107 protein-coding genes and 4 pseudogenes (1 of these 111 running past the window's edge) are annotated in these 113,956 nt (G+C 67.3%); 48 read left to right on the plus strand and 63 right to left on the minus strand.

From position 1 onward, the window contains the following. The 11 genes from LGN19_RS06565 to LGN19_RS06615 all read right to left on the minus strand — a co-directional run. Positions 1-155, minus strand: the start of a protein-coding gene (locus tag LGN19_RS06565; RefSeq protein WP_226213647.1) for an ABC transporter substrate-binding protein. It extends 1,084 nt beyond the left edge of the window; 155 of the gene's 1,239 nt are visible here — the first part of the coding sequence; its start codon is at positions 153-155; its stop codon lies beyond the left edge, outside the window. A gap of 271 nt (positions 156-426) precedes the next feature. Further along, positions 427-1,635 carry a porin gene (locus tag LGN19_RS06570; protein ID WP_043179800.1) on the minus strand — a complete coding sequence of 403 codons (1,209 nt, stop codon included), beginning with the start codon at positions 1,633-1,635 and terminating at the stop codon, positions 427-429. A 167-nt stretch (positions 1,636-1,802) separates the two neighbouring features. After that, positions 1,803-2,741 (minus strand): helix-turn-helix domain-containing protein, encoded by a 939-nt coding sequence (locus LGN19_RS06575; RefSeq protein WP_122949567.1) that lies wholly within the window; start codon positions 2,739-2,741, stop codon positions 1,803-1,805. A gap of 63 nt (positions 2,742-2,804) precedes the next feature. Then, a complete protein-coding gene (locus tag LGN19_RS06580; protein WP_226213648.1) occupies positions 2,805-3,392 on the minus strand; it encodes a DUF3156 family protein in 588 nt (195 codons plus the stop codon). Next, on the minus strand, positions 3,389-4,891 hold the full coding sequence (locus LGN19_RS06585) for an APC family permease (protein ID WP_226213649.1): 1,503 nt from the start codon (positions 4,889-4,891) through the stop codon (positions 3,389-3,391). The genes LGN19_RS06580 and LGN19_RS06585 overlap by 4 nt, the downstream gene beginning before the upstream one ends. Positions 4,892-5,128: 237 nt before the next feature. Then, entirely contained in the window at positions 5,129-6,469 is a 1,341-nt protein-coding gene (locus LGN19_RS06590; RefSeq protein ID WP_226213650.1) for an aspartate aminotransferase family protein, read from the minus strand. Positions 6,470-6,539: 70 nt separating this feature from the next. After that, on the minus strand, positions 6,540-8,042 hold the full coding sequence (locus tag LGN19_RS06595; RefSeq protein WP_226213651.1) for an aldehyde dehydrogenase family protein: 1,503 nt from the start codon (positions 8,040-8,042) through the stop codon (positions 6,540-6,542). A 263-nt stretch (positions 8,043-8,305) separates the two neighbouring features. Continuing rightward, positions 8,306-8,503 (minus strand): hypothetical protein, encoded by a 198-nt coding sequence (locus tag LGN19_RS06600; protein WP_122947576.1) that lies wholly within the window; start codon positions 8,501-8,503, stop codon positions 8,306-8,308. 163 nt (positions 8,504-8,666) lie between these two features. Continuing rightward, complete coding sequence (locus LGN19_RS06605; protein WP_226213652.1) at positions 8,667-9,344, minus strand: hypothetical protein; 678 nt, start codon at positions 9,342-9,344, stop codon at positions 8,667-8,669. A 51-nt stretch (positions 9,345-9,395) separates the two neighbouring features. Next, the gene (locus LGN19_RS06610; RefSeq protein WP_174960612.1) at positions 9,396-10,133 is read right to left on the minus strand and encodes a helix-turn-helix transcriptional regulator; all 738 of its coding nucleotides are present in this window, start codon (positions 10,131-10,133) and stop codon (positions 9,396-9,398) included. A 161-nt stretch (positions 10,134-10,294) separates the two neighbouring features. After that, positions 10,295-11,176 (minus strand): neutral zinc metallopeptidase, encoded by an 882-nt coding sequence (locus LGN19_RS06615; RefSeq protein ID WP_175220256.1) that lies wholly within the window; start codon positions 11,174-11,176, stop codon positions 10,295-10,297. A 399-nt stretch (positions 11,177-11,575) separates the two neighbouring features. Here LGN19_RS06615 and LGN19_RS06620 point away from each other — a divergent pair, with 399 nt between their 5' ends. The 5 genes from LGN19_RS06620 to LGN19_RS06640 all read left to right on the plus strand — a co-directional run bounded on the left by LGN19_RS06620 (position 11,576) and on the right by LGN19_RS06640 (position 16,558). Continuing rightward, a complete protein-coding gene (locus LGN19_RS06620; RefSeq protein WP_226213653.1) occupies positions 11,576-12,367 on the plus strand; it encodes an SDR family NAD(P)-dependent oxidoreductase in 792 nt (263 codons plus the stop codon). A gap of 202 nt (positions 12,368-12,569) precedes the next feature. Further along, positions 12,570-13,616 (plus strand): LysR family transcriptional regulator, encoded by a 1,047-nt coding sequence (locus LGN19_RS06625; protein ID WP_226213654.1) that lies wholly within the window; start codon positions 12,570-12,572, stop codon positions 13,614-13,616. A gap of 101 nt (positions 13,617-13,717) precedes the next feature. Further along, positions 13,718-14,407 (plus strand): DUF4286 family protein, encoded by a 690-nt coding sequence (locus LGN19_RS06630; RefSeq protein ID WP_226213655.1) that lies wholly within the window; start codon positions 13,718-13,720, stop codon positions 14,405-14,407. A gap of 80 nt (positions 14,408-14,487) precedes the next feature. After that, positions 14,488-15,807 carry an MFS transporter gene (locus tag LGN19_RS06635; RefSeq protein ID WP_226213656.1) on the plus strand — a complete coding sequence of 440 codons (1,320 nt, stop codon included), beginning with the start codon at positions 14,488-14,490 and terminating at the stop codon, positions 15,805-15,807. A 49-nt stretch (positions 15,808-15,856) separates the two neighbouring features. Then, positions 15,857-16,558 (plus strand): DUF2848 domain-containing protein, encoded by a 702-nt coding sequence (locus LGN19_RS06640; RefSeq protein ID WP_226213657.1) that lies wholly within the window; start codon positions 15,857-15,859, stop codon positions 16,556-16,558. Positions 16,559-16,972: 414 nt separating this feature from the next. Here LGN19_RS06640 and LGN19_RS06645 read toward each other — a convergent pair whose 3' ends face one another. Further along, positions 16,973-18,364 (minus strand): RtcB family protein, encoded by a 1,392-nt coding sequence (locus tag LGN19_RS06645; protein WP_175220246.1) that lies wholly within the window; start codon positions 18,362-18,364, stop codon positions 16,973-16,975. Between the two features lie 131 nt (positions 18,365-18,495). Continuing rightward, positions 18,496-19,479 (minus strand): NAD-dependent epimerase/dehydratase family protein, encoded by a 984-nt coding sequence (locus tag LGN19_RS06650; RefSeq protein ID WP_226213659.1) that lies wholly within the window; start codon positions 19,477-19,479, stop codon positions 18,496-18,498. A gap of 101 nt (positions 19,480-19,580) precedes the next feature. On the opposite strand from LGN19_RS06650, the gene LGN19_RS06655 reads away from it, so the two are divergent. Continuing rightward, entirely contained in the window at positions 19,581-20,483 is a 903-nt protein-coding gene (locus LGN19_RS06655) for a LysR family transcriptional regulator (protein WP_226213660.1), read from the plus strand. Between the two features lie 51 nt (positions 20,484-20,534). Here LGN19_RS06655 and LGN19_RS06660 read toward each other — a convergent pair whose 3' ends face one another. Together LGN19_RS06660 and LGN19_RS06665 are read right to left on the minus strand one after the other, a co-directional pair. Then, complete coding sequence (locus LGN19_RS06660; RefSeq protein WP_174960631.1) at positions 20,535-20,855, minus strand: hypothetical protein; 321 nt, start codon at positions 20,853-20,855, stop codon at positions 20,535-20,537. 59 nt (positions 20,856-20,914) lie between these two features. Further along, a complete protein-coding gene (locus LGN19_RS06665) occupies positions 20,915-21,787 on the minus strand; it encodes a LysR family transcriptional regulator (RefSeq protein ID WP_122949569.1) in 873 nt (290 codons plus the stop codon). 170 nt (positions 21,788-21,957) lie between these two features. Between LGN19_RS06665 and LGN19_RS06670 the strand changes: the two genes are divergently transcribed. Beyond that, positions 21,958-23,409 carry an MFS transporter gene (locus tag LGN19_RS06670; protein WP_226213661.1) on the plus strand — a complete coding sequence of 484 codons (1,452 nt, stop codon included), beginning with the start codon at positions 21,958-21,960 and terminating at the stop codon, positions 23,407-23,409. A gap of 73 nt (positions 23,410-23,482) precedes the next feature. On the opposite strand, the gene LGN19_RS06675 is transcribed toward LGN19_RS06670, so the two are convergent. Both LGN19_RS06675 and LGN19_RS06680 read right to left on the minus strand, forming a co-directional pair. After that, a complete protein-coding gene (locus LGN19_RS06675) occupies positions 23,483-23,680 on the minus strand; it encodes an oxidoreductase-like domain-containing protein (protein ID WP_122947589.1) in 198 nt (65 codons plus the stop codon). A 73-nt stretch (positions 23,681-23,753) separates the two neighbouring features. Continuing rightward, complete coding sequence (locus LGN19_RS06680; RefSeq protein ID WP_122947590.1) at positions 23,754-24,764, minus strand: choloylglycine hydrolase family protein; 1,011 nt, start codon at positions 24,762-24,764, stop codon at positions 23,754-23,756. Positions 24,765-25,097: 333 nt separating this feature from the next. Here LGN19_RS06680 and LGN19_RS06685 point away from each other — a divergent pair, with 333 nt between their 5' ends. After that, a complete protein-coding gene (locus LGN19_RS06685; RefSeq protein WP_122947591.1) occupies positions 25,098-25,520 on the plus strand; it encodes a RidA family protein in 423 nt (140 codons plus the stop codon). Positions 25,521-25,609: 89 nt separating this feature from the next. On the opposite strand, the gene creD is transcribed toward LGN19_RS06685, so the two are convergent. From creD to LGN19_RS06710, 5 genes are all read right to left on the minus strand, one after another. Beyond that, positions 25,610-27,001, minus strand: coding sequence for a cell envelope integrity protein CreD (gene creD, locus LGN19_RS06690; RefSeq protein ID WP_122947592.1), 1,392 nt, complete (start codon positions 26,999-27,001; stop codon positions 25,610-25,612). Between the two features lie 104 nt (positions 27,002-27,105). After that, positions 27,106-28,557, minus strand: coding sequence for a two-component system sensor histidine kinase CreC (gene creC, locus LGN19_RS06695; protein ID WP_226213662.1), 1,452 nt, complete (start codon positions 28,555-28,557; stop codon positions 27,106-27,108). A gap of 15 nt (positions 28,558-28,572) precedes the next feature. Further along, positions 28,573-29,283: a two-component system response regulator CreB gene (gene creB, locus LGN19_RS06700; RefSeq protein ID WP_226213663.1), complete on the minus strand. Its 711-nt coding sequence runs from the start codon at positions 29,281-29,283 to the stop codon at positions 28,573-28,575. Positions 29,284-29,363: 80 nt separating this feature from the next. Further along, complete coding sequence (locus LGN19_RS06705; protein ID WP_226213664.1) at positions 29,364-30,077, minus strand: SDR family NAD(P)-dependent oxidoreductase; 714 nt, start codon at positions 30,075-30,077, stop codon at positions 29,364-29,366. 106 nt (positions 30,078-30,183) lie between these two features. After that, positions 30,184-31,092 (minus strand): sterol desaturase family protein, encoded by a 909-nt coding sequence (locus LGN19_RS06710; RefSeq protein WP_226213665.1) that lies wholly within the window; start codon positions 31,090-31,092, stop codon positions 30,184-30,186. Between the two features lie 975 nt (positions 31,093-32,067). Between LGN19_RS06710 and LGN19_RS06715 the strand changes: the two genes are divergently transcribed. The 7 genes from LGN19_RS06715 to LGN19_RS06745 all read left to right on the plus strand — a co-directional run bounded on the left by LGN19_RS06715 (position 32,068) and on the right by LGN19_RS06745 (position 38,485). After that, complete coding sequence (locus LGN19_RS06715; RefSeq protein WP_226213666.1) at positions 32,068-33,153, plus strand: hypothetical protein; 1,086 nt, start codon at positions 32,068-32,070, stop codon at positions 33,151-33,153. An 84-nt stretch (positions 33,154-33,237) separates the two neighbouring features. Continuing rightward, the gene (locus tag LGN19_RS06720; protein ID WP_122947597.1) at positions 33,238-33,543 is read left to right on the plus strand and encodes an EF-hand domain-containing protein; all 306 of its coding nucleotides are present in this window, start codon (positions 33,238-33,240) and stop codon (positions 33,541-33,543) included. Between the two features lie 44 nt (positions 33,544-33,587). Beyond that, entirely contained in the window at positions 33,588-34,301 is a 714-nt protein-coding gene (locus LGN19_RS06725) for a response regulator (RefSeq protein ID WP_043179863.1), read from the plus strand. After that, positions 34,301-35,647, plus strand: coding sequence for an ATP-binding protein (locus tag LGN19_RS06730; protein WP_226213667.1), 1,347 nt, complete (start codon positions 34,301-34,303; stop codon positions 35,645-35,647). Before LGN19_RS06725 ends, LGN19_RS06730 begins: the two co-directional genes overlap by 1 nt. A gap of 364 nt (positions 35,648-36,011) precedes the next feature. Next, a complete protein-coding gene (locus LGN19_RS06735; protein ID WP_226213668.1) occupies positions 36,012-36,779 on the plus strand; it encodes a DUF4410 domain-containing protein in 768 nt (255 codons plus the stop codon). A gap of 160 nt (positions 36,780-36,939) precedes the next feature. Next, entirely contained in the window at positions 36,940-37,647 is a 708-nt protein-coding gene (locus tag LGN19_RS06740; RefSeq protein WP_226213669.1) for a dihydrodipicolinate reductase, read from the plus strand. A 355-nt stretch (positions 37,648-38,002) separates the two neighbouring features. Continuing rightward, complete coding sequence (locus tag LGN19_RS06745) at positions 38,003-38,485, plus strand: cupin domain-containing protein (protein WP_122947601.1); 483 nt, start codon at positions 38,003-38,005, stop codon at positions 38,483-38,485. Positions 38,486-38,734: 249 nt separating this feature from the next. Here the strand turns inward: LGN19_RS06745 and LGN19_RS39750 are convergent, their stop codons facing one another. The 10 genes from LGN19_RS39750 to LGN19_RS06795 all read right to left on the minus strand — a co-directional run bounded on the left by LGN19_RS39750 (position 38,735) and on the right by LGN19_RS06795 (position 50,165). Next, on the minus strand, positions 38,735-39,301 hold the full coding sequence (locus LGN19_RS39750) for a response regulator (RefSeq protein WP_226213670.1): 567 nt from the start codon (positions 39,299-39,301) through the stop codon (positions 38,735-38,737). A gap of 30 nt (positions 39,302-39,331) precedes the next feature. Further along, positions 39,332-40,972, minus strand: coding sequence for an ATP-binding protein (locus tag LGN19_RS06755; RefSeq protein WP_226213671.1), 1,641 nt, complete (start codon positions 40,970-40,972; stop codon positions 39,332-39,334). Positions 40,973-41,192: 220 nt separating this feature from the next. Beyond that, a complete protein-coding gene (locus LGN19_RS06760) occupies positions 41,193-42,158 on the minus strand; it encodes a spore coat U domain-containing protein (RefSeq protein ID WP_226213672.1) in 966 nt (321 codons plus the stop codon). 18 nt (positions 42,159-42,176) lie between these two features. After that, entirely contained in the window at positions 42,177-44,582 is a 2,406-nt protein-coding gene (locus LGN19_RS06765; RefSeq protein ID WP_413227195.1) for a fimbria/pilus outer membrane usher protein, read from the minus strand. A gap of 84 nt (positions 44,583-44,666) precedes the next feature. Continuing rightward, the gene (locus tag LGN19_RS06770) at positions 44,667-45,506 is read right to left on the minus strand and encodes a molecular chaperone (RefSeq protein WP_413227196.1); all 840 of its coding nucleotides are present in this window, start codon (positions 45,504-45,506) and stop codon (positions 44,667-44,669) included. Between the two features lie 18 nt (positions 45,507-45,524). Next, positions 45,525-46,052 (minus strand): spore coat U domain-containing protein, encoded by a 528-nt coding sequence (locus tag LGN19_RS06775; protein ID WP_264172948.1) that lies wholly within the window; start codon positions 46,050-46,052, stop codon positions 45,525-45,527. A 73-nt stretch (positions 46,053-46,125) separates the two neighbouring features. After that, positions 46,126-46,692 carry a spore coat U domain-containing protein gene (locus tag LGN19_RS06780; RefSeq protein WP_164462695.1) on the minus strand — a complete coding sequence of 189 codons (567 nt, stop codon included), beginning with the start codon at positions 46,690-46,692 and terminating at the stop codon, positions 46,126-46,128. 51 nt (positions 46,693-46,743) lie between these two features. After that, the gene (locus LGN19_RS06785) at positions 46,744-47,289 is read right to left on the minus strand and encodes a spore coat U domain-containing protein (RefSeq protein WP_122947607.1); all 546 of its coding nucleotides are present in this window, start codon (positions 47,287-47,289) and stop codon (positions 46,744-46,746) included. 1,236 nt (positions 47,290-48,525) lie between these two features. Continuing rightward, positions 48,526-49,335, minus strand: coding sequence for an SDR family oxidoreductase (locus tag LGN19_RS06790; protein WP_174955736.1), 810 nt, complete (start codon positions 49,333-49,335; stop codon positions 48,526-48,528). Continuing rightward, complete coding sequence (locus tag LGN19_RS06795) at positions 49,332-50,165, minus strand: molybdenum cofactor biosynthesis F family protein (protein ID WP_175220354.1); 834 nt, start codon at positions 50,163-50,165, stop codon at positions 49,332-49,334. Before LGN19_RS06795 ends, LGN19_RS06790 begins: the two co-directional genes overlap by 4 nt. Positions 50,166-50,335: 170 nt before the next feature. Between LGN19_RS06795 and LGN19_RS06800 the strand changes: the two genes are divergently transcribed. From LGN19_RS06800 to LGN19_RS06810, 3 genes are all read left to right on the plus strand, one after another. Then, positions 50,336-51,130 (plus strand): AraC family transcriptional regulator, encoded by a 795-nt coding sequence (locus tag LGN19_RS06800; RefSeq protein ID WP_226213676.1) that lies wholly within the window; start codon positions 50,336-50,338, stop codon positions 51,128-51,130. A 206-nt stretch (positions 51,131-51,336) separates the two neighbouring features. After that, positions 51,337-52,296: a DMT family transporter gene (locus tag LGN19_RS06805; protein ID WP_226213677.1), complete on the plus strand. Its 960-nt coding sequence runs from the start codon at positions 51,337-51,339 to the stop codon at positions 52,294-52,296. Between the two features lie 185 nt (positions 52,297-52,481). Then, complete coding sequence (locus tag LGN19_RS06810; protein WP_226213678.1) at positions 52,482-53,054, plus strand: permease; 573 nt, start codon at positions 52,482-52,484, stop codon at positions 53,052-53,054. 95 nt (positions 53,055-53,149) lie between these two features. Here the strand turns inward: LGN19_RS06810 and LGN19_RS06815 are convergent, their stop codons facing one another. Then, complete coding sequence (locus LGN19_RS06815) at positions 53,150-53,284, minus strand: entericidin A/B family lipoprotein (protein ID WP_009688930.1); 135 nt, start codon at positions 53,282-53,284, stop codon at positions 53,150-53,152. Between the two features lie 233 nt (positions 53,285-53,517). Here LGN19_RS06815 and LGN19_RS06820 point away from each other — a divergent pair, with 233 nt between their 5' ends. After that, a complete protein-coding gene (locus tag LGN19_RS06820; protein WP_122947610.1) occupies positions 53,518-54,813 on the plus strand; it encodes an aspartate carbamoyltransferase in 1,296 nt (431 codons plus the stop codon). A 114-nt stretch (positions 54,814-54,927) separates the two neighbouring features. On the opposite strand, the gene LGN19_RS06825 is transcribed toward LGN19_RS06820, so the two are convergent. Together LGN19_RS06825 and LGN19_RS06830 are read right to left on the minus strand one after the other, a co-directional pair. Continuing rightward, positions 54,928-55,347, minus strand: a complete 420-nt coding sequence (locus tag LGN19_RS06825; RefSeq protein ID WP_122947611.1) for a type II toxin-antitoxin system VapC family toxin — start codon at positions 55,345-55,347, stop codon at positions 54,928-54,930. After that, on the minus strand, positions 55,344-55,583 hold the full coding sequence (locus LGN19_RS06830; protein WP_122947612.1) for a FitA-like ribbon-helix-helix domain-containing protein: 240 nt from the start codon (positions 55,581-55,583) through the stop codon (positions 55,344-55,346). The genes LGN19_RS06825 and LGN19_RS06830 overlap by 4 nt, the downstream gene beginning before the upstream one ends. Positions 55,584-55,893: 310 nt before the next feature. Here LGN19_RS06830 and LGN19_RS06835 point away from each other — a divergent pair, with 310 nt between their 5' ends. From LGN19_RS06835 to LGN19_RS06860, 6 genes are all read left to right on the plus strand, one after another. Then, on the plus strand, positions 55,894-58,137 hold the full coding sequence (locus tag LGN19_RS06835) for a TonB-dependent receptor (protein WP_122947613.1): 2,244 nt from the start codon (positions 55,894-55,896) through the stop codon (positions 58,135-58,137). A gap of 3 nt (positions 58,138-58,140) precedes the next feature. Next, positions 58,141-58,920 carry a tetratricopeptide repeat protein gene (locus LGN19_RS06840; RefSeq protein WP_226213679.1) on the plus strand — a complete coding sequence of 260 codons (780 nt, stop codon included), beginning with the start codon at positions 58,141-58,143 and terminating at the stop codon, positions 58,918-58,920. Continuing rightward, positions 58,917-59,600: a Fe2+-dependent dioxygenase gene (locus tag LGN19_RS06845; protein ID WP_226213680.1), complete on the plus strand. Its 684-nt coding sequence runs from the start codon at positions 58,917-58,919 to the stop codon at positions 59,598-59,600. The genes LGN19_RS06840 and LGN19_RS06845 overlap by 4 nt, the downstream gene beginning before the upstream one ends. Positions 59,601-59,910: 310 nt before the next feature. After that, positions 59,911-60,591 carry a M15 family metallopeptidase gene (locus tag LGN19_RS06850; RefSeq protein ID WP_226213681.1) on the plus strand — a complete coding sequence of 227 codons (681 nt, stop codon included), beginning with the start codon at positions 59,911-59,913 and terminating at the stop codon, positions 60,589-60,591. Between the two features lie 103 nt (positions 60,592-60,694). Beyond that, positions 60,695-61,279, plus strand: coding sequence for an NTP transferase domain-containing protein (locus tag LGN19_RS06855; protein WP_226213682.1), 585 nt, complete (start codon positions 60,695-60,697; stop codon positions 61,277-61,279). Between the two features lie 199 nt (positions 61,280-61,478). Next, positions 61,479-61,619, plus strand: coding sequence for a hypothetical protein (locus LGN19_RS06860; RefSeq protein WP_021158153.1), 141 nt, complete (start codon positions 61,479-61,481; stop codon positions 61,617-61,619). A 35-nt stretch (positions 61,620-61,654) separates the two neighbouring features. On the opposite strand, the gene panE is transcribed toward LGN19_RS06860, so the two are convergent. Next, positions 61,655-62,602 (minus strand): 2-dehydropantoate 2-reductase, encoded by a 948-nt coding sequence (gene panE, locus LGN19_RS06865; RefSeq protein ID WP_226213683.1) that lies wholly within the window; start codon positions 62,600-62,602, stop codon positions 61,655-61,657. 250 nt (positions 62,603-62,852) lie between these two features. On the opposite strand from panE, the gene LGN19_RS06870 reads away from it, so the two are divergent. Further along, the gene (locus tag LGN19_RS06870; protein WP_226213684.1) at positions 62,853-64,406 is read left to right on the plus strand and encodes a methyl-accepting chemotaxis protein; all 1,554 of its coding nucleotides are present in this window, start codon (positions 62,853-62,855) and stop codon (positions 64,404-64,406) included. Positions 64,407-64,620: 214 nt separating this feature from the next. Here LGN19_RS06870 and LGN19_RS06875 read toward each other — a convergent pair. Continuing rightward, positions 64,621-64,749: pseudogene (locus LGN19_RS06875) on the minus strand (IS5/IS1182 family transposase); the annotation flags it as partial. A 322-nt stretch (positions 64,750-65,071) separates the two neighbouring features. Beyond that, positions 65,072-65,524 carry a hypothetical protein gene (locus LGN19_RS06880; protein ID WP_226213685.1) on the minus strand — a complete coding sequence of 151 codons (453 nt, stop codon included), beginning with the start codon at positions 65,522-65,524 and terminating at the stop codon, positions 65,072-65,074. Between the two features lie 132 nt (positions 65,525-65,656). On the opposite strand from LGN19_RS06880, the pseudogene LGN19_RS06885 reads away from it, so the two are divergent. Next, positions 65,657-66,043: pseudogene (locus tag LGN19_RS06885) on the plus strand (methyl-accepting chemotaxis protein); the annotation flags it as partial. A 150-nt stretch (positions 66,044-66,193) separates the two neighbouring features. Here the strand turns inward: LGN19_RS06885 and LGN19_RS06890 are convergent. The 5 genes from LGN19_RS06890 to LGN19_RS06910 all read right to left on the minus strand — a co-directional run bounded on the left by LGN19_RS06890 (position 66,194) and on the right by LGN19_RS06910 (position 68,997). After that, positions 66,194-66,607 carry a hypothetical protein gene (locus LGN19_RS06890; RefSeq protein WP_226213686.1) on the minus strand — a complete coding sequence of 138 codons (414 nt, stop codon included), beginning with the start codon at positions 66,605-66,607 and terminating at the stop codon, positions 66,194-66,196. Next, entirely contained in the window at positions 66,597-67,265 is a 669-nt protein-coding gene (locus tag LGN19_RS06895) for a M35 family metallo-endopeptidase (RefSeq protein ID WP_226213687.1), read from the minus strand. The genes LGN19_RS06890 and LGN19_RS06895 overlap by 11 nt, the downstream gene beginning before the upstream one ends. A 4-nt stretch (positions 67,266-67,269) precedes the next feature. Continuing rightward, positions 67,270-67,803, minus strand: coding sequence for a PAAR domain-containing protein (locus tag LGN19_RS06900; protein ID WP_226213688.1), 534 nt, complete (start codon positions 67,801-67,803; stop codon positions 67,270-67,272). 10 nt (positions 67,804-67,813) lie between these two features. Further along, positions 67,814-67,978 (minus strand): hypothetical protein, encoded by a 165-nt coding sequence (locus LGN19_RS06905; protein ID WP_226213689.1) that lies wholly within the window; start codon positions 67,976-67,978, stop codon positions 67,814-67,816. Positions 67,979-68,325: 347 nt separating this feature from the next. Continuing rightward, positions 68,326-68,997, minus strand: a complete 672-nt coding sequence (locus LGN19_RS06910; RefSeq protein ID WP_226213690.1) for a response regulator transcription factor — start codon at positions 68,995-68,997, stop codon at positions 68,326-68,328. 404 nt (positions 68,998-69,401) lie between these two features. On the opposite strand from LGN19_RS06910, the gene LGN19_RS06915 reads away from it, so the two are divergent. Then, complete coding sequence (locus LGN19_RS06915; RefSeq protein WP_122947624.1) at positions 69,402-69,896, plus strand: hypothetical protein; 495 nt, start codon at positions 69,402-69,404, stop codon at positions 69,894-69,896. A gap of 27 nt (positions 69,897-69,923) precedes the next feature. Here LGN19_RS06915 and LGN19_RS06920 read toward each other — a convergent pair whose 3' ends face one another. The 7 genes from LGN19_RS06920 to LGN19_RS06950 form a co-directional block, all read right to left on the minus strand. Next, a complete protein-coding gene (locus LGN19_RS06920) occupies positions 69,924-70,430 on the minus strand; it encodes a hypothetical protein (RefSeq protein ID WP_122947625.1) in 507 nt (168 codons plus the stop codon). Between the two features lie 130 nt (positions 70,431-70,560). Further along, on the minus strand, positions 70,561-71,982 hold the full coding sequence (locus LGN19_RS06925; RefSeq protein WP_122947626.1) for a sigma-54 dependent transcriptional regulator: 1,422 nt from the start codon (positions 71,980-71,982) through the stop codon (positions 70,561-70,563). A 111-nt stretch (positions 71,983-72,093) separates the two neighbouring features. Next, positions 72,094-72,678, minus strand: coding sequence for a hypothetical protein (locus LGN19_RS06930; RefSeq protein WP_174955763.1), 585 nt, complete (start codon positions 72,676-72,678; stop codon positions 72,094-72,096). A gap of 155 nt (positions 72,679-72,833) precedes the next feature. After that, positions 72,834-74,522 carry a chemotaxis protein CheA gene (locus LGN19_RS06935; protein ID WP_226213691.1) on the minus strand — a complete coding sequence of 563 codons (1,689 nt, stop codon included), beginning with the start codon at positions 74,520-74,522 and terminating at the stop codon, positions 72,834-72,836. A gap of 44 nt (positions 74,523-74,566) precedes the next feature. Continuing rightward, the gene (locus LGN19_RS06940; protein WP_122947629.1) at positions 74,567-74,848 is read right to left on the minus strand and encodes a hypothetical protein; all 282 of its coding nucleotides are present in this window, start codon (positions 74,846-74,848) and stop codon (positions 74,567-74,569) included. Between the two features lie 74 nt (positions 74,849-74,922). After that, a complete protein-coding gene (locus LGN19_RS06945) occupies positions 74,923-75,513 on the minus strand; it encodes a hypothetical protein (protein ID WP_122947630.1) in 591 nt (196 codons plus the stop codon). 112 nt (positions 75,514-75,625) lie between these two features. After that, positions 75,626-75,949, minus strand: a complete 324-nt coding sequence (locus LGN19_RS06950) for a hypothetical protein (RefSeq protein WP_122947631.1) — start codon at positions 75,947-75,949, stop codon at positions 75,626-75,628. 1,626 nt (positions 75,950-77,575) lie between these two features. Between LGN19_RS06950 and LGN19_RS06955 the strand changes: the two genes are divergently transcribed. Genes LGN19_RS06955 through LGN19_RS06975 form a run of 5 tightly spaced genes read left to right on the plus strand, consistent with a single transcriptional unit; the run spans position 77,576 to position 84,164 of the window. Further along, positions 77,576-78,061, plus strand: coding sequence for a hypothetical protein (locus LGN19_RS06955; RefSeq protein ID WP_226213692.1), 486 nt, complete (start codon positions 77,576-77,578; stop codon positions 78,059-78,061). Further along, positions 78,054-79,061, plus strand: a complete 1,008-nt coding sequence (locus LGN19_RS06960) for a UDP-glucuronic acid decarboxylase family protein (protein ID WP_122947634.1) — start codon at positions 78,054-78,056, stop codon at positions 79,059-79,061. Before LGN19_RS06955 ends, LGN19_RS06960 begins: the two co-directional genes overlap by 8 nt. Continuing rightward, positions 79,058-80,047 carry a UDP-glucose 4-epimerase GalE gene (gene galE / locus LGN19_RS06965; protein ID WP_226213693.1) on the plus strand — a complete coding sequence of 330 codons (990 nt, stop codon included), beginning with the start codon at positions 79,058-79,060 and terminating at the stop codon, positions 80,045-80,047. Before LGN19_RS06960 ends, galE begins: the two co-directional genes overlap by 4 nt. A gap of 35 nt (positions 80,048-80,082) precedes the next feature. Then, positions 80,083-81,486 carry a UDP-glucose dehydrogenase family protein gene (locus tag LGN19_RS06970; protein WP_226213694.1) on the plus strand — a complete coding sequence of 468 codons (1,404 nt, stop codon included), beginning with the start codon at positions 80,083-80,085 and terminating at the stop codon, positions 81,484-81,486. A gap of 26 nt (positions 81,487-81,512) precedes the next feature. Continuing rightward, the gene (locus LGN19_RS06975; RefSeq protein ID WP_226213695.1) at positions 81,513-84,164 is read left to right on the plus strand and encodes a glycosyltransferase family 2 protein; all 2,652 of its coding nucleotides are present in this window, start codon (positions 81,513-81,515) and stop codon (positions 84,162-84,164) included. Between the two features lie 37 nt (positions 84,165-84,201). On the opposite strand, the gene LGN19_RS06980 is transcribed toward LGN19_RS06975, so the two are convergent. Next, positions 84,202-85,125, minus strand: coding sequence for an AraC family transcriptional regulator (locus tag LGN19_RS06980; protein WP_122947638.1), 924 nt, complete (start codon positions 85,123-85,125; stop codon positions 84,202-84,204). Positions 85,126-85,306: 181 nt separating this feature from the next. Between LGN19_RS06980 and LGN19_RS06985 the strand changes: the two genes are divergently transcribed. The 4 genes and pseudogenes from LGN19_RS06985 to LGN19_RS07000 all read left to right on the plus strand — a co-directional run. After that, positions 85,307-85,768 carry a (2Fe-2S)-binding protein gene (locus LGN19_RS06985; protein ID WP_021162969.1) on the plus strand — a complete coding sequence of 154 codons (462 nt, stop codon included), beginning with the start codon at positions 85,307-85,309 and terminating at the stop codon, positions 85,766-85,768. 2 nt (positions 85,769-85,770) lie between these two features. Next, entirely contained in the window at positions 85,771-87,981 is a 2,211-nt protein-coding gene (locus tag LGN19_RS06990; protein WP_226213696.1) for a xanthine dehydrogenase family protein molybdopterin-binding subunit, read from the plus strand. Positions 87,982-88,432: 451 nt separating this feature from the next. Further along, a complete protein-coding gene (locus LGN19_RS06995) occupies positions 88,433-88,831 on the plus strand; it encodes a winged helix-turn-helix domain-containing protein (protein ID WP_122947641.1) in 399 nt (132 codons plus the stop codon). Positions 88,832-89,327: 496 nt separating this feature from the next. After that, positions 89,328-89,519: pseudogene (locus LGN19_RS07000) on the plus strand (lytic transglycosylase); the annotation flags it as partial. Between the two features lie 19 nt (positions 89,520-89,538). Here LGN19_RS07000 and asnB read toward each other — a convergent pair. Both asnB and LGN19_RS07010 read right to left on the minus strand, forming a co-directional pair. Further along, positions 89,539-91,506, minus strand: a complete 1,968-nt coding sequence (gene asnB / locus LGN19_RS07005) for an asparagine synthase (glutamine-hydrolyzing) (RefSeq protein WP_174955778.1) — start codon at positions 91,504-91,506, stop codon at positions 89,539-89,541. 272 nt (positions 91,507-91,778) lie between these two features. Then, positions 91,779-92,612, minus strand: coding sequence for a helix-turn-helix transcriptional regulator (locus tag LGN19_RS07010; RefSeq protein WP_175220176.1), 834 nt, complete (start codon positions 92,610-92,612; stop codon positions 91,779-91,781). Positions 92,613-92,896: 284 nt separating this feature from the next. Between LGN19_RS07010 and LGN19_RS07015 the strand changes: the two genes are divergently transcribed. Then, entirely contained in the window at positions 92,897-93,802 is a 906-nt protein-coding gene (locus LGN19_RS07015) for a helix-turn-helix transcriptional regulator (RefSeq protein WP_226213697.1), read from the plus strand. A 132-nt stretch (positions 93,803-93,934) separates the two neighbouring features. Here the strand turns inward: LGN19_RS07015 and LGN19_RS07020 are convergent, their stop codons facing one another. Both LGN19_RS07020 and LGN19_RS07025 read right to left on the minus strand, forming a co-directional pair. Then, positions 93,935-95,581 carry an NRAMP family divalent metal transporter gene (locus LGN19_RS07020; RefSeq protein WP_226213698.1) on the minus strand — a complete coding sequence of 549 codons (1,647 nt, stop codon included), beginning with the start codon at positions 95,579-95,581 and terminating at the stop codon, positions 93,935-93,937. Between the two features lie 119 nt (positions 95,582-95,700). Next, positions 95,701-95,838, minus strand: coding sequence for a hypothetical protein (locus LGN19_RS07025; RefSeq protein WP_164462697.1), 138 nt, complete (start codon positions 95,836-95,838; stop codon positions 95,701-95,703). A gap of 1,077 nt (positions 95,839-96,915) precedes the next feature. Here LGN19_RS07025 and LGN19_RS07030 point away from each other — a divergent pair. Then, positions 96,916-97,185: a hypothetical protein gene (locus LGN19_RS07030; protein WP_122947645.1), complete on the plus strand. Its 270-nt coding sequence runs from the start codon at positions 96,916-96,918 to the stop codon at positions 97,183-97,185. Between the two features lie 119 nt (positions 97,186-97,304). Beyond that, complete coding sequence (locus LGN19_RS07035) at positions 97,305-98,792, plus strand: carbohydrate porin (RefSeq protein ID WP_226213699.1); 1,488 nt, start codon at positions 97,305-97,307, stop codon at positions 98,790-98,792. A 96-nt stretch (positions 98,793-98,888) separates the two neighbouring features. Here the strand turns inward: LGN19_RS07035 and treA are convergent, their stop codons facing one another. Together treA and LGN19_RS07045 are read right to left on the minus strand one after the other, a co-directional pair. Then, on the minus strand, positions 98,889-100,640 hold the full coding sequence (gene treA / locus LGN19_RS07040) for an alpha,alpha-trehalase TreA (RefSeq protein ID WP_226213700.1): 1,752 nt from the start codon (positions 100,638-100,640) through the stop codon (positions 98,889-98,891). A 136-nt stretch (positions 100,641-100,776) separates the two neighbouring features. Then, positions 100,777-101,406 carry a TetR/AcrR family transcriptional regulator gene (locus LGN19_RS07045; protein ID WP_226213701.1) on the minus strand — a complete coding sequence of 210 codons (630 nt, stop codon included), beginning with the start codon at positions 101,404-101,406 and terminating at the stop codon, positions 100,777-100,779. 186 nt (positions 101,407-101,592) lie between these two features. On the opposite strand from LGN19_RS07045, the gene LGN19_RS07050 reads away from it, so the two are divergent. From LGN19_RS07050 to LGN19_RS07060, 3 genes are all read left to right on the plus strand, one after another. Continuing rightward, positions 101,593-101,982: a darcynin family protein gene (locus LGN19_RS07050; protein ID WP_226214029.1), complete on the plus strand. Its 390-nt coding sequence runs from the start codon at positions 101,593-101,595 to the stop codon at positions 101,980-101,982. Positions 101,983-102,008: 26 nt separating this feature from the next. Beyond that, entirely contained in the window at positions 102,009-103,397 is a 1,389-nt protein-coding gene (locus LGN19_RS07055) for an MFS transporter (protein WP_226213702.1), read from the plus strand. A gap of 374 nt (positions 103,398-103,771) precedes the next feature. Continuing rightward, a complete protein-coding gene (locus LGN19_RS07060; RefSeq protein WP_226213703.1) occupies positions 103,772-104,983 on the plus strand; it encodes a winged helix-turn-helix domain-containing protein in 1,212 nt (403 codons plus the stop codon). Positions 104,984-105,011: 28 nt separating this feature from the next. Here the strand turns inward: LGN19_RS07060 and LGN19_RS07065 are convergent, their stop codons facing one another. Then, positions 105,012-106,130 carry an alpha/beta fold hydrolase gene (locus LGN19_RS07065; RefSeq protein WP_122947651.1) on the minus strand — a complete coding sequence of 373 codons (1,119 nt, stop codon included), beginning with the start codon at positions 106,128-106,130 and terminating at the stop codon, positions 105,012-105,014. 132 nt (positions 106,131-106,262) lie between these two features. Then, positions 106,263-106,451: pseudogene (locus tag LGN19_RS07070) on the minus strand (hypothetical protein); the annotation flags it as partial. Positions 106,452-106,656: 205 nt separating this feature from the next. Between LGN19_RS07070 and atpG the strand changes: the two are divergent. Then, entirely contained in the window at positions 106,657-107,526 is an 870-nt protein-coding gene (gene atpG / locus LGN19_RS07075) for an ATP synthase F1 subunit gamma (RefSeq protein WP_226213704.1), read from the plus strand. An 11-nt stretch (positions 107,527-107,537) separates the two neighbouring features. Next, entirely contained in the window at positions 107,538-107,996 is a 459-nt protein-coding gene (gene atpC / locus LGN19_RS07080) for an ATP synthase F1 subunit epsilon (protein ID WP_226213705.1), read from the plus strand. A 23-nt stretch (positions 107,997-108,019) separates the two neighbouring features. Here the strand turns inward: atpC and LGN19_RS07085 are convergent, their stop codons facing one another. Beyond that, positions 108,020-108,238 (minus strand): DUF1653 domain-containing protein, encoded by a 219-nt coding sequence (locus tag LGN19_RS07085; protein ID WP_006480837.1) that lies wholly within the window; start codon positions 108,236-108,238, stop codon positions 108,020-108,022. A gap of 57 nt (positions 108,239-108,295) precedes the next feature. Next, positions 108,296-108,739 (minus strand): GNAT family N-acetyltransferase, encoded by a 444-nt coding sequence (locus LGN19_RS07090; protein ID WP_174976810.1) that lies wholly within the window; start codon positions 108,737-108,739, stop codon positions 108,296-108,298. A gap of 184 nt (positions 108,740-108,923) precedes the next feature. Here LGN19_RS07090 and LGN19_RS07095 point away from each other — a divergent pair, with 184 nt between their 5' ends. Beyond that, the gene (locus LGN19_RS07095) at positions 108,924-109,547 is read left to right on the plus strand and encodes an HAD hydrolase-like protein (protein WP_226213706.1); all 624 of its coding nucleotides are present in this window, start codon (positions 108,924-108,926) and stop codon (positions 109,545-109,547) included. A gap of 394 nt (positions 109,548-109,941) precedes the next feature. Continuing rightward, the gene (locus LGN19_RS07100; RefSeq protein ID WP_174955805.1) at positions 109,942-110,520 is read left to right on the plus strand and encodes a DUF4142 domain-containing protein; all 579 of its coding nucleotides are present in this window, start codon (positions 109,942-109,944) and stop codon (positions 110,518-110,520) included. A 107-nt stretch (positions 110,521-110,627) separates the two neighbouring features. On the opposite strand, the gene LGN19_RS07105 is transcribed toward LGN19_RS07100, so the two are convergent. Then, on the minus strand, positions 110,628-111,227 hold the full coding sequence (locus tag LGN19_RS07105; protein ID WP_122947655.1) for a GNAT family N-acetyltransferase: 600 nt from the start codon (positions 111,225-111,227) through the stop codon (positions 110,628-110,630). Positions 111,228-111,282: 55 nt separating this feature from the next. Beyond that, positions 111,283-112,197: a LysR family transcriptional regulator gene (locus LGN19_RS07110; protein WP_174955807.1), complete on the minus strand. Its 915-nt coding sequence runs from the start codon at positions 112,195-112,197 to the stop codon at positions 111,283-111,285. Between the two features lie 109 nt (positions 112,198-112,306). Here LGN19_RS07110 and lysA point away from each other — a divergent pair, with 109 nt between their 5' ends. Next, on the plus strand, positions 112,307-113,545 hold the full coding sequence (gene lysA / locus LGN19_RS07115) for a diaminopimelate decarboxylase (RefSeq protein WP_175220157.1): 1,239 nt from the start codon (positions 112,307-112,309) through the stop codon (positions 113,543-113,545). Positions 113,546-113,956: the final 411 nt, after the last annotated feature.

The raw sequence follows: 113,956 nt of genomic DNA on the forward strand, positions 1-113,956 counted from the left end.
TGCAGCTTGTTGAAGCCGGCGACGGCGTCGGCCAGCCCCTTGCCGTAGATGTCGTCGCGGCCCGCGATGACGAGATCCGCGGCAACGGCGTGCGTGGCGGCGAAGGACAGCGCAAGGGCGGCGGACAGCGCGCGCAGGCGGCTCAGCAAGGTCATGAGGTCTCTCTCGTTCGGCGTGGTGGCGGGACGGCCAGGCGTTGCACACGTGTGCAACGCGGGCGACGCTTCTGGCCGCCTGAAGCGAACGCCATTGTTCACGCCGATCGTTAAGAATTTATGGCACGCGGCGATCGCCGGTGCGCGGCGCCTGCCGCAGCGAGTCGGGCGGCAGCCCGGCGGCCCACCACCCGCCCGCTGCCCGCCACCCGTTGCACGCCGATGGCTGCCCGCGTTCCGCGCGCCGTGTCCCGTGCCCCGTGCCCCGCGCTCAAAAATTCACGCGAATACCCGCCATCACCGCCAGTTGCCGGCTCGAGTTGCTGTTCGCGAGCACCGGAATCTGTGCGTAGTTCACCGCGTTGCCGTCCGCATCGGTGCCGAGCCCCTTCCCGCTCGAGATCTGGCCGATCGCGACCGCATACAGCGCCGTGCGCTTCGACAGGCTGTAGTTCGTGCCGACGTTCACCTGGTGGAACCGCGTCGTGCCTCGCCCGTCGGTATGCGCGGCGTTGAAGATATAGGCGACGCCGCCCTGCAGCGCGGGCGTGAACATGTAGGTGGCGTTCAATTCGCCGATATCGAACGTGAACGCCTGCGTGCGCGGCTGCGCGGCGGTCGAGAAATAGCGGCTGTCGCCGAGGCGCGTATGCGTATAGGTAAGCGCGATCGTCGCATCGCCGAACGTGACCGACCCGCCCGCGCCGAACGCGCGCATCGAGCCGGCATCCTGCAGCAGGCAGTACATCGCGCCCGGGTTGCTGCACGCGAAATCGCCGATATAGCCGCTCGCGCCGCCGAGCGCCGCGTCGAGCGGCTGGTGCAGGTCGAGGTAGCCGACCGAGAACGCGACCGGCGCGCGCGTGTACGTCGCGGCCACCGCATAGCCGCGCTTCGCGGAGAAATCGCCGGCCTGGCCACCGAAGCTGAACGTGCCGCCGAACGTGAGGCCGTTGAAATCGGCGCTGGTGAACTTCACCGCATTGTTGAAGTTGAACGCGGCGTTCAGGTTGTCGACGTCGCCGAGGTGCGAGCCGTAAGGCGTCGCCCAGTTGTTGCTCGACACGTACGCGCCGAGCATGTCCGTGTACGAGTCATATTGGCGGCCGAGGCCGAGCGTGCCGATCCCGTCCTGGCGCAGCCCGACCCACGCCTGCCGGCTGAAGGCCGTGCCGCCCTGCAGCGCCTGCCCGTTCGCCGACAGGAACTGCTGCTCGAGCGTGAACACCGCATTGAGCCCGCCGCCGAGCGGTTCGGCACCCTGGAAGCCGAAGCGCGACGGCACGAGGTTGCCGCCGCCCATCTGCCACGCATGGCCGCCGCCTGTGCTGCCGTCGGCGCGCGTGAACTGCTGGTTCGTCGAGTAGATGATGCCGGTGTCCACCGTGCCGTACAGCGTCACGCTGCCCGAGGTCTGCGCGTGTGCGTGCATGCAACCCAGCGTAGCCGCAGCCGCGGCCAGTCGTCGTCCGATCTTCATGTCCCGCCCCTCTTTTGTCATCGATTCGCAGTGCAGATCGATGGGGTTATCGATATGGGTGACAGGACTCTATCCAGCGAAAATTCAGGACCTCTATCGCAAATCGGCAAACAGTCGCACGCGTTGCCCGCGACGTTGCCCGGCGGCGCCGTCGCAGTGCGCGTGCGTCATTCGGGGCGGGTCGTCTGGGACGGCAGCTCGCCGAACAGGTCGCGATACTCGCGCGCGAAATAGCCGAGGTGCGTGAAACCCCAGCTCGCGGCGGCCTCGCCGACACCGAGCTGCTGCACCGACGTCGTGCGCAGCATGCGGCGCACCGCGTTCAGCCGGATCGTGCGCAGATAGCCGACCGGCGTGACGTCGGCCACGCGCTGAAAGCTCGTTTGCAGCGTGCGGCGGCTGCAGCGCAGCGCACGGCACAGTTCGAGCACGGTGACGGGTTCCTCGGGCCGGTCGCGCAGATGCTTCTCGCAACGGCTCACGATGTCGCTGTAGGTGGCGTGCGTGATGTCGCGGCGCTCGACGCCGATGCCCTGCTCGAGCGCATCGAGGAACATGCCGAGCATCGCGTCGCGGAACATCTTGCGGGTGGCCGCGTATTCGAGGTGGCCCGGGTTGCGCTGCGCCTCGTCGATCAGCGCCGACAGCCGCACGCCGAGCGCGACGCCCTGCTCGTCGGACAGCCGCGTCACGTGGCGCAGCTTGCGCGCGCCGGATGCGCCGAATTCGGCTTCGCACAGCTCGTCGACCATGTCGGACGCCGCACTGATTCCGACGAGCCCCATTCCTTCCGGCGTGTGGAATTCGAAATCCTCGCCGGCACGCAGCGCGAGCAGCGCGTAGCCGTCGACCGGCTGGCCCTGGAACGTGCCCGCGAGCGGCACCGACAGCGGCACCGCGAGCGACGTGCGCCCGGCCGGCGCGAGCCCGGTTTGCGCGACACGCCGGTTGGTCGTTTCGCGGAAGAAGTGGAAATCGTCGTACAGCACCTGCGTGACGGTGCCCTTGAAGCGGCCCGGCGTCATCTGGCGATAGACCTGATGCCAGCCCGCGATCGCGAGCCCGTGATCGTGCACGTCTTCGTGTGAGCGTGACTGGAACAGCATCGGCATCTCCGGTGAAACCCTTAAACGCGGCTGCCGGATTCGCCCGGCGCGCAACGCCACAGCTTACCCGTGCAAAATCCTGCGCAGTGCGGTTTCGAACGCAAGACAGGCCGCCGACAGCGCGGCGGCCTGCTCGCCCGTCAGCCGGACGTAGCGGCGGAACGACGGCATCCGGTTCACGACCTCGCTGCCGCCGAACGGCACGATCGCGAGCGTCCAGCGGCCGTCGCGCGCGTCGATCGTGCAATCGGTCAGGTGCAGCGGCCGCAGCGCGTCGGCCAGCGACGGCTCGGCAACCAGCTCGGCCAGCGTGTCGGCGAATCCGGGGGCACATCCCGGCGCGGCCAGCGCGTCGATGCCCGTGCAGCGCAGCCAGCCGGTCTGCCGCACGCGCGCACTGCCCTGCACGGCGGGGCCGCACGCGGTTGCCGCCACCTTCACGCTGACCGTATGCATCAGGAACTGGCGGTCGATCCGCTCATCCACGCTCACGCGCACGCCGTTCGGCAGCCGGGCCGTCAGACCAACGGCCCCGTCGGCATCACGCTCGGCGCGCAGGTCGGTCAGCACGCGCGCGGCGATCGCACCGGGCCGATGGCCGGGCGGCGGCGCATCGGGCGCCGCGCGCCAGCGGGCGAGCGTGATCTTCACGATGCGACGTGCTCGTTGCGCAGCACTTCCTCGACCGGCACCGGCTTGAACGGATGCCGGCGCTGCACGACGAGCGTCCAGAACAGCGCGTACAGCGCGGTGAGCCCGAGCATCGCGCCGAACGGCACGTAGATGTCGCGCGCGTTCACGCCCGGCGGCGTGATGTACCAGATCGCCAGGATGATGCCGACGCTCGACACGATCTGCGGCAGCGGGAACAGCGGCGAACGGTACGGGCGCGGCAGGTCCGGGCGGCGAATCCGCAGCATCACGACCGACGCGGTGACGAGCAGGTACGCGGTGCCCCACGCGCAGGTCGCGGCGAGCACGAGGTGCAGGATGCTGTCGAGATTGCCGTTGATCAGCCACGCGTGGAAGATCGGCACGATCGCCGCCGCGACGATGCCGACCACGGGCGTCTTGAAGCGCGGATGCAGGTACGCGAAGCAGCGCGGCAGCGCGCCGTCGATCGCCATCCCGTACAGGATGCGCGGCAGCCCGGCCATCAGCGTGTTGATCGTCGCGGCGCCCGCACACAGGAACGCGATGCCGAACCACACGCGGCCGAACGGCCCAAGCACCTGCAGCGCGAACGCGGGAATCGCGCCCGGCGTGTCGAGCAGGTGCGTGAGACCGTCGGGGCTGACCGGCACGTTCGCGACCTGGCGGCGGATCGCCGCGCCGTACAGGAACATGCAGATCGCGACGCCGACGAGGCCCAGCGCCATCGCGCGTGGAATCGTCTTGCCCGGCGACTTCATTTCCGGCGCAAGCGGTGTGACGAACTCGCAGCCGACGAACATGAACATCGCCATCCCGACCAGCGACAGCACGGCCGGCACCGACGTGCCGACTTCCGAGCCGCCGAACCAGCCGTCGAGATGCACGGCCGGCGCGGCCGCGAGCCCGAGGATCCCGAAGATCATCAGCGACAGCCACATGCCGGCCGTCAGCACGATCTCGAGCTTGCTGAACACCTTGATGCCGATGATGTTGGTGATCGCGAACGTGACGACGAGGCCGACGCCGACGAGCCACGAGCTGTTGTGCTTCTCGAACGCGGCATTCAGCGATTCGAAATTGACGAGCGCCATGATGCCGCTCAGGATCGTTTCCGCCGTGCCGGCGAATACGTGCACGAGGAAATACGCGGAGATCGTGCCGGTGATCGCCCAGAAGCGGCCGAGCCCGCACGACAGGTAATCGTAAACCGAGCCGGCCGTCGGCAGCATCGCGGCGGCTTCGGAGAAGGTCGTCGCCTGCGCCTGCATCATCACGAACGCGATGATCATCGCGACCGCGAACGCCCAGCCGCCCATCCCGAAGCCCGACGTCGCGGTGAGAATCACCGGGCTTGCCATGATGAGGCCGACGGCGCTCGCCAGCGCGGTCGGAAAACCGACCGCACCCGCGTTCAGCGCCGTGCCGCCACCCGCTTCAGCCGGCGTGCCGGCGGGCGTGTCGCCCGCTGCGCCGGTAACTCCTGACCATCCCGACATCCTTGTCTCCTTCCTGTGTCGACCCTGGCCGCCGCTTCGTCGGCGGCCAGGGTTCCATGGCATTGCGGTCGGCCCGGGGCGGCGCTTCAGCGCTTCGATCCCCGGGCCCCCTGTCGATCACACCTCGATCCGATGTCGAAAAAATACGCAGGCAAAATAATCCGGTCATAGCGCAAATCGGCAAACCGGCGACAGCCGCGCTGCCCGCCGCCGGCGTACCGTCACGCGATCACGCCATCACGCGAACGGCACGGCCTCGAAGCCTGCCGCGAGCGCGTCGACGATCCGGTCGAGCTGCTCGCGCTGGATCACGAGCGGCGGCGACAGGATGATCTTCGTGCCGACCGGGCGCACCAGCACGCCGTTCTCGCGCGCGACTTCCGCGACCGCGTTCGCGTAGCCCGACAGCGGGTCGATCGGCTCGCGCGTGTCCTTGTTCGCGACGAGGTCGAGCGCGAGCATCAGCCCCTTGCCACGCACTTCGCCGACCGCCGCGAAGCGTTCCGCAAACGGCTTCAACGCTTCGAGCAGATACGCGCCCTGCTTCGCCGCGTTCGCCGGCAGGTCTTCCTTCACGACGATGTCGAGGCTCGCGATCGCGGCCGCGCAGGCGACCGGGTGGCCCGCATACGTGTAGCCGTGCATGATCGCGCCCCCGAAGTCGGCATTCGCGGCGAACGCGTCCTCGATCCGCGCGTTCACGACCGTCGCGCCGAGCGGCACGTAGCCCGACGAGATCCCCTTCGCGAGACACATGATGTCCGGGCGCACGCCCCAGCCGCGGCTGCCGAACATACTGCCGCTGCGGCCGAAGCCCGTCACGACCTCGTCGGCGATCAGCAGCACGCCGTAACGGTCGCACACCTCGCGCACGAGCGGCCAGTAGTTGGCCGGCGGCACGATCACGCCGCCCGCGCCCTGGATCGGCTCCGCGATGAACGCGGCGACCGTGTCGGGGCTCTGGAACTGGATCTCGCGTTCCAGCATTTCCGCGCAGATCCGGCCGAGTTCCTCCGGATCCTGCGTGAACGGGTTGCGGTACAGCCACGGCGTCTCGACATGGAAGCAGCCGGGCAGGTTCGGCTCGTAGTTGCGGCGGAACACCGTGTTGCCGTTCACCGACGCGCCGCCGAAGTGCGTGCCGTGATAGCCCTGCTTCAGCGAGATGAACTTCGTGCGGTCGGCCTGGCCGCGCACCTTCCAGTACTGGCGCGCGATCTTCAGCGCGGTCTCGATCGAATCGGAGCCGCCCGAGCTGTACAGCACGCGGCGCATCCCTTCCGGTTCGAGCATGTCGATCACCTTCTTCGACAGCTCCTCTGCACGCGGATGCGAAATGCCGTCGAACAGCTGGAAGTATTCGAGCTCGTCGAGCTGGCGCACGATCGCGTCCTTCACTTCCTGGCGGTTGTGGCCGACGTTCACGTTCCACAGGCCCGCGACGCCGTCGACGAGCTTGCGGCCCTCGTCATCGAACACGTAGCAGCCGTCGCCGCGCACGATGCGGATCGGTTTGCGCTGCTTCATTTCGTTCGGGTGCAGCATCGGGTGCCAGAATTTCGCTTCGTTGTAGCTCATTGCAGTCTCCACTGTCGGATCGTTTGTACCGGAGTCTTTCAGGCTCCGGATTCGGGGTTCATGCCGCGCGTCAGTGCGCGATGCAGACGGATTTGGTTTCGGTGAAGCCTTCGATCGCGTACTGGCCGAATTCGCGGCCGATGCCCGATTGCTTGTAGCCGCCGAACGGCATCGACGGGTCGAGCGGGATATGGCAGTTCACCCACACGGTGCCGGCCTCGATCTGCGGCACGAGATTCATCACGCGCTTCAGGTCGTTGCTCCAGAGGCTCGCGGCAAGGCCGTACGGCGACGCGTTCGCGAGGCGCACCGCATCGGCCGCGTCGTCGAACGGCACGACGACGATCACCGGGCCGAACACTTCGTCGCGCACGATCGCGCTGTCCGGATGCGGATCGGCGATCACGGCCGGCTTCACGTAGTAGCCGGGCAGGTCGTCGGCCGGCGTGCCGCCCGCGAGGAACGTGAGGCCCGCGCGGCGCGCGCCTTCGATGTGCTGGACGACCTTGTCGCGATGGTGCGCGGACACCAGCGGGTTGATCTGCGCGGTCGTGTCGAGGCCGGCGCCGAGCTTCATCGACTGCGCGATGCCCGCGAGGCCGTCGGCGAGCTGCGCGAACTTGCTGCGATGCACATAGATGCGCGACGCGGCCGCGCACACCTGCCCCTGGTTGAAGAACGCGCCGGCGGCGACGCCGTCGAGCGCCTGCGCGACGTCGATGTCGTCGAGCATCACGATCGGGTTCTTGCCGCCGAGCTCGAGCGAGAAGCGCGTCATGTTCTGCACGGCCGCCGCGCCGACCAGCTTGCCGGTCGCGGTCGAGCCCGTGAACGAGATCTTCGCGATCGACGGATGGCTCGAAAGCGCGGCGCCGCACACGCGGCCGCCGGTGACGACGTTGAACACGCCGGGCGGCACGCCGGCTTCGAGCGCGAGCTCGGCCAGGCGCAGCGCGGTGAGCGGCGTTTCCGGCGACGGCTTCAGCACGATCGTGCAGCCGGCCGCGAGCGCGGGGATCAGCTTCCACACCGCGATCATCAGCGGGAAATTCCACGGCACGATCGCGGCGACCACGCCGACCGGCTCCTTGCGCGTATAGGCCGTATAGCGCGCGCCGGGCGGGAACGGGATCGACACGTCGAGCGTCTGGCCGGTGATCTTGGTCGCCCAGCCGGCCATGTAGCGCACGTATTCGACGCTCGCGCCGACCTCGATCGCGCGCGACACGTGGATCGACTTGCCCTGGTTCAGCGTTTCGAGCTGCGCGAGCGTTTCGGCGTCGGCTTCGATCAGGTCGGCGAGTTTCAGCAGGATGCGTTCGCGGTCGGCCGGGCGCAGGCCGCGCCACACGCGGGTGTCGAATGCGCGCTTCGCGCTGGCGACCGCGCGGTCGACGTCGCGTTCGTCGGCGTCCGCGACCGTCGCGAGCCGCTCGCCCGTCGCGGGGTCGTACACGTCGAGCCGAGCGGCCGCGTGGGCGGGCTGCATTTCACCGTCGATGAAGAGGCCGAAATCGCGCGCAACGAAGGTGCGCACGGTGTCGCTGACGGCGACGAAATTCGTGGTGCTCATGGGCGTCTCGAGGATTGTCGTGGCTGGACCGCGTGCGCATGGGCACGCGGGCGTCGTTCCACTGTATCGACGAGGGTTCGCGCCCGGTGAGCGCAAATTGGCAGCGCGTGGGCGCTGAGGGGGGCGGGTTCGAACCCCGCGGTGATGGGTCGAGTGCCGAGACCGGACGCCGGCTCGGTATCGCGCGAGCAGACCGGCCGGCGTGCTCGACCGGAGCAGGCATGCCCGCTCCGCTACCGGGCTGATGCCCGGTCATTGCAATGCTAGTTTCTGAAGCCGTGCCCCATCGACGCAAGGAAGTCGTACGCCTGGTAATCCAGCCAGTAGATGCCGAGCGCCAGCGGAATCAGGAAGTACAGCGAATCGTAGATCCCGCTTCTCACGGTCCTGACGATGAAAATCGGCAGTGCAATGCTCAAGGCGGCGACCACAAGCGCAACTGCAATGATCGTGACGTCCATGTTCCCGGCCCCAGGTTGTTATCGAAACGACGATCGCGCATGGTACTGCACGACGGCGGGAACCCGCGAGCAGAACGCTTGCAGCGGCAGCGAGCCGACCGGTTCGGTTCGGTTCGACCGATCAGGCTTGCGAAATGGGTGGGTGGCGCGGGCGTCTTGCCGGTCAGCCGCTGACGTCCAGGCAACTTGCGGGGCCGACCTGTTCGTTTTCCTTGGCATTGCCCGACCGGAACAGGCAGAAATTACTGCCGATTTCACTGCCGAATTCGATCAGGAAGTCCAATTGGCCGTCGCGATCGAGATCGCCCGCCCAGATCAGGGTCACGCGAAACGGCGGCGTGCTGCCGCCGAAATCATAAAGGACCGACCGCTTGCCATCACCGTCGGCAATCACCCCACCGGATGCGGTGTAGCGCAACGCGTACCGGCGGCCGTGAAACGCGAAGCGCAGCGGTTCGGGGCCGGGTTCGATCACCCTTCCACCGTTCGGGAACGCCAGGTTCGCCGCGTCGACCCGGCCCTGCCTGAGCGATTTGCAACGCAACAGCGCAACGGCATTTTTTACGTCGGACGTGACGTCGACGACTTCGCCGTCCGGTTGCACCGGCTCGAGCCGGATGCGTGCCGGCGCGAGCTTCCAGCGATGGCCGTCCGGCGCCAGTGCGAGCCATCCGTCGCCGAGATCGGCATCGGCCACGCCAACATCATCGGCCAGCATCCGGGTCGGAGGCAGTACGACGCACGAATCGGGTTCGCTCTCTTGCGCAAACGCTGTCGAGGCAGTGGAGACACCCAGCAACACGAGCAGCACGGCCAGCAGCGCCTTGGCTTTGATATTCATGAATCGGCGATCGCGAAAGGTTCGAATTCCGGATCGCAATTATCCGATGAATTACAGGAACAACGCCCCCACCAGTTCGGTGCGGTTCGACACGCCGAGCTTGCGGTACATGCGCATCAGGTGCGTCTTGACGGTCGGCTGGCCGAGCGCGAGATCGCGCGCGATCTCCTTGTTCGAGCGGCCGTCGCGCACGAGGCGTGCGATCTGCTCCTCGCGGTAGGTCAGCCGCTCCTCGCAGGCGATCCGGTGGATTCCGCGCCGCGCGCGCAGCAGCGGGCTCAGCGCGGCTTCGGCCACCGGCTGCAGCCGCGCGAGCGCATCGATCTCGCCGGGTGCGAACCGCCCGGCCGTGCTGTTGCCGGCCACGCCGCCCGTTTCACCGTTCCCGAAGCGCAGCAGCGAGAACGCGCCGACCGTCCGGCCCGCATCGCGCAGCCAGATCTCGACGACGTCGGCCACGTCGTGCCGTCGCAGGAAACGGGTCCAGTACGCGGACGCGTCGCGCCTTTCGTCAGGCAATTGGGAGGCGAGCGTGACGACCGCGCGTTCGCCCGCCGCGCAGCGCGACGGATGCAGCGGATCGAGCATCCGGTAGCGCGCGACATAGGTGCGATGCATCGATTCCGGCATCCCGAACAGCTCGAAATCCGCCGGCTCGCCGCTCTGGTCGAGCCGGTAGAACACGATCGCGGACGGGCTCGCGAACGCATCGAACGCGTCCACGCACGCGCGCAGCGCGCGTGACCAGTCGGCGGCGGCCGGGTCGGCGGGAACGGATGGGGTCGGCATGGTGGAATCGGCGGGCGGGGAACGTATCGAAGATCGAAGTTCGGGCCAGCCTACCGGCGCCGAAAAGCGCCAGTGAGCACAAATCGGCAAATCGTCCCGGCCCGGCCGGCATCGCGGGTTCGGCCGGGACGATACTGGCGCGCGACGGGCGCGCCCTCGCGTCAGCGCGCGTTCGCGGCGAACGTGTCGCAGGCGCTCAGCTGGCCCGATTCCATCCCGCGCCGCAGCCAGTACACGCGCTGGTCGCTGGTGCCGTGCGTGAAGCTTTCCGGGACGACATAGCCCTGCCCTTGCTGCTGCAGCCGGTCGTCGCCGATCGCGGCGGCGGCCTTCAGCCCCTGCTCGAAATCGCCCGGTTCCATCAGCCGCTGGTTCGCGCGCTGCGCGTTGTTCGCCCATACGCCGGCAAAGCAGTCGGCCTGCAACTCCATCCGCACCGACAGCGCGTTCGAATGCGCCTGGCTCGCCCGCCGGCGCGCGGCGTCGACCTTGTCGGAAATGCCGAGCAGGTTCTGCACGTGATGGCCGACTTCGTGCGCGATCACGTAAGCCTGCGCGAAGTCGCCGCCCGCGCCGAAACGCGTGCGCAGTTCGTCGTAGAAACCGAGATCGATGTACACCTTGCGGTCGCCCGGGCAATAGAACGGCCCCATCGCGGTCTGCCCCGTGCCGCATGCGGTCGGCGTCGAGTTCTTGAACATCACGAGCGTCGGCGGCTGGTATTGCGCATGCAACTGGGTATTGAACACGCCCGTCCACGTGCGCTCGATATTGCCGAGCACCTTGCGCGTAAATACCGCGCCCGCCTCGTTCGCCGCCGCGCCCTGCCGCTGCGCGGGCGCGGGCTGCGCCTGCTGCTGGCGGCCCTGCAGCGCCGATGCGCCTTCGAGTATCACGCGCGGGTCGATCCCGAAGAAATACGACGCGGCGAACGCAACCACGATCGTGCCGATGCCGATCGTCGCACCGCGCCCGCCGCCGAACCCGCCGGCGCCGCGGCGATCCTCGACGTTCGTGCTTTCCCTTTCGTCGTCCAGCCTCATCGCCGGCCCTCCCTGTTCTTGTCGATGATCCGGCGCGCGAGCGCGCAACCGGGAGATAAGTTGTCGTGGCGCGATCCTCGGCCGCTGCAACGCCCGCGCGCCGGGTGCGCGCCCTGCCGGGATCGCCGGCCTGCCGCTCCGCTCGCACGACGGAATCGGCCGGCCGATGCGCCGCGCGTCGATGCGCGGCCCGCCCGCGCTATTCTGCCGGGCTTTCGTGACTTATCGCAAAAATGTGGAGGATAGAGTGATTCGGCACCGGACATCGTCAGCCTTTGCAAAATGGCCCGCGACCGATTCGGCCGGCCGGGTGCCGCCCGCATTCATCCTTTCGGCTGATACCGGCGCTCGTCGGCGCCACCTACAGTGACCGGAAACGACACCTTTCCGGAGCACGACATGACACACCAGCCACCCCGCACGATCGCGATCACCGGCGCGGGCACCGGTATCGGCGCCGCGTGCGCGCGCCGCTTCGTCAGTCGCGGCGATCGCGTCGTGCTGATCGGGCGGCGTCAGGCGCCGCTCGACGCGCTGGCCGCCGAAACGGGCGGCCTCGCGCTGGCCGGCGATGCCGCGAGCGCCGCCGACTGGGCCCGCTTCCTGCCGCAGATCGCCGAACGCTTCGGCCGCGTCGATGCGCTCGTCGCATGCGCGGGCGGCCACGGGCTCGGTCGCGCGGACGAAACCGACGACACGCAGTGGCGCGACGCGATGCACGCGAACCTCGACACCGCGTTCGTCAGCGCGCGCGCATGCCTGCCGGACCTGATCGCGCAGCGCGGCAGCATCGTGCTGGTCGCGTCGATCGCCGCGCTCGCGGCCGGGCCCGGCGTGTGCGGCTATACGGTCGGCAAGCACGCGCTGCTCGGGCTCGCGCGGTCGCTCGCACGCGACTACGGGCCGCACGGCGTGCGGGCGAACGCGGTGTGCCCCGGCTGGGTCCGCACGCCGATGGCCGATGCTGAGATGGCACCGCTGATGTCGGCGCACGGCGACACGCTCGACGGCGCGTATGCGCGCGTCAGCGCCGACGTGCCGCTGCGGCGCGCGGCCGACCCGGACGAGATTGCGGCCGTGTGCGCGTTCCTCGCGTCGCCGGACGCATCGTTCGTGACCGGCGCAACGCTCGTCGCGGACGGCGGCGCGATGGTCGTCGACGTGCCGACGCTTGCATTCGACAAGCTTTGATGCACGCGGGTACGCCGCTCGCGTGACGCCCGCGTCGCGGGCGGCGGTTCGCGCACGTCCTCCTGCCCTCCACCGCCCGCCCGCGCGCACGCCGCGGCCGCCGCCCGCACCGCACCGCCCGCCCGTTTCCCGCCCCGGAAAATCCGCTACCATCGACCGATCCCGCCGCCCCGCCCGGCATCGCCTCACCGTTCGGACCTCGATGAACATCCGGTTTCTTGAAACCTTCGTCTGGCTCGCGAAGCTGGAAAACTTCCGGCTCACGGCCGAAAAACTGCACACGACGCAGGCCGCCGTGTCGAGCCGCATCGCATCGCTCGAGGAAGCGTTCGACGTGCGCCTGTTCGACCGCAACACGCGCTCGGCCACGCTCACGCCAGCGGGACGACGCATGCTCGCGTACGCGGAGCGGATCGTGCGGCTCGACGGCGAAATGCGTCGCGACATCGATGCGGCGAGCGACGCGGGCCTGATCCGGATCGGCGTGATCGAATCGATCGTGCACAGCTGGTTCCCCGCGCTGATGGCGCAACTGCGCGAGCGCTATCCGCGCCTCGACGTCGAGATCACGAGCGACACGACGCTGCACCTGATCCGTCTGCTCAGCACCGACGGCGTCGACCTGATCCTGCAGACCGACCCGGTGCCCGGCCCCGATTTCACGAACCTGCCGCTGTGCGAATTCCCGGTGCGCTGGGCGGCCAGCCCGCGCTTCGGCCTCGGCGGCCAGCCGCTCGACGTCGCGCGCCTGGCCGAATTCCCGATCATCAGCTTCTCGCGCCACTCGGGGCCGCACGCGACGATCGAGCGGCTGTTCGCGGCCGTCGAGCGGCCGGCGAGCATCAACTGCATCACGTCGGTCGCCGCGATGATCCGCCTCGTCGCCGACGGCTTCGGCGTGGCCGCATTGCCGCCCGCGATCATCGGGCGCGAGCTGCACGAAGGCGCGCTCGAACTGCTCGACGTCGAACCCGAATTCCCCGCGCTGCCGCTCGTCGCGACGTACCGCAGCCAGGGCCAGCCGGTGGCGGCGCGCATCGCGGAACTGGCCAGCGAAGTCGCGCGCGCGATGTCGGCCGCCGCGAGCCACGCGAAGGCGGCGGCACCCGCCACGCCCGATAGCGTGGACAAAACACCCGCCCGTCCCGCGAAGAAAACAAAAGCCACGGCGCCGGCGAAAGCAAAGCGCACGACGCCATCCGCCCCGCCCGCCACGCCCTCCGCAAAACGCCGCCCGCGCCGCTCATAAGAAAACCTGTTCACCGCGAATTTGTTTTCTTGTTGGACGGGCGTGGCCCGTCTTCGGGACACTGCGGTTCCTGACATACCCCCGTCACGAGGAACCCCGCGATGACCCGCCTTTCCCTTCCGCACGGCCAACTTTGCGTCTGGACGGATATCGACCCCGCGCACGAAGCCGATTTCAACGCGTGGTACGACCGCGAGCACATGCAGGAACGCGTCGCAATTCCCGGCTTCACGCATGCGCGGCGCTTTCGTGCGACCGATCGCGGCCCGCGCAAGTATCTCGCGCTGTACGTGACGGACGCGCTCGACGTGTTCCGCGGTGACGCTTACCGGCGCGCGTTCACGCAGCAGACCGCCTGGTCGCTCGCGAACTTCGAGCGCATGAGGGGTACGCAGCGGCGCGTCGGAGAACTGACGATCGAGGCGGGTGACGGCGAAGGCGCGCATCTCGCGCTGTTCGTGCTGCCGCCAGATCGCATCGACGTGCCGCAGCTGCGCGAGCGCTTCGACGACGTGCTGCACGAACCGGGCATCCACGCCGCGCGGCTCTTTCGCACCGCGCCTGATCTCTCCGCGCCGATCGGCACCGATGCGGCTACCCGCCCGGCCGCCGATGCACTCGTGCTGATCGAAGGCAGCGATGCGGCCACGACGCGGCGCGTGGCCGCCACGCTCGCCGGACATGACGACGTGCGCACCTTCGACCTGCTGTGGCGCGCCGCCGCGCCGTTGCATGAGGTGCGCGGCAACGTCGAAACCGAGCCCGCTGCCGCCGCTGCCCTGCCGGCCTGATCACCCACGCCGGCCGCATCGCAGGCGCGCTGCACACCCGCGCATCGCGCCCGGCGCCTCATCCCGTCCTTCGTCACGACATGCCCGACACCATGAGCACTCTCGCCCAGCCCGCCGCCCACGCGCCCCGCCGCGTCCGCAACAGCCGACTCGCGACCGCGAGCATGATCGGCACGTCGCTCGAGTGGTACGACTTCACGATCTACAACACGCTCGCCGCGCTCGTCTTCAATCATCTGTTCTTTCCGTCGGTCGACCCGCTGGCCGGCACGATCCTCGCGTTCTCGACCTATGCGGTCGGCTACGTATCGCGCCCGCTCGGCGGCTTCGTGTTCGGCAATCTCGGCGACCGCATCGGCCGCCGCGCGGTGCTGATGCTCACGCTCGTGCTGATGGGCGTGACCACCGCGCTGATGGGCGCGCTGCCGACCTACGCGCAGGCCGGCATCCTGAGCCCGATCCTGCTCGTCGCGCTGCGCTTCGTGCAGGGTGTCGCGCTCGGCGGCGAATGGGCCGGCGCGGTGCTGCTGTCGGTCGAGCACGGCGACCAGAAACGGCGCGGGCTGTCCGCTTCGTGGACGCAGATCGGCCCGTCGTTCGGCACGCTGCTCGGCACCGGCTGCATCGCGCTCGTGACGCTGTCGACCACATCGGGCGACTTCCTGTCGTGGGGCTGGCGCGTGCCGTTCGCGGCCAGCGCGCTGCTCGTCGTGTTCGGCTTCTGGCTGCGGCGCGGCGTCGACGAAACGCCGCAGTTCGAGCAACTCGCCGAATCGCACGCGACCGCCGAGGTGCCCGTCGCCGACGTGCTGAAGTACCACTGGAAGCGCCTGCTGATCGCGGGCGGTTCACGGATCGGCTCGGACGTGCTGTATGCGCTGATCGTCGTGTTCACGCTGACCTACGTGACGACGGTGCTGCACCTGTCGCGCCCCGTCGCCCTGACGGCCGTGATGATCGGCACGGCCTGCAACGCGCTCGCGGTGCCGTTCTTCGGTGCGCTGTCGGACCGTTTCGGCCGCCGGCCCGTGTATCTCGCCGGTGCGCTCGCCGGCATCGTGTGGGCGTTCGTGTTCTTCACGCTGCTCGATTCGGCACGCCCGGGCGCGATCGTCGCGGCCGTCGCGATCGGCCTCGTGATCCATGCGGTGATGTACGGCCCGCAGGGTGCGTTCGTGACCGAACAGTTCCCGACCCGCGTGCGCTATGCGGGCTCGTCGCTCGCGTACACGCTTGCCGGCATCGTCGGCGGCGGCTTCGCGCCACTCGTGATCGCCGCGCTGTTCCGGCAGACGGGCACGACGACGGCCGTATCGCTGTATGTCGCCGCCGCACTCGTCGTCACGTCGATCGCGCTGCTCGCCGCGCGCGAAACCGCGCACAAGCCGCTCGCGGACTGACCGTCGCCGCCAGCCGATTCATTCCTTCGCACTTCAAACGGATACCCGCATGCCAACCCTGTCGTTCAACGTGATTTCCCGGCACGGCACGCCGGCCGCCGTCGACGTCGAGATCGAGCGCGTCGTGATCGCCGGCTGGGCCGGCCGCGATCCGGTCGCGATCCAGGCACATATCGACGAACTCGCGGCGCTCGGCGTCGCGCCACCATCGACCACGCCCTGCTTCTATCGCGTGTCGGCCGCACTGCTCACGCAGGCGCCGTCGATCGGCGTGCTCGGCACGCGCTCGGGCGGCGAGATCGAGTGCGTGCTGGTCGACAGCCCGGCCGGCACGCTCGTGACCGTCGGCTCCGATCATACGGATCGCGAGGTCGAAGCCTACGGCGTCGCGGTGTCGAAGCAGGTGTGCGCGAAACCGCTCGGCCGCGACGCGTGGCTTTACGCGGAAGTCGCGGATCACTGGGATGCGATCGAGATGCGTGCATGGCTGATCGCGCGCGATGGCGAGCGGACGGCCTACCAGCACGGCGCGGTGAGCGGCCTGCTCACGCCCGACGTGCTGTGGCAGCGCTTCGACGACCGCCGCAAGATGCCCGCGCGCGGCGCGATGTATGGCGGCACGGTCGCCGTGCATGGCCCGATCGCGGCGATGGGCGACGGCGATGCGTTCGAGATGGAACTGTACGATCCGGTGCTCGGGCGCAGTCTTCGGCACCGCTATGCGGTGGAGGTGTTGCCGGTCGTCGCGTGACGGGCAACGAGCCATCGCGCGGCACACGGGCACGACCGCTGTCTGTCGCCTCGTGTGCCCTCGCTGGTACGGCTAAAAGCAGTGATAGTCCGGGAAGTTGAACTGCGAGTTGCCGCAATACAGCACACCAACCAGGTTGGTGCACCCGCTCAATGCGAACATGATTGCCCCCACAACCGACACTTTCCATCCGAAATGCAACATGGCGCCCCCGTTTTCGCTTTTTCGACGTTGATCGCCATGATGCGCATCGGACGCGCCCGGTTATGTGGAAAATTGTTGTCGCGCAGGTTCCGCGGTTCGTCATGACGCTTTCCCCGTACCCGGGCGCGGCCCGCGGCACGGGTAAGCGGACGACGGGCCCCCGGTCCTGGCGCAAGCCATGACGGCGGCCAGGACGCGCGCCGCCGTCCGTCACGCCTTGAACGTGACCCACGGCTTCAACCGGACCGCGCTGCGAATGAGGCCGGCCTGCTCCTGCGCGTCGATCACGGGCCCGATCGGCTTGTAGGCTTCCGGCGCTTCCTCGATGCGACGCTCGTCGCGCAGCGTGACGCAGCGCCATGTGCCCGGCGCCTGCTCCGTGCGCATCCGTCGCACCGCCTGCCGGCGGACGCTGCGGCCGGCACCGTGGCTGCATGACCATAGCCAGTCGGGATGGCCGAGCCCGGTCGCGAGAAACGACGCATCGCCCATCGATCCGGGAATCAGCGCGAGATCGCCGTCGCGGGCGGGCGTCGCCCCCTTGCGATGGATGTTCATCCCGTTTTCACGCAGCACGACGTTGTGCGGCACGTCGACCACGAGTGCCGAGCCGGTCTCGCCGGTGAGTTCCGCCAGCTCCTTGCGCACCATCTCGGCCAGCACGACACGGTTGAGCCACGCATAGCGCGCGGCCGTGCCCATCGCGACGAGGTATTCGCGCGCCAGCTCGCCGGACAGGCCGTACAGGCCGCTTTCCGGATGCCTGACGCCCGCCGGCCACGCCGCGCGCGCCCGGTCCATCCAGCGGCGCCCGACGTAGAAACCGACATCGCGCGACCCGCTGTGGATCATCACGACGACATCGTCCTTCGCGAGCCCTGCACGGTAGGCCGCGTGCCGGTCGAACACGGCGTCGACCACCTGCAGTTCGACGAAATGATTGCCCGCCCCGGGGGTGCCGAGGCAAGGATCGCGGAATACTTCGCGCGACCCGACGTGTGCGTCCGGCGCATATTTCGCGCTGCCGTCGAACCGGTCGAGGCCGATGCACGCCGACAGCTCGTCGATGAGCCGGTCGCGGTCGACGTGCTGCCAGAGCCCCTGCGGCGCGACGCGATCGACGAATGCCGCCGGGCCCGCATCGAACAGCGCGCGGAATGCGTCACTGGCGACCGGCACGTCGCGGCGATCCGCGAGAATCGCGCGTGTCAGCCGCTCGACGAGGGCCGTCTCGAACGGCGCGAGCGCCGACCGCTTGAGGCCCGTGGTGACGAGACGCATCCCGCAGTTGATATCGGTGCCGATCGCGGCGGGAATCACGAACGCGTCGTCGGTCGCGACGATCGAGCCGACCGGCGCGACCCCGCCCGGATGAAAATCGGGCGTCGCGCAGGCCTTGCACACACCATGATGGCCATCCGGCGAACGGACGGCCGCGAACGCGAGCAACTGCTGAACGGCCTTCTCCTCGAGCGGGAGCGCATCGGGCAACAGGACGGACGCCTGCGTCAGTTCATTGCGCAGGTGATAGATGCCGGCGTGATAGTCGACATGGATGCCTTGCCGTTGCAAGGCCTTTTTTAAGCGAGGAAGAGTAGACATCGCTGCTGGAAATGAAAAAGGTACGACGCGACCTCCGGCATTCCGGCGGTCGTGGGTACCTTCCTGCAGCAGCGTCGAGGAAGGGAGCGCGGATCATAGCAGAACGCGCTTGCGTTCGCGACCGCCGTTGCTCACTTGAGACACCCGAGCCCCGCCAGCGTCGCCTCCACCGCCGTGTCGAGCGGCGTCACCGGCTCGCGGCCGAGCACCGCGGTCACCCGTGTGTTGTCGAGCCGGATCGATTCGCGCCACAGGTAGCGCATCTCGAGCAATTCGCGCAGCGTCGTGACGAACGGCGCCGCGGCCCACACGAACCACCACGGGAACTTACGCACCGTCGGCCGCAGCCCGTGCCGCTGCGCGACGCGGCGCACGGCCTCTGCCATCTGCGTGCCGTCCGCGTCCCAATGGCCACCGAGGTGAAAACGCGCGAACGGCTCCAGCGAGTCGCGCCGCTCGATCAGCTCGACCATCGTGCGCGCGGCATCCGGCACATACGACCATTGATGCCCGATGCCGTCCCGCCCCGGCACGCTGATGGCCGCGACCGGCTTTCCGGCCTTGACGAACCCGGCCGCAAACCAGCTGTTGCCGGTGAGCTTCGGCCCGAAGAAATCGCCGGCGCGCACGATGATCGTGCGAACGCCCAGTGCGGCCGCATCCTGCAGCCGGCGCTCCAGCTCGACGCGGATCGCGCCCTTGCGCGTCGACGGATGCTGTGGCGCATCTTCGTGCAGCACCGGAAACGCATCGGCACCGTAGTTGTAGACGGTGCCCGGCAGCACGACGGTGGCCTGCTCCGCCTTCGCCGCCGCGATCGTGTTGTCGATCATCGGCAGCACCTGCCCGGCCCAGTTCCGGTAGCCGGGCGGATTCACCGCATGCACGATCACGCTGCAGCCGCGCGCGGCCCGGACGACCGCGTCGCGGTCCATCGCGTCGCCGCGCATCCACGCGATGCCGTCACGCTCGACGACCTCGGCGTCGAGCCCGCGCTTGAGCGCGCGCACCTGCCAGCCCGCATCGCGCAACTGCCGCGCGACTTCCCCGCCAATCCCGCCGCTCGCGCCGAGCACGAGTGCCTGTCGTTGGGTGCCGCCTGCGTGGGTCGTCATTGCCGCTCTCCTTGAATGAACTTCCGTGATGACACGCATTCTGGCGCGCCTTCAGTTATCAAGGAATTGCCGAACCTGATCGATCGGCTATACATTTATGCATGACCACCGATCTGAACTGGGAACGCTACCGCACCTTCCTCGCCGTGCTGACGGAGGGTTCGCTGTCCGGCGCGGCGCGCGCGCTCGGCATCACGCAACCAACGGCCGGCCGCCACGTCGCGGCACTCGAGGCCGGGTTCGGCCAGACGCTGTTCACGCGCTCGCCGTCCGGCCTGCTGCCGACCGAGGCGGCGCTCGCGCTGCGCGGCCATGCGGAGGCGCTGCGCAGCGCGGCGGCCGCGTTCGAGCGCGCGGCCGCGAGCCACGGCGCCGGCGTGCGCGGCATCGTGCGGATCTCCGCCAGCGACGTGATCGCCGTCGAAGTGCTGCCGCCGATGCTCGCGCAATTGCGGCGCAACCATCCGGGGCTCGTCATCGAACTGGTGCCGACCGACCGCATCCAGGACGTGCTCAAGCGCGAGGCCGACATCGCGGTCCGGATGGCGCCACCCGCGCAGGAGGCGCTCATTGCACGGCGCATCGGCGAAATCGAAGTCGGGATGTTTGCGCGCGACGACTACCTGGCGCGCAACGGCGCGCCCGCGACGACCGACGAACTCGCGCATCACGCGCTGATCGGCTTCGATACGGTCACACCGTTCATCCGCTCGGTGGGCCGCAGCATGCCGCTGTGGAAGCGCGAGGCGTTCTCGCTGCGCACCGACAGCAGCCTCGCGCAGCTCGCGATGATCCGCGCCGGCTACGGGATCGGCTTCTGCCAGACCGGGCTCGCGAAACGCGACACGCGGCTCGTGCGCGTGCTGCCCGACGGGCCCGCGATGCAGCTGGAAACCTGGGTCGTGATGCACGAGGACCTGCGGACGAACCCGCGCTGCCGCGCGGTGTTCGATGCGCTGGCTGACGGGCTGCGTGCGTACGTGAACGGCGAAGCCATCGAATAGACGGTTCGCGGCAGCGCACACGCGCGAAGTGAACGAAGCGCCCGAGCGGCGCTATTCGTAGATCTTCCCGGCGAACAGGATGTCCGCCATGCGCCGCCACGGATTGTCGGGCACGTCGTAGAAGCGCAGCCCTTCCTCCGACGCCTCGGCCCAGTCGACCATCGCGTCGAGGTACTCGCCGATCGAGTGGTTTTCCCAGCCGAGCGCGGCGCGCGCGTACGGCGACGGCGGCACGTCGGCCTCGAGCTGCCGCTCCTTGTTCCAGTCGTGCCCGAGCACGCGCAGGAAATGGATCAACGAGCGCTCGTCGATCACGCGCTCCAGCGCATCCTGCAGCTTCGCGGCCATCTGGCGTTGCAGTTCGTCGTTCATTTTCTTGTTCCTTCGCGCGCCTCTCAGATACGCGCCGCCGCTGGTCGTGCGGCCCGGTTTTACATCAGCAATTGCCGCGACAGCACCTCGCGCGCCTGCGTGACGGTTTCGCGTTCGCCGGGCATCGGCGGCGTCAGCGAAAACACTGCGTCGGGCAGCGGCGGCAGCCGGTATTTCGTGCCGAGCCGCATCATGCCGTCGCCGATCGCCGACGCGCACAGGCAGCCCACCCCGAGCCCCGCCGCCAGCATCGACTGCAGCCCCGCGACCCCCGACGCGCTGTGCACGAGCCGGTACGGCGTGTGCTGCTCGTCGAGCGAACGCACCGCGACCTGATGCATCATGCAGTCGTCCGGCAGCAGCACGAGCGGCAGCGGCTCGGGCAACTGCTCGGCGAGCGCCGGCGATGCCACCCACGACAGCGGCTCGCGCCGCAGCACCCAGCGCGTATCGGCCGACGCCGGCCGGAACGGCCCGCTCGACAGGTTCATCACCACGCCGAGATCGACCTGCCCGCGCGCGTGCGCGGCCTCGATATCGGCGCTCTTCATCGCGCTGACGTGCAGGCTCAGTTGCGGGTAGCACTCCCGCAGCCGCGCGAGCAGGCCCGCGACTTCGTTGGTCCGGTAGTAATCAGTGATCGCGACGCGCAGCTCGCCCTTGATCGCCTGCCCGCGCACTTCGTCGAACGCGGCCTCGTTCAGCGCGACGATGCGCCGCGCGTGCTGCAGCAGCCGCGAGCCGGCCGGGGTCGGCTCGACCCCGCGCTTGCTGCGCACGAACAGCGGCACGCCGGCGCGCGATTCGAGCTTGCGCACCTGCTCGCTGACCGTCGACTGCGACAGGTGCAGCAGCGGCGCGGCGGCCGTCAGGCTGCCGGCGTCCGCGACCGCCGCGAAAGTACGCAACTGATCCAGGTCGAAACCGCGCATCGCCATTCTCCATCCATCGATTAACCCGATGGATGCTACCACCAATTCCCGCTTTTCCGATTCATTTCCACAGCCCAGAATGGGGGTCAATCGCCCGCCCATGGCCGATCCGGCGCTCCCGGCGTCGCGTCCGGCGTGAATGTGGCACTCATTCTTTCGGACTTGCTTCCATGACGAACGACACCCTTGCCCCCTGCGTGCCGGCCGCCGCGGCGACGCCGCGCAGCCACCACGGCTGGGCGCTGGTGGTCCTGCTGGTTGGCGCGATTCTGCCGCCGCTCGACTACTTCATTGTGAATCTCGCGCTACCGGCCATTCGCGACGGCATCGGCGCGCGCCCGGCCGAGCTGCAACTGGTCGTGTCGGCGTACGCGTGCGCGAACGCGGTCGTGCAGATCACCGGCGGCCGGCTCGGCGACCTGTACGGCCGCAAGCGGATGTTCATGATCGGGATGGCCGGCTTCGTCGTCGCGTCGACGCTGTGCGGGCTCGCCGGCAGCGGTGCGGTGCTGGTCGGCGGCCGCGTGCTGCAGGGCCTGTTCGCCGCGATTCTCGCGCCGCAGGTGCTCGCGACGATCCGCAGCGTGTTCAGCCCGCAGGAGCAGGTGCGCGTGATGGGCTTCTACGGTTTCGTGTTCGGCCTCGCGGCCGTGATCGGCCAGCTCGGCGGCGGTGCGTTGATCAGCCTGCATCCGTTCGGGCTCGGCTGGCGCGCGATCTTCCTCGTCAACCTGCCGATCGGCATCCTCGCGCTGATCGGCAGCTGGCGCTTCATCCCGGAAAGCCGGCCGCCGAAAGGCCTGCGCATCGACGTGCCGGGCATGGCGCTGCTGTCGCTGTTCCTGCTGATGCTCGTCTACCCGCTCACGCACGGGCGCGAGGCCGGCTGGCCGCTGTGGATGGTCGCGTGTCTCGTCGGCGCGCTACCGATGCTCGGCGCGCTGCTGGCGGTCGAAGCGCGCCGCCTGACGCGCGGACACGATCCGCTGCTCGACGTGCGCCTGTTCCGTAACCCTGTCGTCGCACTCGGGCTCGTGCTGGCGTTCCTGTTCTACACGCTGAGCGCATTCTTCCTGAGCTACGGGATCTACCTGCAGGGCTGCCTGAACTGGTCGCCGCTCGCATCGGGGCTCGCGATCCTGCCGCTCGGGCTCGGCTTCCTGTCGAGCCCGCTGCTGATGCCGCGACTCGTCGGCCGGTTCGGTGGCCACCGCGTGCTCACGCTCGGCTTCGCGATGCTCGCGGCCGGCGTCGCGACGGCCGCTGCGCTGGCCGGCGCAGCCGCGCCGGGCCCCGGCTTCTACGCAGGGATCGCGGCGATCGGGATCGGCCAGGGTCTCGTGCTGCCGTCGGTCGTGCGGATCGTGCTCGCGGAAGTCGACATGGCACGCGCAGGTGTCGCATCCGGCATGGTCACCGCGATGCTGCAGATCGGTGCGGCCGTCGGCGCGGCCACGCTCGGCGGCATGTTCTTCGCCCGGCTCGGCGCGCATCCGGCCGCGCTCGATTATGTGCAGGGTTTCAGGACGTCGATGTTCGCGCTGACGGCCGTATTGCTCGCGTGCATCGCGCTGTCGGCGATGCTTGGGCCGCTGCACCGGCGGCTGCATGCAGGCACGTAAGCGCGGCGGGAATCGCCGCGACGGCAGGGTCTGACGCGGAAACGGTGCAGAGGTAGCCTCGCCGGCATCCGGCTCACGCGTGATGCTGGCGTTGCGCCTGACGGGCTTCCCATTCGGCCAGCTCGACGCGATAGCGCGCGAGTGCTTCGTCGTAGAGATCGAAGACGCACGGCGAGCAGCCGCTGTTGCAGCAGTCTTCCAGTTCCGGTTGGATGGGCGGGGTCGGACGGGGATCGTCGACGGACGGATCCCCGGAAGGTTGGTTCGGCACGGCGTGGTCCGGTGAAGTAAGACGATCAGTATAGGTCGATCCGGGCCACCGCCGCTTCCAGCAGGCCGAACGGCTAGACGGGTGTCAGTTCGATGTGCTTCGGCGAAGCGACCGTCGACACCTTCGACGTCGCCAGGTCGATCACACGCATCACCGTATCGTCATACGTCCGGAAGTAATACTTGCGCGCCTCCAGGTCGGCGATCGTGGCCCACTGCGTGTATTCGTAGACCGGCGTGTCGTGATCGACTTCCTCCTTGATCCACCCTTTCGGAATGTCGAACGTATTGATGATGTGCTCGGCCAGCCGGATCGCGTCGGCGCCGCTATGCGGATTTTCCGCGTACGCCGCATACCCGACCGCGCGCACGAAACGCGACGCTGGCGTGATGTCGCCGGGCAGGCCCAGCATCCCGTAGCCCTGGCCATACGCCTTGAGCGTCACGTGTTTCGCGTCGCGCGACAGCGACAGTGTCCTGCTCGCCGGCGTGACGCGCGACAGGTTCAGGTAGTTGTGCAGGTTGGTGCGATGCCAGTCGAACGGCGGCGAGTTGGTCATCACGCCGAGCGGATTGTCGTGGACGCGCAGTTCGCCGCCGACCGGCTCGACGACAAGCGATGCGCCGCTCGCGTCATGCAGCGTGTAATGCACGGGGGGCGCGCCGTCGAATGCGGGGTGCGGGATGTCGGCGACGACGATGTCGCCGAGCGCCTGCTTGACGCCGCTCACGCTGTCGTAGCTGGTCAGCGCCCACGTGAGGAAATCCCACGGCGCCAACGCGCGAGCGGTGTTCTCCGGCGTCAGCGCCGGATACTCGGCGAACTCCGGAAAGTAGAGCGTCCCGCCGGCCAGCCCCGCCTCGTTGATGCCGTCCACCAGGATCGGCATCTTCAGCCCGTTCATGCCGATCGCCTTGTACTTCGTCGTCCAGCTCTTGCCCTGCTTGCCGAGCGGCGGCGACGCGTACAGCGTCTTGCCGGCCTCGATGACGATCGGGATCGAACCCAGATCCTGCGCGAACTCCATGGTTCTGCCATAGACGACGTGCTCATCCACCGTGCGGATCACAAAACTCGTACACATGTTGTTTTCCTTGTTTTGACGAGAAGCGACAGCGGGCGCGTGATCGGCCCGCCCCTCGGAACATGCGCCCCCCCGGCCGCGGAATGCGCGTATGAATCATATCGGTACATACGTGCTCCAGGCGCGAATCCCCGCAGAATTACCGCCACGTCAACAGTCGAATCGATTCACGCCGCGAATGAAAAAATGTGGCCGTCCTGGAGCCGCCCGATCAGGACAGGCGGCTCGTACCAGCCGCGGGCAGCGCAAAGGCGAACTCATCCATAATGGCGCGACGATCGACGACATCGATCCGCTGTGCCCGACCCGTTCACGCCACACAGGAGCTGCGTCATGGCTGAAGCAGTGAATCCGCCGGAAGTCTGGGCGCCGTTCGGCGCGTTCTCGATGGCCGTGATCCAGGGCGACGGCCGGATCGTGCATCTGAAGGGGCAAGTCGCGCTCGACCGCGACGGCCAGGTGGTCGGCCACGGCGACATGCGCACGCAGGTGCGGCAGACGCTCGACAACATCCGCGCGGTGCTCGCCACGATGGGCGGACAGATGCAGGACGTGATCTCGCTCGTGCACTACGCGACCGATATCGATGCCTTCATGCAGGCTGGCGACCTCCGCAAGACGTACTTCACCGAGCCCTATCCGGTGACGACGACCGTCCAGGTCGAGCGTCTCTACCATCCCGACCTGCTGATCGAGATCACCGCCGTGGCCGAGATTCCGCTCGCGCGGTTTCGCCGGCCTGCATCGCGTGCGTGAATCGGCGGTGCAGCGCGACGCGACGCCGCGCCGTATGACGCACCAGCCGGGACATTCCCGACCGGCACGCCTGGTCGCCACCCATGCGCTTACTTCGCCTGCGCGCCCGGCTTCGCGGCGCCCGCGCCCGCCTTGTCGGCCAGCGGCTGCCACGCGGCACCGAGCGAATACCAGTCGACGCGGCGCGTGAGCGTCATGATGCCGGCGAGGATCGCGAACAGCAGCAGCGAACCGAGCATCAGCGCATTGTCTTCCGACAGCAGCAGCCCGTAGAGCGCCGCGTACAGCACCGTGAGCAGCGCGGCAAACACCGCGCCACGCTTCACGCTTTGCAGCACGAACGACAGGTAGAAGCCGAGCAGCCCGATGCATGCGCCGCTCGCCGCCAGATACGCATACGCGAATGCAATGTGCTCGGACAGGCTCAGCAGCAGCAGGAAGAACAGCGCGAGCGACAGGCCGACCAGCGCGTACTGGATCGGGTGAATCCGCAGCCGCTTCACCAGCTCGTACATGAAGAAGCTCGCGAACGTGAGCATCACGAACAGCGCGCCGTACTTCGTCGCGCGTTCGGCCTGCAGATAGACGTTCACGGGTTCGATCACCGACACCGACGCCATTTCGATCGCGCCTTCCCCGTTGCCCGACGCAATCTGCTCGCGCGCCTTCGTGTTGAACGACGTCACGCGCCAGTTTCCGGTGAAGCCATGTGCATCGACCGTGCGGGTGTTCGGCAGGAACGCGCCGTCGAAACTCGGATGCGGCCACGTCGACTTCAGCGAGAAATCGTTCTGGTCGCCCACCGGCGCGAACGCGACGGAATCCGCGCCGCGCAGCGGCAGGTCGATGCTGAACGGCACGGCCGCCCCCGCGCTCGCGTCCGCCAGCGCCGCGAGATCGACGTTCGCGTGCACGCCCTGGCGCAGGCTGTCCAGCCGCGTGCCCTGCTCGACGTCGAAGCGCGCGCCGCCGATGCGCAGATCCGGTTGCGCGGTGAGCCCGCGAATGTCGCCAATGCCGATCGCGACATACGCGTCGTCGACCTTGAAGCTCACGTGGCCGTCCGCCTGCGGCAGCTTCTTCAGGTCCGGCAACGGCAGCGTGCCGGTCAGCCGGCTTGCCAGCTCGTACACCAGCGCCTTGTGGATGCCGCGATAGCGGACGCTGGTCGTCAGCGTGCCGTCGACGTTCAGCGTCTTCGGGAACACGAGCAGGCGCTTCGTCTCGCTTCTGAGGCTCGTCTTCGTTGCGCCGCCGGCCGGACTGTCGTCGCGCACGCGCGTGACCTCCGTGTAATGCACGACGAGCACCGGGCCCGCCACCGTCTGCGGCCCCGCATAGCTCGACCAGATGCTCTGCAGCGCATCCATCCGATACGCGGAGCGTTCCTGCACGATGCTTTGCACCATGTGCAGCGGGATCAGGATCAGCAGCGCGAGAAACGCGGTGATCGCGAATTTGAACAACAGGACTCGATTCATGGCCGACGGGTACCGGAGTAAAAGGGTACGGTCAGCATGAGCAGCCCCGGTGAAGGGCGATTGAAGCCGGTGTGAAGCGAATGTGTGGCGAACGTGAAGCGCGCTCAGCCCACCGACGGCAGCGTGAGCGTCGCGCACGCGCCGCCTTCGTCGCGGTTCGCGAGCGCGACCTGGCCGCGGTGCAGCATCGCGACTTCGCGGACGAAACACAGCCCGAGGCCCGTGCTGCGATCCTGCCCGTCGGGGCGCGGCAGCGAATAGAAACGCTCGAACACGCGCGCCAGTGCGTAATCGGGCACGCCGGGGCCGTCGTCGGCCACGCGCACGACGGCGACGTGCGCCCTCCCCGCCGGCTGCCGTTCGAGCGCGATGCGGATCGTGCTGCCCTGCGGCGCGAAATCCAGCGCGTTGTCGAGCAGGTTGCCGAGCGCCTGGCGCAGCAGGAACGGATCGCCTTCGACGACCGCCGGATCGGTCGCGTCGTGCGCGTCGATCGCCAGGTTCACGCCGCGCTGCCGCGCGCGCGGCTCGATATCGTCGACGAGCTGGTCGAGCACCGGCCGCAGCGCGACCGGTTCGCGCACCGACAGGCGCTGCTTCTGCTCGACTTCGGCGAGCGCGAGCAGCTTGCGGATCATCTGTTCGAGGCGGCCGGCCTGGCGGCGGATGTTCTCGGTGAAGCGCCGGCGGTTCGCCACCGGCATGTCCTCCTGCAGCAGTTCGGCCGCGCCGCTGATCGCCGCCAGCGGGCTCTTCATCTCGTGCGTGAGCGTGTGGATGTAGGTCTCGACGTACTGCCGGTCTTCCAGCCGCTGATGCATGCTTTCCACCGCGCGCCCGAGCTCGGCCAGTTCGCTCGCGCCCTGCAGCGGCATGTCGGCCCGCTCGCCCGCCGCGATCGCGCGCGCATAGCGCTGCAGGCGCCGCAGCCCGACCACCAGCCACCACGTGCAGGCCACGCCGATCAGGATCGCGCCGCCCATCAGCAGCGCGCCGTACAGCATGATCTTGCGCTGGCTGCGCGCGATGAACGGCGCGACCGTCTGGTTCGGCTTCGCGATCGTCAACACGCCGATGATCTCGTTGCCGCGCCGGATCGGCGCCGCCACGTGCATCACGGTGCTGCTGTCGTCGTTCGGATCGCTGCGCGTGCTGCGCGCGCCGTACTCGCCGCGCAGCGTCCGGTACACGTCGTTCCAGCGCGAATAGTCCTGCCCGATCGCCTTTCCGGACGAGTCGTAGCGCACGATGCCGTGCGCGTCGGTGATGTAAAGACGGTAGCCGATCGCGGTCTTTTGCACGCCCCATACATTCGCGCTGACCGGGCTTTCGTGCAGTTTCGAGAGCTGCCGCGCGAACGCACCGTCGGCGATGTGGCCGTTCGCCATGTCGTCGGCGGCCAGCGTCGCGAGCACTTGCGCGGTATCGACGAGCGTGTCCTCCATCGCCTCGCGCACGCCGGGCTTCACCTCCTGCACGAATACCCGCAGCGTGATCAGCGCGGCCAGGCCGACGATCAGGAAAAAGCCGAAGAAGATGCGCAGGCCGATATGCATGGGCGGTGCCGGTCGTTACGGTTGCAGCGAGTAACCCATCCCGCGATGCGTGCGGATCGGGTCGCGCTCGGGGTCGATCGCGCGCAGCTTGGCGCGCAGCGTCTTGATGTGCGTGTCGACCGTGCGGTCGGCCGAATCAAATGCCTCGTGCCACACGAGGTCCATCAACTGCTCGCGCGAATAGATGCGCCCGGGATGCCGGACGAGCAACGCCAGCAGGCCGAATTCGTAGCGCGTGAGGTCCAGCGCGTGGCCGAGCCACGACACGCGCGCGCCGTCGGTATCGAGCGTGAAGCCCGGTGCGATGGTCGCGGCCGGCGCGGGCGTGGGCGCGGGCGTCGCTTCGGGTGTGGCCGTCCGGTAGAAACGCCGCAGGATCACGCGCACCCGCGCCGCCAGTTCGCGCGGCGAGAACGGCTTGACCACGTAATCGTCGGCGCCGATTTCGAGCCCGACGATCCGGTCGATTTCATCGTGCCGCGCGGTGAGGAAGATCACCGGCACGTCGGAAAACGTGCGCAGCCGCCGGCATACTTCGAAGCCGCTGAGATCCGGCAGCCCGACGTCGAGCACCACGAGATCGAAGCGCGTGTCGCGCAGATGGTCGAGCGCCGCCTGGCCGAGCGTGCAGTGGACGGTCTGCATGCCGTCGGTGCCGAGGGCGTAGACGATCGTGTCCGCGATCGCCACTTCATCTTCGACGATCAGGATATTGGGCTGATGCATGGTCTCTGGCTGGGCTCGCGCAATCCGGTGCGACATTGTACGCACGGCTGGCCGCGGCGCGAGCCCCTGCCCCCGCCGCGTTACGCCACGCGGCCCGTCACCGGAATCGACGCGCCGGTGATTGCCTGCGCGTCGGCCAACAGCAGGAAGCCGATCGTCGCCGCGATCTGCTCGGGCCGCACCCAGCGCGTGAAATCCGCGTCCGGCATGTCCGCGCGGTTCGGCGGCGTATCGATGATGCTCGGCAGGATCGCGTTCACCGTCACGCCGCGGTCGAGCAGTTCGGCCGCCAGCGCCTCGGTGAGCCGCGCGACGCCGGCCTTCGCGGCCGCGTAGGCGCCCATCCCCGTGCCGGCCTTGAACGCCGCGCCCGCGCCGATGTTGACGATGCGCCCGGCCGGGCTCGCCAGCAGGTGCGGCAGCGCGGCCTTCGATGCGTTCAGCGCGGTCTTCACGTTCAGTTCGTACATGCGGTCCCACGTAGCGGCGTCGCCGTCGGCGATCGTCTGCCACACGAATGCGCCCGCGATGTTCAGCAGCGCGTCGACCCGGCCGAATTCGCGCTGCACGGTGTCGAGCGCCTGCGTGGCGGCCTGCGGATCGACGAGATCGATGCCGCCGATGCGCAGCGCGTCGGCCGGCACGCCGGGCAGCGCCTGCGCCGCCGGGGCCGCGCCGCGGCCGATCAGCGCGACGCGCGCGCCGCGCTCGCCGAGCCACGCGGCCGTCGCGACACCGAGATGGCCGAATCCGCCGGTGATCGCGACTGCCTTGCCTTTGAGATCGTGTTCCATCGATGTTTTCTCCTGGATCGAGGGTTGCTTGATGATGCATGTTGCATGGGTCATGCCGGCCGCGACCTGCGTGCGCGGCCGGCAATGGGCCACAGCGTAGCGCCGTTCACGCATCCGTGCGCACGGCGACGAGGCTGCGGCGGCGCAGTTCCTCCGTCGTTTCGCCCTGGTTGTCGGGGCGCCAGCCCGGCGGCAGCAGCACGAAGCGGATCGCGGTCCACACGTCGCGGGCCGTCGCGACGTCGCGGGCAAGGCTCGCCCAGTGCTCGAGCTCGACGACGAACGGATTGCGCGAGCGGGTCGGCGTGACGAGGCCGAAACGGCACGGCTCGTCGGCGCGCTCGGCGACATAGGTGCCGAACAGCCGGTCGAACACCACCAGCACGCCGCCGTAGTTCGCATCGAGATAGTCGAGGTTCGACGCATGGTGCACGCGGTGCGCGGACGGCGTGTTGAACACGTATTCGAACCAGCCGAGCTTCGGCATCCACGTGTTGTGCAGCCAGAACTGGTACATCAGGTTGAACGACAGGATCGCGAGCACGGCCTCCGGACGCACGCCGAGCCACACGAGCGGCGTGAAGAACATCGCGGCGCCGGCGATCTTGCCGGTCCAGCCGAGGCGAAAGGCGGACGACAGCGTCAACTGGTTCGGCGAATGGTGCACCGCATGGGTCGACCAGAAGAAGCGCACGCGGTGCGACGCGCGGTGATACCAGTAGTAGCAGAACTCCTGGCCGACGAACACGAGCAGCGCGAGCGCGATGCTGTGGAGCGGGATCGTGAAGAGCCGGTGCGCCCATGCGAGGTCGAACAGCGGCGTGGCGAGCGACAGCGGCACCAGCGCGAGCAGCTTGCGGCCCGCGAGATCGGCGAGCGACAGCCACACTTCGTTCCAGTCGAACGGTTCGGGCCCGCGGGCGCGGCGCCAGGTGAGCACGGCCGCCTCGACAAGCGAGACGGCGACGATGAAGAGCGTGACGTAGTACGCGAGCTTTCCTGTTGTGGTGAGCATGATGGGCCTTTCCTTCGGTTGAGTCGGACGCGTCATGGGCGGCACGGGCTGCCATCGCGTCGAATGGAACGCACTGTAGTGGGCGCGGATTGGAAAGACCACGCGGGAAATGTGTCGCCGTATGTCGCGGGGAATGGCGGTCAGGTGGTGTGCGGCGGGTGCGGGCGTGTGTGGACTGGAGCGTGGCCGGTTTGTTGATGCGCGTAGGTATGTGCGGCGGGAAATGTGTCGCCGCGTGTCGCGAAGGAATGCGTTCACGTGGTGCAGGGCGCGCGCCGGCGCTTGCGGACTGGAGCTGGGCCGGGTTGGGGCTGCGTGCATGTGTGTCCGACGGGAAATTTGTTTCCGCATGCGGAGGGGAAGGCGTTCAGGTCGTGCATGGCAGGCATGGACACTTGCGGACTGGCGCGTGGCCGGTTTGTGGCAGCGTGTATGCCTGTCCTGCGGAAAACGTGTCGCCCGTGACGAAGCCGGTCGACGGTGTACACAACATGACATGGGCTGACGGATAAGCCCTGCGCGACATATGAACACTGCCATTACCGATCGGAAGGAAATCGATTCTTCGGATGGTTAGCGCCGGCGGCTCCCTGTTACGAAGAAGCCGGTTCCAGTCGCATGTGGCGTACTGCGTGCGTTCAATTCGCGTGACGCGGCTCGACACAAAACGCGCATGAATCGGCCGGCAAATATGTCGCCGCATGTCGTCGCGACACACTTTCGCGCTGCGCACGACACGTTCCTCACCCGTGCCAAGGCGCCGCACCCTCACGTCATCGCATCGCCTACAGCCTTGCCCGGCGCGGCATGCCCGCGATCGGCGCAGCCGGCACACGCATTCGTCGTACTTCGAAACACCACGCCACGTGTAACACCGCGACATCTTTTATGACGCGACGGGCGTGTGTCATCGCCCTAAAGTTCGTCCCGTCGCCACGCCACTGCGTGCACCGAAACGAACCGCAAGGACACCAGATGAAAACCCGCTTCCTCGTCACCGCCGCCGCCCTCGCCCTCACCTGTGCGCCGGCCTTCGCCGGCTGGGCCGGCCACGGCACCGCCTACACGCCGCGCGGCACCTACAACGGCGCACACGCCGGCTCGTGCGGCGGCGGCAGCTGCTCGCATGCGGGCGGCGTGATCGGCCCCGGCGGCGGTATCGCGACCAACACGGGCACCGTCACGCGCACCGCCCCCGGCCAGTTCTCGAACAGCGGCACGGCCGTCGGCCCGAACGGGCGCTCGGTCGAACACAGCGGCGACACGAGCTGCGCGGGCGGCACCTGCTCGCACACCGGCTCGCTGACGGGCTCGGACGGCCGCAGCGCCACGACGTCGGGCAGCGTGACGCGCAACGGCCCGGGCCAATATTCGTCGAGCGGCACGATCACGGGCGCGAACGGCAACACGGCCAGCCACACGGCATCGACGAATTGCGCGGGCTCGACCTGCTCGCGCTCGGGCACCGTGACGGGCACCGACGGCGGAACCGTCACGCATTCCGGCAGCGGGACACGCGTAGCGCCGGGTGTCGTGACGACGTCGGGCGGCTCGACGGTCATACACGGCGGTACGGTCTCGACCGGTGGCACGACGGTGATCCATGGCAGCACGGCGGTGGGCGGCACGGTGGTCGTGGCCGGCGGGACGGTGCCGGTTCCTGTCCCGGTGCCGGTGCCCGTCGTGGCGCCTCCGCCGGCCGCGGTGGTCGTGACGCCCCCGCCGCCCGCCGCCACGGTCGCCGTCGCGGCACCGGCGCCCGCACCGGCCGCCGTCGTGGTCACGCCCCCGCCGCCCGTGCCCGCCGCCGTCGTCGTCACGCCGCCGCCCCCGCCGAAGGTCGTGCGTGTTGCGGCGCCGAGGGCTGTCGTGGTTGCACCCGCGCCGCGCGTCGTCTACGTCGCGCCGCCGCCGCCGAAGGTCCTGTACCTCGCGCCGCCGCTGCCGCGCTCCGTGTACGTCGCCCCGCGTGCCGTGTATGTCGCCCACCCGCCGCGCGCCGTCATCTGGGTACCCGCCCACTGGGCCGGCCGCGTATGGGTGCCCGCGCACTGGGCCTGACCCGGCGCCGCTTCGTTTCGTTTTCCATTCGTTTCATCAACCACCCGGCCGGCGCAGACCGTCGGCCACGCAAGGAGAAACCCCATGAAGTCCATCAAGAAGATGATTGCCGTCGTCGTTTTGTGTATCGTCTCAGCAGCAGCGTCGGCCCAGCAGGTGCCGCCCGGCGCGGCCAACGGCGGTGCGCGCGTCGAGCGTGCGCTGATGCAGTTGCAGACCCGCTTCGCCAGCGCGAACACGACGCACGACGGCAAGCTCACCCGCGAGCAGGCCGCCGCGGGCATGCCGATGGTCGCGCAGCACTTCGACGAAATCGATACGCAGCACAACGGCTACGTCACGCTCGAGCAGCTCGCCGGTTTCATGCGCCAGCGCATGGCGGCCCGTTGAACCCGCCCGAGCATCCGGCCGCGCAAGCCACCGGGAGGCAAGCGATGGAACAGTCCTGCAGGATCGTCGTGCTCGACGATGAAGCCGAGTTGCGTAACATGCTGCAGCGCTTCCTGACCGGCCACGGCTTCCAGGTGCGCGCGGTCGCCGACGGCAAGCGGCTCGACCGCCTGCTGCAACGCGAACCGTACGACCTGCTGGTGCTCGATCTGATGATGGAGCCCGAGGACGGCCTGAGCGTGTGCCGGCGCCTGCGCGCCGAAGGCCAGACGTTGCCGATCCTGATGCTCACCGCGAAAGGCGACGCCGCGGACAAGGTCGTCGGCCTCGAGACGGGCGCCGACGACTACCTGGCGAAGCCGTTTCTCCCCGACGAACTCGTGGCCCGCGTCCGCGCGTTGCTGCGGCGGCAGAAGATGGCGGCCGGCGAGCCGACGGTCACGTCGCAGCGGTTGCGTTTCGGCGCATTCACGTTCGACGTCGGTCAGCAGACGCTGATGCGCGACGGCACGCCGGTCGAGATTCATTCAGCACAGATGCTGCTGTTGCACGCACTCGGCTCGTCGCCGAACCGCGCGGTGAGCCGCGAGAATCTGCTCGCCCGCGCGCGCGGCCGCGACCATGCCGCACTCGACCGCAGCGTCGACGTGCAGATCCTGCGGCTGCGCCAGATCGTCGAGGACGATCCCGGCAAGCCGCGCTTCATCAAGACCGTCTGGGGCATCGGCTACATGCTGGTGGCCGGCGTCGAGCCGTGATGCGCATCCCGCTGCCGCGCTCGCTGCTCGCGCGCAACATCGCGCTGCTGGTGGCGCTCGTCGCACTGTCGCTCGCCTGTTCGCTCACCGTGCTGCTGCACTACGTGCAGCGCCCGCGCATCGAGCGGGCCTCGATCGTCTTTTCCGACTATGTGCGGTTGCTCGACCGCACGCTCGCCGGCCTGCCACCCGACGCCGGCCGCGCCGTGGTCGCGCAGTTCGGCGGCCAGGCCGCGCTGCCGCCCGCCGCACCGCCGCAAGCACCGAATCTGGCGGCGTTCTTCCGCACCTGGCAGCGCGATGTGTTCATGCAGGCGCTCGGGCGCCACCTGCCGCCCGACCTCCCGGCGCGCTGGCAGTCGGGCGACGACGAGCGCCTGTGGATCCGGCTGCATGCGGCCGGCTCGCCTGTCTGGGTGCCGCTGCCGATGGCCGCCGACGCGCAGGCGAGCGGCATCACGACGGCGCTCGTGCTGTCGGTCGGGCTGGCGCTGCTCGCGGCGCTGACCGGCTACCTGATCCAGCTCCACCTGAACCGGCCGCTCGACGCACTGGCGCGCGCGGCGCAGCGCGTCAGCGCGGGCGAGCGCCCGCCGCCGCTGCCCACCGACGGCCCGACCGAAATCGCCGACGTGAGCCGCGCGTTCAACCAGATGGCCGACGCGCTGCAACAGGCGGAAGCGACCCGCTCGCTGATGCTGGCCGGCGTGTCGCACGACATCCGCACGCCGCTCACCAAGCTGCGCCTGGCGATCGCGATGGCGCTGCCGCGCGGCACGCACGATGCGCTCACCACGTCGACCGAGCATTACCTGGACCAGATCGATACGATCCTGCAGCAGTTCATGGACTACGCGGGCAGCGGTGAGCGCGAAACGCCGCAAACCGGCGACCTGAATGCGCTGATCGGCCAGCTCGTCGCGGATTTCGCGGGGCTCGGCCACGAATTCGACTTCGACGAAGGCGCGGTGCCCCCGTTCGCGTTCCGTCCGATCAGCCTGATGCGGCTGCTGATGAACCTGATGCAGAACGCGGTCGTCTACGGCCGGACCGGCCTTGGCGTGCGGACGTGGGCCGAACGCGGCATCGCGTATGCGGTGGTCAGCGATCGCGGCAACGGCATCGGTGCGGCCGAACTCGAACGGCTCAAGGCGCCGTTCAGCCGGGGCGCGAACGCACGCAGCCATGCGGGCGGCACGGGCCTCGGCCTCGCGATCGTCGAGCGGATCGCCCGCCTGCACGGCGGCTCGCTGACGTTCCGCGACCGCGATGGCGGCGGGCTGGAGGCCGTCGTCGCGCTGCCGCTCGATTCGTCCGGGGGGGTGCCGCGGTCGCTGTCGGCCTGATGGCCTGTTTGCCTGCCTTACTGTCCGACGGTTCGCCTGCCTGTCCGTCTGTCCGTCTGTCCGTCTGTCCGTCCGCCTGTTCGCCTGTTCGCCTGTTCGCCTGTTCGCTTGTTCGCTTGTTCGCTTGTTCGCCTGTCCGTTCGTCTGCATGACAGCCGCACGTATCCGCGCGAGGCGACACGTGACATCCGCCGACATAATTCCCGCGTGGCGCATCCCGCCCGACCTCCCCATACTTGCGCCTGCGTGTTGCGCAACGGCATGAAACCTCTCCCCCGCCAGCGATCACGCCCCGCTTCCGATCGTTCGCGTTCCTGAATGCCGCGACAGTATCGGCAACTTCATCCAGGCCACGGAGATCGACATGTTTTCTTCCCTTCACGCACTTGCCGCCCACGCCAAACGTCTGACCAGTGTCGCGCTGATCGCCGGCACACTCGCGATGACCGGCTGCGCATCGACCGCGACCACGTCCATGACCGCCGCGCCGACAGCCCATACGCAACAGCAGGTTCGTGCGGACGTCGTCTATGTGTCCGCGTTCGACGTGGCCACGACCGACGTCAAGGTCGACGGCGGGATGATCAGCAAGATTTCGACCCTCGCGAGCGGATCGTCCGCCGACGTGCAGCGCCAGCAAAGCGCGCTGAAAACCCGCGACCAGCTCGCCGACGCCCTCGTGCGTGAACTCCGGTCGCAAGGCATCCCCGCACTGCGCGGCCCGGTGCCCGACGGCCGCGACGCGCTGGTCGTCGAAGGCCGGTTCGAGTCGATCGACGCCGGCAACCGCCGCCGCCGCACGCTGATCGGGCTCGGCGCGGGCAAGAGCGAAGTGAAGGCATCGGTCACCGTGCTGTTCCAGCCGGCGCATGGCGCGCCGCAGCCGCTCGGCACGTTCTCGTCCAGCGCGAACAGCGGCCACCTGCCGGGCATGGTTGAAACCGCCGGAGTCGGCGCGGCGGCCGGCCGCCTTGCGACGTCGGCAGCGGTGGGCGCCGGCCTGCACGGTGTGTCGGAAGTGAAGCACGACACGGTGGCGTCCGATACGGACCGCCTCGCGCGCTCGATCGCGAAGCAGCTCGCGACGCAGAACGCCGCGAACGCGTGGCTGCCGACGGTGTCGGCGAGCTGACGCACCGCGTCGTCGCCTGTGCAGCCCCGGCGGGCACGCAGGCGGGCGGCCGGGCATAATGCGCGAGGCCGGTCCGGTGCCACGCGCCGCGACCGTACCGGGCCACCCGACGGCCCGCGCCGTTCTCGCCCCGAATCCTGAACCTCAACCCGTCAATTCCATGCAAGTACTCGTCGTAGGAACCGGCAAGCTGGCCAGCGAGCTGCTCGGCGCGCACCGGCTCGATCCGGCAACCTGTCGCGTGATCCCCTGGTCGGACAGCGCGCGCAACGATGCGCAGCGTAGCGACACCCGACGCAGCGACGCCCGAACGATCGTCGTGCACGCCGGTTCCGGCCGCGAACTCCCCGCCGTGATCGCATTCTGCGAAGCCACCGGATCGCCACTCGTCGAGCTGTCGACCGGCTCCGAGCTCGAAGCCGGCTCGCACGCGTTCCCGGTCGTGCTGTGTCCGAACACGAACATCCTGATGCTCAAGTTCATGAGCATGCTGGAAACCAGCGGCCACCTGTTTCATGACTGCCAGATCAGCCTGACGGAGTCGCACCAGGCCGGCAAGACGTCCGTCCCCGGCACGGCCGTCGGAATCGGCCAGTCGCTCGGCGTGCGGCCGGAAGACATCCGCTCCGTGCGCGACCCGGACGTGCAGCGCGGCGAATTCGCGGTCGCCGACGATCAGCTCGGCCGCCACGCGATTCACCGGATCCGCATCGACGACGGTGCATGCAGCCTGCAATTCGAATCGCGTGTGGTGGGCGAGACACCTTACGCGGACGGCGTGTCGCGTATCGTCGATGCTGTCCGGCAGCACGAGCTCGAGAACCGCCGCTATTCGATCGTCGAGTTCATCCGCAACGGCTGGCTGTAGTCGCGGCGATACGCGGCGGCCAGCACGCGTGCATCGCGTCGCAGACGTTTTTGGCACAACGCAAGAAGCGGTTCGGTGCTGATTCCCGTGGATGTCGTCGACCGCCCGATCAGCGACATCCGGGCCGCCATGACGCTCGCCGACCGGCACCTGACGTCCCGCATGGCCGGCGGTCGAGATCACGCCAGCCGGCTTCGCCGCCGCGGCCGCTCGAGAAATTCGACGAGCAATCGCCCTGCCGCATTCGCTGGTAAGTTATCGGGCGAGGTTCATTCGCCGGGAGGGGACGCGAGTCACCGCTGACGTCGGCGCCTGAACCGCTACCGTCGCCATCCCCCCGAAAGGAGCGCAACCGATGACCCGCCCCGATTTCATCAAGCACTGGACCGAGCTCGAAGAACCCGACGCGCATTGCTATCGCGGCGATACCGAGCCGATGGCGCTGGACGCACCGCTTTCCGCCGAGCTCGGCATCACCCGTATCGGCATTCATCACGTGCGGCTTCTGCCGGGCCGGCGGACGTCCTATCCGCATGCCGAAAGTACCGAGCAGGAGTTTGTGTACGTGCTCGAAGGCAAGCCGGATGTCTGGATCGACGGCGTGCTGTACCCCGTTGTCGAAGGCGATTCGGTCGCGTTTCCAGCCGGCACCGGGATCTGCCACACCTTCATCAACAACACGCAGGACGAAGTCCGGCTGATGGTGATCGGTGAGCGTCCGCGCGACGACAACCGCATCCGCTACCCGATGAACCAGGCGTACGAGCTTACCCGCGCGGACCGCTGGGTGGACTGGCCCGACAGGCCGCTCGGGGACCACAACGGGATGCCGGACTGACGCGCGCGAAGATGCCCCCGACGGTCATCGAACCCGTGTGTCGACGGACGGCATAGGAGCGTCGCTGACGCTCGACAGCCAACCCGAGTGCATTGCCGAATGGTCACCGGTGGCCCGGCGCCGACCGTTCCCGACGCACACTTCGCCATGGCGCGACGCGCAAAAAAATCCCTCCGCCATCGATCCAGGCTGGAGGGCAAGCGATCCCGATCGTGCGGGATCGAGGCACGGGATGGACAGCCGGCCCGCTCAGGCCAGCCCGTTTCCCGACACGTAGAGAAACAGCTCGGCGTCGCTGCGGATGCCGAGCTTCTTCATCGCGTTGTGCTTCTGCGTGCTGATCGTCTTGATGCTGCGGCCGTAGTAGTGCGCGATGTCGGTCATCGTCATCCCGCTCGCGCACATTCGCACGACTTCGATCTCGCGCGGGCTCAGCGCATAGACGTCGTCGTTCACGGCCGTCGGCATCGGCCGCACGGCCGGCAGGAACGGCCGGCCCGCATACGCGGCGACGATCGCGCGCGCCAGGTCGGCCGCCACGCCGCGCTTGTTGAGCATCGTCAGCACGACCACGCGCACCAGCGGAAACGCTTCGCGGATCGCCTCGAGCATCAGCAGTCCATCCGCATGTGCACGCCCCGGCATCGCGAAATCGGTCACCACGACATCGCAGTGCGTGCGCGCGATGCAGCTCAGCAGCGCGCCGGGCTCGAGGGCCTCGCCGACCACGCTGATACTCGTCTCGGATGCCAACGCATGACGAATGCCGTACAACATCAGCGGATGGTCATCCGCTATCACAACCCTGATACTCACTTTCGCCCTCCTTCGTCTCTCGCCAACAACTCAATGCCGCCTGGCGCCCGCTGCGCGTGCCCGTTCGCCGACGTGCGTCAGCAGATGATCCGTCATCTTCAATACTTCTGCTCCGACGTTGCCGATTGCCATCGCCGAGCCGGACATGAGGGCCGCATGAAAGCGGTCGAGCAAGCGGTCGATGTGAGGCTGCCCGAACAGCGCATAGGTGCCGCGCGCCGCATGGCTCCATGCCTGCAGCGCTTGCTGGTCCCCCGCGTGCAGCGCGCTTGACAGCACCGCGCAGTCGGCATCGAGCGACGCGCGGCACGCGGCGAGCACGTTTCGGGCATCGGCGCTGCCGTCTCCCGCTGCGCCCAACGCATCGAACAGGGTTGCGTAGTCGAGCGCCGTAGCATCGAAGCCACGCGCGTCGCCGGCATCGTGCGATACGCGCGGGGCGAGTCCATCGAGGCCATCGAGGCCATCGAGGCCATCGAGCACGTCGCGCAGATCGCCGGGCGTGACCGGCCTGCGCAGGCACGCAACCATGCCGGCGCCGGCCCAGCCAGACGCGTCGGCATCGGCCGTCAGGCCGATGACCGGCATGCGCGCGAGCCGCGGATTGCGGTGATCGCGCAACGCGGCCGCCAGCGCGAACCCGTCCATCCCCGGCATCCGGCAATCGGTCAGCACGACGTCGATCGGCATCGCACCCGTCTCCAGCAGATCGAGTGCCGTGCGCCCGTCGTGACGTTCGATCGCACGATGCCCGAGGCGGGACAGTTGCTGCGCGAGCGCGATGCGGTTGACCTCGCGATCGTCGACGATCAGCACGCACAACGGCCACGGGGGCACCTCTGCGCCCCCGCTATCGTGCTGCGAATCGGCAGCTGCAACGGCCGCACCGGAGTCAGACGGGGTCGCACTCGCGCGGCACACCGCACCCGCACGTGCTTGCGCCGCCACCGGGCAGCGCAACGTCAACGCAAACGCCGCGCCAACGCGATGCGTATCGAGCAGCCGCAGGTCGCCGCCAAGCGCCCGCGCGAGCTTGCGCGAAATGGCCAGGCCGAGCCCGCTGCCTGCACCGCCATCGCGCTGGGCACCGGCGTGCGTGACGAATGGCATGAACAGGCCCGGCTTCAGCGCATCCGGAACACCCGGCCCGGTATCCTCGACGACGATCTCCAGCACGACGCCATCGCGTGCCTGCACGACCACGTCCGCACGCAACCACACCGCGCCGTGCGCGGTAAACGCGATCGCATTGCCGACCAGATTCGACACGATCTGACGCACGCGCTCGCCGTCCATCGTTACCCACGCGGGCACCGCACCGGCCACCTGCACCCGCAGGCGCAGCCCTTTCGCGGCCGCGCGCGCCGAGAACAACGCCGATACGTCGTCGAGCAGCGCACGCGGATCGACCGCCGACGGCGCGATCGGCAGCCGGCCCGCGTCGACGCGCGCATGCACGAGGATGTCGTCCAGCAGACGCATGAGCCGCAACCCCGTCTCATGCACGAGCGCCAGCAGGCCCCGGCGCTCGTGTGCGGGCGCCTCGCGATGCACGACGTCGACGAGCGCGAGCATCGCCGCGAGCGGCGTGCGCAGTTCGTGCCCGGCCAACGCCAGCGCATCGTTCGACGCGCGCAGCGCTGCTTCGAGACGCAGCCGCTCGCGTCTCATGCAGGCCCACACCGCCGCCCCCGCGAGGGCGCTGCAGACACATGAGGCAAACACCGACCATAGCACCACGGGTCATCTCCCTGCCGCCGAACCGGCGCGGTCGTTCGGTGTCACTTCACGCCCCCGGAACCTCGCCGGCATCCCGGTGGTTCGTCACTCGTGGTCATCCTCATCCTTGTCGTCATTCGGGGCGCCAACCAGGCATGCCTTCGCGCGCCCGCTAGTAGCGGACGTCGACGATCACGCTGTCGGTATAGGTGCCGACGAGCGGCGTGGCCTGGTCGTTGTAGATTCTAGCCACGTACGGCATCGTATTCACCGACGTTCCGTCCGCCGGACCGCTGCCGGCGACGCGGTTGCTCGCCTGCCCCCAGACCGTCGCGCCGCCGCCGGCAAACAGGTCGTACTGAAGACGGTTCGCACCGCTCGCCATCTGCCGGCGCCCGTTGCCGGCCGCGTTGTTGCCGGGGCTCAGCCCGACCGTGTAGATCATCCCCTTCGTGCAGGTCAGCGCAATCGAACCGGACACCGGCTGGAAGCTCGACACGGTCGGCGCGGCGCCAAAGCTCACGTCCGGCGCCGTGATCGTGCAGTCATTGGTGACGGTCATCGTGACCTGGAACGTCGACACGCCGCTGCCCTGGTCGCGGCCGAGGCAGATCCCGAGAATCCCGATCCCCGCGCAATAGTTCCAGGTCCAGTTGATCGTCAGCGTGTCGGTATAGACGCCCGCCGCGACGTTGCTGTTGGTGCTCGTGCGGAAATAGAGCGGCAGCGATGCGGCCGGCCCGCCGAAAATCCCGAGCAGGTTGAGCAGCGCGCCGCTGAACCAGTTGTATTGCTGCCCCCTGTTCAGCACGACCGAATAAGCCGAATCCGCGAAGATCGTGTACGGAATCGCATCGCCGGTCGGGCCGGTCATCTGGCCGCCGTTGGCCGACGTGATGGTGGCGTCGATCTGGTCGCCGACCTGCAGCAGCGACAACAGGGCGCCCGAGCAGGTCAATCCGCTGTTCGTCGTCGAGGTCGACTGCGCCTGGTTCAGCGCCGCGAACGACGTGACCGTGCCGAACGACGCACCGTTCGCCGGCGTCACCGTGCATCCGGCGTACGCGGCCGACGGTGCGAGCACGGCGGCCATCGCGACCGCCAGCGCCCATTTCAAGATCCAGCCGAACTGTTTCATCCGTCCCCTCCCTTCCGTCTAGTTGCCGCAGCGCAGCGGCCCGATGCGCTGCATCCGGTCCGCGCCGGCGTCGGACGTGAACGTCGCTTCGCAAGTCCGGCCGCCCGGCAGCGCGACGTCCACGTGATTGATGTCCGACAGTCCTTCGAAATACGTCTCGCCGCCCCAGCCGACGAGCGCCGTCTGCCCCGATTCGCGATGCGTCGCGCGCGCGCCGACCGGCAGCGGCCGACCCTGCGCGTCGACGAGCGCGATACTGGCGGACACGATGCGCTCGACCGGAAACCGCACGATCGCGCCCGCACGCTGCCGCACCGCGACACGCCGCTCGACCGTCGGGACACGCATGTTGCTCGGCAGGCCGAGCGGATCGATCTCGTATTTGGCCGCGTAATACGCGGGGGCCCACGGCACCAGCAAGTGGCCGCCACCGTCGGTCTTGCCGACCACTTGGTTCTCGTAGCGCACCGGCACGCCCGGCTGCCCCTGCGTATCGATCAGCACGAACGCATCGTCGACGCGGTCGGCCGCGAGCACCGCACCGCCCATCACGACGAACGAGCCCTGCACGTCGGCCCAGCGCGTGTAGCCCTGGCCGGCACCGCCGCCGTATGCGCCGCCCTGCACCTGGAAGTAGCGATTGCGCCACGTCAGGTCGGCCTGCTGGTAACGCGAACCGCCGCCGGCATACGCGAGATTCCAGCCCAGCCCGCCATCGCTCGGCACCGAGCGGCTGTATTGCACGCGCTCGGTCCAGTTGTCGTGCTCGTCGCGCGCGGTGCCGGCCGTCACCGTGCCGCCGCCGCCGAACGGCACGATCAGCTGCATCTGGGCGGCGACGCCGTGATTGCCGATGGTCTTGTTCAGCGACGCGTAGAGCGTCGCGCGCCCGAACAGCGGGCGCGTGTACGACACGTTCGCGATCCGCGTATGCGACCCGTCGCCGCCATGCACGTCGAAATAGCCGGCCCCGAGCGTGCCGCCGATCATGCCGAGATTCAGCGCGCCGGTCGCCTGCGTGCTGCTGCGCACGAGCCGGTAGGTCACGCCGGACGCCTGGTCGTACACGGACAGGTCGCGAAACCCGTTGGTGCGCTGGATACGCTGCAACGCGACGCTGAACCGGCGCGACGTGTAGCTGTAACCGAATGCGTATTGCTGCCCCGACGTGCCGGCGAGACTGCTTTGCGTCGCCGCGAAGTTGAACACCCCGGCGCGGCCGGCCGCGACGTCGAAGCCGAGCCCGCCGAGCGCGAGCCGTTCGCCGGTCTCCGCATGCCCTTCGAGCGTCAGGTAGTCCGTGAGCCCGTAGCGCGCGGTGCCGGACATCGCGAACTTGCCGTACGAGAACGAGCGGATGCCGTAGTCGCGACGCATTGCACCGACCGACAGCGAATAGTCGGACAGCCCTTTCTGCAGCAGCGTGTTCGCGACATAGAACGGCACCGTGGTCGCGACCTGACGGCCGAGCGCGTCGGTCGTCACGACGGTCGCTTCGCCCGCGCCGTTGATGAACGGCACGTCGTTCAGCGCGAACGGGCCCGGGTTGACCTGCCCCGACGTCGCCTTGCTGCCGTTGATGAACAGGTCGACCGCGGTCGGCACCGCCGCCTGCCCCGCGAACTGCGGCAGCGGATAGGTGACGATGTCCGGCCTGACACGAAAGTCCCGCGCAACCGACACGCCGCCCAGCCGCACCGCGCTCGTCCACGACAGTGCCCCCGTGACGAGGTCGCCGGCCGTGAAGCTCAGCATCCGGTCCTGGTCGGCATAGCGCCAGGTCGTGTCGTAACGCATGTAACGGTTGTCGCCGGATGCGCCACCGATACCGTAGGTGCGTCGATAGACGCCCGTGTTCGCAAGCGTGCCCCAGCGGTCGAACAACCGCTGCTCGGTCCACGCGGACGTCTGGCTGCGGCCGAGCGTCGGCGAGTTCGTATAGACGTCGTAGTTGAACAGCAGCCCGAAATCCGCCGCCGCCGGCGTGCGGTCGTACAACCGCCGCGTGCCGATCGTCTGGGCCGGCAGCCAGTCGGGCGGCACCGTGAGCCTGAGCTGCTGCGACGTGCTTTCGTATTCGACCTCGACGTGAGCGAGCTTCGCGAGATCGACCATCCGGTCAGGCTCGGCGTCGGTTCGCACCGACACCTTCGCGAGATCGCCGGCGCGCACGTAGTACGCGCCGTCCTGATAGCGAACCGGCACGACCTGCCCGGTGGGCAGCGCGTTGACCACGAGTTCGAGATACAGCGTGCCGCTGCGCAGCGCCGGATCGGAGGTCGGCAACGCGCGCCCGAAGTTGTCGGCGAGTTTCATTGCGTCGTCCGCACGTGCCGCACCGGTCACCGAAACGGCGATGCCGATTGCCCACGCGGCGCCGCGCAGGCGCGGCCGCCTGCGTCCCTGTCGATTGAACCGCTCCAAGACTGCCCCCGTTTGCCGTGATATCCCGTCCGTTCCTGCTGGATCCCGTGCGACGACTCCGCGTCGCTGTGCGCATGCGAAGCGTCAGCGCTTCGCGTCGGCGGGCTCCGGCTCGACGGCCACGTCGCGCTCGCCATTGACCGTCGCGATCAGTCGCGCCTGTGGCGCCTCCCGAACGGCATCCGGCAGCACCCAGCGCATCCGCGCGCCGGGCAGCACGTAGCCGAGCAGCCCGCGCGCCACGTCGCTGCGTTCGCCCTGCGCGACGAGCGCAACCTGCGTAAGCCGGGCGTGCACCGGGCCGCGGTTCTCGATCGCGAGCCAGCGCTTGCCGCCTTCGTGCTCGATGCGCCAGCCGAGCCGGGGCTGCCCGACGCCCGCCTCGCCGGGCGACCGCTCCGCAGGCGCCTTCGCGCGCAGCCCCGCCCCATACACGAACAGCGGGATCGAGTAGTGCATCTGGAACTTCACGCCGAGCGACGCCTGGCCGCCGGCCGGTGCCGTGTCGTCGTCCGGTTGCGGAATCTCGTCGATCAACACGCGGTACGCGTCCTCGGTGCCGGGCGCGACATCGGTCAAGCGCGTCAGGCGAATCAGTTGCCGCTTGCCGGGCGGCACGGTCGTCATCGGCGGGCTGCCCGCGACGCGCGTCTGGTCTTCCGCATACAGGTCCTCGCCGCCCGCCTCGCGCCAGCCGAGCACGCGCACCTGCAGCGTGACGGGCTTCATGTCGCAGTTCTCGAGCCACAGCGCCGCTGCGCGCTGGTCGCTCTCGATGACGGGATCGATCGGCCAGATCATCACGGACGCAGCCGCGCGGGCCGCGCCGGCCGCGACCGCCATGGCCAGCGCCACGGCCGCGCGCACCCTCGTGCGCCTGCGCCGCACACATCCGCGGCGAAGTCCTGAAACGGCATCATTCATGTCGGAATCCTGATTGAATCAATAACTCAGCGTGACCTGGGCGGTGTCGGTATAGGTGCCGGGCGGCGTCGCACCGCCCGGCAGCGTCAGTGCGCCGTAGATCGGCAGGCTGACGACACCGGAGGCCGGGATCGACACCGGTTGCCCGACCGCCAGCACGGTCGTGCGGCTCGCGTCCGCGTAGAGCCGGTAGGCGATCAGCGCATTGCCCGCGCTCGCGAGGTTGCGCTGCGTGTTGCCGCCCGTCGGATGCATGCCGCCGTCTACCGACATCTTCAGCGTCGTGCCGGGCGAGCACTCGATTTGCAGCGCGCTGCCGCCCGAAGTCGCGACGGCCTGCCCCGCCGCGACCGCGGGATAGGTGCCGAAATCGAGTGTGCCGAAATCGAGCCCCGTGCCCGACCCGCCGCCGGCCACGCCGCAGCCAGACACGATCTGCGCGCTGACCGCGAAGGTTCGGGTGGTCGGCACCGCCGTATCCGCGAGGCCGGCGATCGGGCACGCGAGCGCGCCCATCAGTAAGACCAGAGGTTCAGCTATCCGCATGATGGCAAGTGAGTCGAAGGGGTTCGCGGCAGCGCAGCCGACGGGCCGCCATGCGGCGGCGCCGGCCGCACGCTTACCAGCCGAGCGTGATGTTCAGCGTGTCGGTGTAGGTGCCGGCCGCGAGTGCGCCGCGGCTCGTCTTGTTGATCGCACCGTAGATCGGCAGGTTGAACGCCGAACCCGGCGCCGGCACCGGGACGGACTGCACGGTGCCCGCGACGTACTGGACCGAGCGCGCGGAATCCGAGTACACCTCGTAGGGCATGTAGCTCGAACCGCTCGCGAGCGCGCGCGTGCCGGCGCCGACCGCCACGCCCTTGCCGAGGTTCTGGCCGCCGTCGATCGTCACCTGCAGCGCGGTCACGTCCGGCGAACAGGTCACCTGCGTCGCGCCGCCGCTGCCGCCGCCCGCGGCCTGGGCCGTCAGCGCCCCGGTAAAGCCCGACGGCTGCGTGCCGAAATCGAGCGTGCCGAAGTTGGTCGAGCCGCCGGTCGAGCCCGAGCCGGCATCGATCGCGCAGCCGGTCGTCAGCACGAGCTTCGAATTGACGGAGCCGGTAATCGGGCTCGTTTGCGCGCCGGCGGTCATGCATGCCGACGCCAGAGCGACCGCTGCCAGGGTGTTCCATTGAGTTTTCACACGTGTTCCTTTGACGAATGAGAGGTGAAGTTGCTACGCATCCGCCCGGGCTCACCAGTTGACGGTGATCCCGAGCAAATCTTCATAAGTCCCGGCCGGGACGAACTGCATCTGTGTGCCGACGACGCCGAACAGCGGCAGCGCGACGGCATCGCGTCGCTCGTCGACACGAAACGACTGGGGTATCTGCGGGACGTACGCCACGCTGCGCGCCGGATCGCGATAGATGTTGTAGGGCACCCGCGCGACGCTCCGGCCCGCCGCATCGCGCCGCACCAGATAGCGGGTCGACTGCAGGCCGTGCCGGCCCTCGTCGACCGACACCAGGAAGCCGCCGATATCGGGGCTGCACACGACGTGCAGCGGGCCGCTGCCGGACGGGCGCGTGTCGGTGGTCAGGGGCTCGGACCACGTGGGCCCGCGCGTGCCGAAGTCGAGTGCGCCGAAATCCGCGCCGACCGGCCCGCCGCCGACCTGACAGCCGCTGCGCACCTGCAGGCTGACGTTCACCGTGCCGTTGACCTGCCCGGCCTGAATGCCGGCGAACGGAACCAGCATCAGCCCGAACCAGACCGCCTTCCGAATCGCTTTGACCATGCTGGCCTCCGGCGCACGCACAATTACGGCGCAATTACCCGCAATTGCCGCGCAATTGATTAACCCATTGGAATTCCGGCCATTCGGGCCGGTGCAAACGATTGAAAAGGGAATATCCCGGTGCAACGAGACAGCGAAGTGGAACGACACCGATCGATATCGGCGCATCGCTCCATTCGCGATTCGCAGGGACGACAAAGCCCGCCCGGCATCGCGCTCAGCGCCTGCCGGGGCTCTTCCCTTTATGATGTCTTGTGCCGTCGTTAATCCGCGATTCGTTTCCCCGCTCGCGGACTCGATTTACTCGATGAAATGCATGTTGGTGGCCTCGAATTGCTTTTCGTTTTCTTTACACACAGTAATGATCCAGAAAAAATTCCCGGCACACAATCGGAATATTCCTAGAATCGAAAAAATAATCCGAAATGAAGACAGGTTTATCGTTCAGCCAATAACCGATTCTTCATTTTCTTAAATGATCGCGTTGCTTGTGCGAATGCCTTGTCGGAAGAATCCTATGATTCATCTCGAAGAAGGTGGAAACCGGTGGCGTTACCGCGCGATTCGTTCTGGCATAGGCGGATTCGCTACGAATGCGCGATTTTTTTGTCGGGCAACGGGGGGGACTGCGAGACGGGACGGCTGGCCGGTGAGATTACCGTCCAGCGGCTGGCAGACAGGAAGAACCCTGGCGAACGGTTCACCCGGTATGACGGCCCGGGGTTCGGATGCGGGCGAAGCGTTGGGGATCGCGATGCAAACGAGTCGGGATTTCGCGCGGCAAGTGTTGCCGGGGGCTTGGGCTTGGGCTTGGGCTGGGGCTGGGGCTGGGGCTGGGGCTGGGGCTGGGGCTGCGGCTCGGGGCTTGGGGCTTGGGGCTTGGGGCTTGGGGCTTGGGGCTTGGGGCTTGGGGCTTGGGGCTTGGGGCTCGGGGCTCGGGGCTCGGGGCTCGGAGCTCGGGGCTCGGGGCTCGGGGCTCGGGGCTCGGGGCTTTCCGCTAGCGGCTAATCGCTTGTCGATTGTGGTCGTTGGTCGTCATTGGCCAAGACGTCGGCGGCGCGTCCCGCGTTGCACGGAATAGAAGGGGCGCTAAGCCGCGCCTGAGCGGCGACTGCATGCCGCATACGCGGAAGCCGCCCGGCAACCGCCTGCGGGAAACATGGAGAGCCTGCCGCGCAAACGCGCAGCAGGCCGGCGGAGCCGCCTCCGTTCCACCGAAGGCGACGCGGTCGACCGTCATTCGCCGCCCAGCACCGCCCCGCTCTCCGGCAAGGTCGCACCGCCGTCGACGACGATCGTCTGCCCCGTGATGTACGCGGCATCGGCCGATGCGAGAAACAGCATCGCGTTCGCGATGTCTTCCGGCTCGCCCATCCGTGCGAGCGGAATGTCGCGCGCGATCTGCGCGGCAACCGACGCGTCGCCGAGATTGCCGGCCGCCGGCGTGCGGATCATGCCCGGCTCGACGCCGTTCACCGTCACGTTGCGACGCGCGAGTTCCAGCGCCGCCGCGCGAATGAAGCCGTTCACGCCGGCCTTCGACGCCGCGTAATGCGCGAGCCCCGGATACACGACGCGCGGCCCCGTCACCGACGACGTGACGAGCAGCCGCCCCGCTCCCGCGCGCTCGAATGCCGGCAGCGCGGCTTGCGCGAGCCAGAACAGCGCCGACAGGTTGACCGACAGCGTCCGGTCGAGCGTCGGCTCGTCGATCTGCGTGAACGGTGTCAGCGGAAAATACGCGGCATTGTGGACGACGACATCGAGCCGGCCGCCGTCGCGCTCGACCGCCGCGACCAGCGCGCCCAGTTCGTCGCGGCTGGCAGCATCCACCCGATAGGCGCGCGCGACGCCCCCCGTGCTCGCGAGCGCGTCGGCCTGTGCGGCGGCGGCTTCGACGTTCAGGTCGGCCAGTGCGACGAACGCGTCGGATTCCGCGAAACGCCGCGCGATCGCCGCGCCGATCCCCTGCGCGGCGCCCGTGACGAGCACGACGCGCCCGCTGAAATCCGCACGCAGGCGGCCGCTGCCCGGCGCGGCATTCATCGCTGCGCCTCGCCGTCGAGCGGATGCACGGTGTCGTTCAGCACCTGCGCATGCGCGCCGATCGGGAAATTCGACAGCGTGCCGAAATCGCCCCCCTGGTAGCCGAAGATCTTGCCGTCGGTCTTGCGCTGCGCGAGGTCGATCAGCACGACCCCGAGCGTCGGCACCACCTTTTCGCGCCACACGAACAGGTACAGTTCATCTGCAATCCTGAAGTAATGGCAGCGGTCGACATCGGCCAGCCCGCGTTCGACACCCAGCAGGCACTGCCACGCGTAGAAGTTCTCGTTCAGGTAGATGTGCTCGTAGCATTCGGTCGGGCTGTAGCGGTACATCGTCCGCTTGCCGATCAGCGCGCGCGTGGGCCCGTGCAACGGCCCCGGCTGCGTGTGGCCGCCGAGCGTGCCGTGCCGGAACCCGGCCTCGACGCCCGTCAGCGGCAGCCCGCGCGCAACCCGCGTGAATGCGTCGATGTGCGTGTCCGCTTCGGTCGGCAGCGTGCCAACGACCGACGTCCAGACGCCGTTGTCGAGATCGATCACGAGACTGACCGAGGTCGCACGGGCGGCCGAATCTAGGTAGTCGACGAAATACAGCGCGTCGCGCAGCCGCGTCACGCGGCACGGCTCGCGGCCGCTCGCGCCGGTCGCCGCGTCGCGCCACTGCAGCGCGCCGGGCTCGAACGTATAGACGCGCCACGCGCCCGAGGCGTCGCCGAGCGTGAGCGTCCGCCCCGCGAGCGCATCGACGGACGCGAGGATGTTCGCTTCCGGCGCGAAGCCGTCCGCGAGCGCGCCAACCTGAATGAATACCGGATCCTGTCGTTCCATCTGCTGTCTCCCGCGCAGCTTCAGGCCCGGCGGGCCGTGTACGCTGCTCATGTGCACATGGTGCGGGCTGCGCGTGCCGCGCGGTATCGGCCAAAAGGATGAAGGGCGCGCGGCGCCGGAACGCGCTAAAGTGCACGAAATCCGCGCCGCGACCGGCGCGAGGAGCGCACATGCACCGCGTCACCCACTACCGACGAACCGGCGAAGGCATCGAGGCGATCAGCCTCGAATCCGACCGCGCGTTTCCGCGCCACGCGCACGACGAATTCGGGGTCGGCGTGATCGTCAGCGGCGCGCACCGGTCGTGGAGCGGTCGCGGGCAGGTCGACGCGCTGGCCGGCGACGCGATCATGGTCAACCCGGGCGAGATGCACGACGGCTCGCCGATCGAGGCCGGCACGGGCCGGCGCTGGCGGATGCTGTACCTCGCGCCCGCGCTGGTCGCGGGCGTCGCCGCGGAAGAAGGTCTCGGCGGCGTCGAACTGGCGCACCCGGCGGTGCGCGACGCGCGGCTCACAGCCGCCGTCGGCCGGCTGCATGCGCGCATCGTCGCGGGGGCATCCCAGCCGCTCGCCCGCGACGAGGCGGTCGTGATGCTCGTCGCCGGGCTGCTCGCCCGGCACGCGAACCGCACGCTGCCGGCGGCGGGCGTTGCACCGGCGATCCGCATCGCCCGGGAGCGGCTCGACGCGGCGCCGGCCGCCCCCGTCTCGCTCGCCGAGCTGGCCGACCTGAGCGGCGTCAGCCGCTTCCAGCTGCTGCGCGGGTTTGCCCGCGAACTCGGCATCACACCGCACGCGTACCTGATCCAGTCGCGAGCACGGCTGGCGCGCGCGCTGCTCGCCAGCGGCCTGCCGATTGCCGACGCCGCGGCCGAAGCCGGCTTTGCCGATCAGAGCCACCTGACGCGTGCGTTCGCGCGCCAGTTCGGGATCACGCCCGGGCGGTTCACGCAGGCCGTTTGACGCCGCGGGCCTCCCGCGCGAGGCCATCAGGCAAGCCGCCGTCGAAGGCACTGCCGCTGCGACCGCAGTGACCACATGACCGCAGCAGTGGCAGCCGATACCCGTGGCGCAGGCATGCCGAATCCCGTGCGCCCTATCCGACATGCCCGTGTGCGCTGCAATTTCGTTCAAGACGCACGCTGCCGCCGTGCGCGACGATGCGGCGCATGAAGACACGACTGATTGGCTATCTCTATCTCGCCGCTGCGATGGCGGGCGTCGGCAGCACCGTCATCGCGAGCCGTCTCGCGGCAGGCGGCCTGCCGCCGTTCGCGGCCACGGCGCTGCGCTTCCTGATCGCGACACCGCTGCTGTTCGCACTGATGCGCGCGCAGCGCATGCGCTGGCCACGCATCTCCACGCGTGACGCCGTGCTGCTCGTCATCCAGGCAGCCGCGGGCGGCGTCGGCTATACGGTGCTGCTGATCTGCGGCACGAAGCTGTCGTCGCCGCTCGATGCGGGCGTGATGCTCGGCACGCTGCCCGCGATGTCGACGCTGATCGCCGCCACCGTGCTGCGCGAGCGGCAGACGCCGCGCGACTGGCTGGCCGCCGCGCTCGCAACGGCTGGCGTGCTGTTCGTCACGTTCGCACCCGGTCAGGCGCTGCCGTCGCTCCGCACGCTTGCCGGCGATGCGCTGGTGCTGGCCGCCGTCGCGTGCGAAGCCGTCTTCATCCTGCTCAACCGGCGGCTTGCCGCCCCCCTGCCGCCGCTGGCGCTGTCCACCGCGATGTCGGGCCTGGGCTTCGTGCTCGCACTCGTGCCGGCCGCGTTCGAATGGCGCGCGGTGGCGACCGGCTGGACCATCGGCGCCGTGTCGGCGATCGCCTACTACGCACTGGTGCCGACCGTGCTCGGCTACCTGTGCTGGTACGCTGGTTCGGCGCGCACGAGCGGCACCGAGGCCGCGCTGTTCACGGCGGTCGCGCCGGTCTCGGCCGTGCTGTTCGCGGTCGCGCTGTTCGGCGAAACGCTCAGCGGCACGCGGGTCGCGGGCATCGCGCTCGTCGTCGCGGGCATGGTCGTCGGCGCAACGCGGCGGCGCGAACTGCCCGCCCAGGCACGCGACGCACGGCCGGCGAAGCCGATACGGCCAGCTCGCCCCGCACCAACCGCTACCGATTGATCGGCGTTCGTCGCGTCATCCAGACATGGGAAATCGCTCGGCCTCGTCGCACGCCCTGTCGCGCTGCCACAGGCGATTGCAGGAATGTGTCCGCGCGCCGCAAAACCGTTGCGCGCCACCCGGCGAGATGCAATATTCGCGTGACCGGGACCTTTGACGACCATCGAACGACACGCCGCCGCGCAATGAACAGGAAGGAAGCCAAAACAAGAATCGCGGTGCTGATGTCCGCTGGAACGAGGAAGGCCGACGTCCTGGCCGACCTGTCCGGACACGGGCTCGACGATCGTGTGCTCGCCGGCCTGATTGCGTCGCGCCCCGATCCCGAACGCTGCCGCAAGAACAAGGTGCACGTCCGGATCCTGGTCGCACTCGCCTTCGTCCAGCTCGCGAACGGCCTGACGTTCGCTTACGGCGTCGCCACATCCGGCGGCGACCTCGGCATCTCGGGCGCGCTCGGCAATGGCCTCGTCATGCTGTTGCTCGCGCTGAACGTGCTGCTCTCGCTGCTGTTCATCTGGGGCTTCGCGACGCATCGCGTCGGCGCCTATCACGCGTTCATCCTGTTGTCGCTGGTACAGGTGCCGAAGACCATCGCCGAGCTCGGACGCAGTCCGTCGACCACGCTGCCGAGCCTCGTGGTCACGGTCCTGCTGGTGGGCTATGTCTGGTTCGTCCGCAACCGGCTGTTCCCCGACTACGGCGGGTTCACGCCGCGCAAGGTCGAAGGCCGTTACGCGTTCGTCGAGCACGCGTGACGCCACCGGCATCGGACGCCGGACGCAAAAAAACGCCGGGCCGCCCCGCGATCGCGGGACGGCCCGGCGTCTTCTGCATTCCTGAACCGGTCGGCTTACTTGGCCTTTTCAGCCGTATCGCTGATCGCCTGGCCGCCCTTCGAAATGTCCTGCCCCATGCCGGCCACCGTGTTGCAACCGGCGAGCGCTGCGGTCACCACCAGCAGCATTGCAGCAATCGTACGCGTCATTCCCATTCTCCTTCGAATCATCAAGCCCGACGGGCGAATCGTTTGTGGCGTGGCGCCCGGCAAGATGCCGGGCACGGGGCCTGACCTGATTATACGGAGACGGCCGCCGCGCGCCAGTACGCACCCGCGGCAGGTCACACGGGCCACCCAGCCGGGTCGCGCAGATTTTCCTTGACTTCAACGCGCCAGAAACTAATATACGCACCGCGTACATTTTCCGTCAGGAGCCGCCGATGACCGTTCCCCAGCAAGCCTTCCTACGCGACGCGATGCGCCGCCTCAACATGACCCGCGAAGCGTTCGCCAATCGCATCGGCGTCAGCCGGCGTGCGCTGGACACGTGGCTGCTGCCTGACGACTCGCAGGAATCGCGCGGCATGCCCGAGATCGTCGAGCGCTTCGTGTCGGAAATCGTCGAGCGCTCGGCACCGGACGGCGGAGACTATACGCAAAGCGTAGATAAACAGGGTCTCTCGAAGCAGTTCCTGTTCGAAGGCAAGCCGCAATTGATCTCGGTCGACCAGTTCTCGCGGGATTCGGTCGAGGCGCTGTTCCGCGTGGCCGACGTGATGCAGCCGATCGCGCGCCGCCACAAGATCTCGCGCGTGCTGGAGGGCGCGGTGCTCGGCAACCTGTTCTTCGAGGCCAGCACGCGTACGCGCGTGTCGTTCGGTGCCGCCTTCTGCCGGCTCGGCGGCTCGGTGTGCGACACGACGGGCTTCACGTTTTCGTCGATGGCCAAGGGCGAATCGATCTACGACACGAGCCGCGTGATGGCCGGCTACGTCGACGCGCTCGTGATCCGCCACCCGGAGAAAGGCTCGGTGGCCGAGTTCGCCCGCGCGACCAACCTGCCCGTGATCAACGGCGGCGACGGCCCCGGCGAGCACCCGAGCCAGGCGCTGCTCGATCTCTATACGATCCAGCGCGAATTCTCGCGGCTCGGCAAGATCGTCGACGGCGCGCACATCGCGCTGGTCGGCGACCTCAAGTACGGCCGCACCGTGCACTCGCTCGTCAAGCTGCTCGCGCTGTACCGAGGGCTCAAGTTCACGCTCGTGTCGCCGCCGACCCTCGAGATGCCGGCTTACATCGTCGACCAGATCGCGACGAACGGCCATGTGATCGAGCAGACGACCGACCTGGCAGCCGGGCTGCGCGGCGCGGACGTCGTCTACGCGACGCGGATCCAGAAGGAGCGCTTCACCGACGAGTCGTTCGAAGGCTACACGCCGGATTTCCAGATCAACCAGGCGCTCGTCGATACGGTGTGCAAGCCCGATACGCTGATCATGCACCCGCTGCCGCGCGACAGCCGGCCCGGTGCGAACGACCTGTCGGTCGACCTGAACCGCGACCCGCGCCTCGCGATCTTCCGCCAGACCGACAACGGCATTCCGGTGCGGATGGCGATCTTCGCGATACTGCTCGGCGTCGAGAACCTCGTCCAGCATTCGATGCGCGACGCGACGTGGCGCCCGCCGGCATATCTCGGGCCGGAGGATGCGGTGTTTCACGGGGTTGATTGAGAGGGAGCAGCGGGGGGCGCACTAGTCAGGCGCCCCTACGCTCAGCGAAAAGCGCGCCGGACAACCCGGCGCGCTTTATTTTTTTCGCGTGATGTACAAGTGAGCAATCGGCGCCTAGGACGCCCACGGATCGATCACCCGCAAGCCGACCGCCTTGAATGGCGCGACGTCGCGCGTCGCAATGATCAACCCGTTCGCCTCGGCCGTCGCGGCGATAAAAACATCCGCTGGTGCGATCGCGCTGCCTGACGCACGCGCACGCGCTCGAATACCCGCATACGCTTTGCTCGCCGCATCGTCGAACGGCAGGATCCGGCCGCGAAACAGCGGCACCACGCGCTGCTCGATGCTTTGGTGAAGCCAGTCGCGCCTGCGCCCTTCAGGCAGTGCCGCCACACCGAAGCGCATTTCGCCGAGACTGATCGCAGCCAGAAACAACGTTTCGACGTTCTGGGCATCGAGCCATTCGATCACGGCCGCACTCGGCTCGCGCCGCAGCGGCTCGGACATCACGTTCGTATCAACAAGAATCATTCGAAGCTCATCGGGTCGGTTAGCGTCTTGTCGCGCTGAACGTCGAATTCGACGCCGCCCGCCTCCCGTCCGATTTCCGCCAGCAGCGTCCCGAGCTTCAGCCGGCCACCCGGCAGAACGGCCTGCTCAAGGATGTCACGTACCTCGGCTTCGGTGCTACGCCCATGCTGGGCCGCGCGAATTCGGAGCGCGCGGTGCACTTCATCGGGCAAATTTCGAACGGTAATCACAGGCATGATGCACCTCACCACATTTGCTTTCAATGCTGTCATATTAGCACCTTGATGTCATGGCGGGTGATCCGCAACAGAACCACTCTAACCCGCCTGACAAGCCCGTCACACCTGGCTGATCGGCCATCGGCCCTGCCCGGAATGCCCCGCCACATTTGTTAACAATTTCCCAATAAACGAGAACACGAACGCTTCTCATTTAACGGAAAATTACATAGAATGCCGCCTGAAAACAAATCGTAATAATTCCCGGCGGCATGCACATTTCCGCAGCGCACCGCCCCGGGGCCACACCGCGAGGTCGAAGCGCACCATGAAGTCACGTTCCGACGAGCTGAAGCTCGGCAAATTCACCACCCTGTGCAGCGTGCTCGCCGCGAGCCCCGCGTTCGCAGCGGACGGCACGCCGCCGCCCGCCCCGGCCAGCACCGAAGGCCATCTCGCGCCGATCGAGGTCCAGGGCAAGGCCGAGCACAGCTACAAGGCCGACTTCTCCGCTTCCGCGAAATTCACCGCGCCGCTCGTCGACACGCCGAAATCCGTCACCGTGATCCCGCAGGAACTGATCCAGAACAGCGGCGCGTCGACGCTGACCGAAGCGCTGCGCACCGTGCCCGGCATCACGTTCGGCGCCGGCGAAGGCGGCAATCCGCTCGGCGATCGTCCGTTCATCCGCGGCTACGACACGCAGGGCAGCATGTTCGTCGACGGGATGCGCGACACGGGCGCCACGACGCGCGAGATCTTCAACACCGAGCGCATCGAGATCACCAAGGGTTCCGACGGCGCGTACGGCGGCCGCGGCGGCGCGGGTGGCAGCATCAACCTGATCACGAAGGCCCCGCACCTCGGCACCACCGCCGCCGCGAGCGCGGGCCTCGGTACCGACCGCTATCGCCGCTTCACGGCCGACGGCAACTGGCAGTTCGCCGATCACGCCGCGTTCCGCCTGAACCTGATGAGCCACAACAACGACGTCGCCGGCCGCGACGCGGTCAACAACGAGCGCTGGGGCGTCGCGCCGTCGATCGCATTCGGCCTCGGCACGGCGACGCGCGTGACCGCGAGCTATTACCACCTGTCGACGGACGACATGCCCGACGGCGGCATCCCGTACTTCTACGGCTTCAACCTCCCGAAAGGCGTCGCCACCGACGGCCCGGCGCCCGTCGACCGCCACAACTTCTACGGCCTGACCAACCGCGATTTCCGCAAGACCACGTCGGACATCAGCACGCTCAAGATCGAGCACGACATCACGTCGTCGCTGACGATCCGCAACACCACGCGCTACACGGAATCGACGCAGGACTACATCTGGACGCAGCCCGACGACAGCCAGGGCAACGTGGTCAACGGCAAGGTCTGGCGACGCGCGAACACCCGCAACAGCTCGATCAACAGCATCGCGAACCAGACCGAGCTGTTCGGCGAATTCCGCACCGGCCCGTTCAAGCACAGCTTCACGACCGGCATCGAGCTATCGCGCGAATGGGGCAAGCGCGACACGTACAACGTCGCCACCGCGAACGGCAAGATCTGCCAGAACGGCATCGGCGCGGCATCGGGCTACAACTGCACGAGCCTGTGGTCGCCGAATCCCAACGACCCGTGGGCCGGCTCGATCACGCGCAACAACGACTACTCGCATGCCCGCACCGTGACGAAGTCGATCTACGGCTTCGACACGATCGAGATCACGCCGCGCTGGCAGGTCAACGGCGGCGTGCGCATCGACGACTATTCGACCCGCTTCACCGACACCAAGGCCAATGGCGGCAAGACCACCACGCGTGACGACACCCTCGTGAACTGGCAGGCCGGCCTCGTGTTCAAGCCGGCGCAGAACGGCAGCATCTATGCGTCGTACGCGACGTCGTCGACGCCGGCCGGCATGCTGCTCGGCGAAGGCAGCGAAACGCAGTCGCTCACGCCGGGCCGTGGCGGCGTCGGCTCGAACGCCGATCAGCTGTCGCCGGAAAAGAACCGCAGCATCGAGCTCGGCACGAAGTGGAACGTGCTGAACGACAAGCTCGCGCTGACTGCCGCGCTGTTCCAGATCGACACGACGAACGCGCGCGTGACGCTGCCGAACAACCAGTACGCGATGGTCGGCAACAAGCGCGTGCAGGGTCTCGAACTCGGCGTCGCGGGCCAGATCACGAAGCAGTGGCAGCTGTTCGGCGGCTACACGTACATGAAGAGCGAACTGCGCGACAACGGCAAGGACACCGCGAGCAACGGCAACCAGTTCCCGAACACGCCGAAGCACAGCTTCACGATGTGGTCGAACTACGACGTGACGCCGAAGTTCACCGTCGGCGGCGGCGCGTTCTACATGTCGCAGGTGTTCGGCGATACCGCGAACCAGCACGCGGTGCCGTCGTACTGGCGCTTCGATGCGATGGCGCAGTACCGGATCAACAAGAAGCTCGACCTGCAGCTGAACGTGAACAACCTGTTCAACCGCACCTACTTCGACCAGGCGTATCCGGCGCACTACGCGTCGATCGCACCGGGCCGCTCGGCGTTCGTCACGCTGAACGCGCGCTACTGATCGATGGAGGCCGTGTCGCTGAAGGCGCTCGCGTCGGTATCGCCGCGCGAGTTCGCCGACATCCTGGCCGGGCCGCCCGAGCGCGCCGCCGCGTGGGTCGCGGCGGCGGCCGACAACGGCATCGTCGATGCGCAGGCCGTCTACGGGCAATACCTGCTCGACGGGCATGGCGTCGCGCGCGATCCGGCGGCCGCGTTCAACTGGTTCCGGCACGCGGCGCGCGCCGGCCACGCGATGGCGATGAACATGCTCGGCCGCTGCTACGAGTTCGGCTGGGGCACGGCCGCGTGCGCACCGGTCGCCGTGTACTGGTACCGGCTCGCCGCGCAGGCGGGGCTCGACTGGGGCATGTACAACTACGCGACGGCGCTCGCGCTCGGCAACGGTGTCGACGAGAATCGCGCCGATGCGCTCGACTGGTTCCTGCGCGCGGCCGCACTCGGCCATGCGAAATCGATCAACCTGATCGGCGGCTTCTACGAGGACGGCTGGGTCGTACCGGTCGACCCCGACGCCGCGTTCGACCACTATCGCCGCGCCGCCGTGGCCGGCGACTTCCGCGGCCAGTTCAACCTTGCGAGGCTGCTCGCCGAGCGCGGGCAGATCGACGAAGCGCTCGCGTGGCTCGCGCGCGTGCCGGCCACCGCTACCCCCGCGTTCGTCGCGAAGATGCACGCGTATCTCGCGTCGTCGCCGATCGACGCGTTTCGTGCGGCGGCGCTGCAGTTGCCACCACAGCCGCAGCCGCAGCCGCAGCCACACTGCATGGAATCCGCATCATGATGCTTCATATCCCCGGCGTACTGACGAAAGCGCAGGTCGCGCAATGTCGCGAGCTGCTCGACGCGGCCGAATGGGTCGACGGCAATGCGACGTCCGGCACGCAGTCCGCGCTCGCGAAACGCAACCGGCAATTGCCGGAAGGCGCGCCGGCCGCACGCGCGGTGGGCGACGCGATCCAGGACGCGCTGGCGCGCCACCAACTGTTCTTTTCGGCGGCGCTGCCGCTCAAGGTGTATCCGCCGCTGTTCAATCGCTACGAAGGCGGCGAGACGTTCGGCACGCACGTCGACAACGCGATCCGGCTGCTGCGCGGCACGGATTTCCGCGTGCGCAGCGACCTGTCGGCGACGCTGTTTCTCGAAGAACCCGATGCATACGACGGTGGCGAGCTGTGTATCGAGGATACGTACGGCACGCATCGCGCGAAGCTGCCGGCGGGCGACCTCGTGCTGTATCCGGCGTCGAGCCTGCATCACGTGACGCCCGTGACGCGCGGCGAGCGCGTCGCGTCGTTCTTCTGGATCCAGAGCATGGTGCGCGACGACGCCGACCGCACGCTGCTGTTCCAGCTCGATACGCAGATTCAGGCGGTTTCCGCCGAGAAAGGCGCGAAGGATCCGATGGTCATTTCATTGACGGGGATTTATCACAACCTGTTGAGAAAGTGGGCGGATGCGTAGCCATCGGAATGCAATCCAACCGCTGGACGTATTGCGCGGCTCAGTCTTGCGCTACGACGATCCCGTCGATCCAATCAAGGAAAGCGGTTGGGAAGCGCCGCAACGCGACACGCGGAACGAAGGCGTCCACGCAGACACGTACATCGATACGCCAGGATAAGCCGCTCACGCTCCCGCAGCGAAAACCGCAACACCTCCTCCGCCGGACTCTGGCATATTGGCTATTCGTCTGACAAAAAGCACCTCGGCCGGCCAGCCTCGGCACCGGCTCGTCGCCCGCAACCGTCATCGCGCCACCTCGTCCGCTATCGTGATATCGCTCTCCGATCCCGTTGTCCGGTCGATTGCCCTGCTGGAGTCGCACGAAGGGTTTGTCGATCTCGCAGGCTTCCATGACCGCATCGCCGTCGTTCCCAACCCCGACGACGTCGCAAACAAGAGCCCGCATTTCCTGAAAGTGCGTCGTGGCGTGGCGGAACGGCTGATCGCCGCCGCGCACGCGCTGCCCGACGGTTTGCGCCTGTACGTCAAGGAAGGCTATCGTCCGCTGGCCCTGCAGCGCCACTACTTCACCGGGCATCTCGCGCACCTGCGCCGGACGCTGAATCCGCTGCCGGACGAACACACTTTGGTCGCACTCGCGAGCCACTACGTCGCACCGCCGGAAGTCGCCGCTCATCCGACGGGTGCAGCCGTCGACCTCACCCTGATCTCGCCGGACGGCATCGAGCTCGACATGGGCTGCGTGCTCGACGCCACCGACCAGGAATCATCCGGCGCGTGCTACACGCACAACCCGTTCATCAGCCGCGCGGCCGCCCGCAACCGCCAGGTGCTGATCGCCGCGCTGACGGGCGCCGGCTTCACGAATTACCCGTCGGAATGGTGGCATTGGTCGTTCGGCGACCGCTATTGGGCCGTCATGCACGATCAATCGCACGCGATCTACGGCCCCGTCGAGGAAGACATGCTCGACGAAGCGGCGTGCTGACATTCTTTCCGACGAAACGAGCGGGTCTCGGTAACATCCTCACTTGTCGATCCCTGCCCGCTCCCGCACAATCGCAGCACCTGCTTCACTCTCCCCCGCGCCGATGTCCTATGCGTCATTCGCCACCGGCGTCCTCCTCGCCGGCGGCCTCGGTCAACGCTTCGACCCGAGTGGCCTGCACAGCAAGCTGCTCGCGCTGCTTCCCGACGGCACGCCGGTTGCAGTCGCGGCCGCCCGCCATCTCGCGGCGGTCACGGCCGACGTGATCGCCGTCGTGCGTCCCGGCGCCGAAAAACTCGCGATGCTGCTGAACGAAGCCGGCTGCCACGTCGTCTATGCGCCCGACGCGGTGCGCGGCATGGGCGCGAGCCTCTCGGCCGGCGTGCGCGCGACACCCGAGGCGAACGGCTGGCTCGTCGCGCTCGGCGACATGCCGTGGATCGCGGCTTCCACCTACGAAACCGTCACACGCGCGCTCGACGCCGACGGCGCATCGATCGTCGCGCCCGCACATCGTGGCGTGCGCGGCCATCCGGTCGGGTTCTCCGCGCACCACTTCGATGCGCTCGCCGCCCTCGACGGTGATACCGGCGCCCGCGCGCTGTTTGCGAGCGCGCCAGTCAAGCTGCTCGACGTCGACGATCCCGGCATCGTGCGCGACGTCGACACACCGGCGGATTTGCGCTGACCGCGATCGCGCAGCGTTCGCACTGCACCGCATGACCCGCTCCGGCGCAGCAGATTCCTGCACGAAAACCGCCCATGCACGGATTGCGCAGACGAAAGATCGCCGCAACAATCCCGCTGCAAACGCATGCCCGATTGCCTATAACGGAGACGAGGCGCCCCCGCCGCGCCACCGCCGTCACGCACTGCGCGAGTTCTCCATGACCGATCACACAACCCCGACGCCCGAGCCACCGGCCGACCCGAACCGCGACCCGGAAGACGACCCGCTGTCGTCGCCGCCCGGCCATCACGACAACCCGCAGCAACCGGACGGACCGCCGAGCAAGGATCCGGTCTAGCCGCCGGGCGGCCGCACGACCGCCCGCTCCGGTGCCTACGCGGCCGCGTGCTCGCGCGCGGTACGCACTTCGTATACCTTCAGGTGGTTGTACGCGATCCGCAGCAGCGACAGCGCATCGGCCGCCTGCGGGTCGCGGCGCGCGAGCAGGTCGCCGATCACGTGATCGGCTTCGACGCGCGCATGGTTCTCGACGTCGCGCAGCATCGACGCGGTCAACGGCGACGGCGTGAGCACCATCCGCTGCATCCGCTCGATGGCGGCCGGGTCGGGCCGGTGGCCGTTGTGCTCGGCAATCGCACTGCATTCGGCGAGCATCGTCTCGAGCAGGTGGCGGCCGTCCGGCGCGGCGAGAATGTCGCCGACCGAGCCGCGGAACAGCGACGTGCTCGCGGCGAGCGTCGCGAGGAACATCCACTTTTCCCACATCCGCGCGGCCACGTTGTCGCTGAGCGTCGCATCGAAACCCGCGCCGCCGAGCACATCGGCCACCGCGCGCACGCGCGGCGATTCGCCGCCCGCGAGTTCGCCGAAGGTGACCCCGTGCGTGTCGTTGAGGTGCACGATGCGCTGCTCGCGATCGAGCGTCGCCGCGATCACGCACAGCCCGCCGAGCACCCGCGCGGCACCGAATCGCTCGCGCAGCACGTCGAGATGACGCATCCCGTTGAGCATCGGCAGGATCAGCGTCTGCGGGCCGACGAACGGCGCGAACGAGAGAATCGCGTCATCGAGGCTGTATGCCTTGCAGCTCAGCAGCACGAGGTCGAACGGCGCGACTCCGGCTTCCGCATCGCCCGCGCGCACGGTCTGCACGTTCGCTAGCGTCAGGTCGCCGCGCGGGCTGCGGATCAGCAACCCGTCACGCGCCAGCGCGGCCGCGCGGCCGTCGCGCACCAGGAACGTCACGTCGCGCCCCGCTGCGGCCAGCCGGCCGCCAAAGTATCCGCCGACCGCGCCGGCCCCTACCACCAGAATTCGCATCGTTGCCTCCTTTCGGTTTCATTCGTCGCCGCACCGCCGAGCCGGGCCCGCGGTGCGCGCGCAATCGCCCCGACAGTATAGCGACGCCCGTTATGCATATGCATAGATACCCGTATCGGCGTCGAAGGCATCGGCGACGGTACCGGTTCCTAGGGATAACCCCTCTACGGCGACACGCGCTTGGCGCCGTCAAGACACTTACCCCGTCACGCCGTTTCGGCGAGTTTCCAAGACCGACCGACCACACACCATGCGCAACCTTTCCCTGAATCAGAAACTCGCCTCGATGATCGTCATCCTCTGGCTCGGCCTGCTCGTGATCGCGGGGCTCGGCGCCTGGCAGACGCGCGCCTCGATGATCACGGACCGCCGCGACGAGCTCGCGTCGCTGGTCGCGCAGGCCACGAGCGTGGCCGACCACTACTACAAGCTGTCGCAGCAGAATGCGCTGCCGGAAGCGGACGCCAAGCAGAAAGCGCTCGAGGCGATCGCCGCGATGCGCTACGGCGCCGACGGCTACATTTCCGTCAACGACTCGAAGCCCGTGATCGTGATGCATCCGATCAAGTCCGAGCTCAACGGCAAGGACGTGTCGAATTTCACCGATCCGAACGGCAAGCACCTGTTCGTCGAGATCGTGAAGGCCGGCAACCTGGAAGGCGGCAAGGGCTTCGTCGACTATCTGTGGCCGAAGCCGGGCGCCGACAAGCCGCAGGAGAAAACCAGCGCCGTGCAGCGCTTCGCGCCGTGGGACTGGTATCTCGTGACCGGCATGTACATGAACGACGTGCGCTCGGCGGTACTCGAAAGCGTCGGCCGCTGGCTCGCGATGACGACCGTGCTCGGCGGGATCGCGACCGCCGTGATGGTGCTGGTGCTGAAAAGCGTGCGTGCGAACCTCGGCGGCGAGCTGGAAGTGGCGCTCGACGCCGCACAGCGCATCGCGCAGGGTGACCTGACCGCGCGCGTCACCGTGAAGCAAGACGATCGTGGCAGCCTGCTGCATGCCCTGCACACGATGCAGGGCGGGCTGATCGACATGGTGTCGCGCGTGCGGATGGGCACCGAGAACATCAACGTCGGCGCGAGCGAGATCGCGTCGGGCAACACCGACCTGTCGCAGCGCACCGAGGAACAGGCGGCCGCGCTCGTGCAGACCGCGTCGAGCATGGACCAGATGACCGCGAACGTGAAGCAGAACGCGGACAGCGCCGCGCAGGCCGCGTCGCTCGCCGACCAGGCCGCGCAAGTGGCGACGCGCGGCAGCGCGGTAGTCGACGACGTCGTGCGCACGATGAACGAGATCACCGACCGCTCGCACAAGATCGGCGACATCATCGGCGTGATCGACGGGATCGCGTTCCAGACCAACATCCTCGCGCTGAACGCGGCGGTTGAAGCGGCGCGGGCCGGCGAACAGGGCCGCGGCTTTGCGGTGGTCGCGGCCGAGGTGCGCTCGCTCGCGCAGCGCTCGGCGACGGCCGCGAAGGAGATCAAGACGCTGATCGTGTCGTCGAACGAGACCGTCGAGCAAGGCGCGGCGCTCGTCACGAATGCGGGCGAGACGATGGCCGAGATCGTGCAATCGGTGCGGCGCGTGAACGAGATCCTCGACGAGATCAGCCATGCGTCCCGCGAACAGAGCGCCGGGATCGAGCAGGTCAATCGCGCGGTGGGCGAGATGGATCAGGTCACGCAGCAGAACGCGGCGCTCGTCGAAGAAGCCGCGGCCGCCGCGCATTCGCTGCGCGATCAGGCCGAGGCGCTGCGGGACGCGGTGACGCGGTTTGCGTTGCCGGCGTAGGACTTGAAAGCGTGCGGGCCCGGTTTTCCTGCGCGTGGCCCGCACGCTCGATCGGCATCGATCGGGATGTCCTCTTGTCTGCACGTCGAGCGCATCTATCAGCACCCCGCAATATCAATTCGCTGTGCAGCACTTGTTGGGGCAATCGGGCAGGAAGGAAATTTCCACGCGCCGCCCATTATCCACGTCGCCACGCAAATAAATGCGTGTGCTTGCCGAACAGTCCGTTGAGTCGCTTCAGCGCTTGATTGACCAGCCGCCGCAGTGGTCGCAACGGGTGATCGGCCGGCACGAAGTCTTTCAGCTTCACCGTCGCGAACAGTGGCTCTTGCATCTCGTCCATTCTACGCATCGCCCCCTCCGACCAAGACCACGAACACGTTATCTCTAACGCACGCCCGCAAGGCCCGTTTACATCGTTCCCAATTTCAACAGCCTGCTAGAACCTGTCCACCTGTTGACAACGTGTCGCCCACAACTGCAATGCGTCGTTTCATTGTTTGGTCCTCTCGGTAACGATGTTCGGTGCTAGGTGGCGGGTTCCGATGTCTGGATGTTTGGGGAACCACCATCCTCTCATTCCATCAATCGTGGTCGGTGGCACTGGAAAAGCAGGAACAAAAAAGCCCGCATTGCGCGAGCTTGTGTTGGTGTCCCGTGGTAGGTCACTGCTTCTTCGGTACGGGGTTCAGGTTCGGGCAGCAGTGATTCGGGCACCCCGGACTAACGTTGACTTCAACGCGTCGCCCGGATTGACCAAACCTGTCCGGCTTGAAGATCTTGCCAGCTAAGGCACGATTCTCGCCGTGGATCGAATATTGATCCAAGACCGACATCACGCTTTCGGCTCGTCGCGTCGCAAGCTGTTGTGCGTCATGTTCGGTCCGCTCGGCCAATCCGTTCAACCACACGGTATCGATGATCGGAAAGCGCTTGTGCATGTCGATCGACCATTCGGATAACCGTGATAGCTCGGCCGGCGAAATTGCGCTCGAATCGGTATCGAACACAATATCGATGTAATGGCCTGGCATATTCGATGGGCCGTCACATGTGGCGGATGCGTGCGCGCAGGTCAACGCGAGCGCGGCGGCAACTGCGAATTTAGTAATCGCCATCGACAACGTACCCCGCAATGCTATCGGCGTTGTTAGGATTCGATCGGCCCCAAGGCGCTAGAAGCGGTGTGATGGTGTATTTGTCGTCAGTGGAAGACATGGTGTCGTGAAAATGTATAGCTTCGTGGATAACAGGGTCGCGGCTTCGCGGTGGTCGCCGCCGAGGTGCGCTCGCTCGCGCAACGCTCGGCGACGGCCGCGAAGGAGATCAAGTCGTTGATCGTGACGTCGAACGAGACCGTCGAGCAAGGCGCGGCGCTCGTCATGCACGCGGGCGAGACGATGGCCGAGATCGTGCAGTCGGTGCGGCGCGTGAACGAGATCCTCGACGAGATCAGCCATGCGTCCCGCGAACAGAGCGCCGGGATCGAGCAGGTCAATCGTGCGGTGGGCGAGATGGATCAGGTCACGCAGCAAAACGCGGCGCTCGTCGAAGAAGCCGCGGCCGCCGCGCATTCGCTGCGCGATCAGGCCGAGGCGCTGCGGGACGCGGTGACGCGGTTTGCGTTGCCGGCCTGATCTTGGGGGCTTTCGAGAGCGGCGTGTCGTTGCCGCCCCACGCACTCGACCAACTCAATCTGGGGGGCCGCGTGCCTGTGCACGCGGGCGAACTCTGCTTGTGTGCAGCATGACGTGAGCATAGCGGCTCCAAGCGAACCAACTCTCATCTCAATTCCCAGTGCAACATTTGTTAGGGCAATCGGGCAGGAAAGAAATTTCTACGCGCCTTCCGTTGTCCACGTCGCCATGCGAGTAGACCCGCGCGCTTGCCTGAATGGTTCCTCGCAGAAAGCCCAGTTGCTCCAGCAGAACTCGCCCGACCTGCAATCTTGCTTGCGCAAGCGCCTTTGCCCCACGCTCACCTTCTTCGGCGTGGCCGCTAATTAAAGTCGTCTCTTTCGCCGCATGGCTGGCGTAAGCAATTTTTTGATCAACAACCCACTGTGCAACCCGAACGATTTCCGCGTTCGATATAGTCGAGACATTTCTCTGAAAATATATATCCAAATTCTCGCTTGCGATGCAAGAAATCGCAGGATTAGAAACGACAACCAACAAAACAAAAATAAATTTATGCCTCATATATTACATATCCAGCAATACTATCAGCGTTACTGATGGCCAGCTCCGGATTCTCCGCCCCGAAGGTCAGGCACTCAGAGATAAAATAGCGATGATCTTCGGTGGCCATCGTATCGTGAAAATGGCTCACCTCGTGAATTAGCGTGGAAACCACCGAATCCTTATCCCGCGAAAAGTGACGCATCGTGCAAAAGTCAGGATGTATGGCGATGGTATGAGTTGCGGTGTCCGGCGCACAAACAGATGCTGCGACCCCGGACTTGTTTGGATTTGGAACACATCCGACGTGTCTAAATCGCTCGCTATCCCATCGGGTAAAATTGAATGCCGTAAGCCCCTTCAATACCCGTGCAATCGCCGCCAGACCGGCAAATAACCTCATGCAAGTCGCTTCGTCTGCCTTGCCGAACCACTGCCGCACACGTGCCTTGTCAGCGCCAGACCCACGCTGCAATTCTGCGATTCGCTGCTCGACGAAGGAAACGGCACGGTCGCGCTCACGCAAGACCATTTTCCTAAATTCGCTGTTTGTCATGTTCTGACAAATTTTCTCGGTATTGATCTTTACTTCGATCATCGAACCGGGGTTGGTATTAGTAATCGCGCCAGAATGAACAAGGAACCACTCCCCGCCATCATTCACATCAAAATCGCTCATCGCGTCAAAACCCCATCGCATAGATTTTCAAGGACGTAGCCATGTCGGTGACGAATCGGCGGGTTCGCCCAGCACTGTCAGTCATGCCTGTGAGAATCTGTCCCGAGTCGGTAACGACTCGATATCGGACATTCGCGAGTGGGCGGCCGAAGTCATCGGCCAAGACGAATTGTTCGTCGTAGGTTCCCGACGCTGACGCTTGCGTCACACGAGCGAATGCAGAACTGGCCGTGGACAGGTTCGCCGCGCTGTGGCCGCCGTCGTCTTCGTAAAAGAAGGTGCAATCGCTACCCGCGATGAGCAGGTTGTGCCCGCACGGGCAGAGTACCGAGTCGCCTTCTAAAGCCATACATCGCCCGTTGGATATCACGCCCACAGCGCTGCCAGCTATCGAAAACATTCCCTCACAATTTCTACAGGTCGCCCAGTCACCATTTACGGCGATGGTTTTGTTGTCGCTAGTCATGTCTGACGAACCACTGATGACGATTCCGCCTGTCGTCGTCGGGTCACCGACCCTGACTGCTCGCCTGCTCATGGTTATGTCCTCAATCGAAATTGGTAAAGATCCATTCGACCGGCTCCGGGTCATGGATCGCGTATTGACCGATCGCGGCATCCTTGGCGGCTATGGTCGGCGGCTTGCACGCCAATGCTTCGATCTCTGCATCGGCGATCTGCTCGGCGGTCCATGTATCGATCATGTCAAGCATGGTCATCACGACGCGCGAGCGGTCGCGAACCCATGACCGCATCCAGGGGAGACGGGTAGGTGCAAATGAATGGGGCGCGCGTGCAGATCATTTGCATGTTGCCGTTGTACGTCGGATCGATCGCGTCGGACGCCCCGGTCGGCAACGTATGTAGTTGCTGCACCATTGCGTAAAGCTTGATCGATGAATGAAGGAAATACGGGCATTCGGCATGTTCCTTTTGGACCGTAGGCTCGGATACCTTGTGCGTTGACGGACCATAGACAGTCGCCGACAAGAATTTCCTTGTCTATAGGATAAGTATGATTTTCATTCGGACTCCAACTCAATTCGAGATCCCGTGACGATCAGCAAGCATCCCCAGACACTTGCGACGCCCCACCAAGCCCCAACCCCGCCGCCCGCTGAATCAGCTCGACGTCATTACTCACGCCGAGCTTCTTCATCGCACTGATCTTCTGCGCACTGACCGTCTGCTTGCCCTTGCTCAGACGGTGCGCGATCGTCTTGATCGGCACCCCCGACAGATACAGGCGAATGACCTCGATCTCGCGCGCCGTCAGCTTCGCGGGCGCCTCGCCACGGTCGCCGCATGCGTCGACCGCGCGCCTGACGAGCGGCGACAGGTAGCGCCCGCCGCTGTAGCTCGAATGAATGGCCGTGACGATATGGCCGACCTCGTCGAACTTGCTGACGATGCTCACGCTGCCGGTCGCGAGGATCGACCCGAAGATCAGCGGATTCTCGTTCGCGACCAGCGCGACGATCCCGACGTTCGGACGCGTGCGCCGCAGCCAGTCGAACAGCGCGAGGCCGTCCATCTGCGCGTCTCCGCGAACCGCATAGTCGACCAGCACGACATCGCAGTCGACACTGCCGAACGACGCGACCAGTTCGGCCACACTCCGGTAGACCGCAACGATCTCGATCGCGCAGCCGCTGCCGGCGACCTGCTCGATGCCAGCCAGCGTCAACGGCCAGTCGTACGCGAAGACGATGCGAACATTGAATTTCCTCATGCGCAGTTCCAGGGGGTTGGCCGGCCACGCGACGCGGAACGCGCATGGCCGGTTTGGCGTTGAAAGGACGTTCAGGCTATTTTTAGCCTGAACGTCGATTCTATGAAGCCGCGCGCGGACGGGATATCGGACAGCATCGGGATCGGCCGTCCGGGACGTAATACGAGTTTGATATTTGCGCCGGTTCGAGCACCCGACACATAGCGACCAGCCTCGGCCGGCATCGGCCGGATGGCCAGCGTGGCGGGCCGCGCGGGCCACACGGCCGGCCAGCAGGTAAAATTGCACCCTTTGCATGCCGCGCCGGGCCACCGGCGGCGAGCGACGCGCCGATGCCGGCCGCGCGCCGCCGCCCTGTTGCCCGCTGCCCATACGCCTGCTGCCCGTACTTCCCCGCTTCCCCCATGACCGAATCCGACCTGCAATCCGACGACACCTCCATCCACGAAGACGGCCTCTGGCGCGACAACGGCTGGACGGCCCGCATCATCAAGAACGAAGACGACGACGGATGGGCCGTCGAGATGATCAAGGACGGCGAGTCCGAGCCCGCGCTCGTCGGGCCGTGGACCATGGGCCGCGACAAGAAGAACCCGAAACCGATGGATGCGAACGCGTTCCGCACGCTCGTGAAGACCGCGACCGAAGTGCTGATGCGGCACGAGCAGCAGCGGCGCGCGATGCTGCACAAGGAAGTGACGGTTCAGGGCGAGGACGACCAGGATGTGTCGGTGACGCTCGACATCGTGCCGGACGAGTTCGAGCCGTACGCGCAGCTCAAGGCATTCGATCCGTACGGCGAGTTGCTGGCCGAAGCGAAGGTGTCGGCCGGGTTCAAGCTCAACAAGGCCAGCGCCGAGCGCTGGGTCGCATCGGGCTTCGAGCGGCCGGCCTCCTGATCGCGCGCTGCGCGCCGGGCCGCGCGCTCAGGCGCCGGCACCCTGGCGTGCGCGCCGCAGCCGGCGCGCCGCCAGCTTGCGCCGCACGAGCTGCTCGAACTGTTGCGTCGCGACCTCCGGATCCCGCGCGGCCAGCCCGAGCGCGTTGCGCGCGAGCTGGATCGGCGTCAGCACGAGGCCCCACGGCAGCCCCCACCAGCCGAACGCGGCCGACGCCAGCAGCGCGACCGCCTGCTTCCTGCGGCCGCAACGCCGGCAGCACACGTGGCGCCGCGTCGCCCAACGCGTGACGAACAGCAACGACACGACGCGATGCGACGCATGGACATCGACCGGCCGGTCGTCGCGACGGCAGATCGGGCATGGCCCGTAACGCCAGTCGTGCACGTACTCCCACACCTTTGCGTCGGGCACCCGCTCCGCCTCGACGACGATCGCATGCGCCCGGGCGCACGCCGGACGGCAATAGCGGCGGCCGTCGATCGACCGCCCGCCGACCAGGAACGTCCTGCCGCAGTGACTGCACTCTGCCACGGTAACCTCGGATAAGCGTGATGCGCCGCGTGCCGGCCGCGCGCGCATGGCTGCGCCGGCGGTCCGCACGGGCCGTTGCCTGTCTTAACGGCCGCCGTCGGGCGGTCTTGAGCGGCTGCGCTGCGGCGCGTCAGCCGTGCAGCCCGTGTGCGGTCATCAGCCGATACAGCGTCGCACGCGAGATGCCCAGCTCGGCCGCCACGTCCGCATGCTGGTGGCGGTGGCGCAGCAGCGTTTCCTCGATCGCGTGCCGCTCGGCCTGCCGGCGCGCTTCCGCGAGCGTCGGCGGCTGCCGCGACGTGTACTGCTGCAGTTCGAGATCCACGGCCGAAATCATCGGGCCGTTCGTCATCACGACCGCGAACCGGATCCGGTTGATCAGCTCGCGCACGTTGCCGGGCCACGGATAGTTGTGGATCGCCTCAATCGCGCACGGCATGAAGCCGCGAATCCGGTGCGAACTGTCGCCGCGATAGCGCCGCAGCACGTGGTCGGCGAGCAGCATGATGTCACGGCCGCGCACGCGCAGCGGCGGCTCGTCGATGCGCAGCACGCACAGGCGGTAGTACAGGTCGGCACGGAACCGCCCCGCCTGCATCGCGGCTTCGAGATCGACGTGGGTCGCCGACACGATCCGCACGTCCACCGGAATCGACGCGTGGCCGCCAAGCCGCTCGATCGTGCCTTCCTGCAGGAAACGCAGCAGGCTCGCCTGGCTTTCGAACGGCATGTCGCCGATTTCATCGAGAAACAGCGTGCCGCCGTGCGCGGCCTCGATCCGGCCGATCTTGCGCTGGTGCGCGCCCGTGAACGCGCCGCGCTCGTGGCCGAACAGTTCGGCCTGCAGCAGCGTCGACGGAATGGCCGCGCAGTTCACGGCGACGAACGGCGCCTCGGCGCGCAACGACTGCTGGTGGATCGCCGCCGCCGTCAGCTCCTTGCCGGTGCCGGATTCGCCGGCGATGAATACGGTGGCATCCGTGTTCGCGACCTTGCGGATCGTCGCGAACAGCCGGCGCATCGCGTTGCACGAGCCGATCATCGTGCCGCCGGGGGGCGCCGCATCGGCGTCCGGGCTGCCGTCCGCGAGCTTCAGCATCCCGTATGCATGGCCGACCAGATAGCCGATCGTCGTGTACGCGGTCGCGTTGCGCACGTAGTCGAAGCAGCAGTGGCGAATCAGGCGCGCGATGGCGAGATCCCGCAGCCGCTCATCGTCCGCGAGCGCGACCCAGCCGACGCGCGGGTCGCGCAGCAGCGCCTCGAACGACATGACGTCGGGCGACGCGAAGCCGCCGAAATCGACGATGCCCGCATGCGGACGGTTTGCCCTGACGAGATTCAGTGCGTCCGCAACGGTTTTCGCGCGCCACACGTCCCAGCCGCGCGACGCGAGACAGTCGACGAGCGCGGCATCGGGCTGCTGCGACAGGTAGACGAGCGGCCGCGACGGTACGACATGGTTGCGCCGGGCGGCCACGAACGACGCCGTACCCGCATCGCGTTCGAAATCCTGCGGGCCCGACACCCTGATCTGGCAGCAATAATTCACGATGGCCTCGTCGCTTGGGTTGGTTGTCGAAACGGCCGTTGCCGGATCGCGCAGCGCGGGGCATCGTGGTCCCGCGGCGCGGCGCCGGGCCGTCCTCGGATGGACGTTGCGCTATCGGCAGAAAACGACGCGCTGCGTGTAGATTTGCGGCTCGACGACCGGCTTCGTGGCACCGTTGAGGTCATCACGATAGGCGCGGTAGGTCTTGCCGTTCACCGTGACTTCCGTCGCACGGGCCGTCTCGATCGAGTTGAGCTCGTTGCGCTGCCACCCGCTCACCCGGTCCGCCGCCGTCACGCTCGACTCGCCGGCGATCTTCTGCGTGATCGCGCTGCCGTCGCTCCATGGCTGCGTCTGCATGTCCTCGGCATGCTGCATCGCGCCGATCGTCTTGCCGGTCGGCGTCGGTCCGTTCTGCGCTTCGAACGGCGCACCACGGCCGTACACCGGCGATTGCCACGACGGCGCGTGCCCCTGCTCCGGCATCATGTAGATCATCTGCGGATCGCCGATCATCATCATCGGCGCGCATGCCGTGTTATCGGCGCGACCGAGTGTCGTCAGCGCCTGCTCGACGCTCACGGCGTTCGCTGCGGTCTGCTCGCCCAGGATCACGAAGACCGCCGGGTTCTGAAATACCGCCTGCGCTGCGGCTTGCGCGCTGTACAACAACAGAGCGACCAAAAAGATCCTCATGATTGAGGCCTCCTTGCATCCTCGTCAGGCAAAAAGAGGTGTTGACCTCGGGGATGGGACCAACACCCGCAAACTGGCAACGACCGTCGGGCATCGGGTCCGAACGACGCCCGTGCGGCCGGTGTTCCGGTCGCACGGGAGACCGACCCGCGTGCTTACGACGACGTGCTCGTCGAGATGACAGCCGGAGCCGGCACGACCGGGGCAACCGGGGCGGCCTGCTGGTCGACCGGAGCCTGCGGCAATCCTTGCGCCGGATCGGACAACGCCGGCATGTCGGCGGGCTGCGCAGCGGCCTCGTCCGGCACCTTCGCGTCGGCGGTCGGCTGATCGGCCGGCGCTGCTGCGGCGGCGGCAGGCTGCGCGGCTTCCGGCGCGGGCGCTTCCGCGGCGACCGGAGCCGGTTCGACGGCCTTCGCATCGGCTGCCGGGGCGGGCATCGCGGTATCGGCTGCAGGCGCCGCGACGACGGCAGCAGCCGGCGTCGTGTCGGCAGCCGGCGCGGCAGCGGCCTGCGCGGCGTTGTCGGTCGCGGTCGGCATCGGCTCCGGCGCCTTGTCGGCGACGGGCTGCACGGGCTCGGGGGCCTTGTCGGCGACTGCCGGTGCAGGTTCCGGTGCCTTGTCGGCAACCGCCGGTGCGGGCTCCGGTGCCTTGTCGGCAACCGCCGGTACGGGCTCCGGTGCCTTGTCGGCCACGGGCTGCACGGGCTCGGGTGCCTTCGTGTCGGCGACCGGCGCGGCAGGCACTGGCGATGCCTTGTCCGCCACGGCCGGTGCGGCGATCACGGCGGCAGCCGGTACGGCTGCGATCGCGGCCGCCGGTACGACCGACGCAGCGGGCGCGGCGGCGACAGCAGGCACTGCGGCTGCGGCCGGTGCGGCGGCTGCAACGGCGGGAGCGGCAACAGCCGGTGCGGCCGCCACGGCAGGCGTCGCCACTGCCGGTGCGGCAGCTGCAACCGCCGGTGCCGCAACAGCCGGTGCGGCCGCAATCGGCGCCATCGACGGCACGGGTACCGGTACCGGCACCGACACGGGTGCCGCCTGCACCGAGGTCGTCGCCACCGGGCGGGGCTGCGCAGGTGCCGGCGCGGCAGCGCCCAGCGGCGGCAGGCCCATGCGGTCGCGCACGATCGGATCGTGATACTTCACGTCGTCGGCGACCGTCGCTTCTGCGCTCGGCGCCACGTTCGAACGGGCGAGCGGCGCTGTCGTGCCCGGGCACAGGTGCCCGGTCGCTTCCACCGCACGCCGGTTCGCGTCGCTCTGGCAAAGCAGCGCAAGCGCCACGTCGGTCAGGCCCATCGCACGGAATTCACGCGCATCGAGACGCCGGACGCAGGCCTGGTCGACCAGTGTCGTGCCGCCCGTCGCGCCGAACCCCGGGAACGACACGCCGACGCTCACCGATCCCATGCAGGTATCGGACAGCGTGGTCGTGAGGCCCGGCGCCTGGATCGCGGGGTTCGTCTTGATCGTCTGCGTCCCGGAGTAATTGACGTTCTCCGCCGACTGGGTGTTGTACGGGTTGGTGCCGGGCGAGCCGGACGACTGCAGCGACTGCGGCGTCACGCTCGTGCCGCCGCTCGTGCTGGACGGCATCGTCACGTTCACGTTCACGCTCGAATTGCCGCTGCTGCGAACCCCGCTGGAGCTGGTGGCGTTACCGCCGCGCGAGCTCGTGTTGTTCGTGTTCATGCTCGAGCCGCCGCCCTGGCTGACCGCCGTCGACGACGTCGACGACTGCGCGCTCGAAGTCGAATCGGCGGTTTGCGCCTGGGCGCCGATCGTGGTCATCGCGAACATCGCTGCGCATGCCACCTTGATCCTGTTGCTGTTCATTTCACTCTCCGGACGAGGTTTGACCTCCCACCCAGGCAACCGTACTAATTCCCCTGATTCCCTTCAGCTTTGCCTGCTTCTCCGAACTGTTTCCAGCCGTTGCCCAGCTGGGACCATGAGCCGGCCGACATGCCCTGCCACTGCTGGGCGTCGGGTCCGCCGATGGCACTTCCGGAAGAAAGCGCTTGTTGTTCTGACGGTTTGGTTGTCTGGTCAGGGTTGTTTGACGTCTGCAAATTCGATTGCACGTCGTCGGCAATACGGTCAGCGCCATACGCCGTCAGAGACGCGAGCATCAGAGCGGCGGCAATCACTTTCTGCTTCATGCCAACTCCTTACGTGACAACAATGTGGGGAAAAGAGACCAGCGTCGCTGGGAAACTGGTCCCCCCACACCTGACTAATGACTGCTTCCGGTCGCGCTCGAACTGCCCTGGCTCCCGCCCGCCGCGGACGGCGAGCCGGCCGGACCGGTACTCCACACGGTCGACGAGTTGATGTGATCCGAACCCGCAATCGCGCCCGAACCACCACTGCCCGTCAGGCCAGCGGCACCTGCGTTGGCAATGCCCTGGTCGTTTCCGCCCGCAGCCGTATAGTGGTTCGCGCCGAGTACGATCGTGGCGGTTACCCCTCCCGATAGCGCATTCGCGTTCTCGTTCGTGCTGCTGTTTCCACCGTACGAGCCTGCGGCACCGATACCGCCGCCTGCCGCAAACGCGCCCCCGTTCGTGCCCGAACCGCTGGCCGTCGAAGTCGAGTTGTGGAAAGCGGATGCCGTGCCGGCGGAACCAGCGGGTGTCACGGTACTGCCCGCATTCGCGCCCGCCGTCGAAGTCGAATTGCTGGTATAGCTGCCGGAACCGACCAGCACCGACCCTGAAACACCAGCCGCAACGGATTGCGTCTGGTTGGTCGTGGACGAACCCGCTGCCATCGCAGCCGACGATAAGACGGTGAGCGCTGTCGCAAATATGACGTTGGCTTTCATAGCAATCCCTTGCTGTGAGTGAGTTCGGCGGTGGCGGAGCCGGGCCTGCCCCCCATCGAGCGAAACCCGGCGTCCGTACCGCCAGCCATTGACGAACGCTACGCTCCGCCGCTTAGTAGTGCGTCGTCCAGCCGATCGAGCCGGCATTCGCGCCGCTGTTGCCACCTGCTTGTGCGCCGCCGAAGCCGAAGCCGCCCACTTGCGAGGTGTTGGTGTGGTTCGTGTACGAGATCGAGCCGCTGCTGCCATGGCCGGCCGTTGCGCCAGCTGCGCCGAGCGCTGCACCGGAATCGGTCGCGCCGAAAACGCCGAACCCGACGACCCCGGCCATCGTCGAACCGCCGCTCGACGAATTGCTGGTCGATACCGTGCCGCTGCCAGCGAACGCTGCACCCGAAACCGCCAGAACTGCTGCTGCAATCAGAAGCTTCTTCATGGTCGACTCCAAAACGGCGTGAACGGAGTGAGCCAGGAAGATCGCACGCCATCAACCTTCCTGACTTGAGCAATCCTCAAAAAATAAGGATCACTATCCAATTAGAAAAGACCATTGCCTTTTCAATTAAAATTCTTTGTGATTTTTGCCAGACGAAGCTTAGCTTCGTGACTTTTAGTTATCCAAACTTTTATGATAGGTGTTTTCGATTATTTTTATGAACATTCGCCTGATAACGAAAACACAATTATTTGATAAACCGGAACGATGCGCACACCTTTCCGGCCCGCGATATTCGACACCCCGCCGGACGGCATGCCGGCACGCGGCACGCCATTCCGGAATCGAAATTCGCGAATACATTAACCACCGCAAAATGCAGCGCCGTTGAAAATACACCCTTTACCCGGGCGACAACGGGCCTGCATTGCAGCCAGGTGGCATGGCTTCTCCCTGAACTGTCGACGAAAGGTCTTCCGGATAATCCGGCCGACGGGTGTTCGATCTAATCCGGCCGGCGCCGGCATGGGCCTGGCGCGATCGAAGCAACCCTGTACGGCCGAGAACGAATCGGCATCACGCTGTCCGGCACGAACAGCCTGATCCATCCGGGTGAACTGCATGAAAGCGAGCCCCGCTGTCGCCCGACTGCCGTGCGGCGCGACAACCGCGCCAGCACGCGAAGCGCGCGGCGGGCAAGAAACCGGTACAGAGCAGCCCGCGAAGCTGGCACAGCGTCGCGAGCGACTCCCCGATCTTTCCGACTCCCCCACTGATGCGCAAAGTACGCGCCGATCAAGCTACTGCTTATGGTCTTCATCGCCGTTTCCCCGACTACTTATTGACGAGTTGGCCGCCCCACATCTTCGTTACTTCGTGTCGGCCGCCCGCCGGTGCGTCCAATACCGCAAGCAGCGTGCCACGTGATATTCCACCGCATATTGCGCACGGCAAACGGCCGCCACGGCGGCCCGCAGCGCCGGGATCGACATTTTTTGTTTCAGGAATGTATCGCAACAACGGTTTGGCACCCTCGGCGATCGTTGAGCGCCGCGATGCAATAGCCGGATTAGACGGACGAATCCGGCTCGCGGGCCTGCGCCGGATGGCCAGATGAACGGGTGTTTCAAACTTGAGAAGCGCACGGCCGTGCAGGGCGGGCGACACGGCCATTTCCGCTTGCGAACCGTGGGTCGCGGCATGTGCGGCCCCCTCCCGCGCCATCACAAACGAGAATCGATTCGCCCGCCACCGAGCGTTGAGGGCCCGACACAGCAGCCTCCGACAAGTCGTCGACACGTGTTTCCCCTGATGACCGAAACGAATTTGATTCATCCGTGAAAATACCGACACGATCACACTACGGTCGAGCATCGAAATCGGCCGAAAAAAAGAAATCCTGCACGCTCCCGTAATAATTAAAACAAATGAAAACTTGCGACCTCACCCGGACTCCGTTCATCCTTTTCGCGCTTTCATTCGCCCTGCTTTTCATACCCCAAATCATTCGATGAACAGCGCATTCGAGACACGTTTTTAATCCGTCATCAGCGCATTTCTCATTGATGAAACATTCAAATTCAACACCTGTTTGACGAACCCATTCCCGCAAAAGCCTGATTTATCGTGCGTTTCGTCGTATCGAATTGCATCGATCCGGCAATTGGCCGGCTCGCTTTCCTGTCCCCACGATACACGCATGAAACAAAAGCGCGTCTATCGTGCGGCAATTGCGCGGCAATCACGGCGCCACGCGTCCCGCGCATCGCGACGGCATCGTCCATGGCATGCCGATTGCCTGATCTCCGGCTCTCACCGAGCGGCACGCCTGGGCACAAGATCACGGGCGGCGGTCTGCTCGCCAATCAGCGTATCGGGGAAAAGGCGATGAAGATCACCACCGATCGAGCGACGCTTGCGTCGTTCAAGCATCAACGGGGTAGTCAGCGAAACCGGAGCGCCTGTCGCGGCGCTTCGTCGACATCAGCCCATGCGAACCGGCGCTCGCCGACACGCTACCCGTGCAGCGGGATGGAGCGTGTGCGCGCCGCCGTCGAGCAGATCGACGTGGGGTTCCCTGAGCTGAACGACGAAGGAGAAAGCCATGAATGACAGGGTCGCGCTCGAGACGCGCGCCGGTCAGCGCGTCCTCGTGACGGGCGGCGCCGGCTTTCTCGGCAGCTACGTCTGCGAGCGCCTGGTCATGGAAGGCGCGTCCGTCACGTGCATCGACAGCCTGCTGACGGGACGCAAGCTCAACGTCGCCGACCTGAAAGCGTCCGGCCGCTTCGAGTTCGTGAAGGGCGACGTCTCGCTCGGCCTGCCGCAATTGCAGGTGGACGAGATCTGGAATCTCGCGTGCGCGGCGTCGCCCCCCACCTACCAGATCGATCCCGTCCATACGATGATGACGAACGTGCTCGGCATGAACCACTGCCTCGCACTTGCGCGCAAGACCGGCGCGCGGGTGTTCCAGGCGTCGACCAGCGAAATCTACGGCGACCCGGGCGTGCACCCGCAGACGGAAACCTATCGCGGCAACGTGAACACGATCGGCCCGCGCGCGTGCTACGACGAAGGCAAGCGCGCGGCCGAGGCGCTGTGTTACGACTACTACCGCACACACGGCATCGACGTGCGCGTCGCGCGCATCTTCAACACCTACGGCCCGCGGATGTCGCCGCGCGACGGCCGCGTCGTGTCGAACTTCATCGTCGGCGCGCTCAACGGCGCGCCGCTCGAGATCTACGGCGACGGCAAGCAGACGCGCTCGTTCTGCTTCGCCAGCGACCTGATCGACGGTTTCTTCTGCCTGATGCGCGCCGAGCGCAACGTCGGCACGCCGGTCAACATCGGCAATCCCGGCGAATTCACGATGATCGAGCTCGCGGAGAAAGTGCTCGCGATGACGGGCTCGAAATCGGAGCTCGTGTTCCGGCCGCTGCCGATCGACGATCCCCACCTGCGCCGGCCCGACATCTCGATCGCGTCGGCCGAGCTTGGCTGGCGGCCGGCCATCGATCTCGACGAAGGCCTGCGCCGGACCGTCGACTATTTCAGCCGTGAACTGTGGCTCGAGCCGGTGCTGCGCCTGACCGGGGCCACGACATGAAAGTGCTCGTGACAGGCGGAGCGGGCTATATCGGCAGCCATACCTGCAAGGCGCTCGCGGCAGCGGGACATGAGCCGGTCGCCTACGACAATCTGTCGACCGGCCATCGCGACGCGGTTCGATGGGGGCCGCTCGTCGCGGCCGACATTCTCGACCGCGACGCGCTGTCGAAGGCGTTCGCCGCGCATCGGCCCGACGTCGTGATCCATTTCGCCGCACTCGCCTACGTCGGCGAATCGGTGCTCGCCCCCGACCGCTATTACACGGTCAACGTCACGGGCACCTGCACGCTGCTGAGCGCGATGCACGCAGCCGGCGTCGGCCGGATCGTGATGTCGTCGTCGTGCGCGACCTATGGCATTCCGGACGTACTGCCGATCTCGGAGCGCACGCCGCAGCTGCCGATCAATCCGTACGGCTTCTCCAAGTACGCGATGGAACGGATGGCCGCCGATTTCGAGCGCGCGTACGGGTTGAAGTGGGTCGCACTGCGCTACTTCAACGCGGCGGGCGCGGACCCGGACGGCATGATCGGCGAATGCCACGAACCGGAAACGCATGCGCTGCCGCTCGCGATCCTCGCGGCACTCGGCACGGGCCACGCGTTCCAGGTGATGGGCACCGACTACCCGACGCCCGACGGCTCGGCGATTCGCGACTACGTGCACGTGAGCGATCTCGCCGATGCGCACCTGAAGGCGACCGACTATCTGTGCGGCGGCGGCCACAGCGTCGCACTGAATCTCGGCACCGGCAAAGGAACGTCGGTGCTCGACGCGCTGCGCGCCGTCGAAGCCGTGACGGGCCGCCACGTGCCGACAGTGACGGCCGCGCGCCGCCCGGGCGATCCGCCCGAGCTGTACGCCGACGCCACGAAGGCCGCGCTCGTGCTCGGCTGGCGGCCGCGTTTCACCGCGATCGAGCCGATGGTCGAACACGCCGCGGCGTGGTTTCAGAAAGAACTGCAATTCGCATCCGGAAAGTAAGCCAGTTTCCTTGTACGCCACCCAGGGGAATCACCATGAAGGTACGGATCGCCATCGTTGGCACCGGCTATGTCGGGCTGGTCAGCGGCGCGTGCTTTGCGGATCTCGGGCACGACGTCGTCTGCATCGACAACAATCTCGGCAAGATCGACGCGCTGAACGAAGGCTGCATGCCGATCTACGAACCGGGCCTCGACGCCGTCGTCGCACGCAACGTCGAACGCGGCACGCTGCGCTTCAGCAGCGACCTCGCGGCGAGCGTGCGCGATCGCGATGCCGTGTTCATCGCGGTCGGCACGCCGACGCTGCCGGGCACCGACCAGGCGGACCTGCAATACGTCGAGGCGGCCGCGCGCGAGATCGCGTCGAACCTGACCGGTTTCGCGGTCGTCGTCACGAAGTCGACGGTGCCGGTCGGCACCAACCGGACCGTCAAGCAGATCGTCGAACGCTGCGCGCCGGATGGCGTCGACGCGGCGATCGCGTCGAATCCGGAGTTCCTGCGCGAAGGCTCGGCGATCGACGATTTCATGCATCCGGATCGCGTCGTGTTCGGCGCCGAGCATCCGCGCGCGATCGAGATCATGAAGGCCATCTATGCGCCGCTGGAAGCGACGGGCCATCTCGTGCTCGCGACCGAGATCGAAACGGCCGAACTCGTGAAATACGCGGCGAATGCGTTCCTCGCGGTGAAGATCAGCTACATCAACGAGATCTCGGACCTGTGCGAAGCCGTGGGCGCCGATGTCGAACTGGTCGCGAACGGCATGGGCCTCGACCGCCGCATCGGTGCGTCGTTCCTGAAGGCCGGCCCCGGCTGGGGCGGCTCGTGCTTCCCGAAGGACACGCGTGCGCTGAAGGCGACGGCTTCCGAGCATGCGGTGCCGCTGCGCATCGTCAGCGCGGCGATCGAATCGAACGCGCTGCGCAAGGAACAGATCCTGCGCCGGATCGAGAAGGCCTGCGGCGGCTCGATCAAGGACAAGCGCATCGCGGTGCTCGGCCTCACGTTCAAAGGCCAGACCGACGACGTGCGCGAAAGCCCGAGCATCGACGTGATCCAGCTGCTCGTCGGCGCGGGCGCGCATATCCGCGCATACGACCCGGCGCGTCCGCACGAGGCGTCGCGGCTGCTGCCGCAGGTGTTCATGGAGGGCTCCGCGATCGACGCGGTGCGCAGCGCGGACGCCGTCGTCGTGATGACCGAATGGAAAGCGTTCGAGGCACTCGATCTCGCCGACCTCGCGGATCACATGGCCGATCCCGTGATGCTCGACATGCGCAACCTGTTCAGCGAACGGCTGGCCGTCGACAGCGGCTTTCGCCGCTACGAACGCGTGGGCCGCTCGTGCGGCGATCGCCTGCCGGCCAACCCGGCACCGGAACAACAGCACGTGAGCGGGGACACCCGGCCGCAGCGCGGCCTGCTTCAAGACTGATGGTCTGACCTTGACGGGAGAACACCATGAAGAAGCTGGTTGCGTCGCTTGCCGGCGGCCCTGCGCCGGATACGGCCGACACCATCGCCCCGGAAGGGGATCGCGCCGCATCGCCGCACGCGGACGCCCCGCTCCTCGTCCCGTTGATGGACAGCGGGACCCGGATCGTCTTCCATATCCTCGCGTTGTGCTGGTTCGTCGCGCTGGGCATCTTCTGGCGCTGGTGGCTGCGCGACGAGCACTATGTCGACGCATTCCGCTTCGGCGTCAACTGCTTCGTGCTGTTCTGGACCACCTTCATTCCCGGCTACTTCATCTTCATCATCCGCTCGGCGGTCGTGCCGAACCCCGCGCTGCCGGTGCCGCGCGACTGGCGCGTCGCGATGGTCGTCACCAAGGCGCCGTCCGAGCCGTTCGACATCGTCCGCACGACGCTGCTCGCGATGCTCGACCAGACCTACCCGCACGATACGTGGCTCGCCGATGAAGACCCGTCGCCCGAGACGCTCGACTGGTGCCGCGAGCGCGGCGTATTCGTGTCGACGCGGCGCGGCATTGCCGCGTACCACCGCGCAAGCTGGCCGCGCCGGACCAAGTGCAAGGAAGGCAATCTCGCGTACTTCTACGATACGGTCGGCTACGACAACTACGATTTCGTGTCGCAGCTCGATGCCGATCACGTGCCGACCCGTACCTATCTCGAGGAGATGCTGCGGCCGTTCATCGATCCGGAAGTCGGCTACGTGTCGGCGCCGAGCATCTGCGACAGCAACGCGGCCGAAAGCTGGAGCGCACGCGGGCGCGTGAACGTCGAGGGGCCGCTGCACGGCACGATGCAGGCCGGCTATGCGGGCGGCCTCGCGCCGCTGTGCATCGGCTCGCACTATGCGGTGCGCTGCCGCGCGCTGCGCGAGATCGGCGGGCTCGGGCCCGAACTCGCCGAGGATCACTCGACCACGATGATCTTCAATGCGAAGGGCTGGCGCGGCATGCATGCGCTGAACGCGATCGCGAACGGCGAAGGGCCGCGCACGTTCGGCGACCTGGCCACGCAGGAATTCCAATGGTCCAAGAGCGTGATGATCATCATGCTGCGTTACACGCGCCACTATTTCATGGGGCTGCCGCTGAAGCTGAAGGCGCAGTTCCTGTTCTGCCAGTTGTGGTACCCGCTGTGCGCGCTCGCGATGGCTGGCAGCGTCGTGATTCCGGTCGTCGCGCTGCTTACCGGGCGTGTATGGGCGCACGTCGACTACCTCACGTACCTCACCTACTCGCTGCCGCTGACCGTGCTGATCCTGTGCGTCGTGACCTGGGCCACGCATTCGACCCAGTCGTGCCGCCCGCTGAATACGAAGCTGCTGTCGTGGGAAGGACTGTCGTTCGTGTTCGCGCGCTGGCCGTGGGTCGTGCTCGGCTGCGCGTCGGCGGTGTTCGACTGCGTGCGCGGCAAGGAATTTCCGTTCAAGGTCACGCCGAAAGGCGGCACGATCGAACAGGATGCGCCGCTGCGCGTGGTCGCGCCGTATCTGCTGATCTCGCTGTTCTGCAGCCTGCCCGTCGTCACGGTCGAGAATCCGCGCAACGCCGCCGGCTTCTATCTGTTCTCGACGCTGACGAGCATCCTGTATCTCGCGATCGCGGCCGTCATCGCGGTGAATCACGGCAGGGAGCAAGGGCTCGAGTGGTCGGCGTTCCGGCAGATGTTCTTCAGCCGCCTGCCCGTACGCAACGCGCTGTTCGTCATCGCGCTCGCGATGCTGCTGTCGGGCATCGGGCTGCGCGCGCCGAAAGGCTGGCAGGCGATGATGTGGCGCTCGGGTTTGCCGGCCATGGTCGCACCCGTGCCGGGCGAACCGGTGAAGCAGCCCGAACTCGGCGCGTACGATCCCGAGAAGACACTCGCGGACAGCCGGGATCTCGCGTTCGACCATGTGTTCGTGTCGTGGAACGCGCCCGACATCCGCGCGGAAATCGACGATGCGTACCAGAACGCGCAGGCGCGCAACCGTTCACTGATACTGACCGTCGAGCCGTGGGCGGCCGGCGACACGCGGCAGGGCGCACTGCTCGACGATATCGCGCACGGACGCTACGACGCGCGGATCGCGGCCACCTGCTCGGCGCTCGCCGCGTTGAAGAGCCCCGTGTTCGTGCGCTGGGGCCACGAGATGGAGGCCGACACCGGACGCTATCCGTGGGCGATCGGCGATGCGTCGGCCTACGTCGATGCGTACCGGCGGGTCGTGACCACGTGCCGCGCGATGACCGACCAGATCCGCTTCGTGTGGTCGCCGGCCGGCAACCGGAACCTCGACGACTATTTCCCGGGCCGCGGCTACGTGGACGACATCGGCCTGTCCGTGTTCGACTGCCCGCGCTGCGCGGTCTGGCCGGTTGGCGGCCACGCCTCCGCCGCGAGCATCCTGCGGACCAAGTACGAGCGCGTGGCCGACTACGGGCTGCCGGTGATGGTCACGGAGCTCGGCGTCGACGGGTCGAATGCGCGCAAGCGCGAGGCGCTCGACGAATTCCAGCGGTCGCTGTGGCGCTATCCGCTGCTGAAGGCCGTGGTGTATTTCAACGCGGTCGATACGCCGGGCGCGTGGCCGGCGCACTATGTGCCGGACTGGCGGATCGCGCCGGCGTTCCTGCAGACGTCGGTGGTCGCCAGGTGAATGGATCGGTGCCCGGTGGCGCGTCAGCAGCGCGCCATCAGCCGAGCAGCTCCTTCTTCCGCAACTGCACGACGTCGCGCATCGGCGGTGCGCCGAACAGCCGGCTGTATTCGCGGCTGAACTGCGACGCGCTTTCGTAGCCGACGACGGCGGCCACCGACCCGACATCGCCGCCCTGCCGCAGCAACAGCCGTCGCGCCTCGTGCAGCCGCAACTGCTTCTGGTACTGCAGCGGGCTCAGCGTCGTCACGTGCTTGAAATGATGGTGCAGCGACGACACGCTCATGTTGACCGCCTGCGCGAGCGACTCGACGCGCATCGGTTCCGCGAAGTGATCGCGGATCCATTCGATCGCGCGCGCGATCCGGTGCGTCTGGCTGCCCGCGATCGCCATATGCCGCAGCCGCGTGCCCTGCCCGCTCGTCATCAGCCGGTACAGCAGTTCCTTTTCGATCAGCGGCGCGACGACCGGAATGTCGGCCGGCGTATCGAGCAGCCGCAACAGCCGCAGCGCGGCATCGAGCAGCGGCGGCGTCAGCTCGGCGAGCGCGATCCCCTCGCCCTCGGGGCCCGCGTCGGGTTCCGGCAGCCGCATCTCGGCCGCGAGCTCGACGATGCGCTGCGGATCGAGTGTCAGCGACAGGCACAGGTACGGCGCGTCCGGCGACGCGCGCGTCACGCGCGACAGGATCGGCAAGTCGATCGATGTAATCAGGCAATTCTGCGTGTCGTACTCGTAAGCCTGGCCGGCCACGATCACGCGCTTCGCGCCCTGCGCGGCGATCACGAGCGCGGCCCGCGACACCCCGCAGCCGAGATCGACCGGCCGCGTGTGCCGGTGCAGCATCAGGCCCGGCACGGCCGTCGAATGCGAGCCGTCCGCCGGCGCAAAACGGCCGATCAGCATCGCCAGCTCGCGCCGCCCGGATTCGCGCGACGCCACGATATCGGTCATGTCCATGACACTTCCTCGATCAATTTCCTCATGTCGCGGGAGCATAGCGAAACCGCCCGCGGCCTGCCCGGGATTTGCAGGATTGTTCAATAAATTTGCAGGATTGGGTAGACGCAAAAATCCGCTGCTCGCGCACACTGCCCGCTGACCGGGCGCATGCCGGGTTTTCCCCACGGAGACAATCACAATGCCTACCTCGTTTGTCCTGAACGGCAAGAACGTCACGCTCGACGCCGATCCGTCGATGCCCGTCCTCTGGGCGATTCGCGAACACGCGGGACTGACCGGCACGAAGTTCGGCTGCGGCATGGCGCAGTGCGGCGCGTGCACGGTGCATCTCGAAGGCCAGGCCGTCCGCTCGTGCGTGCTGCCGCTCGCCGGCATCGCGGGCAAGCACATCACGACGATCGAAGGCCTGCAGAGCAAGCCCGCGCAGGCCGTGCAGGCCGCCTGGGTCAAGCTGCAGGTGCCGCAGTGCGGTTACTGCCAGTCGGGCCAGATCATGTCGGCCACCGCGCTGCTCGAACAGAACCCGAAGCCGACCGACGCGGACATCGATGCCGCGATGAACGGCAACCTGTGCCGCTGTGCGACCTACGCCCGCATCCGGGCGGCGATCCACGACGCGGCCGCAACGCTGGGAGCGTGACCATGACGATCGAACTCGACAACACCGGTTCGGTGCGTCCGTCGCGCCGCACGTTCCTGAAGGCCGCGGGCGCCGCGGCCGCCGTCAGCCTGACCATCGGCTTCGAATGGGCCGGCCTCGGCCGCCGCGCGCTGGCGGCGACGGCACCCGCCGCCGACTTCGCGCCGAACGCGTTCCTGCGCATCACGCCCGACGGCGCCGTCACGGTCATCGCGAAGCACGTCGAACTGGGCCAGGGCGCGTATACGGGCATCGCGACGATCGTCGCCGAGGAGCTCGACGCCGACTGGTCGCACGTGCGCGTCGAAAGCGCGCCGGCCGATGCGAAACGCTACGCGAACCTCGCGTTCGGCACGATGCAGGGGACGGGCGGCAGCTCGGCCATGTCGAACTCGTGGCAGCAGCTGCGCGAAGCGGGCGGCAAGGCCCGCGCGATGCTGGTATCGGCCGCGGCGGCCCGCTGGAAGGTACCGGCCGGCGAGCTGACGACGGCCAATGGCGTCGTCACGCATGCGCAGAGCGGCAAGACGGCCGCGTACGGCACGCTCGTCGCCGATGCGTCGAAGCTGCCGGTGCCCGACAAGGTCACGCTGAAGCAGCCGGCCGATTTCAAGCTGATCGGTCACCGGATCCCGCGCGTCGACGCGTCGGCAAAATCGAACGGCACCGCGCATTTCACGCTCGACACGACCTTCCCCGGCATGCGCGTCGCGCTGCTGCAGCGGCCGCCGCGCTTCGGCGCGAAGGTGAAATCGTTCGACGCGACGGCGGCCAAGGCCGTGCCGGGTGTCGTGTCGGTCGTGCAGGTGCCGGGTGGCATCGCGGTCGTCGGGACCGGCTTCTGGGCCGCGAAACAGGGCCGCGACGCGCTGAAGGTCGAATGGGACGAAACGAACGCCGAAAAGCGCAGCTCGGACGAGATCATGCGCGAATACCGGCAGCTCGCCGACAAGCCGGGCACGTCGGCACGCAAGGACGGCGATGCCGATGCGGCGATTGCGGGCGCGGCACGCAAGATCGGCGCGACCTACGAATTCCCGTATCTCGCGCACGCGCCGATGGAGCCGCTCGACGCGGTCGTCAAGCTGACGGCGGACAGCTGCGAGATCTGGGCCGGCGACCAGTTCCAGACGGTCGACCAGGCCAACGCGGCCCGGACGGCAGGGCTGATGCCCGAGCAGGTGCAGATCCACACGCTGTACGCGGGCGGCAGCTTCGGCCGGCGCGCGAACGCGTGGTCGGACTACGTGGTCGAGGCCGTGTCGATCGCGAAGGCGCTCGGCGCGGACGGCAAGCCCGTCAAGCTGCAGTGGACGCGCGAGGACGACATCCAGGGCGGCTTCTACCGGCCGATGTACTTCCACAAGCTCGACGCGGGGCTGACCGCGGACGGCAAGCTGGTCGGCTGGCGCCACCGCATCGTCGGCCAGTCGATCCTCGCCGGCACGCCGTTCGAGGCGTTCATGGTGAAGAACGGCGTCGATGCCACCTCGGTCGAGGGTGCGGCGAACCTGCCGTACGCGGTGCCGAACGTGTCGGTCGAACTCACCACCGCGAAGACGGGCGTGCCCGTGCTGTGGTGGCGCGTGGTCGGCAGCTCGCACACCGCCTACGCGGTCGAGGCGTTCATCGACGAAGCCGCGCACACGGCCGGCAAAGATCCGTACGCGTTCCGCCGCGACCTGCTCGAGAAGGAACCACGCATGCGCGCGGTGCTGGACCTCGCCGCGCAGAAGGCCGGCTGGGATCCGGCCAAGCCGCTGCCGAAGGGCCGCGGGCGCGGGATCGCGGTCGCCGAGGCGTTCAAGAGCTATGTCGCGCAGGTGGCCGAGGTGTCGGTCGATGCGGACGGCCAGGTGAAGGTCGAGCGCGTGGTGTGCGCGGTCGATTGCGGGATCGCGATCAATCCCGACATCGTCGCCGCGCAGATGGAAGGCGGCATCGGCTTCGGGCTCGGCGCGGTGATGCACAGCGCGATCACGCTGAAGGACGGCCAGGTCGAGCAGCGCAACTTCGACGGCTACCACGTGCTGCGTATCGCGGAAATGCCGAAGGTCGAAGTGCATATCGTGCCGTCGGCCGAAGCACCGACCGGGGTCGGCGAGCCGGGCGTCGCGCCGGTCGGGCCGGCTGTCGCGAACGCGATCTTCGCGGCGACGGGCAAGCGGCACTACGTGCTGCCGTTCGATTCGGCGGATAGCGCGAAGGCTTGATGACGGGCCGGAACGCCGGCTGCGGGACGGAAGACGTCTTGCGGCCGGCGTTTTTTTCCGGACGCGGCCGATGCAGGGTTCGATGTCGGCGAAAATCGCCCGTAACGCATTGATCCATATAGAGAACCCGTCGATTCACGCAAGGTTCGATGCAGGGTTCGACCTCCGTCCGCAGCGACGTTCCGCCGGCCCCGATTCCCGCCTCCCACACGTTACGCCCGACGTAACGGCCGTAACGTCACCCCCCGATGCTACGTAACAATCCTTCACGGTTGCCCCGCCCCCTTTTCCACCCGTTCCGCGCCTCGCGTTAAAAATTCTTTTAAATTCAAGGCCGCCACGCCGCCTGCGCCGGTGCAGTCCCCTGTCGATAGATGACGATTTGCCCCCTGGCCCGAAAGTTGCAGCACAGGACCCGCAAACACTCCTTTATGGACATGCGAGGGCCACCATGGATTGCAAATACCTGTACATCGACAACATAAAAATCAACTTCGTGCGCCGCACGATCGAAATCGACAACAAAGTCGTTGACGTCACGCCGCGTGAATTCGACGTCGTCGAATTCCTGCTCGACAACATGAACAAGATCGTGCCGCGGCAGGCAATCCAGGAAGCCGTGTGGGGCCGTGAACTCGGCGTGTCGTCGCGCACGCTCGACACCCATATCTCGCGTATCCGCTCGAAGCTGCAGCTCGATCACGACAAGAACCTGCGGATCATCCCGATCTACGCAGTCGGCTATCGCCTGGTGCTGTTCGGTGCGGCGATGACGCACGTCGAGCGCCACGAAGCGGCACCGCTGCTGCGCGTCGCACCGCAGGCCGTGATGGCCGCCGACTACGCCTGACGATTCGCCCCACGTGCCGCGCCATCGCGGCACGCGAGCGACATTCCCCCCACCGCGCTGCGCCGCTCCGCAGCGCCTCGCGGCCCGCCCGTCGGGCGCGGCCTGCACGCCGCCCGGCCCGCCAGCCAGTCGCGACCCGACCGCCGCCTCCGGGCGGCGGTCGCTTTTGGACGCCTGCGTCCGCGCATCGCCACGCTTCGTCGCTACCGCTCCGGCCGCCGCCGCCGCCCATGCCCGAGACGACGGATTCCGGCGTGACACACGACCATTGCCGTCCCTACAATCGACGCAGCAGCCGCGCGCCCTGCGCGCCGCCGGCCCCTGAACGAACGGAACGACCTTGAAGATGCGCGATTCGCGAACCGTTGTCGCCTGCCTGTACGCACTGGTTGCGCTCGCGTGCGCCGCGCCGCGCCTGGCACACGCGGCGAACGACCACGCGCTTCACGTCGCGTCGACGACGTCGGGCAATCCGGATGAAGACAGCGCCGGGCGCGACACGCCGCCCGCACGCCAGCGACGGATGGATGCCGTCGCGACCACGCCGCCCGATCGCGCGCGTCGACAAGCGTCGCCGGCGGCCTCCGCCGATCCGCCTTCGTGCCATGCGCGGCCCGTGACGACGCGGTGCCGCGGCCCGCACGCGAACGACGCGACACAGCGCTGCACGCGCTGCCTCGATCAGTGACGACGCGCAGCGCGCCCGCTTACGCGGCGCGCTGCGCTTCCAGCCACGCCTGGAACATCAGCACCGTCCACAACTGGTGCTGCCAGTTCATCCGGCCGGTCTGGTGCTGCCGCCACAGGCGCTCGACCGCGGCCGCATCGAAGAAGCCTTCCTCGCGCAACCGCGACGGCCGCAACAACGCCTCAGCCCAGTCACGCAACGAACCGCGCAGCCAGTGATCGACGGGCGCGCAAAAACCCTGCTTCGGCCGGTCGATCAGCGCGGTCGGCACGTACCGGTCGAGCAGCCGGCGCAGCAGCGCCTTCGACTGCCCTTCCGGCAAACGCACCTCCGCCGGCACGCGCCACGCGAATTCGACGACGTGATGGTCGAGGAACGGCATGCGCGTTTCGAGGCTCACGGCCATCGCCGCGCGGTCGACTTTCGCGAGGATGTCGGTCGGCAGGTAGGTGAGCGTATCGATCGCCATCGCCTGCTCGGCGAAGCTCAGGTGCGCGGGCCACGCGGATACGGTGTCGAGCGGGGTTGCCGGCTCCTGCCCCGACAGCGCGAGGCGCTCGGGATGATGCACCGACGACATCAGCAGCCGGTACAGCCCGATGCGGCTCTCGGCCGTCATCACGTGGCCGAGCTTGTGCAGGCGATCGCCGATGCGCGTCGCCGATTCGCGAGCCTCCACGCCGCCCCACGCCCCCTGTGCGACAGCCGCGAGCTGATCCGCGTGATCGGGACGCAACGCATGCAGCGCGGCGGCGATCCGCGCGCGCACGGCGCCCGGGACGCGATGCAGCTTGCGCCACAGGCGCGGCGTCAGGAAGTAGCGCGTGTAACCGCCGAACAGCTCGTCGCCGCCGTCGCCGGACAGGCTCACCTTCACGTGCCGGCGCGTCAGCTCCGACACGAGAAAGGTCGGGATCTGCGACGCATCGGAAAACGGTTCGTCGTAGATCGACGGCAGCTTCGGCACGACGCCGAGCGCATGGTCGGCCGTGACGTACAGCTCGGTATGACGCGTGCCGAGATGGCGCGCGACGGCCTTCGCATAACCGGCTTCGTCGTAGCCGGCTTCATGGAAGCCGATCGTGAACGTGTCGACCGGCGTCGACGATTGCGCCTGCATCAGCGCGACGATCGTCGACGAATCGACGCCGCCCGACAGGAACGCGCCGAGCGGCACGTCGGCCTCCATCTGCCGCGCGACGGCCTGGCGCAAGACCGTGTCGAGCTGGCCGACCGCCTCGTCGGCGCTGCCCTCGAACGGCTGCGCGCGGCCGTCCTCGATCGCCTGTTCGAGCGTCCAGTACGCGCGCAGGCGCGGCGTGTCGCGCGCATGCTCGAACTGGATATACGTGCCGGGCGGCAGCTTGCGGATGCCGCGATAAATCGTGTGCGGCGCGGGCACGCTCGACTGGCGCAGATACAGGCACAGCGCGTCACGATCGATCGCGCCGTCGAAGCCCGGATAGCCGCGCAGCGCCTTCAGCTCGGACGCAAACACGAGCGCGTCGCCGATCCGGCCGTAGTAGAGCGGCTTCTCGCCGATCCGGTCGCGCGCGAGCGTCAGCACCCGCGATTCGCGATTCCACAGCGCGATCGCGAACATGCCGGTCGCGCGCCGCAGCGTCGCTTCGACACCCCACGCGACGATCGCCGCGATCAGCACCTCGCTGTCGGAGTGGCCACGCCACGCCGGTGCGCGACCCGCGCGCTCGAGCTCGGCACGCAGTTCGCGATGGTTGTAGATTTCGCCGTTGAAGACCATGACGTAGCGGCCGCACGCAGATGCCATCGGCTGTCGGCCGTGTACCGACAGGTCGACGATCGCGAGACGCCGGTGGCCGAGCGCAATGCCGGCTTCCGGATCGACCCAGATCCCCTGCCCGTCCGGCCCGCGATGCGCGAGGCTTGCCGTCATGCGCGCGAGCGTGCCGCGCGCTGTCTCCTCATCGAAGGCGACGCTATTCAAAAAGCCGTCGATTCCGCACATTGATTTGTCCGCCCCTGTTGACCAGTTCCGTCACGCATGGCGCAACCTCGCGGCCCGCCGTCCGGCGTGACGGTCGAGCCATATTACGAAGAAATAAATCAGCAATAATTCACTGGTGAATGCTGCAATCACTCGAAAAAAGCACTGTCAAGCATCGTGTGCGCATCGCGGCGGCGCGCGCGGCCGAATCGGAATCGGCACGTCGGGCCGGCCACGGGCAGGCCGGCCCGACGATCATCGGGTCACGCGGAGCAAACAGGGGACGGACTGCGTCAGGACGGCAGACGGCGCGCCGCCAGATACGCAAGCTGCGCGCGGTTCTGCACGTTGAAGAGTTTTTCGAGCGAGCGGATATGGTGGCCGACCTTGTGCAGCGACGTGCGCAGCGCGCTCGCGATTTCCTGGTCGGACAGCCCGTGCACAAGGCGGTCGAGCACCTGCTGCTGCTCGTCGCCGAGCGCGAAGCCGCGCATGCGTGCGATGCGTGCCTCGAGGAACGGCAGCGCGACGCGATGCACCGCGAGGCTGACCGACAGCGCGCCGCCGATCACGCGATCGTCGATCCATTCGGTGCCGTGCGTCTCCGACGTCACGTTCACCGCGACACGCAGGTCGAGGCGTGGCGCCGACAGGCCGAACAGCACGCCGCTGTGCATCGCATGCGCGCGCAGATGGCCGGCGAGCGCCAGCATCTTGCGGTCGCCGCTGCCCTGCGCGGCCGCCTCGATCTCGTCGAGCCGCCACGCGACCGGAAAGCCGCTTTGCCGCACCTGCGCGAACCGCGGGTCGCTCTCGTAGAGCATGCCTTCGATAAACGGCTGCATGAACGTCGCGGGCGCGAGGTCGCGCAGCAGATGCGCGCACAGGATGCGCCGCCCGATCATTTCAAAAGCGCCGTAACCGAGCGTACTGAAACCGATTTGCCGCAATCGCGCATGGCATTGCGCAAAATCGACCGAGCCAAGGTCGGTTTTACCGGATTCAATTTGAATGCCGGTAAAAACGTCATGCCCGATTGCCTGATATTCATTCGAATAAGCCGCAGCCGTTGCGATATCGGCCTGCGAAAACCACTCGACGCGTGGTGCGCCGTCAGCATATGCCATGAGGAGCCCGCCCTTTCCCAATATGTGAACCTGCGCCCCGTCACGATCTGGTCTTTTCTTTATGGATTTTCTGGTCTTCGTTATATGCGTGCGAATAGGAATCTTTCGCCGCCATTAGTATTACGGCATATTACGCGTACACCGGCATTTTTGTACAATGCCCCCGCGTTTCGTCAGGGATGACGATCGGCGCATATCACACCGATGCGCGATCGCACCGCCGCGAATGCCGTACACGATACGGCCGCCGCCAGGCGATGCGCGTCGATTCCGAGGGATGGCTCATGTCCGATATTGCATTGCATGAAGAAGCGGTCGCCCCAATCTTTCCCCGCCCGTCGCACGGGCTGGACGCGTGCCCGGACGCGCTGCGGGAGCGCCCGGTGCAGGTCGTCTGGTGCGACGACGTGCAACACGGCGCGCTCACGCAGCCGCACGCGCCGAAGCTCGGCGTCGCCGATACGCTCGCACACGCGCAGAGCACGGCCGAGCGCAGCCGGATCGTCGCGAGCCTGCTGCATCTGACGGGCTTCTCGACGTTCGCGTACTTCGCGCTCGAATTCGCGCACGAGCGGGTCGAAAGTCTCTACCTGCACGAAGCGTTCACGCCGGCCACCTATCGCGGCGACTACGTGCGGCACAACCATCACGACATCGATCCGCGCACGCTCGGCGCGCGCGTGTGCAACATGCCGATCGTGTGGGACCTGCAGCAGTTGCGCCGCGAACACCGCGAGCGCGACGCCGGCCCGCGCGTGACGCCGGCCGCGCTCGACGGCTTCCTGCAGACGATGCAGGACGACGGGATGTGCAGCGGCGTCATGTATTCGATGGCCGTGCCCGGCACGCGGCTGCACGCGTTCATGAGCTTCACCGCGCCGCGCCGCACGCGCGAATGGATCACGCCGGCGACGATCGAGCAGGCGCTGTCGATCGGGCTGTCGGTGCACAAGTTCGCGTCGCCGCAACTGATCTCGACGTCGCGCGAACGCGCGGTGAACGGGCTCACGCCGTTCGAGCAGGAACTGCTGCTCGGCATCGCGGAAGGCGCCTCCGACAAGGAGATCGGCCGGCGCCTCGACACCAGCGCGCACAACGTCGACTATCACCTGCGCAAGCTGCGCAAGCGCTTCGGCGTCGCGAACCGGATCCAGCTCACCTACCTGACGTCGAAGCTCGAATTGATCTGACGGCCGCCCGGCGTGCGCGGCGCGGCGCGTCGCAAGCAGACGCGTAAACGCACATGCCGGCCTCGGGGGCCGGCATGTGCGGGTTGCGGCGCGGTGCCGGGTCCGGCGCCGCTTCCTGGAAGATGCGCTGCGTTACTTCAGCAGCATCATCTGCACCACCTTGACGATCACGAGACCGACCGCGATCACGAGATAGCCGCGCAGCACGGCCATCCACACGCGCGTCGTCAGCGTCATCTTCTGCGGCTCGAGCGTGTCGAGCGGCGGCATGCGCCACGTGTCGCGTTGCGAGCGGTCGACGCCCGGTTCGACGACGCGCTTGTTGCGGCGGATCAGCACCGTCGCGAGATAGCCGACGATTGCGAGCACGCTGCCGCCCACCAGCACATCGAGGATCGCTTCACCGCTGATGTCCGGATACATCACCGATGCGGTCAGGATGATCGACAGCATCACGAGCACCCAGATCACCGCGCCCGTGAACACGTTGAGCTTCGTCGAGTTGATCCACGGGCCGAGCACCTGCTTGTCGTTGCAAAGCAGCAGCAGGAACACGGTCGCGCTCGGCAGCAGCACGCCCGCGAGCGTTTGCACGGCTTCCGTCAGCAGGCCCAGCGGGCTGCCCGGGATCAGCACCAGCGCCGCGGCGGCCGCGACGATGCCGAAGTAGACGAGATAGAAGCCCTTCGCGTCCGACACGTTACGATGCAGCGAGTGGCGGATCTTGAACACGTCGCCGATCGCATAGGCGGTCGACAGCGATACGGCCGCTGCGCCGATGATGCACGCGTCGAGCAAGGCGACGGCGAACAGCGTCGCGCTCGTGCGGCCCGAATACTTCTCGAGGCCCGCGATGATGCCACCGGCGTCGGTGAAGTTGCCGAATTCCGGATGGCCCGAGAACAGCTGGGCCGAGAACGCGATCATCGCGACTGCGCCGACCAGCACGAAGGCGATGCCGATCCACAGGTCCGCCTTTTCATACTTCATGAAGCGCGGCGTGATGCGCTTGTCGATCACGTAGCTCTGCTGGAAGAACAACTGCCATGGCGCGACCGTCGTGCCGACGATACCGATCACGAGCAGCATCACGTCGGACAGCTTCGCATGCGCGGGCCAGTTCGGCACGAAGAAATCGCGCGAGATCTGCGCCACCGGCGGATGGATCGACACGAGCACCGGCACGAGCAGCAGGCTCAGCAGGCACAGCACGATCGCGAACCGCTCGAAGCGCCTGAAATCCCCGGTACTCACCGCGGCCATGGTCAGTGCCGCGGCCACGCACACGCCGGCCACCTTCGGCAGCCCGAAGAAATCCAGCACGAACGTGATGCCGATGAACTCGGTGACGATGGTGAGCGCATTGAGCAGGAACAGGTCGATCACGCTGAACGCGCCCCAGAATTTCCCGAAGCGCTCGAAGATCAGGCGTGCATGGCCGACGCCCGTGACCGCGCCGAGGCGCAGCACCATTTCCTGGTTCACGTAAAGCACGGGCACGAGCAGCAGCAGCGTCCACAGCAGCGTCGTGCCGTAGTTCTGGCCGGCCTGCGTATAGGTGCCGAATGCGCCGGCGTCGTTGTCGCCGACCATCACGATGAGGCCGGGGCCGATGATCGCGAGCAGCGTGCGCAGGCGTGCCCACCACGTGCCGCGGGTGCCGGTGTCGTGATGCGCGATCGTGCCGAGCGCGCCGCGGATATCGCCCAGGTGGGCTTCGTCGAGCACGGCGCTGCGTTCGGCGGCGATCGGTGGAGAAACGTTGGATGGCGTGGACATGATTTATTCCGTACGGCTAAGGGTTATCTAAAGAGCGTGTGACCTTGGAATGCGCGCGGGGCAGCCGCTCGATGGCGGCCGTGCGTGCGCATGCCGAGGCGCGCTCGGTACTGCTTGCTTCAGTGGATCAACGATTTCAGCTGGTTCAACAGGCGGGAGAACACCCGCGGACGGGCGTCGAGCGTCAGCATCGCGTCGTAGTGGTTACGCGATTCCGTGACGTGCGGGAGGTTCGACAGCAGAAGGCCGAAGTTCATGATCTGGCTCCGTGCGGCGACGGCAGGCGTGCCGGCCGCGTGTTGGGCGCGGGGCCAGTCCGGGGCCTGAACGACGTGTCAGGCTAGTCGGCCGGATTGTCCCTGCGACCCGGGTTCAAAAGGGTCTGTATGTGCAATGGGCATAAGGGACAACTGTCACTGTCGTTCATGGCGGCTCCTGTTCCTGTGCGGTGTTCCGGAGAACACGGTTGACCGCCGTCAGGCCTGCGGGCCGGGATTCGCGAGCCCGGGAAAGGCGTGCGCGAACGCGGCCGCCTGCCAAGCGGCGGTGAAACCGGACGGCGCATGCGAAAACGCATCACGCTAACCGGCGCGAATCAGGGTGCACGTAGGGAGTTACTGCTGAATACTGCTGCGCGCACCGTTTGCCTGGGTGACAAACGGCGGCTTCTAGTGAGGCGCGGACGTTTGTCGCTCAGGCGGAAATTTCGTTCGAAGATCGACTACTGCAGGCGTCCAAGGCGGCGGCCCCAAAAGTGAAGATGGCGGATTCTATGGACGCCCCGAAAGTGAAGTCAACCCCTCGAAACCCCTTTTCTCGAAATAAATTTCCTGCTTCGCGGCACTGAAAGATTTGCCCTTGAAAACACGCGGCACAACCTTTCAGGGCGCGTTGTCCCGTCGGGGTCCGATGCGTATGAACAACGGGGCGGCGCCTCCCGTCGTGTTCATCTGCCGCCCGCCCCGTGCCCGAGCAGGCCGTCGCGGCGCTCGCACAACGCGCGTCGCTTTTTATGCGTTTTTTACTTGCGCTGCAGCAAACGACACGCATACAATCCGCCGCAATTCATCAAGGGAGTCCCTCCGTGGACACATGCTCTAGTTGTAGTTCGATGCCGGTCCAGGCCGGCCAAGCCATCGCGAGATAGCAGCCAGACGCATGTCTTTCGCCGCTAGCTCGCATTCGTCGGGTTAGCGCGCTTCCTCCCGGGCCGGCCATCGCCGGTTCATCCGTTGCACGCTCCGTTACGTTCCACCCTCCGATCGCAGGCCGCGTCATGCGCCCGCGCTCGACCACGTCGTCCGGCCCGAGCCGGACCGGACGGAGGCAGCGTCATGTTTCTTCAATCGTTCGCGGTCAGACTCAAGCGCATCGTGCATGTCGCATGCGACCGCTCATTCGTTTCCGGCCTCTCGCCGCTCGCTCACGCGTTCAGCAACTGGCGCGGCACCGTGCTCGCCCACGTGCCGGCAGCGCCTCGCCCGCTCGACTGCCTGATGGTCGCGGTAATGGCAGCCGCGGTCGCGCTCGTCGCGCTGCTGTGCTCCGTCGCGCCGCGCCTCGGCTTCGCACAGGTGGGGCGCGTCGGCGGCTGGCTGCCGTAAGTCCCTCGTCGCGCGGCCGTGCCACGCGCCAGGTGCCGCCGTGCGATCGTCTCGCCACGCTTCTCGCAACACGTTTTCGTTTCTTCAGCTTAACTAATCAAACCGTCAACGGAACCCACATGAAGAACTACCTCGAACCCGTCCCGCGCAAGCTCCGCCTGAACGCGCTCGCCACGCTGCTGCTGTCGCTCGCCGCCGCGCCCGCGTTCGCGCAATCGTCGCCGCCTGCCGCGGCCGAACCGGCGGCCGGCGCCAGCGACGCCGCCGCTCCCGCACAACAGGCCGCCGATGCTGCCGCGCCCGCACCCACCGGGTTCTGGGAGCGTTCGAACCTGCTCGGCAACATGGGCGGCCTGCGCGACGTGCTCGGCGATCACGGCATCACGCTGAGCCTGCAGGAAACCAGCGAGTACCTGTACAACACGTCGGGCGGCACGAATCGCGGCGGCGCGTACCAGGGGCTCACGCAATTCGGTTTCAACGTGGACACCGGCAAGGCGGTCGGGCTGCCGGGCGGCACGTTCAACGTGTCGGCGCTGCAGATTCACGGCACCAACCTCACGCAGCGCTATCTGCAGACGCTGCAGACCGCGACCGGCATCGAGGCGAATTCGACCACGCGCCTGTGGGAACTCTGGTACCAGCAGTCGCTGCTCGACGGCAAGGTCGACGTGAAGGTCGGCCAGCAGAGCGTCGACCAGGAATTCATGGTGAGCCAGAACGCGGCGACGTTCATGAACGCGACGTTCGGCTGGCCCGTGCTGCCGTCGACCGACCTGCCGGCCGGCGGCCCCGCCTATCCGCTGTCGTCGCTCGGCGTGCGGCTGCGCGTGAAGCCGGCCGACGCGTGGACCGCAATGGTCGGCGTGTTCGACGGCAACCCGGCCGGCCGCACCGACGGCGACGCGCAAGTGCTGAACGCGCACGGCACCAACTTCAACCTGCGCAGCGGCGCATTCGTGATCGGCGAAGTGCAGTACGCGCTGAACGCGCCGCCCGCCGATCCGAAGGCACCGCAGCCGGCCGGCCTGCCGGGCACGTACAAGCTTGGCTTCTGGTATCAGTCGCAGCATGCGAACGACCCGCGCTTCGGCACCGACGGCCTGTCGCTCGCAGATCCGGCGAGCAACGGCACGCCCGCCACCCATCGCGGCAACTACTCGTTCTATGCGGTCGCGGACCAGATGGTATGGCGGCCGTCGGCCGACAGCCCGCGCTCGGTCAACGTGTTCGCGCGCGTGATGGGTGCGCCGGGCGATCGCAATACCGTCGATTTCGCTGCTAACGCAGGCGTGACGCTGAAGGCGCCGTTCAAGGGACGCGACAACGACGTCGCAGGCATCGCGGTCGGCTACGCGAAGATCGGCTCGCATGCGCGCGGCCTCGACGGCGACACCGGCGTCTACTCGACGCCCGGCTACCCGGTGCGCCGCGCGGAGACCGTCGTCGAAGCGACCTACCAGTACCAGGTCACGCCGTGGTGGCAGATGCAGGCCGACCTGCAGCACTTCTTCCGTCCGGGCGGCGGCATCCCGAACCCGAACGCGGCCGGTGCGCGCATCGGCGACGAAACGGTGGTCGGCGTGCGCACGACGATCACGTTCTAACGCAAGCCGGATGCAAACACGGGCCGGACGGCCGCTTGCGCGGCAGTCCGGCCCGTGCGTTTTCTTGCGATACCAGCGCGCGGCCCGCGCCGCGCGTCACTCGCCGTACTGCCCCAGCAGTTTCAACGTGACGCCGTTGGTCCAGCCGAAACCGTCCTGCAGCGGATACTCACCGCCTCCACCGCCGCCCGTGCCGGCGCCTTCCACCACGTACTTCTCGACGAGCTTGCCTTCGGTCGCATACACATGCTTCACGTCGGACAGGAAGCGGGTGCCGATGTCCTTCGCGAGCGCCGGTTCGCCATAGCGCCGCAGCCCGTCGATCGCGATCCACTGCAACGGCGCCCAGCCGTTCGGCGCATCCCACTGCTGCCCGGTGTTCTCGGTGGTCGTCGCGAGGCCGCCCGGCTGCAGCAGCGTCTTGCGCACCTCGCGCGCGGTCGCCTTCGCGCGCTCGGGCCAGGCCACGCCCGCGAACAACGGATACAGCGCAGCGGCCGTCACGGCATCGCGCGGCTTGCGTTGCTGCCAGTCGTAGTCGCCGTAGTAGCCGCGGCGGTTCCACAGATAACGGTTGATCGCGGCCGCGCGCCGCGACGCGCGCGCTGAAAAATCGGTCACGCATGCCACGTCGCGCGTGACCGTGCAGCCCTTCACGATTGTCGTCTCGAGATGGAACATCAGGCTGTTCAGATCGACCGGCACGATCGACGTCGTGCGGATCGTCGCGAGCGTCTTGCCGTCGCCGAACCAGCGCGAGCTGTAGTCCCAGCCGCTTTCGGCGCCCGCGCGCAGGTCGCGGTAGACCTCGTTCGCCGGACGCCCCGGCACCGACTTCGCGGTCGTCACGTCCTCGAGATACGACTCGTCGCGCGGCGTATCGCTCGCATCCCAGTAGCGGTTCAGCACCGCGCCGTCGGGCATCGCGACCACGTGGCGCGCGGCCTGCCCGCGCGGCGTCGTGGTTTCGCCCTGCATCCAGTAAGCATGCTCCTTGCGCAGTTCCGGCAGGTATTTCTGATAGACCTTGTCGCCTTCGGCCTGCGCGGCGAGCGTGACCATGTACGCGAAGAACGGCGGCTGCGAGCGGCTCGCGTAGTACGTGCGGTTGCCGTTCGGGATGTGCCCGATCGTGTCGATCAGATGGGCGAAATTGTCGAGCATGTCGTCGACGAGATCCTCGCGGCCCGACACCTGCAGCCCGAGCATCGTGAAATAGGTATCCCAGTAGTAGCCTTCGCGGAAGCGGCCGCCCGGCACGACATACGGCTTCGGCAACGGGATCAGCGAACTGTAGGGCGGCACCGTCGCGCTCGTGCGCGTGAGCTGCGGCCACAGCCAGTCGATGTGCTGGCGCAACGTCTGGTTCGGCGGCGGCGTCACGCCGCTTTCCGGGGGCGGCGTGAAATGCTGGCCGACGAACGCCTTCAGCGAGAAGCCCGGCTGCGATTTCTGTTGCTGATACAACTGCACGATCGTCGCGGGGTCGCTATCGGGCGTCGCGTCGACGAAAGTCTTCTGGTCGGGATAGATCTGCGCGGTCTGCACCGCGACGAACAGGTCGCCGTAGAGCTGGCTCGGCGGCGGCAGCAGCGTGCCCGACGCGGGGGCGGCAATCGCGGCCGTGGGCGGCGGTGCTGACTGGACAGCCGCCTGCGCGGCGGCCTGGTTCGCGTTGTCGGCCTGCGCGGCGCAGCCGGCCACCGCGAGATACGCGACGGCCAGTGCGGCGGCCCAGCGAAGACGCGGTGCGGGCTGCGCGAGATGCAGTGAAAGACGGAGCGGGAAGCGGGTCGGGAAGCGGCCAGAGAAGCGAGATGCAATCGATGCGGCACGACGTGACGTCATGACGTGTCCCCTCCTTTCGATGGTGAGTGGGTCGGCACGAGGTCTCGTTCGCGCGCGCGCTCGTCTCGATGGCCCTCGATCGATGCGCGTCGTTTTGTGCTGCGAGTGGGTCCGACTGTCGCACGAAACGCGCCCATCAAGCAAGTTTCGATTCGCGCGACTCGCGCAGATAACCGCGCACGGCCCGCCACGCCCGCGCGTCGAGCCCCTCCGCATCGGTCTCGCCGCGCGCCCCCGCCGCATCGACGATCCCCTTCACGATCGCGAGCAGATCGTGCGCGACGACATCGGGCGCAGCAACGCGCGGCGCATCGCGCTGCGCGAGCGCATGCAGCAGCGTCGCGTGGATGCAATCCGCGACGCGTGCGGTGCGCGCGCCGAGCGGCAGCCGCGCCTCCTCGAAATCGATCAGCCGCGCGAGCACGGGACGGCGCATCTGGTGCGCGACGGCCGCGCGTACCAGTGCGCGCAGTACGTCGTCGCATGACGACAGCGCGCCAGCCCGGTCGACGTCGTCGAGCAGGTGCGCACTCTCGCGCTCGACGAGCGCGGCCGTCAGCGCATCGCGGTTCGGGAAGTATTGATAGAGCGAGCCGATGCTCACGCCGGCCAGCGCCGCGACCGCGTTCGTCGTGTAACCGTCGAAGCCGTCGCGCTCCAGAATGCGAGCAGCGGCCTCGACGATCGCGTCGACGGTGGCCACCGAGCGGCGCTGACGCGGCGCCTTTCGCGGCGCCAGCGGGATTCGTGAAGACGATTCGGACATGGCTGGAACGCGAGTTTCGAATATGAGCAAACGCTCATATTCTAGAAACGCCCTGCCACGCCGTCAAAAGGAATCAGCGTGCCCCGGCTGACCGCGCCCTCGCCCACCCTGTTCATCCTCGTGAAGACACGCCCCGAATGGCCTGGCCGCCCCGCGCCGCAGCGCTTATGACTGCGGCGCGAACCCATCGCGCCGCTCCGCACGACTCACGGCGCAAACGTGTCGCCGCGCGTTGACGACGCCGGGTTCCACTCGGCACGCGTGACCGACGTGCGGGTCAGGCGCACGCCGGACCACCACACATGCGAACGCGTGATCGAGGCGCGCCGCGAGATACCGTTCCGGGATCGCGACTTCAACATCGTCACGATCCTGTCAGGTGTCGAGCACGTGAATGCGTCCGGCGACGGCAAGATCGTACTGTCCGCCGTCCAGACCCATGCGGCACGCAGACGCCATGCAAGCGCCGCATCCGCGCAGTCGTTCTTTCCATGCCGCCCGCTAAAAAAGACGACTGTTGCAACATGCGGAACAACTGTTGTCGTACGTGACTCAACGGTCACATTGTGGGCATAATGACGCCTTTACCGCGCGCCCAGCCCATGTCGCCCGTCTTTCTAGCACCGCTCATCGTTGCCTGTGCGTTGTTCATGGAAAGCGTCGACGCGAACATCATCGTCACCGCCCTCCCCGCGATGGCAAGGGACTTCGGGCACAGCCCCGTCACGTTGAACATTGCGATCACGGCCTACGTGGTCGGGCTCGGCGTGTTCATCCCGATCTGCGGCTGGCTGGCCGACCGCTTCAGCGCACGTTCCGTGTTCCGCACCGCGATCGGCATCTTCGTCGTCGGCTCGCTGATGTGCGCGGCATCCAGTTCCCTCGGCGTGCTCACGTTCGCACGCTTCATCCAGGGCGTCGGCGGCGCGATGATGGTGCCCGTCGGCCGCATCATCATCTTCCGCGCCGTGCCGCGCTCGGATCTCGTGCGCGCGATGAACTACCTCGCGATTCCCGCGCTGTTCGGGCCCACGGTCGGGCCGCTCGTCGGCGGCTTCATCACGACCTACCTGCACTGGCGGATGATCTTCTTCATCAACGTGCCGATCGGCATCTACGGGATCTACCTCGCGAGCAAGCACATCGCGAACACGCGCGAACCGGATCCCGGCCCGCTCGACTGGTTCGGCTTCCTGCTGTCGGCCAGCGGTGCCGCGCTGCTGCTGATGGGGCTCACGCTGATCGACGGTTCGCTCACGTCGCGCTCGAACGCGCTCGTCATGTGCGTGACCGGCACCGTCCTGCTCGCGCTCTACGTGCCGTACGCGCGCCGCAAGGAGCGCCCGGTGCTCGACCTCAGCTTCTTGAAGATCCCGACGTATCACGCGAGCGTCGTCGGCGGGTCGCTGTTCCGCATCGGCCTCGGCGCGGTGCCGTTCCTGCTGCCGCTCGCGCTGCAGGAAGGGCTCGGCATGAGCGCATTCCATTCGGGTCTCATCACGTGCGCGTCCGCGTTCGGCGGCGCGATGAGCCGCTCGACGGCCACCCATACGCTGCGCCGCTTCGGATTCCGCACGGTACTGATCTACAACGCGGCCTTCGCGGGTCTCGCGATCGCCGCCTATGGCGTGTTCCATCCCGGCATGGCGACCTGGGCGATCTGGCTGATCGTGCTCGTCGGCGGCATCTTCCCCGCATTGCAGTTCACGAGCCTGAACTCGATGGTCTACGCGGACATCTCGCCGCGCGATGCCGGCCGCGCGACGAGCCTCGGCAGCGTCGTGCAGCAGATGTCGCTCGGCCTGGGCGTGACGGTGGCCGGCCTCGTGCTGCACATTTCGCACTGGCTGCAAGGTCATCAGAAGATGGTGTGGTCGGATTTCTGGCCCGCGTTTCTCGTGGTCGGGCTGTGCTCGTTCGCGTCGATTCCGATCACGCGGCGGTTGCCGCCCGGCGCCGGCGACGAAGTCGCGCGTGGCAAGCGGTCCTAGACGACCGGCTGACAAACGGAAATCGGTGGAAGGGACAGAAGGAAAAGCGTCCCGAGAGGCAAACCGGAAAATACAAAAAAATCAGCGGACATCCACACGGGGCCGGTGCACAGCCGCATGGATGTCCGCTCAGGGCTCCGGGTCTCCCGATGGGGGTTGAGAATCCCGGATTCGCTTCCTGCGTGCCATGGACATATGTGCGTCGGAAGCAAAATCGTTGCGCGTCTTTGTCGTCGCGCCATGAACTGCACTATAGGGAAACTTGCAAAACGCGTCTGTCAACCATTGTCAGACACGGTGCATCGGCACGTCGCACGCGCGCGCCGCTTTCGCGCTAAAGTGGTTCCCGACCATCACTCCCGGCCGCCCTTCCGATGCTTACGCTCTCGCCCGCCGCCGCCCGCGCGCTGCATCTCGCCGCGCAGGGCCTGCTGACGCCGCCCCGCCGCAAGGCAACCAAATCCGACGTGCTCGACACGATCCGCCGGATGGCGCAGTTGCAGATCGATACCATCCACGTCGTCGCGCGCAGCCCGTATCTCGTGCTGTTCAGCCGTCTCGGCGATTTCTCGCCGCAGTGGCTCGACGAACATCTCGCCGAGGCGCGCCTGTTCGAATACTGGTCGCACGAAGCGCGCTTCCTGCCGGTCGAGCAGTTCGGCCTGATGCGCTACAAGATGCTCGATCCGTCAGGGATGGGCTGGAAGTACGCAGCCGAGTGGCATGAGCAGAATCGTCCGGACATCGAACGGCTGCTCGCGCGGATTCGCGACGAGGGCCCCGTCCGCTCGGCCGATTTCGCCCGCGAGGATGGCGTGAAAGGCAACGGCTGGTGGGATCGCAAGCCCGAGAAGCAGCACCTGGAAGTGCTGTTCACGACGGGTGACCTGATGGTGTCGGAACGCCGCAATTTCCAGCGCGTGTACGACGTGCGCGAGCGCGTGCTGCCCGACTGGGACGACACGCGCGACCTGCCGCCGCGCCACGCCGTGCTGCCCGCGCTGCTCGACTACACGTGCCGCGCGCTCGGCGTCGTGCGCGCAGACTGGGTGGCCGACTACTATCGGCTGCCGCGCCGTTCGTACCGCGCGGAACTCGAGCAGCTCGCGGACGCGGGCGACCTGATCCCGGTGGCGATCGACGACTGGAAGGAACCGGCCTACGTGCATCGCTCGCTCGAAGCATTGCTGCCGGCCGCGCAGGCCGACACGCTGCGCTCGACGGTCACGACGCTGCTGTCGCCGTTCGATCCGGTCGTCTGGGACCGGCGGCGTGCGTCGACGCTGTTCGGTTTCGATTACACGATCGAATGCTATACGCCCGGGCACAAGCGGCGTTACGGCTATTTCTGCCTGCCGGTGCTGCATCGCGGCCGGCTGGTCGGGCGCATCGACGCGAAGGCGCATCGCACGCTCGGCACGTTCGAACTGAAGGCCGTGCATGTCGAGCCGGGCGTGCGGTTCGGCACGGGGCTCGCGGCCGACGTCGCGAAGGCCGTGAAGAAGCTCGCGGCATGGCACGGCACGCCGGAGGTCACGACCAGGGACGCACCGCCCGAGCTGGTGAAGGCGCTGGGCGCCGCGTAGGCGCCCGGGCAACAGTCGGCCTCGCGCGTTATCGTTGCGCGGCGATCCAGCTCGCGATACCCGGCCACGCATCCTTCAACGTGCGCGATCCCATGAACAGCCCGATGTGCCCGCCCGGCACCAGTTGGCGGGTCAGCCGCGATGCCGGCGTCCCCACCAGCGCCTGCGCGCCGAATACCTGCTCCGGCGTCGTGATGTCGTCGGCTTCACCGGCCAGCAGATACACCGGACACGTGACGTGCTTCAGGTCGAGCGTGCGCCCTAGCGCGACGAACGTGCCCTTCGCAAGCCGGTTCTCCTTGAAGATCTGCCCGATCGCCTGCAGGTACCAGCGCCCGGGCAGGTCGATCGGGCTTTCGTACCAGTTCGCGAACGCTTCGCGCTTGTGCAGGTAGCCGGGATCGTCGAGGTGTTCGTAAAGGTCGACGTGCTCGGCGAGGTAGTGCTGGTCGGGATGCATGTTCTTCCAGCCCCGCAGCATGAAGCGCCCGCGCATCAGCCCGCCCCCCATCGTCACGAGCTCCTCGTAGAACGACATCGGATATGCGTGCGCCATCCGCTTGATCGGCCCGTCGCCCAGATCGGTGTCGATCGGCGAGCCCGCTAGCACGAGGCTTGCGACCTTGTGCGGGAAACGCGCCGCGTACATCGCCGACATCCACCCGCCCTGGCACAGCCCGACGAGATTCACGCGACCGCCGAGCTCGTCGACGCATACGTTCAACTCGGCCAGGTACTGATCGATCTCGAGATCCTTCATGTCCTCGGTCGCCGAGCGCCAGTCGGTCAGGTACAGACGCGTAACGCCATGCTCGCGCAGCGTCTGCATCAGACTCTGCCCCGGCTGGTAGTCGGCGATCATCGCGCTGTGCCCGGCGTACGGCGCATCGACGATCGTCGGCAGCCCGTGCGCCGGTTCGACCGAGTAATCGCGGAACGTCATCGTCCGCAACGCCAGCAGCGGACGATTCGCCGACGCCAGCACCGGATGCGGCTCGAAATGCAGCTTCTCCTCTTCCGCGAGGAAGCGCAGGTTGCGCGCGGCGACTTCGGTGCCGGCCTGGAACATCGCGGCGGCGGCCGCCATCGGCCAGAAGATCGGCAACGCAGGCGGACGGTCGGACGGCGTGGCGAGTGCTGGTTGCATGGACGTTTCGCTGGATTTCATCGAAGGGCTCACTCACAGGGTTGGAAGCAAAGCGGGAAGCGTCATGTCGTCCAGCACACGACGCGTATGCCGCGCGATCATCAGGTTATCGTCGGTCGCGAGCTTCTGACGCAGCGGCGCCAGCGACTCGATCTTCTCCAGCACGCGTGCATCGATCCGCACCGGCGCGGTGAAATACGGGCCGCCGTGCACGACCCGATGCCCGACGCTGTCGAACGCGACCGCGACCGTCGCCGGGCGCAGCGCACGGCAACGCGCGATCGGCGCGTCGCACTTCTGATGCTGGCGGACATCGGCCATCGAACGCCTCTTCGTGAGGATCAGGTGAACGGATTCTCGTGCGCGACGGCGGCCCATCGTTTGACCCACGTCAATCGTTTCAGGTGAAGTCCCTATAGCATGAAACGGTGTGATGACAGTTGGCTGGCCGCGGCCCCCGCGCCCAGCCGCGCATCGCGCTACAACCGCGCCGGCGACATCGGGCGCCCCGCCTTGCCCGCCTGCCATGCACACACGCGAAATCCGCTCGAAAATCGACAGCACCTCGTCCACGCGCAAGATCACCAAGGCGATGGAGATGATGGCCCGCACCAAGATGGCGAGTGCGCAGCGGCGCGTACGCGATTTCCGCCCCTATGCGATGCGTATCCGGGAGATGGCCGAACGCGTGCTGCGCGACCGGCCCGAACACGTCTCCGCGCTGATGGCTCGGCGCGCTACCGTGCGCCGCGTCGGCCTGATCGTGGTCAGCACCGATCGCGGGCTGTGCGGGCCGTTCAACGCGCGGCTGCTCGTCGAGTGTGTCGATGCGCTCGAACGCTGGGATCGCGCCGGCGTGGCATGCGAGCTGAGCGTGATCGGCGCGCGCGGCCTCCCGCCGTTGATGCGCTATGGCGCGACCGTCACCGCGCGCGCGAGCGGCCTGGCCGCCGGCGCGCATTTCGAGCAACTGCTCGGCGCGCTGCTCGTGCCGCTCACCGCGTTCGTCAACGGCGAACTCGACGAGGTGCACATCGCGTACAACCGGCTGACCAGCCCGCTCGCCTACGAACCGCGCATCGACGCGATGCTGCCGCTCACGGGGCTCGACACCGGCGCACCGCCCGGCGGTGCCGCGGCGTCCGACTATCTGTACGAGCCCGCGCCGAAGCCGGCCGTGGACACGCTGCTGCTGCGCCATGTCGAGGCGACGCTCTACCAGGCCGTCGTTGAAAACTACGCGTGCGAGCAATGCGCACGCATGTTCAGCATGCAGACCGCGACGGACAATGCCGATCGCGTGCTGCGCGACCTGCGGCGCCTTTACCAGAAAACGCGGCAGGCGCAGATCACCACCGAGCTGTGCGAGATCGTCGCCGGCGCGGCGGCCGTCTGACGGAGGGCATCGTGGAATCGTCGATGAAGCTCGACATCCTGAGCGTGGAGGACGTGCTGTATTCGGGCGACGCGCATTTCGTCGTCGCGCCGGGGGAAAGCGGCGAGTTGGGAATCTACCCGCATCATGCGCCGCTGCTCACGCGGTTGCGGCCCGGTGTCGTGACGGTCGTCGCCGCGCCGGGCGGCGAGCACCGCCGCCTGCTCGTCGCGGGCGGCCTGCTGGAAGTGAGCCGGGACGGCGTGACGCTGATCGCCGATCACGCACTGCGCACGCCCGAGCTCGACGATCTGCGGGCGCGCGAAGCGCGGCGCGCAGCCGACGACTGGCGCCAGCACTATGCGCACGAAAACCGGCACGCGTTCGATTTCGCGTCGGCCCGTGTGGAACTGATGGACGAGATCCGGCGCTTTTTCGCGATGGCGATGCGGCAACACGCATCGCGCGATACGCCGGGCGGTGCCCGCTAGGCGCCTGCCGCCCGGGCGCGCACTCAGTCGCGCAGCTTGCGGAAACGCGGCGTGCCGTCTTCGAGGTTCCCGTTGAACATCGCTTCCGGCCGCACCCACAGCCCGCGCGCATGCGGCCACAGGTGTTCGTACACGACCACCGATTCCTCGGTTTCGGAATGGCGAGCAACACCGATGTAGCGATACAGCCCGCCCTTGTAATGGCGATGCGTCGCGAGCTGTTCGGCTTCCTGTTCGGTCATGATGGGCTTCTCTTCGGCAAAAACGGAAAGCGCATATTGTATGCGCTGCGCCGTGCGTCAGCGTTTCGCGTAGATGTCCGGGCGGCGGATCTCCATCACCCGCTCGGGATTCGCAGAGGGCTCGAAGCCGACGGGCCGGTACAGCGCGTGCGCGTCGGACGTCACGAGCATGATGCGGCGCAGGCCCTGCACCATCTCCTGCGCGAACACGTGGTCGATCAGCGCGCGGCCGTAGCCGTTGCCGCGCTCGGCCGGCAGCACGAACACGTCGCACAGGTACGCGAACGTCGCGTGATCGGTGACGAGCCGCGCGAAGCCGACGAGCCGGTCGCCCACGTAAGCGCCGAAGCACAACGAGCCCTCGATCGCACGCTCGACCACGTCGCGCGGAATACCCAGTGACCAGTAAGCGTCGCGATGCAGGAAGTCGAAGATCGCGTCGACATCGAGCTCGCGCTTGTCGGTGGAAAATCTCAGCGTGGCAGGGGTGGCAGCGGGCACGTCGGTCTCCGGTTGGTGTAGGGGAAGGCGAAACGCTGACGATACCGCGCGGCGCGAGGGGCGACAAGCGGCGACACTTATCGGCTGCTCCCCCAGCGAACGGGCATGCGCAACCGGCCGTGCGGACGACGGGACGCGATTCGGTGACAATGTCGCCTGCCCGATCAACCTGCCACGCCGCTTCATGCCCTACCGCCTCATCGCATTCGACTTCGACGGCACGCTCGCCGATTCGCTCGACAGCTTTCTCGCGGCGCTGTCGGAAGCGTCGCGCCTGCACGGCTTTCGCGACGCCACGCCTGAGCTGCGCCCGGCGCTGCGCGGCATGTCGGCGCGCGACATCATTCGCGCGCTCGAGGTGCCGATGTGGAAAGTGCCGCGCGTGACGATCGACATGCGCCGCCTGATGCAGCCGCGTGTCGCACAAGTGGCGCTGTTCCCCGGCGTCGACGAAACGTTCGACGCGCTCGTCGCGCGCGGCATCCGCATCGCGATCGCCACGTCGAATACCGAGGCGATCGTGCGCGACCGGCTCGGCCCGCAAGCCAGCAGCCGCGTCGAGCATTTCGCGTGCGGCATTCCGCTGTTCGGCAAGGCACGCCGCCTGCGCGCACTCGTTCATGAGGCCGGCGTGCGCAACGACGAAGTGCTGTATGTCGGCGATGAAATCCGCGACGCCGACGCGGCACGACGCGCGCGCATCGCATTCCAGGGCGTCGCGTGGGGCTACACCGCGCCGGACGCGTTGCAGGCGCATTGCGCGACGCCATTGCTGCCTCGTCTCGACGCATTGCTCGATCGCGTGTGACGCATTCGCGCGCTTCACGCATCCGGTTCGCCCCATCGCTCGATGCGCACGTCATCGCACGACGCAGCAGCACGACGATGAAAAGCCGATGAAACATACGTGCATCTCGCACGCCCCATGCGCGCAAAAATTGCCGCCACTGCACACCCGACAGGTACGCAATACCGGCCTGCGCGCTTGCGCATCGATTCGTCTTACCAACCGTTACACAAACCACAGCGCGGTTGCACCTGCTACCGGATCGCTCTCCTAGAATCGGTCGGGTCGGGAAACACGTCGACCGGCGCCGCGGCAGAGCGGCGGTCGAATCCGACCCGGGCGCGCCCGGTCTCTCGCACAGCGACGGATCACGTGATCCGTTTTTCAACCAGAGCCCCGATCGAAAGGAGGTCCCATGAACCGCTTTCCCCAAGTCTCGCGCCTTGCTTTGTCTGCCGCTGGCCTGCTTCTCGTCGCCGTGACGGCGACCGCGCAAACCGCACAACCGGCACCGGGCGCACCGGCTGCACCGGCTGCCGCCGCGACGCGCATCCACGAAGCCGACCAGGCCTTCATCACGGACGGCACGAAGACCGTGTCGACCCAGCACGACGCGGCACGCATCGCCGATTCGCGCACGTCGGACAGCCAGGTCAAGGCGTTCGCGCAACGCGTGTCGACCGACGATGAAAAGATCATCCAGGCGATGCGCGCAGCGAGCCCGCGCGGCGTCGACGTGCCGGCCAACGACCCCGACACGGCCGTGCTGAACAGCATCAAGAGCCTGCGCGGCGCCGAGTTCGACAAGGCGTATATCGAGCAGGTCGCACTTGCCGGCGAGCAGAAGGCCATCTCGGCATTCCAGGCCGAAATCGCGTCGGGCCGTGACACGAAGCTGAAGGAAGTCGCCCGCCAGTCGCTGCCGATCCTGCAGAAGCACTACGCCGACGCGCAGAAACTCGCGGAACGCCACCACCTCGCATCGGCGCAGTAACGCGCCGCAGCGCCGCGCTTTAGGCGCGGCGCGCTGCTTCCCCTGTCGATCGCGTCGCCACTCCCCTTCCGGCGGCGCGACGCACGTCAAACGTCACGCGTCACACGTTACGTCGCGAGCTTCGCCAACAGCCGCGCACGCACTTCCGGCCATTCGTCATCGATGATGCTGAAGCGCACCGAATTGCGCTTGCGGCCATCCGGCATGATCCGTTCGTGCCGCACGATGCCTTCCTGCTTCGCACCGAGCCGCAGGATCGCCGCGCGCGATTTCTCGTTCAGCTCGTCGGTCGTGAACTGCACGCGCACGCATTGCAGCTCGTCGAACGCGTAACCCAGCAGCAACCATTTCGCCTCGGTATTCGCGCGCGTGCGCTGCGCCGATTCGCCCAGCCACGTATGGCCGATCTCGAGCTTGCGGTTCTTGCGATCGATCTTCCAGAAACGCGTGCTGCCGATCACGCGGCCCGATGCGCGATCGACGATCGCAAACGGCATCACGGTGCCGGCCGAACGCCCTTGCAGTGCGGTATCGATATAAGCGTCGATCGTGTCCGGGCCCGGCACGACCGTGACCTTCAGGTTCCACAACTGGCCGTCGGCGGCAGCGTCCAGCAGCGCCTGCCGGTCGGATCGGTCGAGCGGCCTCAGTTCGACGCGTTCGCCGGTGAGAGTCGGTGGTTCGAGGGAAGCAGAAACATCGGTCATGAGGGGTTCCGGAAAGAGACGACGATGACGGCGAAACGCCCATCATACGGCCGCGTCAGCCGAGCAGCGCTGCCAACCGGCGGCGGATCGCCTTCGCCTCGCTGCGCAGCGCGTCGGCGAACGCATCGACGAGCAGGCTCTTCGGCCGGTGCTCGGGCACGATCACGCTGACCCGGTACGGAAACGACCGCGTGAGCGGCCGCACGTGCAGGTCGCGCCCGACGAAATCGAGCGCGGTCAGCGGATTGACGATCGCCGCGCCGAGCCCCTGCCGCACGAACGCACACACCGACACGGCCGACGGTGTTTCGACGACCGAGCGCGGCGCCACGCCGAGCTGCGCGAACGCCTCGTCGATCAGGATGCGGTACGGATCGTTCAGCGACAGGCTCACGAACGGGCGATCGGCGAGATCCAGCAGATCGATCGCATCCTGCGCGAGCAGCGGATGGCCGTCGGGCAGCACGCACACTTCGTCGACTTCGAGCAGCGGCGTGAGCACGGTGCCGGCCGGCGCGACGTCGCGCTCGGTCAGCCCGAGGTCGTAACGCTGCGCGGTCAGCCACTCCTCGAGCACCGGCGATTCCTGCGTCGCCACCGACACGCTGGCGCCCGCGTGCTTCTCGTTAAAACGCCGGCACGCACCGGGCAGGATCGCGTGCGAGAACGCCGGCAGCGCGATCACCGACAACTGACCGTCGCGAAATTCGCGCAGGCGCGCGGCCGTCGCCGCGACGCGTTCAAGCCCCACATACGCGAGCCGCACGTCGTCGAACAACGTGAGCGCGGCCATCGTCGGTCGCAGCCGGCCGTGCGCGCGCTCGAACAGCGCGAAGCCGACGACCTGCTCCATCCGCGCGAGCTCGCGGCTGATCGTCGGTTGCGACGTATAGAGCATCTCGGCCGCGCGCGTCGTGCTGCCGGTGACCATCAACGCGCGAAAGACCTCGATATGACGGTGCGTGAGCATGATCTGCTATATCAGATATGAATTGAATGCCGATAAACAGGCATTTTACTGTATAGCCAATCAGGCGCATCATCGACGCTATCCGTTCATTCGATCCGATTCATCTGCCATGTCCCTCGATTCCCGCCAGCTCGCGTCGCTCGCGCAGCAATACGGCACCCCGCTGTGGGTGTACGACGCCGACGTCATCCGCGACCGCATCGCCCAACTGCGTCAGTTCGACGTGATCCGCTATGCGCAGAAGGCGAACTCGAACCTCCATATCCTGAAGCTGATGCGCGACGAAGGCGCGTGCGTCGATGCCGTGTCGCTCGGCGAAATCGAGCGCAGCCTCGCGGCCGGGTTCAGCCCTTCTGGCGAACCGGAAGGCGTCGTGTTCACGGCCGACCTGATCGACCGCCCGACACTCGCGGCCGTGCTGAAGCACGGCGTGACCGTCAACGCCGGTTCGCTCGACATGCTCGCGCGCATCGGCGAGCACGCGCCGGGCCACCGCGTGTGGCTGCGCGTCAACCCCGGTTTTGGCCACGGCCACAGCAACAAGACCAACACCGGCGGCCCGCAAAGCAAGCACGGCATCTGGATCGACGACGTGCCGCGCGCGATCGAGATCGTGCGCCAGTACGGGCTGAAGCTCGTCGGCATCCACATGCACATCGGGTCGGGCGTCGACTACGGCCACCTGTCGCAGGTGTGCGATGCGATGGTCGATCTCGTCACGTCGCTCGGTCATGACATCGACGCGATCTCGGCCGGCGGCGGCCTGTCGATCCCGTATCGCGACGGCGAACCGCGTGTCGACGTCGGTCACTACTTCAGCCAGTGGGACGCCGCGCGCAAGCGGATCGAACGGCATCTCGGCCACCCGGTGCGCATCGAGATCGAACCGGGCCGCTTCCTCGTCGCCGAAGCCGGCACGCTCGTCACCGAAGTGCAGGCCGTCAACCGCCGGCCGAAGCACGATTTCGTGCTGATCGACGCGGGCTTCAACGACCTGATGCGCCCGTCGATGTACGGCAGCTACCACGCGGTGTCCGTGCACACGCACGACGGCGCGCTGCCGGCCGGCCGGCCGCTCGTCGATCTCGCGATCGCGGGGCCGCTGTGTGAATCGGGCGACGTGTTCACGCAGGACGCGGGCGGCGTGGTCACGCACCGCAAGCTCGCGCAGCCGCAGATCGGCGACCTGCTGTTCCTGCACGACGCGGGCGCATACGGCGCGTCGATGTCATCGAACTACAACAGCCGGCCGCTCGCGCCGGAAGTGCTCGTCGATCGCGGCGCGCCGCGGCTGATCCGCCGCCGGCAGACCATTGAAGAACTGCTCGCGCTCGAAACGTTCGAGTAACGCGCTTCCTGCTTGACGATGGCCAACGGCCAGGCTTGCCGCTCACGGCAGCCTGGCCGTTCTGCTTTTCGGCGCACGGCCGGATCGCAGCCGGGAGCAACCGTCCGCCCGTGCCGTAGCACCTGATCCTTCGCATCGTGCGCAACCGCAGCAGATCGCATGCGCCACCTCTCGCGCGCAGAGAAAAACATTCCACGACGCGTGAAAAGTGCACGCATCTTTGGAAACACATTCCTTTTTGACAAAACTAAGATTGGCCTCAGTCGCACCGCATTCCTGTCGCCGGATACGCATCGACGATGCATCCGGTCCACCACACTCGCAATGCTGCACGGGCAATCATGAATCGCACGCTTGAACGCTTCGCCGCGCACGCCGGCCTTCGCTGCTGCTCACGCGCCTGCGTCATCC

Source organism: Burkholderia sp. AU30198 (assembly GCF_020419825.1).
Lineage (GTDB): Bacteria > Pseudomonadota > Gammaproteobacteria > Burkholderiales > Burkholderiaceae > Burkholderia.

Bases quoted from the DNA above. Each gene is read 5' to 3' on its own strand.
- LGN19_RS06995 (WP_122947641.1), top strand. From the start codon at position 88,433: ATGGATTGCAAATACCTGTACATCGACAACATAAAAATCAACTTCGTG.
- LGN19_RS06815 (WP_009688930.1), bottom strand. From the start codon at position 53,284: ATGACGCGTACGATTGCTGCAATGCTGCTGGTGGTGACCGCAGCGCTC.
- LGN19_RS06635 (WP_226213656.1), top strand. From the start codon at position 14,488: ATGCCCGACACCATGAGCACTCTCGCCCAGCCCGCCGCCCACGCGCCC.
- LGN19_RS06975 (WP_226213695.1), top strand. From the start codon at position 81,513: ATGAAGAAGCTGGTTGCGTCGCTTGCCGGCGGCCCTGCGCCGGATACG.
- LGN19_RS06820 (WP_122947610.1), top strand. From the start codon at position 53,518: ATGACCGTTCCCCAGCAAGCCTTCCTACGCGACGCGATGCGCCGCCTC.
- LGN19_RS06730 (WP_226213667.1), top strand. From the start codon at position 34,301: ATGCGCATCCCGCTGCCGCGCTCGCTGCTCGCGCGCAACATCGCGCTG.
- LGN19_RS06870 (WP_226213684.1), top strand. From the start codon at position 62,853: ATGCGCAACCTTTCCCTGAATCAGAAACTCGCCTCGATGATCGTCATC.
- LGN19_RS07060 (WP_226213703.1), top strand. From the start codon at position 103,772: ATGCTTACGCTCTCGCCCGCCGCCGCCCGCGCGCTGCATCTCGCCGCG.
- LGN19_RS06575 (WP_122949567.1), bottom strand. From the start codon at position 2,741: ATGCTGTTCCAGTCACGCTCACACGAAGACGTGCACGATCACGGGCTC.
- LGN19_RS07015 (WP_226213697.1), top strand. From the start codon at position 92,897: ATGTCCGATATTGCATTGCATGAAGAAGCGGTCGCCCCAATCTTTCCC.
- LGN19_RS06680 (WP_122947590.1), bottom strand. From the start codon at position 24,764: ATGTGTACGAGTTTTGTGATCCGCACGGTGGATGAGCACGTCGTCTAT.
- LGN19_RS06595 (WP_226213651.1), bottom strand. From the start codon at position 8,042: ATGAGCACCACGAATTTCGTCGCCGTCAGCGACACCGTGCGCACCTTC.
- LGN19_RS07105 (WP_122947655.1), bottom strand. From the start codon at position 111,227: ATGACCGATGTTTCTGCTTCCCTCGAACCACCGACTCTCACCGGCGAA.
- LGN19_RS06745 (WP_122947601.1), top strand. From the start codon at position 38,003: ATGACCCGCCCCGATTTCATCAAGCACTGGACCGAGCTCGAAGAACCC.
- LGN19_RS06600 (WP_122947576.1), bottom strand. From the start codon at position 8,503: ATGGACGTCACGATCATTGCAGTTGCGCTTGTGGTCGCCGCCTTGAGC.
- LGN19_RS06735 (WP_226213668.1), top strand. From the start codon at position 36,012: ATGTTTTCTTCCCTTCACGCACTTGCCGCCCACGCCAAACGTCTGACC.
- LGN19_RS06625 (WP_226213654.1), top strand. From the start codon at position 12,570: ATGAACATCCGGTTTCTTGAAACCTTCGTCTGGCTCGCGAAGCTGGAA.
- panE (WP_226213683.1), bottom strand. From the start codon at position 62,602: ATGCGAATTCTGGTGGTAGGGGCCGGCGCGGTCGGCGGATACTTTGGC.
- LGN19_RS06890 (WP_226213686.1), bottom strand. From the start codon at position 66,607: ATGAGGCATAAATTTATTTTTGTTTTGTTGGTTGTCGTTTCTAATCCT.
- LGN19_RS07085 (WP_006480837.1), bottom strand. From the start codon at position 108,238: ATGACCGAACAGGAAGCCGAACAGCTCGCGACGCATCGCCATTACAAG.
- LGN19_RS06880 (WP_226213685.1), bottom strand. From the start codon at position 65,524: ATGGCGATTACTAAATTCGCAGTTGCCGCCGCGCTCGCGTTGACCTGC.
- LGN19_RS06855 (WP_226213682.1), top strand. From the start codon at position 60,695: ATGTCCTATGCGTCATTCGCCACCGGCGTCCTCCTCGCCGGCGGCCTC.
- LGN19_RS07110 (WP_174955807.1), bottom strand. From the start codon at position 112,197: ATGCTCACGCACCGTCATATCGAGGTCTTTCGCGCGTTGATGGTCACC.
- LGN19_RS06810 (WP_226213678.1), top strand. From the start codon at position 52,482: ATGAACAGGAAGGAAGCCAAAACAAGAATCGCGGTGCTGATGTCCGCT.
- LGN19_RS07010 (WP_175220176.1), bottom strand. From the start codon at position 92,612: ATGGCATATGCTGACGGCGCACCACGCGTCGAGTGGTTTTCGCAGGCC.
- LGN19_RS07045 (WP_226213701.1), bottom strand. From the start codon at position 101,406: ATGTCCGAATCGTCTTCACGAATCCCGCTGGCGCCGCGAAAGGCGCCG.
- creD (WP_122947592.1), bottom strand. From the start codon at position 27,001: ATGAATCGAGTCCTGTTGTTCAAATTCGCGATCACCGCGTTTCTCGCG.
- LGN19_RS06640 (WP_226213657.1), top strand. From the start codon at position 15,857: ATGCCAACCCTGTCGTTCAACGTGATTTCCCGGCACGGCACGCCGGCC.
- LGN19_RS06610 (WP_174960612.1), bottom strand. From the start codon at position 10,133: ATGCCGACCCCATCCGTTCCCGCCGACCCGGCCGCCGCCGACTGGTCA.
- LGN19_RS06990 (WP_226213696.1), top strand. From the start codon at position 85,771: ATGACGATCGAACTCGACAACACCGGTTCGGTGCGTCCGTCGCGCCGC.
- LGN19_RS06760 (WP_226213672.1), bottom strand. From the start codon at position 42,158: ATGAAACAGTTCGGCTGGATCTTGAAATGGGCGCTGGCGGTCGCGATG.
- LGN19_RS07055 (WP_226213702.1), top strand. From the start codon at position 102,009: ATGTCGCCCGTCTTTCTAGCACCGCTCATCGTTGCCTGTGCGTTGTTC.
- LGN19_RS06770 (WP_413227196.1), bottom strand. From the start codon at position 45,506: ATGAATGATGCCGTTTCAGGACTTCGCCGCGGATGTGTGCGGCGCAGG.
- LGN19_RS06835 (WP_122947613.1), top strand. From the start codon at position 55,894: ATGAAGTCACGTTCCGACGAGCTGAAGCTCGGCAAATTCACCACCCTG.
- LGN19_RS06910 (WP_226213690.1), bottom strand. From the start codon at position 68,997: ATGAGGAAATTCAATGTTCGCATCGTCTTCGCGTACGACTGGCCGTTG.
- LGN19_RS06895 (WP_226213687.1), bottom strand. From the start codon at position 67,265: ATGAGCGATTTTGATGTGAATGATGGCGGGGAGTGGTTCCTTGTTCAT.
- LGN19_RS06755 (WP_226213671.1), bottom strand. From the start codon at position 40,972: ATGAGACGCGAGCGGCTGCGTCTCGAAGCAGCGCTGCGCGCGTCGAAC.
- LGN19_RS06970 (WP_226213694.1), top strand. From the start codon at position 80,083: ATGAAGGTACGGATCGCCATCGTTGGCACCGGCTATGTCGGGCTGGTC.
- lysA (WP_175220157.1), top strand. From the start codon at position 112,307: ATGTCCCTCGATTCCCGCCAGCTCGCGTCGCTCGCGCAGCAATACGGC.
- LGN19_RS06710 (WP_226213665.1), bottom strand. From the start codon at position 31,092: ATGCTCACCACAACAGGAAAGCTCGCGTACTACGTCACGCTCTTCATC.
- LGN19_RS06650 (WP_226213659.1), bottom strand. From the start codon at position 19,479: ATGACGACCCACGCAGGCGGCACCCAACGACAGGCACTCGTGCTCGGC.
- LGN19_RS06795 (WP_175220354.1), bottom strand. From the start codon at position 50,165: ATGGAACGACAGGATCCGGTATTCATTCAGGTTGGCGCGCTCGCGGAC.
- LGN19_RS06620 (WP_226213653.1), top strand. From the start codon at position 11,576: ATGACACACCAGCCACCCCGCACGATCGCGATCACCGGCGCGGGCACC.
- LGN19_RS06840 (WP_226213679.1), top strand. From the start codon at position 58,141: ATGGAGGCCGTGTCGCTGAAGGCGCTCGCGTCGGTATCGCCGCGCGAG.
- LGN19_RS06985 (WP_021162969.1), top strand. From the start codon at position 85,307: ATGCCTACCTCGTTTGTCCTGAACGGCAAGAACGTCACGCTCGACGCC.
- LGN19_RS06930 (WP_174955763.1), bottom strand. From the start codon at position 72,678: ATGAGGATCTTTTTGGTCGCTCTGTTGTTGTACAGCGCGCAAGCCGCA.
- LGN19_RS07035 (WP_226213699.1), top strand. From the start codon at position 97,305: ATGAAGAACTACCTCGAACCCGTCCCGCGCAAGCTCCGCCTGAACGCG.
- LGN19_RS06860 (WP_021158153.1), top strand. From the start codon at position 61,479: ATGACCGATCACACAACCCCGACGCCCGAGCCACCGGCCGACCCGAAC.
- LGN19_RS07100 (WP_174955805.1), top strand. From the start codon at position 109,942: ATGAACCGCTTTCCCCAAGTCTCGCGCCTTGCTTTGTCTGCCGCTGGC.
- LGN19_RS06915 (WP_122947624.1), top strand. From the start codon at position 69,402: ATGACCGAATCCGACCTGCAATCCGACGACACCTCCATCCACGAAGAC.
- LGN19_RS07095 (WP_226213706.1), top strand. From the start codon at position 108,924: ATGCCCTACCGCCTCATCGCATTCGACTTCGACGGCACGCTCGCCGAT.
- creB (WP_226213663.1), bottom strand. From the start codon at position 29,283: ATGCATCAGCCCAATATCCTGATCGTCGAAGATGAAGTGGCGATCGCG.
- LGN19_RS06685 (WP_122947591.1), top strand. From the start codon at position 25,098: ATGGCTGAAGCAGTGAATCCGCCGGAAGTCTGGGCGCCGTTCGGCGCG.
- LGN19_RS06805 (WP_226213677.1), top strand. From the start codon at position 51,337: ATGAAGACACGACTGATTGGCTATCTCTATCTCGCCGCTGCGATGGCG.
- LGN19_RS06825 (WP_122947611.1), bottom strand. From the start codon at position 55,347: ATGATTCTTGTTGATACGAACGTGATGTCCGAGCCGCTGCGGCGCGAG.
- LGN19_RS06790 (WP_174955736.1), bottom strand. From the start codon at position 49,335: ATGAATGCCGCGCCGGGCAGCGGCCGCCTGCGTGCGGATTTCAGCGGG.
- LGN19_RS06960 (WP_122947634.1), top strand. From the start codon at position 78,054: ATGAATGACAGGGTCGCGCTCGAGACGCGCGCCGGTCAGCGCGTCCTC.
- LGN19_RS06935 (WP_226213691.1), bottom strand. From the start codon at position 74,522: ATGAACAGCAACAGGATCAAGGTGGCATGCGCAGCGATGTTCGCGATG.
- LGN19_RS06775 (WP_264172948.1), bottom strand. From the start codon at position 46,052: ATGCGGATAGCTGAACCTCTGGTCTTACTGATGGGCGCGCTCGCGTGC.
- LGN19_RS06725 (WP_043179863.1), top strand. From the start codon at position 33,588: ATGGAACAGTCCTGCAGGATCGTCGTGCTCGACGATGAAGCCGAGTTG.
- LGN19_RS06950 (WP_122947631.1), bottom strand. From the start codon at position 75,949: ATGAAGAAGCTTCTGATTGCAGCAGCAGTTCTGGCGGTTTCGGGTGCA.
- LGN19_RS06845 (WP_226213680.1), top strand. From the start codon at position 58,917: ATGATGCTTCATATCCCCGGCGTACTGACGAAAGCGCAGGTCGCGCAA.
- LGN19_RS06785 (WP_122947607.1), bottom strand. From the start codon at position 47,289: ATGGTCAAAGCGATTCGGAAGGCGGTCTGGTTCGGGCTGATGCTGGTT.
- LGN19_RS06615 (WP_175220256.1), bottom strand. From the start codon at position 11,176: ATGAGGCTGGACGACGAAAGGGAAAGCACGAACGTCGAGGATCGCCGC.
- LGN19_RS06740 (WP_226213669.1), top strand. From the start codon at position 36,940: ATGCAAGTACTCGTCGTAGGAACCGGCAAGCTGGCCAGCGAGCTGCTC.
- LGN19_RS06900 (WP_226213688.1), bottom strand. From the start codon at position 67,803: ATGAGCAGGCGAGCAGTCAGGGTCGGTGACCCGACGACGACAGGCGGA.
- LGN19_RS07020 (WP_226213698.1), bottom strand. From the start codon at position 95,581: ATGTCCACGCCATCCAACGTTTCTCCACCGATCGCCGCCGAACGCAGC.
- LGN19_RS06605 (WP_226213652.1), bottom strand. From the start codon at position 9,344: ATGAATATCAAAGCCAAGGCGCTGCTGGCCGTGCTGCTCGTGTTGCTG.
- LGN19_RS06705 (WP_226213664.1), bottom strand. From the start codon at position 30,077: ATGGAACACGATCTCAAAGGCAAGGCAGTCGCGATCACCGGCGGATTC.
- LGN19_RS06715 (WP_226213666.1), top strand. From the start codon at position 32,068: ATGAAAACCCGCTTCCTCGTCACCGCCGCCGCCCTCGCCCTCACCTGT.
- treA (WP_226213700.1), bottom strand. From the start codon at position 100,640: ATGACGTCACGTCGTGCCGCATCGATTGCATCTCGCTTCTCTGGCCGC.
- LGN19_RS07025 (WP_164462697.1), bottom strand. From the start codon at position 95,838: ATGAACTTCGGCCTTCTGCTGTCGAACCTCCCGCACGTCACGGAATCG.
- LGN19_RS06670 (WP_226213661.1), top strand. From the start codon at position 21,958: ATGACGAACGACACCCTTGCCCCCTGCGTGCCGGCCGCCGCGGCGACG.
- LGN19_RS06905 (WP_226213689.1), bottom strand. From the start codon at position 67,978: ATGCTTGACATGATCGATACATGGACCGCCGAGCAGATCGCCGATGCA.
- LGN19_RS06720 (WP_122947597.1), top strand. From the start codon at position 33,238: ATGAAGTCCATCAAGAAGATGATTGCCGTCGTCGTTTTGTGTATCGTC.
- LGN19_RS06645 (WP_175220246.1), bottom strand. From the start codon at position 18,364: ATGTCTACTCTTCCTCGCTTAAAAAAGGCCTTGCAACGGCAAGGCATC.
- LGN19_RS06585 (WP_226213649.1), bottom strand. From the start codon at position 4,891: ATGTCGGGATGGTCAGGAGTTACCGGCGCAGCGGGCGACACGCCCGCC.
- asnB (WP_174955778.1), bottom strand. From the start codon at position 91,506: ATGTGCGGAATCGACGGCTTTTTGAATAGCGTCGCCTTCGATGAGGAG.
- LGN19_RS06945 (WP_122947630.1), bottom strand. From the start codon at position 75,513: ATGAAAGCCAACGTCATATTTGCGACAGCGCTCACCGTCTTATCGTCG.
- LGN19_RS06570 (WP_043179800.1), bottom strand. From the start codon at position 1,635: ATGAAGATCGGACGACGACTGGCCGCGGCTGCGGCTACGCTGGGTTGC.
- galE (WP_226213693.1), top strand. From the start codon at position 79,058: ATGAAAGTGCTCGTGACAGGCGGAGCGGGCTATATCGGCAGCCATACC.
- atpG (WP_226213704.1), top strand. From the start codon at position 106,657: ATGCACACACGCGAAATCCGCTCGAAAATCGACAGCACCTCGTCCACG.
- LGN19_RS07030 (WP_122947645.1), top strand. From the start codon at position 96,916: ATGTTTCTTCAATCGTTCGCGGTCAGACTCAAGCGCATCGTGCATGTC.
- LGN19_RS06655 (WP_226213660.1), top strand. From the start codon at position 19,581: ATGACCACCGATCTGAACTGGGAACGCTACCGCACCTTCCTCGCCGTG.
- LGN19_RS06660 (WP_174960631.1), bottom strand. From the start codon at position 20,855: ATGAACGACGAACTGCAACGCCAGATGGCCGCGAAGCTGCAGGATGCG.
- creC (WP_226213662.1), bottom strand. From the start codon at position 28,557: ATGCATATCGGCCTGCGCATCTTCTTCGGCTTTTTCCTGATCGTCGGC.
- LGN19_RS06665 (WP_122949569.1), bottom strand. From the start codon at position 21,787: ATGCGCGGTTTCGACCTGGATCAGTTGCGTACTTTCGCGGCGGTCGCG.
- LGN19_RS06800 (WP_226213676.1), top strand. From the start codon at position 50,336: ATGCACCGCGTCACCCACTACCGACGAACCGGCGAAGGCATCGAGGCG.
- LGN19_RS06830 (WP_122947612.1), bottom strand. From the start codon at position 55,583: ATGCCTGTGATTACCGTTCGAAATTTGCCCGATGAAGTGCACCGCGCG.
- LGN19_RS06590 (WP_226213650.1), bottom strand. From the start codon at position 6,469: ATGAGCTACAACGAAGCGAAATTCTGGCACCCGATGCTGCACCCGAAC.
- LGN19_RS06630 (WP_226213655.1), top strand. From the start codon at position 13,718: ATGACCCGCCTTTCCCTTCCGCACGGCCAACTTTGCGTCTGGACGGAT.
- LGN19_RS06980 (WP_122947638.1), bottom strand. From the start codon at position 85,125: ATGGACATGACCGATATCGTGGCGTCGCGCGAATCCGGGCGGCGCGAG.
- LGN19_RS06940 (WP_122947629.1), bottom strand. From the start codon at position 74,848: ATGAAGCAGAAAGTGATTGCCGCCGCTCTGATGCTCGCGTCTCTGACG.
- LGN19_RS07065 (WP_122947651.1), bottom strand. From the start codon at position 106,130: ATGCAACCAGCACTCGCCACGCCGTCCGACCGTCCGCCTGCGTTGCCG.